General features: G+C 47.5%; 87 protein-coding genes and 1 tRNA gene (1 of these 88 running past the window's edge). 46 read left to right on the top strand and 42 right to left on the bottom strand.

Annotated features, from left to right (window positions below):
- Window positions 1–457 carry the 5' portion of a hypothetical protein gene (locus DWZ03_RS11455; protein ID WP_044468034.1) on the bottom strand. Its footprint begins 230 nt before the window's first position, so the window shows 457 of its 687 coding nt (coding positions 1–457); its start codon is at window positions 455–457; its stop codon lies off the left edge, out of view.
- A 95-nt stretch (window positions 458–552) separates the two neighbouring features.
- On the opposite strand from DWZ03_RS11455, the gene DWZ03_RS11450 reads away from it, so the two are divergent.
- Together DWZ03_RS11450 and DWZ03_RS11445 are read left to right on the top strand one after the other, a co-directional pair.
- Window positions 553–1,971, top strand: a complete 1,419-nt coding sequence (locus tag DWZ03_RS11450) for an ATP-dependent RecD-like DNA helicase (protein WP_117713625.1) — start codon at window positions 553–555, stop codon at window positions 1,969–1,971.
- Window positions 1,972–2,047: 76 nt separating this feature from the next.
- Complete coding sequence (locus tag DWZ03_RS11445) at window positions 2,048–2,857, top strand: hypothetical protein (protein WP_005835166.1); 810 nt, start codon at window positions 2,048–2,050, stop codon at window positions 2,855–2,857.
- 453 nt (window positions 2,858–3,310) lie between these two features.
- Here DWZ03_RS11445 and alaS read toward each other — a convergent pair whose 3' ends face one another.
- The gene (alaS, locus tag DWZ03_RS11440) at window positions 3,311–5,929 is read right to left on the bottom strand and encodes an alanine--tRNA ligase (RefSeq protein WP_117749187.1); all 2,619 of its coding nucleotides are present in this window, start codon (window positions 5,927–5,929) and stop codon (window positions 3,311–3,313) included.
- 171 nt (window positions 5,930–6,100) lie between these two features.
- On the opposite strand from alaS, the gene DWZ03_RS11435 reads away from it, so the two are divergent.
- Window positions 6,101–7,069 (top strand): M23 family metallopeptidase, encoded by a 969-nt coding sequence (locus DWZ03_RS11435; RefSeq protein WP_005824061.1) that lies wholly within the window; start codon window positions 6,101–6,103, stop codon window positions 7,067–7,069.
- Between the two features lie 29 nt (window positions 7,070–7,098).
- Entirely contained in the window at window positions 7,099–7,488 is a 390-nt protein-coding gene (locus tag DWZ03_RS11430; protein ID WP_005824060.1) for a MerR family transcriptional regulator, read from the top strand.
- A 17-nt stretch (window positions 7,489–7,505) separates the two neighbouring features.
- On the opposite strand, the gene DWZ03_RS11425 is transcribed toward DWZ03_RS11430, so the two are convergent.
- The 7 genes from DWZ03_RS11425 to DWZ03_RS11395 form a co-directional block, all read right to left on the bottom strand.
- A complete protein-coding gene (locus DWZ03_RS11425) occupies window positions 7,506–9,764 on the bottom strand; it encodes a RelA/SpoT family protein (protein ID WP_120130058.1) in 2,259 nt (752 codons plus the stop codon).
- Window positions 9,765–9,840: 76 nt separating this feature from the next.
- Window positions 9,841–11,136 carry a lytic transglycosylase domain-containing protein gene (locus DWZ03_RS11420; RefSeq protein ID WP_369872199.1) on the bottom strand — a complete coding sequence of 432 codons (1,296 nt, stop codon included), beginning with the start codon at window positions 11,134–11,136 and terminating at the stop codon, window positions 9,841–9,843.
- Between the two features lie 52 nt (window positions 11,137–11,188).
- Window positions 11,189–11,968 (bottom strand): DUF5683 domain-containing protein, encoded by a 780-nt coding sequence (locus tag DWZ03_RS11415; RefSeq protein WP_005824056.1) that lies wholly within the window; start codon window positions 11,966–11,968, stop codon window positions 11,189–11,191.
- The gene (locus DWZ03_RS11410; RefSeq protein ID WP_120130055.1) at window positions 11,969–12,853 is read right to left on the bottom strand and encodes a ParB/RepB/Spo0J family partition protein; all 885 of its coding nucleotides are present in this window, start codon (window positions 12,851–12,853) and stop codon (window positions 11,969–11,971) included. It lies immediately after the preceding gene.
- Window positions 12,854–12,960: 107 nt separating this feature from the next.
- The gene (locus tag DWZ03_RS11405; RefSeq protein ID WP_008665665.1) at window positions 12,961–13,731 is read right to left on the bottom strand and encodes a ParA family protein; all 771 of its coding nucleotides are present in this window, start codon (window positions 13,729–13,731) and stop codon (window positions 12,961–12,963) included.
- Window positions 13,732–14,152: 421 nt separating this feature from the next.
- The gene (locus DWZ03_RS11400) at window positions 14,153–14,626 is read right to left on the bottom strand and encodes a DUF456 domain-containing protein (protein WP_005824051.1); all 474 of its coding nucleotides are present in this window, start codon (window positions 14,624–14,626) and stop codon (window positions 14,153–14,155) included.
- Window positions 14,627–14,671: 45 nt separating this feature from the next.
- Window positions 14,672–16,108 carry a DUF1080 domain-containing protein gene (locus DWZ03_RS11395; protein ID WP_087333346.1) on the bottom strand — a complete coding sequence of 479 codons (1,437 nt, stop codon included), beginning with the start codon at window positions 16,106–16,108 and terminating at the stop codon, window positions 14,672–14,674.
- A 157-nt stretch (window positions 16,109–16,265) separates the two neighbouring features.
- Here DWZ03_RS11395 and surE point away from each other — a divergent pair, with 157 nt between their 5' ends.
- The 3 genes from surE to DWZ03_RS11380 all read left to right on the top strand — a co-directional run bounded on the left by surE (window position 16,266) and on the right by DWZ03_RS11380 (window position 19,051).
- Window positions 16,266–17,030, top strand: a complete 765-nt coding sequence (gene surE / locus DWZ03_RS11390; protein WP_005824046.1) for a 5'/3'-nucleotidase SurE — start codon at window positions 16,266–16,268, stop codon at window positions 17,028–17,030.
- A 24-nt stretch (window positions 17,031–17,054) separates the two neighbouring features.
- Window positions 17,055–18,203: a lipid-A-disaccharide synthase gene (gene lpxB, locus DWZ03_RS11385; RefSeq protein WP_009037174.1), complete on the top strand. Its 1,149-nt coding sequence runs from the start codon at window positions 17,055–17,057 to the stop codon at window positions 18,201–18,203.
- Between the two features lie 98 nt (window positions 18,204–18,301).
- Entirely contained in the window at window positions 18,302–19,051 is a 750-nt protein-coding gene (locus DWZ03_RS11380; RefSeq protein WP_034533046.1) for a NigD-like protein, read from the top strand.
- 117 nt (window positions 19,052–19,168) lie between these two features.
- Here DWZ03_RS11380 and DWZ03_RS11375 read toward each other — a convergent pair whose 3' ends face one another.
- The 3 genes from DWZ03_RS11375 to rsfS are packed head-to-tail and all read right to left on the bottom strand — an operon-like array spanning window position 19,169 to window position 22,382.
- Window positions 19,169–20,011 (bottom strand): phosphatidate cytidylyltransferase, encoded by an 843-nt coding sequence (locus DWZ03_RS11375; RefSeq protein ID WP_005824038.1) that lies wholly within the window; start codon window positions 20,009–20,011, stop codon window positions 19,169–19,171.
- Window positions 20,001–22,013, bottom strand: coding sequence for an ATP-dependent zinc metalloprotease FtsH (gene ftsH, locus DWZ03_RS11370; RefSeq protein WP_005824037.1), 2,013 nt, complete (start codon window positions 22,011–22,013; stop codon window positions 20,001–20,003). Before ftsH ends, DWZ03_RS11375 begins: the two co-directional genes overlap by 11 nt.
- A gap of 9 nt (window positions 22,014–22,022) precedes the next feature.
- Complete coding sequence (gene rsfS / locus DWZ03_RS11365) at window positions 22,023–22,382, bottom strand: ribosome silencing factor (protein WP_005824036.1); 360 nt, start codon at window positions 22,380–22,382, stop codon at window positions 22,023–22,025.
- 217 nt (window positions 22,383–22,599) lie between these two features.
- Between rsfS and DWZ03_RS11360 the strand changes: the two genes are divergently transcribed.
- Window positions 22,600–22,670 (top strand) — tRNA-Gln (locus tag DWZ03_RS11360).
- Window positions 22,671–22,852: 182 nt separating this feature from the next.
- A complete protein-coding gene (locus DWZ03_RS11355; RefSeq protein WP_117749184.1) occupies window positions 22,853–24,031 on the top strand; it encodes a phosphoribosylaminoimidazolecarboxamide formyltransferase in 1,179 nt (392 codons plus the stop codon).
- An 84-nt stretch (window positions 24,032–24,115) separates the two neighbouring features.
- On the opposite strand, the gene DWZ03_RS11350 is transcribed toward DWZ03_RS11355, so the two are convergent.
- From DWZ03_RS11350 to rsmA, 3 genes are all read right to left on the bottom strand, one after another.
- On the bottom strand, window positions 24,116–25,969 hold the full coding sequence (locus DWZ03_RS11350; protein WP_098032346.1) for a DUF349 domain-containing protein: 1,854 nt from the start codon (window positions 25,967–25,969) through the stop codon (window positions 24,116–24,118).
- Between the two features lie 117 nt (window positions 25,970–26,086).
- Entirely contained in the window at window positions 26,087–27,433 is a 1,347-nt protein-coding gene (gene mgtE, locus DWZ03_RS11345) for a magnesium transporter (protein ID WP_005824027.1), read from the bottom strand.
- 26 nt (window positions 27,434–27,459) lie between these two features.
- Window positions 27,460–28,254: a 16S rRNA (adenine(1518)-N(6)/adenine(1519)-N(6))-dimethyltransferase RsmA gene (gene rsmA / locus DWZ03_RS11340; protein ID WP_005824025.1), complete on the bottom strand. Its 795-nt coding sequence runs from the start codon at window positions 28,252–28,254 to the stop codon at window positions 27,460–27,462.
- A gap of 135 nt (window positions 28,255–28,389) precedes the next feature.
- Between rsmA and DWZ03_RS11335 the strand changes: the two genes are divergently transcribed.
- The 6 genes from DWZ03_RS11335 to DWZ03_RS11310 all read left to right on the top strand — a co-directional run bounded on the left by DWZ03_RS11335 (window position 28,390) and on the right by DWZ03_RS11310 (window position 40,783).
- A complete protein-coding gene (locus DWZ03_RS11335) occupies window positions 28,390–29,376 on the top strand; it encodes a lysylphosphatidylglycerol synthase transmembrane domain-containing protein (RefSeq protein WP_005824021.1) in 987 nt (328 codons plus the stop codon).
- Between the two features lie 370 nt (window positions 29,377–29,746).
- Window positions 29,747–31,204 (top strand): aminoacyl-histidine dipeptidase, encoded by a 1,458-nt coding sequence (locus tag DWZ03_RS11330; protein ID WP_044468032.1) that lies wholly within the window; start codon window positions 29,747–29,749, stop codon window positions 31,202–31,204.
- Between the two features lie 704 nt (window positions 31,205–31,908).
- Window positions 31,909–37,806 carry an alpha-2-macroglobulin family protein gene (locus DWZ03_RS11325; RefSeq protein ID WP_120130052.1) on the top strand — a complete coding sequence of 1,966 codons (5,898 nt, stop codon included), beginning with the start codon at window positions 31,909–31,911 and terminating at the stop codon, window positions 37,804–37,806.
- 141 nt (window positions 37,807–37,947) lie between these two features.
- Window positions 37,948–39,021 carry a DUF1573 domain-containing protein gene (locus DWZ03_RS11320; RefSeq protein ID WP_005824010.1) on the top strand — a complete coding sequence of 358 codons (1,074 nt, stop codon included), beginning with the start codon at window positions 37,948–37,950 and terminating at the stop codon, window positions 39,019–39,021.
- A 49-nt stretch (window positions 39,022–39,070) separates the two neighbouring features.
- Complete coding sequence (gene meaB, locus DWZ03_RS11315; RefSeq protein ID WP_005824008.1) at window positions 39,071–40,174, top strand: methylmalonyl Co-A mutase-associated GTPase MeaB; 1,104 nt, start codon at window positions 39,071–39,073, stop codon at window positions 40,172–40,174.
- Between the two features lie 24 nt (window positions 40,175–40,198).
- Entirely contained in the window at window positions 40,199–40,783 is a 585-nt protein-coding gene (locus DWZ03_RS11310) for a Crp/Fnr family transcriptional regulator (RefSeq protein WP_005824006.1), read from the top strand.
- Window positions 40,784–40,799: 16 nt separating this feature from the next.
- On the opposite strand, the gene DWZ03_RS11305 is transcribed toward DWZ03_RS11310, so the two are convergent.
- The gene (locus DWZ03_RS11305) at window positions 40,800–41,711 is read right to left on the bottom strand and encodes a DMT family transporter (protein ID WP_009037165.1); all 912 of its coding nucleotides are present in this window, start codon (window positions 41,709–41,711) and stop codon (window positions 40,800–40,802) included.
- Window positions 41,712–41,850: 139 nt separating this feature from the next.
- On the opposite strand from DWZ03_RS11305, the gene DWZ03_RS11300 reads away from it, so the two are divergent.
- The 4 genes from DWZ03_RS11300 to DWZ03_RS11280 all read left to right on the top strand — a co-directional run bounded on the left by DWZ03_RS11300 (window position 41,851) and on the right by DWZ03_RS11280 (window position 45,772).
- Complete coding sequence (locus DWZ03_RS11300) at window positions 41,851–42,681, top strand: AAA family ATPase (protein WP_009037164.1); 831 nt, start codon at window positions 41,851–41,853, stop codon at window positions 42,679–42,681.
- Window positions 42,682–42,692: 11 nt separating this feature from the next.
- A complete protein-coding gene (locus DWZ03_RS11295; protein ID WP_117866938.1) occupies window positions 42,693–43,706 on the top strand; it encodes a DUF4435 domain-containing protein in 1,014 nt (337 codons plus the stop codon).
- Between the two features lie 27 nt (window positions 43,707–43,733).
- Window positions 43,734–45,011, top strand: coding sequence for a mechanosensitive ion channel family protein (locus DWZ03_RS11290; protein WP_009037162.1), 1,278 nt, complete (start codon window positions 43,734–43,736; stop codon window positions 45,009–45,011).
- A gap of 335 nt (window positions 45,012–45,346) precedes the next feature.
- A complete protein-coding gene (locus DWZ03_RS11280; RefSeq protein WP_087332919.1) occupies window positions 45,347–45,772 on the top strand; it encodes a DNA-binding protein in 426 nt (141 codons plus the stop codon).
- Window positions 45,773–45,892: 120 nt separating this feature from the next.
- Here DWZ03_RS11280 and DWZ03_RS11275 read toward each other — a convergent pair whose 3' ends face one another.
- Both DWZ03_RS11275 and DWZ03_RS11270 read right to left on the bottom strand, forming a co-directional pair.
- On the bottom strand, window positions 45,893–47,074 hold the full coding sequence (locus tag DWZ03_RS11275; RefSeq protein WP_120130049.1) for a hypothetical protein: 1,182 nt from the start codon (window positions 47,072–47,074) through the stop codon (window positions 45,893–45,895).
- Window positions 47,075–47,194: 120 nt separating this feature from the next.
- The gene (locus DWZ03_RS11270) at window positions 47,195–49,900 is read right to left on the bottom strand and encodes a TonB-dependent receptor (RefSeq protein ID WP_120130047.1); all 2,706 of its coding nucleotides are present in this window, start codon (window positions 49,898–49,900) and stop codon (window positions 47,195–47,197) included.
- A 234-nt stretch (window positions 49,901–50,134) separates the two neighbouring features.
- Here DWZ03_RS11270 and DWZ03_RS11265 point away from each other — a divergent pair, with 234 nt between their 5' ends.
- Window positions 50,135–52,918: an ATP-binding protein gene (locus tag DWZ03_RS11265; RefSeq protein ID WP_120130166.1), complete on the top strand. Its 2,784-nt coding sequence runs from the start codon at window positions 50,135–50,137 to the stop codon at window positions 52,916–52,918.
- 135 nt (window positions 52,919–53,053) lie between these two features.
- On the opposite strand, the gene DWZ03_RS11260 is transcribed toward DWZ03_RS11265, so the two are convergent.
- From DWZ03_RS11260 to dxs, 14 genes are all read right to left on the bottom strand, one after another.
- Entirely contained in the window at window positions 53,054–54,493 is a 1,440-nt protein-coding gene (locus DWZ03_RS11260; RefSeq protein WP_117588658.1) for an NADH-quinone oxidoreductase subunit N, read from the bottom strand.
- 121 nt (window positions 54,494–54,614) lie between these two features.
- Window positions 54,615–56,099, bottom strand: coding sequence for a NuoM family protein (locus DWZ03_RS11255; RefSeq protein WP_005823976.1), 1,485 nt, complete (start codon window positions 56,097–56,099; stop codon window positions 54,615–54,617).
- Between the two features lie 51 nt (window positions 56,100–56,150).
- Entirely contained in the window at window positions 56,151–58,064 is a 1,914-nt protein-coding gene (nuoL, locus tag DWZ03_RS11250; RefSeq protein ID WP_120130044.1) for an NADH-quinone oxidoreductase subunit L, read from the bottom strand.
- A 58-nt stretch (window positions 58,065–58,122) separates the two neighbouring features.
- Window positions 58,123–58,431 carry an NADH-quinone oxidoreductase subunit NuoK gene (gene nuoK, locus DWZ03_RS11245; RefSeq protein ID WP_005823972.1) on the bottom strand — a complete coding sequence of 103 codons (309 nt, stop codon included), beginning with the start codon at window positions 58,429–58,431 and terminating at the stop codon, window positions 58,123–58,125.
- 5 nt (window positions 58,432–58,436) lie between these two features.
- Complete coding sequence (locus DWZ03_RS11240) at window positions 58,437–58,949, bottom strand: NADH-quinone oxidoreductase subunit J (RefSeq protein WP_005823970.1); 513 nt, start codon at window positions 58,947–58,949, stop codon at window positions 58,437–58,439.
- A 30-nt stretch (window positions 58,950–58,979) separates the two neighbouring features.
- Window positions 58,980–59,483 (bottom strand): 4Fe-4S binding protein, encoded by a 504-nt coding sequence (locus tag DWZ03_RS11235; RefSeq protein ID WP_005823968.1) that lies wholly within the window; start codon window positions 59,481–59,483, stop codon window positions 58,980–58,982.
- A gap of 57 nt (window positions 59,484–59,540) precedes the next feature.
- Window positions 59,541–60,617 (bottom strand): NADH-quinone oxidoreductase subunit NuoH, encoded by a 1,077-nt coding sequence (gene nuoH, locus DWZ03_RS11230; protein ID WP_117964943.1) that lies wholly within the window; start codon window positions 60,615–60,617, stop codon window positions 59,541–59,543.
- Window positions 60,618–60,757: 140 nt separating this feature from the next.
- Complete coding sequence (locus tag DWZ03_RS11225; protein ID WP_008665629.1) at window positions 60,758–62,347, bottom strand: NADH-quinone oxidoreductase subunit D; 1,590 nt, start codon at window positions 62,345–62,347, stop codon at window positions 60,758–60,760.
- 15 nt (window positions 62,348–62,362) lie between these two features.
- Window positions 62,363–62,944, bottom strand: a complete 582-nt coding sequence (locus DWZ03_RS11220; protein ID WP_005823959.1) for an NADH-quinone oxidoreductase subunit B — start codon at window positions 62,942–62,944, stop codon at window positions 62,363–62,365.
- Window positions 62,935–63,285, bottom strand: coding sequence for an NADH-quinone oxidoreductase subunit A (locus tag DWZ03_RS11215; RefSeq protein ID WP_005823956.1), 351 nt, complete (start codon window positions 63,283–63,285; stop codon window positions 62,935–62,937). The genes DWZ03_RS11220 and DWZ03_RS11215 overlap by 10 nt, the downstream gene beginning before the upstream one ends.
- A 110-nt stretch (window positions 63,286–63,395) precedes the next feature.
- The gene (locus tag DWZ03_RS11210; protein ID WP_120130163.1) at window positions 63,396–63,767 is read right to left on the bottom strand and encodes a hypothetical protein; all 372 of its coding nucleotides are present in this window, start codon (window positions 63,765–63,767) and stop codon (window positions 63,396–63,398) included.
- A gap of 104 nt (window positions 63,768–63,871) precedes the next feature.
- Window positions 63,872–65,323: a TrkH family potassium uptake protein gene (locus tag DWZ03_RS11205; RefSeq protein ID WP_120130041.1), complete on the bottom strand. Its 1,452-nt coding sequence runs from the start codon at window positions 65,321–65,323 to the stop codon at window positions 63,872–63,874.
- A 21-nt stretch (window positions 65,324–65,344) separates the two neighbouring features.
- Window positions 65,345–66,685, bottom strand: a complete 1,341-nt coding sequence (trkA, locus tag DWZ03_RS11200; RefSeq protein ID WP_009037154.1) for a Trk system potassium transporter TrkA — start codon at window positions 66,683–66,685, stop codon at window positions 65,345–65,347.
- An 88-nt stretch (window positions 66,686–66,773) separates the two neighbouring features.
- A complete protein-coding gene (gene dxs / locus DWZ03_RS11195) occupies window positions 66,774–68,681 on the bottom strand; it encodes a 1-deoxy-D-xylulose-5-phosphate synthase (RefSeq protein ID WP_120130038.1) in 1,908 nt (635 codons plus the stop codon).
- Between the two features lie 572 nt (window positions 68,682–69,253).
- On the opposite strand from dxs, the gene DWZ03_RS11190 reads away from it, so the two are divergent.
- The 6 genes from DWZ03_RS11190 to DWZ03_RS11165 all read left to right on the top strand — a co-directional run bounded on the left by DWZ03_RS11190 (window position 69,254) and on the right by DWZ03_RS11165 (window position 78,752).
- Window positions 69,254–70,351, top strand: coding sequence for a hypothetical protein (locus DWZ03_RS11190; protein ID WP_120130160.1), 1,098 nt, complete (start codon window positions 69,254–69,256; stop codon window positions 70,349–70,351).
- A 154-nt stretch (window positions 70,352–70,505) separates the two neighbouring features.
- A complete protein-coding gene (locus DWZ03_RS11185; RefSeq protein ID WP_009037151.1) occupies window positions 70,506–71,495 on the top strand; it encodes a GSCFA domain-containing protein in 990 nt (329 codons plus the stop codon).
- Window positions 71,471–73,987: a bifunctional UDP-N-acetylmuramoyl-tripeptide:D-alanyl-D-alanine ligase/alanine racemase gene (locus tag DWZ03_RS11180; protein ID WP_120130035.1), complete on the top strand. Its 2,517-nt coding sequence runs from the start codon at window positions 71,471–71,473 to the stop codon at window positions 73,985–73,987. Before DWZ03_RS11185 ends, DWZ03_RS11180 begins: the two co-directional genes overlap by 25 nt.
- 111 nt (window positions 73,988–74,098) lie before the next feature.
- The gene (locus tag DWZ03_RS11175) at window positions 74,099–74,314 is read left to right on the top strand and encodes a twin-arginine translocase TatA/TatE family subunit (RefSeq protein ID WP_005823939.1); all 216 of its coding nucleotides are present in this window, start codon (window positions 74,099–74,101) and stop codon (window positions 74,312–74,314) included.
- Window positions 74,315–74,499: 185 nt separating this feature from the next.
- Window positions 74,500–75,321: a twin-arginine translocase subunit TatC gene (gene tatC, locus DWZ03_RS11170; protein ID WP_005835227.1), complete on the top strand. Its 822-nt coding sequence runs from the start codon at window positions 74,500–74,502 to the stop codon at window positions 75,319–75,321.
- Window positions 75,321–78,752 carry a DEAD/DEAH box helicase gene (locus DWZ03_RS11165; protein WP_165859862.1) on the top strand — a complete coding sequence of 1,144 codons (3,432 nt, stop codon included), beginning with the start codon at window positions 75,321–75,323 and terminating at the stop codon, window positions 78,750–78,752. Before tatC ends, DWZ03_RS11165 begins: the two co-directional genes overlap by 1 nt.
- A 321-nt stretch (window positions 78,753–79,073) precedes the next feature.
- Here DWZ03_RS11165 and DWZ03_RS11160 read toward each other — a convergent pair whose 3' ends face one another.
- From DWZ03_RS11160 to DWZ03_RS11150, 3 genes are all read right to left on the bottom strand, one after another.
- The gene (locus DWZ03_RS11160; protein WP_034523103.1) at window positions 79,074–80,564 is read right to left on the bottom strand and encodes an MFS transporter; all 1,491 of its coding nucleotides are present in this window, start codon (window positions 80,562–80,564) and stop codon (window positions 79,074–79,076) included.
- Window positions 80,565–80,705: 141 nt separating this feature from the next.
- Complete coding sequence (gene kduI, locus DWZ03_RS11155; protein WP_005823932.1) at window positions 80,706–81,662, bottom strand: 5-dehydro-4-deoxy-D-glucuronate isomerase; 957 nt, start codon at window positions 81,660–81,662, stop codon at window positions 80,706–80,708.
- A gap of 27 nt (window positions 81,663–81,689) precedes the next feature.
- Entirely contained in the window at window positions 81,690–83,081 is a 1,392-nt protein-coding gene (locus tag DWZ03_RS11150; protein WP_005823931.1) for a PTS galactitol transporter subunit IIC, read from the bottom strand.
- Window positions 83,082–83,548: 467 nt separating this feature from the next.
- Here DWZ03_RS11150 and DWZ03_RS11145 point away from each other — a divergent pair, with 467 nt between their 5' ends.
- The 5 genes from DWZ03_RS11145 (at window position 83,549) to DWZ03_RS11125 (ending at window position 91,439) form a co-directional block, all read left to right on the top strand.
- Window positions 83,549–84,115, top strand: coding sequence for an RNA polymerase sigma-70 factor (locus tag DWZ03_RS11145; protein ID WP_117688890.1), 567 nt, complete (start codon window positions 83,549–83,551; stop codon window positions 84,113–84,115).
- 104 nt (window positions 84,116–84,219) lie between these two features.
- Entirely contained in the window at window positions 84,220–85,395 is a 1,176-nt protein-coding gene (locus DWZ03_RS11140; RefSeq protein WP_120130030.1) for a FecR family protein, read from the top strand.
- 18 nt (window positions 85,396–85,413) lie between these two features.
- Complete coding sequence (locus DWZ03_RS11135; protein WP_009037145.1) at window positions 85,414–88,770, top strand: TonB-dependent receptor; 3,357 nt, start codon at window positions 85,414–85,416, stop codon at window positions 88,768–88,770.
- A 20-nt stretch (window positions 88,771–88,790) separates the two neighbouring features.
- Window positions 88,791–90,257 carry a RagB/SusD family nutrient uptake outer membrane protein gene (locus DWZ03_RS11130; protein ID WP_117866950.1) on the top strand — a complete coding sequence of 489 codons (1,467 nt, stop codon included), beginning with the start codon at window positions 88,791–88,793 and terminating at the stop codon, window positions 90,255–90,257.
- An 18-nt stretch (window positions 90,258–90,275) separates the two neighbouring features.
- On the top strand, window positions 90,276–91,439 hold the full coding sequence (locus DWZ03_RS11125; protein WP_120130027.1) for a metallophosphoesterase: 1,164 nt from the start codon (window positions 90,276–90,278) through the stop codon (window positions 91,437–91,439).
- Window positions 91,440–91,592: 153 nt separating this feature from the next.
- Here DWZ03_RS11125 and DWZ03_RS11120 read toward each other — a convergent pair whose 3' ends face one another.
- Window positions 91,593–92,246, bottom strand: a complete 654-nt coding sequence (locus tag DWZ03_RS11120) for an HAD family hydrolase (protein WP_120130024.1) — start codon at window positions 92,244–92,246, stop codon at window positions 91,593–91,595.
- Between the two features lie 383 nt (window positions 92,247–92,629).
- Here DWZ03_RS11120 and DWZ03_RS11110 point away from each other — a divergent pair, with 383 nt between their 5' ends.
- Window positions 92,630–93,487: an enoyl-ACP reductase gene (locus tag DWZ03_RS11110; protein ID WP_005823911.1), complete on the top strand. Its 858-nt coding sequence runs from the start codon at window positions 92,630–92,632 to the stop codon at window positions 93,485–93,487.
- On the top strand, window positions 93,487–94,191 hold the full coding sequence (locus tag DWZ03_RS11105; protein ID WP_120130021.1) for an SAM-dependent methyltransferase: 705 nt from the start codon (window positions 93,487–93,489) through the stop codon (window positions 94,189–94,191). Before DWZ03_RS11110 ends, DWZ03_RS11105 begins: the two co-directional genes overlap by 1 nt.
- On the opposite strand, the gene DWZ03_RS11100 is transcribed toward DWZ03_RS11105, so the two are convergent.
- From DWZ03_RS11100 to DWZ03_RS11075, 6 genes are all read right to left on the bottom strand, one after another.
- Complete coding sequence (locus DWZ03_RS11100) at window positions 94,157–95,275, bottom strand: hypothetical protein (protein WP_008665606.1); 1,119 nt, start codon at window positions 95,273–95,275, stop codon at window positions 94,157–94,159. The genes DWZ03_RS11105 and DWZ03_RS11100 overlap by 35 nt on opposite strands.
- Before the next feature lie 46 nt (window positions 95,276–95,321).
- Window positions 95,322–96,203, bottom strand: a complete 882-nt coding sequence (lipA, locus tag DWZ03_RS11095; protein WP_016274108.1) for a lipoyl synthase — start codon at window positions 96,201–96,203, stop codon at window positions 95,322–95,324.
- Window positions 96,203–98,416: a S9 family peptidase gene (locus tag DWZ03_RS11090; RefSeq protein ID WP_009037143.1), complete on the bottom strand. Its 2,214-nt coding sequence runs from the start codon at window positions 98,414–98,416 to the stop codon at window positions 96,203–96,205. Before DWZ03_RS11090 ends, lipA begins: the two co-directional genes overlap by 1 nt.
- 201 nt (window positions 98,417–98,617) lie before the next feature.
- Window positions 98,618–99,379 (bottom strand): sugar isomerase domain-containing protein, encoded by a 762-nt coding sequence (locus tag DWZ03_RS11085; RefSeq protein WP_005823892.1) that lies wholly within the window; start codon window positions 99,377–99,379, stop codon window positions 98,618–98,620.
- A 31-nt stretch (window positions 99,380–99,410) separates the two neighbouring features.
- Window positions 99,411–100,562, bottom strand: coding sequence for an MFS transporter (locus tag DWZ03_RS11080; protein WP_117963607.1), 1,152 nt, complete (start codon window positions 100,560–100,562; stop codon window positions 99,411–99,413).
- Entirely contained in the window at window positions 100,555–101,514 is a 960-nt protein-coding gene (locus tag DWZ03_RS11075; protein ID WP_005823887.1) for an ROK family protein, read from the bottom strand. Before DWZ03_RS11075 ends, DWZ03_RS11080 begins: the two co-directional genes overlap by 8 nt.
- A 315-nt stretch (window positions 101,515–101,829) precedes the next feature.
- Between DWZ03_RS11075 and DWZ03_RS11070 the strand changes: the two genes are divergently transcribed.
- The 13 genes from DWZ03_RS11070 to DWZ03_RS20225 form a co-directional block, all read left to right on the top strand.
- A complete protein-coding gene (locus tag DWZ03_RS11070) occupies window positions 101,830–102,759 on the top strand; it encodes a TIGR01212 family radical SAM protein (RefSeq protein ID WP_120130019.1) in 930 nt (309 codons plus the stop codon).
- Between the two features lie 62 nt (window positions 102,760–102,821).
- Window positions 102,822–104,021 carry an FprA family A-type flavoprotein gene (locus DWZ03_RS11065; protein WP_016274104.1) on the top strand — a complete coding sequence of 400 codons (1,200 nt, stop codon included), beginning with the start codon at window positions 102,822–102,824 and terminating at the stop codon, window positions 104,019–104,021.
- Between the two features lie 43 nt (window positions 104,022–104,064).
- Window positions 104,065–104,877, top strand: a complete 813-nt coding sequence (gene nagB, locus DWZ03_RS11060; protein ID WP_005835260.1) for a glucosamine-6-phosphate deaminase — start codon at window positions 104,065–104,067, stop codon at window positions 104,875–104,877.
- 465 nt (window positions 104,878–105,342) lie between these two features.
- On the top strand, window positions 105,343–106,908 hold the full coding sequence (locus DWZ03_RS11055) for an ATP-binding protein (protein ID WP_120130016.1): 1,566 nt from the start codon (window positions 105,343–105,345) through the stop codon (window positions 106,906–106,908).
- Between the two features lie 186 nt (window positions 106,909–107,094).
- On the top strand, window positions 107,095–108,186 hold the full coding sequence (locus DWZ03_RS11050; RefSeq protein ID WP_229081985.1) for a transcriptional regulator: 1,092 nt from the start codon (window positions 107,095–107,097) through the stop codon (window positions 108,184–108,186).
- 148 nt (window positions 108,187–108,334) lie between these two features.
- Window positions 108,335–108,571, top strand: a complete 237-nt coding sequence (locus DWZ03_RS11045) for an NVEALA domain-containing protein (protein WP_117866960.1) — start codon at window positions 108,335–108,337, stop codon at window positions 108,569–108,571.
- Complete coding sequence (locus DWZ03_RS11040) at window positions 108,555–109,610, top strand: BF3164 family lipoprotein (RefSeq protein ID WP_044468875.1); 1,056 nt, start codon at window positions 108,555–108,557, stop codon at window positions 109,608–109,610. The genes DWZ03_RS11045 and DWZ03_RS11040 overlap by 17 nt, the downstream gene beginning before the upstream one ends.
- A 209-nt stretch (window positions 109,611–109,819) precedes the next feature.
- Window positions 109,820–110,080 (top strand): NVEALA domain-containing protein, encoded by a 261-nt coding sequence (locus DWZ03_RS11030; protein ID WP_117964828.1) that lies wholly within the window; start codon window positions 109,820–109,822, stop codon window positions 110,078–110,080.
- Between the two features lie 119 nt (window positions 110,081–110,199).
- Window positions 110,200–111,198, top strand: coding sequence for a hypothetical protein (locus DWZ03_RS11025; protein WP_016274095.1), 999 nt, complete (start codon window positions 110,200–110,202; stop codon window positions 111,196–111,198).
- Window positions 111,188–112,189, top strand: coding sequence for a hypothetical protein (locus DWZ03_RS11020; protein WP_130081509.1), 1,002 nt, complete (start codon window positions 111,188–111,190; stop codon window positions 112,187–112,189). Before DWZ03_RS11025 ends, DWZ03_RS11020 begins: the two co-directional genes overlap by 11 nt.
- Before the next feature lie 27 nt (window positions 112,190–112,216).
- On the top strand, window positions 112,217–113,089 hold the full coding sequence (locus DWZ03_RS11015) for a DUF1573 domain-containing protein (protein ID WP_120130008.1): 873 nt from the start codon (window positions 112,217–112,219) through the stop codon (window positions 113,087–113,089).
- 35 nt (window positions 113,090–113,124) lie between these two features.
- Window positions 113,125–115,026 (top strand): hypothetical protein, encoded by a 1,902-nt coding sequence (locus tag DWZ03_RS11010; protein WP_035450051.1) that lies wholly within the window; start codon window positions 113,125–113,127, stop codon window positions 115,024–115,026.
- A partial coding sequence (locus DWZ03_RS20225) for a S24/S26 family peptidase (protein WP_243634957.1) occupies window positions 115,023–115,343 on the top strand: 321 nt, incomplete at its 3' end. The genes DWZ03_RS11010 and DWZ03_RS20225, both read left to right, overlap by 4 nt.

The raw sequence follows: 115,343 nt of genomic DNA, 5'->3' as shown, positions 1-115,343 counted from the left end.
GAACATATCTCATTGAATCGGGGTTGAAACCTTTCGGGAAGATAGTATCCAATACGGCTACCCACAGAGTGTCACGCTTGAAGTTTTCCAATCCCCATTTCTTGACGTCAGCATAGTTACCTGTCTTCTTTGCCTTATTGATGATGTTGATGGCTTTCTTTTCAGTCAGACCGTCTTCCAGCTGCTTATCGTTCAGTTCTCCTTGCTTGAAGATGAACGGAAGTTTCTGGTTTTTAACAAAGTCAATCAGAGAGTCGAAGCTTGCAGTATATTGCTGGTCATGTAAAGTACGATATTCCAATTGTGCTTTACGGATGTCAATCAGACGTGCAATGACGGCTGCGTCTCTGTGCTTCTTTGCTTTTTCAAAGTTGATAGGACCCATAATGCTGGTGTAACAAATATAAATTAGCACCAAAGCACATAAGCCTAAAATGACATTAAATACTGTTTTCATGATAAATATGTTTTTTAGTTGTTATATTCGCACCGCAAAAATAAAAGAAATTAATTTAAAAACGATAGTTCCCTTTACTTTTTTCTGTTACAAAAATGATAAATAACTATTTAGAAAGGCAAATTAAGGAAAATTTTCCTTACCAACCAACTCCTGAGCAAGAAATTGCTGTAAAATCTTTATCGGAGTTCCTTCTGTCACCCCGTAGCGAGGTGGTTTTTATGCTTCGTGGTTATGCGGGGACGGGTAAAACATCGTTGGTCGGTGCCTTGGTGCGGACGTTGGATAAGTTGCAACAAAAGTCGGTATTGCTGGCACCGACCGGACGGGCGGCAAAAGTTTTCTCGGCGTATGCGGGGCATCCGGCGTTTACAATTCATAAAAAAATTTATAGACAGCAATCTTTCTCCAATGAGCTGAGCAATTTTTCTGTGAACGATAATTTGACAACTCACACTTTATATATAGTGGATGAGGCCTCGATGATTTCCAATGAGGGACTGTCCGGTTCCATGTTCGGCACGGGCAGATTGCTGGACGACCTGGTGCAGTTTGTCTATTCCGGCCAGGGATGCCGCCTGCTGCTGATGGGCGATACGGCACAGCTGCCGCCGGTGGGGGAGGAGCAGAGCCCTGCCCTCTTTGCCGATGCCTTGAAAGGCTACGGGCTGGAAGTGGTGGAGGTGGACTTGACGCAGGTGGTGCGTCAGGAGCAACAGTCGGGCATTTTGTGGAATGCCACCCGCCTGAGGCAGTTGATAGCGGAAGACGATTGCTACAGCCTGCCGAAGATAAAGGTTTCGGGGTTTGCCGACATTAAAGTTCTGCCCGGAAATGAGCTGATAGAAACGCTGAGCTCTTGCTACGACCATGACGGGCTGGATGAAACTATCGTGGTGTGCCGCTCCAACAAGAGGGCGAACATCTACAACAAAGGCATCCGTGCGCAGATTCTCTGGCGTGAGGATGAATTAAACACCGGTGATTTGTTGATGGTGGCGAAAAATAACTACTTCTGGACGGAAAAGGAGAAGGAGATGGATTTCATTGCCAACGGTGAGATTGCCGTGGTGCGCCGCGTGCGCCGTACGCGAGAGCTGTATGGTTTCCGCTTTGCGGACGTGACGCTGGTCTTTCCTGACTATAACGACTTTGAACTGGAAGTGAACATGCTGCTCGATACGCTGCATACCGACTCGCCTGCGCTGCCCAAGGCAGAAAACGACCGGCTTTTCTACTCCGTCCTCGAAGATTATGCCGACATCACCGTGAAGCGCGAGCGGATGAAGAAGATGAAGGCAGACCCGTACTACAACGCCTTGCAAGTGAAGTATGCCTATGCCGTGACTTGCCACAAGGCGCAGGGCGGGCAATGGAAGAATGTCTTTCTGGACCAGGGGTATATGACGGATGAATACCTGACACCCGATTATTTCCGTTGGCTCTACACCGCCTTTACCCGTGCCACGGGAACGCTCTACTTGGTGAACTATCCGGAAGAACAAATAGTTTGAAAAAGAGAGGGGTACCGATGCAGTATTCCGGCATTTTTTGTATTTTTGTAGATAGAACAACTATAACTGAACAAGTATGAAGAAGCTATACTCTCTCTTTGCCTTGATAGCACTGCTGTTTACCGCTTCCGGTTGCGAGGACGATTACCGAAGCATGGTACTTTTCGAAGGTGTGGAGCCTATCTACCAGATTGGGACATGTGACAATCTGGTGTCCAATCTTTCTTATTATCTTTCTGAAACAAACGAAGATACAGTGCTGGGCATTGACGGCGGCGACGGTTCCTATAATGTGATTAACGAGCACGAGTCGGTGGCTTCCGTGACTTTTACCGATGATGTCAACGGGTATCAGCGTATCAAGATTCATCCGCTGGCAGAGGGGGAGACGATTGTGAAGGTGATGGATGGTTCCGGTGAGGAAACACAACTGCGCATCACGGTGAAAGGTCGTAGGCAATATACGTTGACGAAAATGGGCTTCGAGTATGGTATCAGTAGTGGTGCACCGACGGAACTGCTGGGTGATGTTTCTAAGGCACTTGCCGAGCGTCCTTGGGTGAAGGATGGCGGGTATTATGTGCTGGTGCCCGAAGATTTCTCCAATAGTATGTGGAAAGGTGTATTGGAAATCTATCCGACGGGAAAAGAGGAGGAACCGCTAATGGGGATATACGAGACAGTTCCAGTGGAAGATGAGAACGGAGATACATATGCATTGTGGCAGTTTACTTATAATGGAGAGAAGAGGCTCTTTACGCGGACGGTCTCGGGAAATGGTAAATGTGTACTTGCGGAAAATGTAACTCCTTTCTGTCCTTCCGGTTTGCTGCCCGAAGGTGCACTGGTGGTTTATCGCGAAATGTTTATACTTCGGATGGAATAAGGTTTTAGTGGAAATCTTGTCAAGAGCAGATTTACGAAAGATTAACAGACGGGAGGCTTAGGCTTCCCGTTTTTGTTTCTGTTGCGCATCATCTGTCTGTTCTGTATGCATCATTCGTTTGCTTCGAATGCATTGTCTGTTTGTTCTGGACTAATCATCCGTTCCCTCCACTTCACTGTCCCAAACCTTAGGGTTTTTCACGGAAACCCCAGGGCTTTGGAGGGTAAATGCCAGCCATTTCACTTGCTAAGGTGTGGCATTTAGGATGGTAAGGTGTGGAGTTTGGGGAGCCGGCATGTGGCATTTCAAATGGAATACCGTGGAGGATAAAAAGAAAAGGAGAAGCAATGCTCCTCCTTTCCCGGTAGTTTAATTTTGAAATATCTAAAAAATGACATTACAAATATACAACATCACAGAGGCGATGTCAAGTGTTTCGCCAATTATTTTCAATTATAATCCTGCCAATTCCAAAACTTTGTCAATGGCAGCGTTCAGTCCGTCAGCATTCTTACCGCCGGCAGTTGCAAAGTGGGGCTGGCCACCGCCACCGCCTTGGATAAGTTTGGCAGCTTCTTTCACCAGGTTACCGGCTTTCAGTCCGCCTGCCACGAGGTTGTCGCTCAGCATGACGGTCAGCATCGGCTTGCCTTCGGCTTCTGTTCCCGCTACGAAGAACAGGTTTTCCGTAATCTGGCCACGCAACTGGAAGGCGATGTTCTTCACTGTTTCTGCCGGCAGGGGAGCACAGAACTTGATGACTTTAACGCCATTGACTTCCTGCACGTTCTTCAGCAGTCTTTCTTTCAGCTGTGCTTCTTTCTCTTTCATGAAGTCCTCTACCTGCTTCTTCAGTCCGGCGTTTTCGTCAATATACTTACGGATGGTTCCGGCAAGGTCGGGTGCGTTGTTGAAGAGCGCCTTCAAGTCGTGCAGCGTGTCCTCGATGGTGTTCATCAGTTCCTCCACGCGTGCACCCGTGTAGGCTTCGATACGGCGCACACCGGCAGCCACGGAGCTTTCGGAGATAATCTTCACCATACCGATGTTTCCGGTTGCAGCCACGTGCGTACCACCACAGAATTCTACGGAAGAACCGAACTGGATAACGCGTACATGGTCGCCGTACTTCTCGCCGAACAGAGCGATGGCGCCCAGTTCTTTGGCTTCTTCGATAGGAATGTTGCGGTATTCCTTCAAAGGTATGTTGGCGCGAATCTTTGCATTAACGATGTGTTCCACCTTGCGGATTTCCTCGTCCGTCACCTTTTGGAAGTGTGAGAAGTCGAAACGCAGGGAGTCCGGTGTAACCAAAGAGCCCTTCTGCTCTACATGTTCGCCCAACACTTCGCGCAGTGCAGCATCCAGCAAGTGGGTGGCAGAGTGGTTGGCGGCACAAGCGGCACGCTTGTCGGTATCCACGCATGCCATCATCGGAGCTTCCATGTGTTCGGGCAGCTTCTTGGTGATGTGGATAGGCAGGTTGTTCTCCTTCTTGGTGTCTACCACTTCGATGGTTTCAAACTCGTTCACCAATACACCGGTGTCACCTACCTGACCGCCGCTTTCGGCATAGAACGGAGTCTTGTCCAGTACAATCTGATACAAGGTTTGGTTCTTCTGCTTCACTTGTCGGTAGCGCAGAATGGATGTTTCGTATTCCGTATAGTCATATCCTACGAATTCGGTAGTACCCTCCTTTAGCGTAATCCAGTCACCGGTCTCTATGGCGGCGGCATTGCGGGCACGCTGTTTCTGCTGCTGCATTTCGGCGTCAAACTCCTTGATGTCGGCAGTCATGCCGTTTTCGCGGAGAATCAGTTCCGTCAAGTCGAGCGGGAAACCGAAGGTATCATATAGGGTAAAGGCATCCTTTCCGCTGATTTCGTTCTTGCCGGTGGATTTGGCATCTGCCATGGTCTTTTCCAGCAGGCGGATACCCGTCTCCAGGGTGCGGAGGAAGGAATCTTCTTCTTCCTTGATAACTTTGGCAATCAGTTCCTTCTGTGCATCCAGTTCGGGATAAGCGGCGCCCATGTTCTCGATGAGTACGGGGAGGAGCTTGTACATGAATGCCTGCTTCTGTCCGAGGAACGTGTAACCGTAGCGCACGGCACGGCGGAGGATACGACGGATGACGTAACCTGCCTTGGCATTGCTCGGAAGCTGTCCGTCGGTGATGGAGAAGGCGATGGTGCGGATGTGGTCGGCAATTACACGCATGGCGATGTCCGACTTCTCATCTTCGCCATACTTCTTGCCTGCCATGTCTCCGATGGCTTTCAGTATCGGTTGGAATACGTCGGTGTCGTAGTTGGAGGTCTTTCCTTGCAGTGTGCGCACCAGTCGCTCGAAGCCCATGCCGGTGTCGATGACCTTGGCGGGAAGTCCTTCCAGGCTGCCGTCCGCCTTGCGGTTGAACTGCATGAACACGAGGTTCCAGATTTCAATCACCTGCGGGTGGTCTTTGTTCACCAGCTGGCTGCCGGGTACTTTGGCCTTCTCTTCTTCCGAACGGGAGTCCACATGGATTTCCGAACACGGACCGCACGGTCCCGTATCACCCATTTCCCAGAAGTTATCGTGTTTGTTGCCATTCAGAATGTGGTCTTTCGGCAAGAACTGCTCCCAGTAAGAAGCGGCTTCGTTGTCGCGTTCCAGTCCTTCTTCGGCGCTACCTTCGAATACGGTGGCGTAGAGGTCTTTGGGGTCGAGTTTCAATACATCCACCAGATACTCCCATGCCCAGGAGATGGCTTCCTTCTTGAAGTAGTCGCCAAACGACCAGTTGCCCAGCATCTCGAACATGGTGTGGTGGTAGGTATCGTGACCCACTTCCTCCAGGTCGTTGTGCTTTCCGCTTACGCGAAGGCATTTCTGCGAGTCAGCAACTCTTTTGTATTTCGCCGGGTGGTTGCCCAAAATGATATCTTTAAACTGGTTCATTCCCGCATTGGTGAACATCAACGTGGGGTCATCCTTAATCACCATCGGGGCCGAAGGCACTATCTGGTGACCTTTACTTTCGAAGAAACTCTTGAAAGAGTCTCTGATTTCGTTTGCAGTCAACATACTCTCTATTGATTTATCTGATTCTAATTTGATTTACCTTCTCTTGTCGTTTTTTGCCCGTTTCTTACTACTAACTACTTGCTACTTAGTCTTAATATTCTTGAAAAAACTGTGCAAAGATAGCTTGTTTTTATTACTTTTGTCGCATTGACAAGCGAAATATTTCCTAAGATGCGCAAAGTTTACTACATTTATAATCCCCAGACGCAGACGTACGACCGTATTTATCCTACCGTGAGGCAGCGGGCGCTGAGCATTCTCCGCCGTTTGTTCATCGGTATGGGGCTGGGTGCGGGCAGTTTCATCGTATTGCTGCTTATCTTCGGCTCTCCGTCGGAGAAGGAGTTGCGAAAGGAGAACAGCAAACTGCAGGCGCAGTACAACGTCCTCTCCCGCCGGCTGGACGAGGCTATGGGAGTGCTGCAAGACATACAGCAGCGTGATGACAATCTGTACCGGGTGATTTTCATGGCCGACCCTATTCCTTCTGCCATCCGTCAGGCTGGATACGGCGGTACCAACCGCTATGAGCATCTGATGGATATGGCTAACTCCGACTTGGTTATCAATACCACGCAGAAAATGGATATGATTAGCAAGCAACTCTATATCCAGTCCCGCTCCTTTGACGATGTGGTGGAGATGTGCAAGAATCATGATGAAATGCTGCGCTGCATTCCTGCCATACAGCCGGTTTCCAATAAAGACCTCCGTAAGACCGCTTCGGGTTACGGTACGCGTATCGACCCCATTTATGGTACCAGCAAGTTCCATGAGGGTATGGACTTTTCGGCTCCCCAGGGCACGGATGTCTATGCCACGGGAGATGGCACCGTGGTGCAGATGGGCTGGCAATCGGGCTATGGCAACAGAATTGTGATAGACCACGGCTTCGGTTATCAGACGGTGTATGCACACTTGCGCGATTTCCGGACGAAGTTGGGCAAGAAAGTGGTACGTGGTGAGGTCATTGGCGGGGTAGGCAGTACGGGCAAGAGTACTGGTCCGCACTTGCACTACGAAGTACACGTTAAGGGAAAAGTTGTGAATCCCGTCAACTACTACTTCATGGATCTCAGTGCCGAGGATTATGACCGCATGATACAGATTGCGGCGAACCATGGTAAGGTGCTTGATTGACGGATGATTTATAGAGAAAGGATTACATCATGCTGAATACAGATAAGAATTTAAAGTTATATTACTCCATCAGCGAGGTGGCTGCCATGTTCGATGTCAACGAATCACTGCTCCGTTTCTGGGAAAAGGAGTTTCCGCAACTCAATCCGAAGAAGGGGGGGCGGGGAATACGCCAGTACCGTAAGGAGGACATTGAGACAGTGAAACTTATCTATCATCTGGTGAAGGAGCGCGGAATGACCTTGCCCGGCGCCCGCCAACGGATGAAAGACAATAAAGAAGCTACGATACGCAACTTTGAAATCGTAGATCGCCTGAGAGCTATCCGCGAAGAACTGGTAGGCATGAAACTGGCATTGGATGAGTTTACTTACGAGGATGTGGAGAGCTTGAAGGAAAATATTCAAGGACTGAAGTAGAATAAATACCACTCCGTTTATTCCTCTACTCTCGTCACTTGTTTTATATTCTGTATCTGCTTCAGGTTATTGCAGATAGTGCGCACGTCGTCCACATCGTGTACATAGAGTTGTATCTTTCCTTCGAAGATGCCGTCGTTGGTTTCGATGGTCAGTTTACGGATATTCACGTTGAGCTGGCGGGAGATGACTTGGGTCACTTCGTTCAGCAATCCCATACTGTCTATACCTTTTATATATATGGTGACGAGGAACGACAAATCCTTGTGAGTGTCCCACTCGGTGGCGATGATACGGTTTCCGTAACTACTCTTAAGGCGGGTGGCAATGGGGCATTGGCGCTTGTGGATGACAACACGGTTTTGCTCGTCGATGTATCCCAGTACGTCGTCACCCGGAATGGGGTGGCAACAGTCGGCCATAATATAGTTCTTTGAGATGGTCTCTTCCGTCAGCTTCAGAATCTGCTTGGTGTTGATTTTCTCTTGTGGTGCTTTCTCTTCCGGTTGTTCTTTGGCATCCTTGTTGTCCTTGTTACCGAAGGAGAAGGTCAGGAACTTCTTCCAGTTGCTGTTCTGCTTTTCCTTGAACACGTTCTTGTCGGCATCGCCCAGCACAACCCGTTTGTTGCCGATGGCAACGAGCAGCTCGTCGCGGGTGTGGAAGCCGTGCAGCCTGGTCAGCTTGTCCAGAGCAGCATCATCCATACGTATATCCTCGTTTTTGAAGAATTCGTTCAGTATGGTTTCACCTTCTTTCTGATAGGCTTTCGCCTCTTTGCGCAGGATGGCGGCAATCTTGGCGCGGGCGCGGGCAGTGGTGGCATACACTTCCCACTCCGGCTGTACGCGTTGCGATTTGGAGGTCAATATCTCTACCTGGTCACCGCTTTGCAGCTTGTGGCTTAGGGGAACCAGTTTGTGGTTTACCTTGGCGCCGATGCAGTGGCTGCCGATGTCGGTATGCAAGGAGAAGGCAAAGTCCAGTGCCGTAGAGTTCTGCGGCATGGTCTTGAGGTCGCCTTTCGGGGTGAAGACGAAAATTTCCGATGCGAACAAGTTCAGTTTGATGGTATCGAGAAAATCGATGGCGTCCGGTTGTGGGTCGTCCAGAATTTCCTTGATGGTACGCAACCATTTCTCCAGTTCGCCTTCATCTTCGCTGCCTCCGCCTTCTTTGTATTTCCAGTGGGCGGCAAAGCCTTGTTCGGCAACGTCATTCATGCGTTCACTGCGGATTTGTACTTCAATCCATTGCCCGTTGTTACCCATAAGGGTGACGTGCAGGGCTTGGTAGCCGTTGGCTTTGGGATGGCTCACCCAGTCGCGCAGGCGGTCGGGGTGGGGCTTGTATATCTTGGATATGGAGACGTAAATGTCGAAGCAGTCGTTTAGCTCTTCCTCTATATTGCGGGGCTCGAAGATGATGCGGACAGCAAGCAAATCATAGATTTCCTCGAAGGGGACATGCTTGGTCTGCATTTTGTTCCAGATGGAGTAGATGGACTTTACACGGGCAAGGATACGGTATTTCAGTTCCATTTTGTCCAGTTGCGCCCGTATCGGAGCGGTGAACTCATTGAATACCTTGTCGCGTTCCACGGCGGTGGCTTCCAGTTTCTCTTCTATCTCGTGGTACTCTTCCGGATGTTCGTACTTGAAGCTCAGGTTTTCCAGTTCTGTCTTGATTTTGTACAAGCCGAGGCGGTTGGCGAGCGGGGCATAAATATAGAGTGTTTCGCCTGCAATCTTGAACTGCTTGTTGGGCAGCATGGAGCCGAGTGTACGCATGTTATGCAGACGGTCGGCTATCTTGATGAGGATAACCCGGATATCGTCGGACATGGTGAGCAGCAGCTTCTTGAAGTTCTCTGCCTGCGCCGAGGCACGGTCGCCGAAGATACCGCCGGAAATCTTTGTCAGCCCGTCTACAATCTGGGCGATTTTGGGACCGAAGATGTTTTCAATATCCTCTACGGTGTAGTCGGTGTCCTCCACCACATCATGCAGCAATGCCGAGCATATGGAAGTAGACCCCAGTCCTATCTCATTACAGACAATCTTTGCCACAGCAATGGGGTGCATGATGTAGGGCTCGCCGGAACGACGCTTAATGCCCTTATGCGCCTGGTTGGCAAAGTTGAATGCTTTGGTTATTATTTCGACGCGCTTGCGGTGCTTGGTGGCCAAATAGTCGTTCAACAGTTCTTGGAATGCCTGTTCGATCATTTCCTCTTCGGCTTTTTCCTTTTCCTTCTGACTTATATTTTCTTCCATATACTGCTTTCTCCTTTCTTCACTTCACTTTTTGCAAAAATAAGCAATTTTCAACACCGGGCAAGCGTTTATGTCTTTATTTATAAATCTTCAAGCGCTTTCCTGCGGAGATTCTGGTACTGCGCAATCCATTCCAACTTTTTAACTGATTGACAGTGACGCCGTATTTCCGTGCAATGCTGCCGAGATTCTCGCCACTGCGTATCTTGTGGTAGGTGACATTCCCCGTAGCGGTACTGCTTTTGCTGCTACGTGCTGCCGAGCGTGTATTGGAAACGGCCACGACTCTGCGGTTCTTGAACAGCTCGTTACTGCGGTGGGCATAGATGGTGTCTTGCTTGTCAATGAAGGCACTGATGTAGTTGATGGGGAGGCGTAGCGTCTGCGGCTTGCTCTCTCCGGGGATGATGCTTTTCTTGAATTGGGGATTCAGGCTCTTTATCTGGTCCAGGCTGATGCCGCATAGGTCGGAAATCTGCTCGAAATGAAGGTTACGGCTTACTTGCACCGTATCGGTTGCTTCCGGAATGTCGGTTTCCATGGGGCAGATGTTGTGCTTGCAGTAGTAGGTCATTACGTAGTTGGCGGCAATGAAGGCGGGCACGTAGCCGCGTGTCTCTTTGGGCAGATAGTTGTAGATTTCCCAATAATCGGTTTTCCCTCCCGAGCGGCGGATGGCTTTGTTGATGGTGCCCGGACCGCAGTTGTAGGCGGCAATCACCAGGTTCCAGTCTTTGTAAATGTCATACATGTCCTTCAGGTAGCGTGCTGCCGCCCAGGTCGCCTTTATCGGGTCACGGCGTTCGTCTACGAGGCTGTTGCTTTCCAGTCCGTATATCTTTCCGGTGGCGAGCATAAACTGCCATAGTCCGCAGGCTCCCGCGCGGGATACGGCAGAAGGGTTGAGAGCGGATTCTATGATGGGCAGGTATTTCAGCTCGAGCGGCAGGCCGTAGGCATCCAGCGCTTCTTCGAAGATGGGCATATAGAAGTTGCAGGCGCTCAGCATGAAGGCAACCTGGTTGCGCAGACGTCCGGCATACATGTCGATGAACTTGCGCACAATCTCGTTGTATGGCATTTCCATGACGGTCGGCATGCGCGACAACCGGTCTATGTATACAGAGTCACTGAACATCGGGTTTACGGTAGAGGTGCTGCAGTCTTTTCCCAAGTCTATGTAATTCTTGGCTTTCCAGTCATTGAGCAGGCTGTCCAGCGGATAGGTCATGCTTTTGGGCAGCTCGATGGATTCCTGGCGTTCCGTGCCGTTTTCGCGGATAAGCACTTCCACGCTTTCTTGCGCATGCATGGCCGGAGCGGTGAAGAGGGCGCAAAACAGAAGCGAGGAACCGAGAATAATTCTTTTCATATATATGGCCTTGTGTGTCATTAGGTAATAATTTATGCTTTAATTTTCGTTTTTAGAATCGGAAACTGCATTGCACGCCGACGTTCTTATTAGAGGAACCAGTCATCTGGCTGTTGATTATGGCAGGTTCCACTTTCATGCTGAGGTCGGGGGTGATGTCAAAGTTGGACAGCTCTGCGTCTACGTATGCGTCGACAACGGACAGCAGGTATACACCGATAAAGGCGAAGATGCTCAAGTCGCGGTATCGTCGGAAGGTATCCTTACGCTTCCGTAGTGTCTCCGTCAGCTGGCTTTCGGTATAGTTATAGTTGGGAGGCAGCAGGTCGGTAATGGTACTGGAGTTGAAATTACCATTTACGGCATCCTTGTAGGCGGCCGAATAGTCCTTATACATCTTGCTGTTCCACGTAAGGGCATAGGCACAACCGGCAAATCCTCCATAGAAGATGGGCAGTTTCCAATACTTGCGGTTGTAAATTTGTCCACCGCCGGGAATGACGAGGGCAAGCCAGGTGGCTTTTGTGGGATTAGGTACCCACCTTTTGGGGTCGATGGCCTTTTGCAGACTGTCTGTAGGCACGGGCTGTTCCTTCAGGTCGGGGCTGGCAGTCATTTCCAGCATCTTCCGCTTGTTTTCGGCTGCAAGACTGTCGGCAACAGTGAGGCTGTCCCGGTTCACCACGGTGTTGAGTGTATCGGTCTGATGCCGCTGCGCACGCTTGGAAGCGGCACGTGGACGGTCTTGACCATACATAGCAATCCCTGCCATCTGTAAAAAACAGAGCAGCAGGGCAATGGCTAACTGATATATTCTTCCTTTTTTCCTCATTTATTTCTTCAGCGTATCAAGAATGCCGATGATACGTTCCAATTCTTCTTCGTTATTGAACGGGATACTGATTTTACCTTTTCCTTTCTCCGAGCAGGTTAGCTGCACCTTGGTACTGAAAAAGCCCGAGAGCTGTTGTTTCAGCATATTGAATTCTTCGGGCAGTTTGGTGCGCTTGGGGGCAATCTTACGACCACCGCTCTTCACGCTTTCGCCTTCACTCAGTGACTTTACGATTTCTTCCACTTTGCGTACGGAATACCCGTGCTCCAGGATTTCTTCGAAAATCTTCACTTGCAGTTTGGGATCGCCAAGCGTTACCAAAGCGCGGGCATGTCCCATGTCTATCTGCTTGTTCTGCAGTCCCATCTGGACGGGGGCGGGCAGTTTGAGCAGGCGCAGGTAGTTGGCAATGGTGGTACGCTTCTTACCTACGCGTTCGCTGAGGCGTTCCTGCGTCAGTCCGTATTGTTCCAACAGATGCTGGTAAGCGAGGGCTATTTCTACGGAGTTCAAGTCTTCGCGCTGTATGTTTTCGATGAGCGCCATTTCCATGACGTTCTCGTCATCTGCAGTGCGGATATAGGCAGGGATGCTTGTCAGTCCGGCAAGCTGCGAAGCACGGAAACGACGCTCGCCGGCGATAATCTGGTATTCGTCGTCGCTAAGCTTGCGCAGGGTGATGGGCTGTATGATGCCGATTTCGGAGATGGAATCGGCTAACTCCTGCAACGCAACCGGGTCGAATTCATGACGGGGCTGGTTGGGATTGACCGTAATCTTCGACAGCTCTATCTCATTGATAGAGGAGGAGCCTTCGGTCTTTACTTCATCCATGGAGAAGAGGGCGTCTAGCCCGCGTCCTAATGCATTTCTTTGTGCCATCTGTTTATTTACTATTTGACGATTTACAATTTAACCATACGGGATGATTTGTTTGTGCATTGTAAATATGGTATTTATCACTAATCATTAATCACTAACCACTATAATCACTTCTTTTCGTTTCTGCTTATCAATTCCTTGGCAAGTGCCATGTGGTTTTTGGCTCCGGTTGAGTCTGCGTCATAGAGAATGGTGGGCAGGCCGTAGCTGGGAGCTTCGCTCAGTTTCACATTGCGCTGGATGACGGTGTTGAATACCAATTCCTGGAAGTGGCGTTTCACTTCATCGTAAATCTGGTTGGCCTGGCGCAGACGCGAGTCGTACATCGTCAGCAGGAAGCCTTCGATTTCGAGGGCAGGGTTCAGCTTGGACTTGATGATTTTAATGGTATTCAGCAATTTGCTGATGCCTTCCAGTGCAAAATATTCCGCTTGTACGGGGATGATTACCGAATCGGCGGCAGTCAGTGCGTTGACCGTAATCAGACCCAAAGACGGGGAACAGTCTATCAAGATATAATCAAACTCATTCTTCAGCGGAGCGAGTACTTCTTTCAGTATCTTTTCGCGGTTTTTCAGATTGAGCATCTCTATTTCGGCACCTACCAGATTGATGTGGGAGGAGATTACCTTCAGTGTGTCTATCTCCGTGTCATGAAGGGCCTCGCGTACGTCTGCACGGTCAATAATGCACTCGTAGATAGTACATTCCGACTGCTTGATGTCCACACCCAATCCTGAGGAGGCATTGGCCTGCGGGTCGGCATCTACAACGAGCACTTTCTTTTCAAGCGTGGCGAGTGAGGCTGCGAGGTTGATTGTCGTCGTAGTCTTGCCTACACCACCCTTTTGGTTAGCCATAGCAATTATTTTTCCCATAATCTCAATATTTATTGGCAGCGAAATAAGTGATAATTCCGGATAGCGCCTACAAATTTGGAGAAAGATTGCAAAAACGGTTGATAAGTCGGCTGTTTTGTTAATAACTCACAGACGTTTACCGCTGTTTTTCTTCTTGTAAATTGCGCGTAAAGCGTTCTTTCTCTGTTTGGTGGGCAAATATACGTATTTATCTTGAAATGAAGCTGATTTTTTGTCTCGCTTGCAGAAGATTAAGATTTGTAAACCAATGGAAGACATTGGCTTGGACTATTCTCTCTACTTGCATGAGATGTACATCTCGTGTTGTTTGAAACGTGCATCTCATGTTGCTCGAGATGTACATCTCATGCAGATGGACTACCGTGTGGAAGATGGTCGGGGGATAAGTTGTTCCCGGGCAGAAGGAGAGGAGCTGGTGTCAGACCAAGGCTTTGACGAACTCCCAGCAGAAGTACGCACACATCACACATTTCACTACTGTGCCCAGCAAGAATCCAAGCAGCGAGCCCAGCCCCGATTTCAAGGCCTGGTCTGTCTTGCTGCCTCCCATCAGTTCGCCGGCAAAGGCTCCGAGAAAGGGGCCGAGGATGATGCCCCAAGGCATGAAGAACAACCCTACGATGGTGCCTATGAGGCAGCCGCGCGTTCCCCACCGACTGCCTCCGCTGTATTTGCTGCCCAGCATCGGGACGAAATAATCCAGTATCTGTACAAGGACGACTGCTGCCAGCCATAAAAGTAACTGCGTGGTGGAAAACTGCGCCTTGTCCGTGAAATGTAGAAGCAACAAGCCTGCATAGGCTACGGGCGGTCCCGGAATCATAGGCAGGATGCAGCCTGCCAATCCGACAATCAGGCAGAGGATGCCCAAGATGATGAGAAGAATGTCCATAGGTGTATCGTTTCTGTTGGTGAAGATGACAGCGGTTGTTCCCTGCTACTCGAATCGGTTGTATATGACAATGGGGCGGGAGCGGCGTGTGCTCATCGACGGGAACCATATATCGTCGGCTGTGAGGCCGCATTGCTTGATGGCTTCGGCGCAGTATTCCAGTCGTCCGAAGTCGGCATCGACATTGTTTGTACCGAATGTGAATTTGATTCCACGTGCTTTGGCGCGACGGATAATCTCGAAACTGGGAATCCGGTAGCGTGCATTGATTTCCAGAGCGATTCCATGTTGTTGCAATACATCCAATACGCGTTCAATGCGTCCGTCCGTCCAGTACTTGTCGTAATCATGCGCCATAGTATCGGGCAAGAAGGTAGGGTTGGCATAAATGTCGGCAGGCTCGTTGGTCAGAATCAGGACTGTTTGGTCGACAAGGTGGTCCATATACTGTTCAAGCGTAATGTCATCAAAGAGTGCTTCTTCGGCCCGGTAGATGCGCGAATTACGTCCCTTGTGGTCTATGATGGTCATGGCGTCGGTAAACAGGTAATCGAAAATCCCCAAGGCTTCCTGCGAGAAAGTTGCCGTCCATTTGCGTCCCTCACCTTGTACACCGCACAGGAATGGCATCCCTTTTACTTCATTAAAATAGTCGTACACTTCTTTGTCATCGGCCAGCATACGTCCTACGCCTCCTTCTCCAGCATTGGGGGCGACACCATAGTTGATACCGTAATTCATGGACATGGCGTGTGCCATTTCCTTCGTCAGCCCTCCTTTCAAGTGAACGTGATAGTCTATAACTGGGAAATCGTGCTGCTGTAGCCTGATTATCTCATCCGTGCGCTCGTCTACCGGAGCAAGCGTGTCGGCTTCGTTGCGTGCTTCCTTGGCAAGCCGTTCGATGGCGAGATTCCGGAATGACACTTCGCCGTGTATGCCTTGCAGGGCAATGGAACCTTGACTCAGCAGTTGCCGGGCGTGCTCCTCTGTGCGATATGGGTGTCCGGGTTCGGTATAGCAAACAACTTCGGTTCCATTAATGCAGACAATGATGTTTTGTCCGCGTACGGTTATCTCGAAGTCAAACCATTCTCCATCTTTTGCGAGTGAGCGATAGAGGTTGCGCACCGAGGCGAGTGAGCCGCTCTTGCGTGTGCCGTCGATGTCTCCGTTACGGAATATCACTTCATAACCGGACTCGCCGTCCGTATGAAAGAGGAGGCCTGCTTCGGAGCCGGGTTGTGTGAGGGCTTCTCCGGTGAGTCGGAAATTTTGGTATTCTTTGTCGTTGAAGAGCTTCCGGCCTTCTGCGATGACCGGGTCTGCCGTGTGAAGCGTAGATGTCCCGTCATTCCATTGGTCAAGTGGCTCGGGAGAACTGCTCCTGCCACAGCTTGTCAGGGTTGTTAGAAACAGAATAATTGCGGCAGCTGCCGTCTCGATGCGTGCAGCAATGGTAGAATGGCAAAAAGTGTTCATTATAGCATGGATTTTATGAATGATTATATTCCAATTATTGTCGGTACAAAGTTAGCCTTTTCTGAAAATATCTTTGAATACAAAAGAATTATTATCTTTGTAGTATTCTGTTTAAAGCCTTTTTAGCTACTTTTGCACGATAATAAAAAAGAAAGTTATGGAAAATCAGAGACCTTTGATATTGATTTCCAATGATGACGGCATCATTGCGAAAGGTATTAGCGAGTTAATCAAATTCCTCCGTCCGCTGGGCGAGATTGTGGTAATGGCGCCGGATGCACCCCGCTCTGGAAGTGCGTGTGCGCTGACTGTAACGGAACCTATCCACTACCAGTTGGTCCGTAAGGATGTTGGGCTGACGGTATACAAGTGTTCCGGTACGCCGACCGATTGTGTGAAGCTGGCTTTTCATACGGTGCTCGACCGCAAGCCCGACTTGGTGGTAGGCGGCATCAACCACGGCGACAATTCTTCTGTAAACCTGCATTATTCCGGTACGATGGGCGTTGTGATAGAGGGATGCCTGAAAGGAGTGCCTTCCATCGGATTCTCCCTTTGCAACCATGAGCCGAACGCTGATTTTGAGCCCGCAGGTCCTTACATCCGCGAGATAGCCCGGCTGGTATTGGAGAAAGGACTCCCTCCGTTGACATGCCTCAATGTCAACTTCCCCGATACCAAAGAATTGAAGGGTGTGAAGATTTGCGAACAAACCAAGGGGCAATGGACCAATGAATGGGAAAACTTTGCCCATAGAGGAGATGCCCATTACTACTGGCTGACCGGCGAGTTTGAGAACAACGATGCCGAAAATGAGAAGAATGACCATTGGGCGCTTGATAACGGTTATGTGGCAATCACCCCGACCACGGTGGATGCAACGGCATACGGCTTGATTGATGAACTGAAAGCATGGTTCTGAATTAATTGACAATTATCAATTGATATGAAGTATTACTTGATTGTCGGTGAAGCTTCCGGCGACCTGCATGCCTCCCATCTGATGGCTGCATTGAAGGAGGAGGACTCGCAAGCGGAGTTCCGTTTCTTCGGAGGCGACCTCATGGCTGCAGTGGGCGGTGTGATGGTGAAGCATTACAAAGAGTTGGCGTATATGGGGTTCATTCCCGTATTGCTGCATCTGCGCACCATCTTTGCCAATATGAAGCGCTGCAAGGAGGATATTGTTGCGTGGCAGCCGGATGTGCTGATTTTGGTGGACTATCCGGGCTTTAATCTGGATATAGCCAAGTTTGTTCATGCCAACACAAGGATTCCTGTCTTTTATTATATTTCTCCCAAGATTTGGGCATGGAAGGAATACCGCATCAAGAATATTAAACGGGATGTGGATGAGCTGTTCTCCATCCTACCGTTCGAGGTGGAGTTTTTTGAAGGGAAGCACCGGTATCCGATACATTATGTCGGCAATCCGACAGTGGATGAAGTGACGGCTTTTCTTGCTTCCAGCTCAGAGACATTCGACGACTTTGTCCGGGCAAATGGACTTTCGGCCAAACCCGTTATTGCTCTGCTGGCTGGTAGCCGCAAGCAGGAAATCAAGGACAATCTGCCCGACATGCTTCGTGCGGCAGCTTCTTTTCCCGATTATCAACTGGTGCTGGCCGGTGCTCCGGGCATTTCTCCCGAGTATTACAAACGTTATGTGGGTGGGGCGGACGTGAAGATTATCTTCAACAAGACATTTCCTTTGTTGAGGCAGGCAGAGGCTGCACTGGTCACTTCGGGGACAGCAACGCTGGAAACTGCTCTGTTCCGTGTGCCGCAAGCGGTGTGCTACCATACTCCGATAGGGAAGGTTATCGCTTTCCTGAAACGGCATGTACTGAAAGTGAAGTACATTTCCCTGGTCAATCTCATAGCCAACCGGGAGGTGGTGAAAGAGCTGGTTGCAGATACCATGACGGTAGAGCAGGTACGCTCGGAGCTGAACCGCATTTTGTACGATAAGGAATACCGCCGTCAGATGCTCGAGGGATATGAGTATATGGCATCCCGTCTGGGAGAGGCAGGGGCACCCAAACATGCTGCCCGCAAGATGGTGGCATTGTTGAGGAGGAGCAGGGAGGAATAGTCGAAAAATTAAGAATTTGTTAAAATGGGGAAAGCCGGTGCAGTAAATGCCCGGCTTTTGTATTTTCTATACAGAAACAAATGAAAAGGACTTTGATTATGAAAAAGCTACATTGGTTATTTATGGCAATATGTTTGGCAGTGATGCCCGCTTTGCAATCATGTGATGATAACGACGGATATTCTTTGGGTGATTTTACCCCGCCTTTGTGGGCCACTGTGCGTGTTACGGGAAATGCCTTTTATTTAAACTGCGATGTTTGGGGGACGCTCTGGCCGGTGAATACGGACATAGGGTGGTATGATGCCGTGGATGGGCAGCGTGTGATTACCGTGTTCAATCCTTTGTGGGACAACTATGCAGGATATGACCATGCTGTGAAGCTGCTGCGTCTGCAGAACGTCTTGACGAAAGAGGTGGAGACGCTGACTCCCGAAACCGAAGAGGAATTCGGTAATGACCCCGTGCGTATATATAAAGGTGATATTACCATCAGTGGTGGCTATATGAACATTTTTTTCATGCAGAACCTGCCATCTTCGACTGATAATAAACACCGTATCAGCCTGGTGCGTCCGCAAGAAGATGATGCTTTGTATGGCGAAGATGGATACGTCCATTTGGAACTCCGCTATAACGACTATGATGACCTGACGGGACGTCGTAGTCCTGGTGCTGTCTCCTATAACTTGAACAGTCTGGACATCCCCTCTGAAACCAAAGGCATCAAGTTGAAACTCAATTCAGAAGAGAATGGAGAGGTGGAAGTAACCTTTGATTTGAAAACTGCGGGGAGTAATGAAAAGCTGACTACTAATGTGGATTTGTCCAATATGCAGTTGAAGTAAGAAAGAGTTTGCGAGAGTATATAGTTAGAAAGAGCACCCGGGATTTTGATGTCATCCATCTTGCCCGGGTGCTCTTTTTATATCTGTTTTATGTAAGTTTGGTCATGTGAACTGTCGTTAGAACATCGTCAAGGCATATAGATAAACGACTGCTGCGGGAATTGCCATCAGGGCACTGTCGAAACGGTCGAGCATTCCTCCATGCCCCGGCAGAATGTTACCGGAATCCTTGATGCCCAATTGGCGTTTCATGAGTGATTCGGTCAGATCGCCCCAAGTGCCGAAAATGACGACAACGATTGCCAGACCTACCCATTGCCATCCTGGCATAAAAGGAAAGAAATGTGCAAAGCCAAGAGAGGAAGCGATGGAGAATATTCCGCCGCCGATGCTGCCCTCCCAGGATTTTTTAGGTGAGATACGTTCGAACAGACGGTGTTTGCCTATCAGCGAACCTACGCAATAGGCACCTGTATCGCTCAACCAGATAAATACGAAAATGGAAAGCGGTAGAATAGGGTTGTAGGTCACACTGCTCGTTTCCGGGGAATTCTGAAAAGCAAGTACGTTCAGCAGGGCAAAGGGGAGTGCCACGTACAATTGGCTTAGCATGGAGTAGGCCCAGTTACCCGTCGGATTCTTTTTCTTGAGGTAAAGTTCCGTAATCATCATGTAGAGCAATAGTCCCAAATAAGGAAGGAATACTCGTGCTCCTACAGACTGCTGGGTACAGAAACTCATCAATGCAAGGAAAAGGTAGGCTCCCCCCAATGCAGTGATGGTCTTGTTTATGCTTACTTCGCCGCTCTTGCTGACTAATTGGGCAAACTCATGTACGCTCAGTGCGCTGATAATGGTGAACAGTATACCGAACGAAAGGGGGCTGTAAAGAATACAGCCCACCAATACTATGACGAATAACACGCCGGTAACGGCACGTTGGATAAAGTTATTTTTCATGCTTTTCTTCTTCCTTAACTTCCTTTTCTGCTTCTATGGCTTTTTGCTCTTCTTCTTGCTCCGCTTTTTTCAGCTCGGCAGCAGTCTTGTTTGCACTGATTTCTTCCGAACGGGAAGCCCATGGACGTTTCCCAAAGATGTGTTCAACGTCTTCGGCAAAGATTACTTCTTTGTCAATCAGCAGTTGTGCCAGCCGGTTGTGCCCTTCTTGGTTTTCGGACAATATTTTCTTGGCACGTTCGTACTGTTCATTAACCATCTGCTTCACTTCTTCGTCAATCAATTCTGCAGTCTTTTCGCTATACGGGCGGTTGAAGGAATATTCCTCATTATTATAGTAGCAGAGGTTGGGGAGTTTTTCGCTCATACCCAGATAGGCAATCATACCGTACGCCTGCTTGGTCACGCGTTCCAAGTCATTCATGGCTCCGGTGGATATTCTACCTAAGAATAGGTCTTCGGCGGCACGTCCTCCCAAGGTGGCACACATCTCATCGAGCATCTGTTCCTTGGTGGTGATTTGCCGTTCTTCCGGCAGATACCAAGCCGCGCCCAAAGCACGTCCACGGGGTACAATGGTTACTTTAATCAGTGGATTGGCGTATTCCAGTAACCAGGAGATACTGGCATGGCCGGCTTCGTGTATGGCAATGGAACGGCGTTCGGCCTCGGTAGTGATTTTGGTTTTCTTTTCCAACCCACCCACAATACGGTCTACGGCGTCCAGAAAGTCTTGCTTTCCGACAAACTTTTTGCCGTGGCGGGCAGCTATCAAAGCTGCTTCGTTACATACATTGGCAATGTCTGCCCCCGAGAATCCGGGAGTCTGGCGTGCCAGAAGGTCTACATCCACACTATTGTCTATCTTGATGGGGCGCAGGTGTACACCGAATACTTCCTTACGCTCATTAAGGTCGGGTAGGTCTACATGTATCTGGCGGTCAAAACGTCCGGCGCGCAGCAATGCCTTATCCAAAACGTCCACACGGTTGGTGGCGGCTAAGATGATAACACCACTATTGGAGCCGAAACCGTCCATCTCGGTCAGTAACTGGTTCAATGTGTTCTCGCGCTCGTCGTTGCCACCCATAGCAGCTGCTTTGGCACGGGCACGCCCTACAGCGTCAATCTCGTCGATGAACACGATACAAGGCGCTTTTTCCTTTGCTTGGCGGAACAAATCGCGGACACGGGAAGCACCCACGCCGACAAACATTTCCACAAAGTCGGAACCTGCCAAAGAGAAGAAAGGTACGTTGGCTTCTCCGGCCACAGCCTTTGCAAGCAGGGTCTTTCCTGTTCCCGGAGGGCCTACCAGCAAGGCGCCCTTGGGTATCTTACCTCCCAAATCGGTATATTTCTGGGGCTCTTTCAAGAACTCGACAATTTCTTCTACCTCTTGCTTGGCTTCAGCAAGTCCTGCCACATCCTTGAATGTAATCTTGATGGGGGAACCTTTTTCAAACAATTGGGCCTTGGACTTTCCTACGCTGAAGATGCCTCCACCTCCGCCCATGCCTCCACCACCGCTCATGCGGCGGGACATGAAAATCCAGAAACCGATAAGGAATGCAAAGGGGAGAATCTGCCACAAAATGGCACCGAAGTAGTTCCGCTTTTTTTCGTAGTTAATGGAGCCGTCAAAGTGGGCGTCGTCTCTTTCCTTTTGCAGGAAATTACCTAGGCTCTCGCGTGAGGGGGCCTCGGTCGTAATAAGCGGATTCTTGCCTACGCGGCTGGAGTCCTGACGAAATACGTTTCCTACGTGCTGGGGTTTGACGTATGCTTCGACGGAATTGTCGTCGTAGCCGATGACTTTGCTTATATAACCGTCTCGTACATATTGCTGGAATTCATCATAAGAGATGTTTTTAGTTGCCGTACCACTTTCATTGGTCAGGTACAACCCCAGCAACATCATCGCTATAATCATATACAGCCAGTTCAGGTTGAACTTGGGCATATTCACTTTATTGGGTTTCTTGTTGGTATTATTGTCCATACGTTTTGATTAATCGAGGTCAGGAATTTGAGTTAATTTGGCGTCTGCCCATAGGTGCTCCAGATTGTAGAATTCCCTTGTTTCAGGCAGGAAGACATGCACCAATATGTCCGAGTAGTCCATAGCTACCCATTCGGCATTGCGCAGCCCGTCTACGGCAAAGGGCTTGGTATCGGCACCCTTGCGTGTGAAGTCCCTGATGGATTCTACAATGGCTGTCACTTGGCTGGGAGAGTTTCCTTGGCAGATGACGAAATAATTGCATATTGTATCGTCGATTTTTGTCAGATCTGCGATGACGATTTTTTTTCCTTTTTTATCTTGAATACCTTCTGTTATCTGTTGAATCAGTTTCTTCGTTTCGTTCATTATACATTATTATATTAAAACAGTTGACAAATATACGTTGATTTCTCATATCAAACACGCAAAAGAGGAAAACTCTTTCAATTTTTGATTTTTTTTAGTTATATAATCCTTTGGATTACGGTATCTTATCAGTTTTTTGCGAAAAAAATACTCGTTTTTGTTTTGATTTATAGAAATCTTTGTATCTTTGCAACCGCAAAACGGAAATAATAACAATTGGGCTATGGTGTAATGGTAACACTACAGATTCTGGTCCTGTCATTCCTGGTTCGAATCCAGGTAGCCCAACGAACTTACCTTATTTAAGTCAAAAAACCACTAAAATCGCAAGTTTTAGTGGTTTTTTGTTGCTTTTCGACCATGTACGAAAATTTCAGTGTAGGCATTCGGTGGCAAATTCAGTGACAAGGCTTCTGTAAGCCGGAAATATTCTGTAAATTTGTAGCATTTCAACATTAAAGCAGAATTTTATGGCAAAAGAATTAGCACTGAAGTACGGCTGTAACCCTAACCAGAAGCCGGCTCGCATTTTCATGCAGGAGGGGGAGTTACCTATTGAGGTTTTGAATGGACGTCCGGGGTATATTAATTTTATGGATGCCTTGAATGGATGGCAGTTGGTAAAGGAACTGAAAGAGGCGACCGGTATGCCTGCTGCAACTTCATTCAAACACGTCAGTCCGGCGGGTGCCGCCATCGGCTTGGAACTCAACGAGACAATGAAGAAGATTTATTTTGTGGATAATCTTCCGCTCTCTCCGCTTGCTTGCGCATATGTGCGTGCCCGCGGTGCCGACCGTATGTCTTCCTATGGTGACTTTATCGCTTTGAGTGATGTGTGCGACGAGGCTACTGCACGTTTTATTAACCGCGAGGTCTCGGATGGCGTTATTGCTCCGGGGTATACGGACGAAGCACTGGCTATCTTGAGGGAAAAGCGTAAAGGAACTTACAATGTGATTCAGATAAGTCCCGGCTATAAGCCTGCCCCGATTGAACATAAGGATGTCTTTGGTATCACGTTTGAGCAGGGACGTAATGAGATAAAGCTGAATGGAGATGAACTCTTTGCGAATATTCCTACTCGGAATAAGAATTTCCCGGAAGCAGCGAAACGTGATTTGATGATAGCCCTTATCACTTTGAAATATACGCAGTCGAATTCTGTATGCTATGTGAAGGACGGTCAGGCTATCGGTATTGGTGCCGGCCAGCAGAGCCGTATCCACTGTACTCGCTTGGCGGGCAACAAGGCCGACATTTGGCATTTACGCCAGCATCCGAAGGTGTTGAATTTGCCATGGGTAGAGAAAATCCGCCGTGCCGACCGTGATAATACGATTGATGTCTATATCAGTGAAGACCATGACGATGTGCTGGCTAACGGTGTTTGGCAGCAGTTCTTTACGGAGAAACCTGAAGTGCTGACCCGTGAAGAAAAACGGGCTTGGTTGGATACATTGAAAGGTGTTTCTTTGGGTTCGGATGCATTCTTCCCTTTTGGAGACAATATTGAGCGTGCCCATAAGAGTGGAGTAGATTACATTGCCCAAGCGGGTGGTTCTGTACGCGATGACCATGTGATTGAAACTTGCGATAAATATGGCATTGCCATGTCGTTCACGGGTATCCGTCTGTTCCATCATTGATAAGGGGTATAAAAGTAGGCCCGCCCCCACGGCTGCATAGCTGTAGGGGCGGGTTCCTTTTTTATTAAGTCTTATCTTGTTACGTTATCCTTGGTTTTTGATGTTCTCGTCCACCACTTTTATCTTTTCTTTCACAAGCTCGATGTCTGCTTTCAGCTTTTCCACCTTGCGGTTGATTTCTGTCAGCAGACTATTTCCCTTCTTGGAAGAAGTGGTCAGGAAGCCGAGATTGTTTTCATATGTCTGGAGCTCGTTCTTCATATTGTCGAAGGCACGTACCAGCTTCTCACGTTCCCGGTAAAGGGCTTGTGGACTACCTTCCTGAATGGAGCTGATAGTCGACTTGAAATTGCTTAGCTTCTTGTTGGAGGCACTGATGTTGAAGCGTTCAAACAATTTGTCTATCTGACTATGGTATTGCTTATAGATTCGGTCTTTCTCTTTGAAAGGTACATGTCCTACGCCGTTCCATTCTTTCATGAGGTCGCGTACCAGTTGGGTAGCTTCCTCCGTATCCATTTGGTCATCGATAGCATTCAGTTTCTCGATGATGTTTTTTTTCTTTTCCAGATTTTCCTGCTCTACGCTGCGCTGTGAAGAAGTGGCTTTGTTCTTTTGTTCGAAGAAGTAGTCACAAGCGGAGATGAAACGTTTCCATACGGCATCCGAATATTTCTTTGCTACCGGACCGATGGTTTTCCATTCTTTCTGAAGTTTGGTCAGTTCATCGGCAGTTACTTTCCAGTCGGTACTGTCCTTAAGAGCTTCTGCTTTTTCGCACAAGGCACGCTTCTTTTCCAGGTTTTCGTTCATACCTTCCTTCAGGGTCTTGAAGAACTCTCCCTTTTTACGGAAGAACTCGTCGCACGCTTTGCGGAAACGTTCGAAAATCTTCACGTTCATTTTTTGCGGAGCGAAACCGATGGTCTTCCATTTGTTTTGAAGTGCGATGACTTCTTGCGTTTTGCTCTCCCAAGAAGCAAAGTTTGTCAGTTCTTTGTAGTCGATGGCTTCTATGATTTCGCAAATTACGGTCTTTTGGTCAAGATTGTGTTGTTCCACTTCCTTCAACGCTTCGAAATGTTGCTGGTGACGTCGGTTTACGGTTGTAGAGGCAGCTTTGAAACGTGCCCAGATTTCGTCGCGTAGTTCCTTGGCTACCGGCCCTGTATCACGAAATTCTTGATGTAGCTTCTGTAACTGATGGAAAGCTGAAACTACATCCGCTTCATCCGCCAGCTTTTCGGCAGCTTCACAGAGATGTGTCTTGATTTCCAAATTCTTCTTGAAATCGTATTCGCGGAATTCATTGTTCAGTTTCAGAAGGTCATAGAATTTCTCAACATACAATTGGTAGTTTTTCCAAAGCTCGTTGACCTTAGCTTGCGGAACGAGTTTAACTTCGTTCCATTGCTGCTGTAGTTTCTTGAACTCCGTATAGCTCTTGTTGGCGTCATCTGGAGATTCAACCAGCTCCTTCAGCTCTTCGATGATGGAAAGCTTTACCTGCAGGTTCATTTCCTTTTGCTTCTCCAGTTCGGCTGTGAGTGCACTTCTTTTTTCTTTGATGACGGACATGATATTCTTGAACTCTTCCTCCACACAGTCTGTTTGTGGAACAAAGTTCTCCGCGGCGCCTCCGTTTTCAATGAACAGTTTTCTGGCCGCATCCTGCTCAGCATTGTGCAGCTTGTAGAAAGATTGCTTCAAACCGTCTATTTCAGGTTTTGCCACGTTCTCCACGTCTGCAACCACCTCTTTGAGTTTGGCAAGTATTTCCTCTTTCGTGAGCTTCTGAACTGGCTCTACCGGCTTTTCCGAAACGATTTCTTCAGCGGGAGTTTCTGTTGTTGCCGGTTCAGAAACCTCTGCTGCCTTCTTTTCTTCTTCTAATTCCACCGGCTTTTCGGGGAGATTAGTGTCATGAGTGTCCGTCATTGTATTTACTTTTTTAGAAACGGGTTCCTCCCGTTCGGGTTACATTAGGCTACAAATTAATGAAATAAAATGATTACTTCATACAATTTGCCTTGATTTTTTTCTATTTTCTTGTTTTTATGACAGTAAGACAGTGATACCCATGTACAGCATCATGCCTATAATGTCATTGGTAATGGAGATAAACGGGCCGGTGGCAATGGCCGGGTCAACCTTCAGTTTCTCTAAAGTCATGGGGACTAGCGTTCCGAAGATGGAGGCGAACATGACGACTGCAAAGAGGCTGATGGAGACGGAATAAGTGACCGTAGCCGTAGCTCCGAACCGGATAAAATTATAGATGTATACCAGCAGGGAGATGATGGTGGCATTGATGACCGCCACTACTGCTTCCTTGGCTACCTGCTTGAAGGTGTCTTTGGCATCCAGTGAGCTGTTGGCAAGGCCTTGCACGATGATGGCAGACGACTGGGTTCCCACGTTTCCCCCCGTACCACCAATCAACGGAATATAAAGGGCCATTTCCGGATGGGCGGCGAAAGTCGTGTCGAAGTTACCCAATATCATGGAGTTGCCTATACCACCTAACATACCGATAAGTAACCATGGAAGGCGGGCAGAAGTCTGGCGCATGACATTATCGTCCGTTTCTACATCTTGGGACAAACCGGATGCCAACTGGTAATCACGTTCCGACTGTTCGCGGACTTCGTCCATGACGTCGTCTACGGTAATCTGGCCTACCAGACGCCCGATACTGTCTACAACAGGAGCTGCCACCAAGTCATACTTTTCGATGATTTGTACCACTTCGTCAATGGGGGTATCTACATGGACGGAGATAGGATCTTTCCGCATCACATGCTTTACCTTGGAGACAGAAGGGGAAGTTATCATTTTCTTCAATGGGAATACCCCTTGCAGACGGTCTTCGTCGTCGATGACGTATACGTAGTAAATTTCATCCAGCTTTTCAGCTTGCAGGCGCATTTCCTTCAGGCACTCCGGCATACTCCAGTTTTCATTGACAGTCACCATTTCCGTACCCATCAAACCACCGGCAGTGTCTTCATCATATTTCAGCAGGTCAACGATGTCACCGGCTTGTTCTATATCTTCGATGTGCGAAAGTACTTCCTCCTGCTTGTCTTCATCAAGTTCGCGCATCAGGTCTACGGCATCGTCCGTGTCCATATAATCCACGAAACGCTTGGCAATGGTCTCCGAAGGAAGAAGTTCCAGGAATTCTTTCCGGATGTCTTCGTCCATTTCAACCAGTACGTCCGCTGCCGTTTCGTTGTCAAGGAGGCGGTAAACGAAGCGGGCTTCCTCCAAGCCGAGGTCATTGCACAGTTCTGCAATATCCGCCGGGTGAAGATCGGTCAAAAGTGTTTTGACGTTTTCCGCGTCTTTCTGTTCTATCAGGCTTTTGACTTTGTCTATGTATTCTTCGTCTATTTCCATGATTGTTCGTGTTTAATCACTAGCCATTAATCATTAATCGTTCTCAATGCCTGTTCCACTTGGTTGGTCAGCTGAATAAATTCCTGTACGGACAGTTGTTCCGGGCGTTTATTAAATAATACGTCCTCCGTCAGTGGACAGTCTTTGCCGAGTATCGGTTTTATGGAGTTCCGCAGAGTCTTGCGTCGTTGGTTGAACGTGGTTTTCACTACTTGCTTGAACAATTTCTCGTCGCAGCCTAAATCGTGCGTTTCATTGCGCATCATGCAGATGACGGCACTTTTAACTTTTGGGGGCGGGTTGAAGACATGTTCGTGTACCGTAAACAAGTACTCCACTTTGTACCATGCTTGTATCAGTACACTTAGGATTCCGTATGTCTTGCTGCCCGGCCCGGCGGCTATGCGCTCGGCTACTTCCTTTTGTATCATACCCGTACAGCAGGGAATCAGATCCTTATATTCCAGCATTTTGAAGAATATCTGGCTGGAGATATTATAAGGATAGTTTCCCGTCAGCACAAAAGGTTGCCCGCCAAACAACCGTTGCAGGTTCATTTTGAGGAAGTCGTCCTCAATAATGTTGTCTTCCAGTTGCGGATAGGCTTCCCGTAGGTAGGCCACTGACTCGTAGTCCAGTTCTACTACTTTGACGTTGCGCTCTTTGGGCAGAAGAAACTGGGTCAGTACTCCCATTCCCGGACCAACTTCGAGGATGGGAATTTCGGGACAGACATCTACCGTGTCGGCGATGTCTTGTGCCACTTTCAGGTCTTTCAGGAAGTGTTGCCCGAGAAACTTTTTAGGTTTAACTACTCTCATGTATCAACTAAATCATTACTTTTGCTCCGTAAACGTAGGCTGTAGTGTGAACAACAACCTATCTTTACACGGAGCAAAGGTAGTTCTTTTCAATGAAGAATGAAGAATGAAGAATGAAGAATTTGGGAATATCGTATGAATAAGCTGCTAAAAAAGACGTTGAAAATCATCTTACCCATTTTATTGGGTGGTTTTATCCTCTATTGGGTATATCGTGATTTTGACTTTTCAAAGGCAGAAGAAGTTCTCCTTCATCAGACGAACTGGTGGTGGATGTTGTTGTCCTTGTTCTTCGGTGTGATGAGCCATGTGTTACGAGGCTGGCGTTGGAAGCAGACTTTGGAGCCGCTGGATGCTCATCCCAAAACAAGCGATTGCGTTGATGCCATTTTTGTATCTTATGCCACCAATCTGGTACTGCCCCGTGTGGGAGAGGTTTCGCGTTGTGGAGTACTTGCCAAATATGATAATGTTTCCTTTGCAAAGTCCCTGGGGACGGTGGTGACGGAGCGGTTGGTAGATACGCTTTGCATTCTGCTGATTACGGGGATTACTTTTTTGGCGCAGATGCCTGTCTTTTTCCGTTTTTTCGAGGAGACGGGCACCAAGATTCCTTCGCTGGTGCATCTTGTGACTTCCCCTTGGTTTTATGTGGCTCTTTTTTCTATTATTGGTGTTTTGGTACTTCTCTATTTTCTGTTGCGTATGCTCTCTTTTTTTGAAAAGGTAAAGGGAGTAGTCTTGAATATATGGGAAGGTGTGATGTCACTTAAGAATGTGAAGAATGTGCCTTTGTTTGTTCTTTACACTTTACTTATTTGGCTATGCTATTTCTATCATTTCTATATAACTTTCTATTGCTTCCAGTTTACGGAGCACCTTAGTTTCCTTGCCGGACTGGTGATGTTTGTCGGCGGAACGTTTGCAGTCATTGTTCCCACGCCCAACGGGGCAGGACCCTGGCACTTTGCTGTCATCACTATGATGATGCTTTATGGGGTAAATGCTACGGATGCGGGTATATTTGCTCTGATAGTGCATGGCATACAGACGTTGCTGGTGATAGTGTTGGGCATCTACGGGTCGTTGCACCTGGCGTTGGCGAATAGGGCAAAGAAATAGACGTTTCTTGTGGTGGGTTCCTATATTGTCACTTCTTGTGTTAGAGGACAGAGACAGTACTTATAGAGAGTACTCCTTTAAAAGTACTGTAATACTTCTTTGCAAGTACTTCAGTACTTCCTTATAAGTACTGAAACCTAAAGGTTGTTGGAAGATTGGTTTCTTTAAACGATATTGTTGCTTGGATATAGAAGTGGGAGAAATTCCTAAATATGGTAGCTATATTAGGTGCAGATGTTCTATCGCAATATGTGAAGATGTAAAAGCCATGTTTAAGATAGCTGATGATTTAGTACTTTAGAAAAATCCCGGTTTATTGTACTTTCCGAGAATAAACCGTTATATTTGCGAAAACTAACTTTTTAGAATTATGAGTACAATCTTACAGTTAGCTCCACAGAATGTATGGAAGCACTTTTATTCACTGACCCAGATTCCCCGTCCGTCAGGACATATGGAGAAGATTACCAAATTCCTTATTGATTTTGGAAAAGGCTTGGGGTTGGAATCATTTGCCGACGGGGTCGGCAATGTTATTATTCGTAAGCCTGCCACTCCGGGTATGGAAAACCGCAAAGGCATCATCCTTCAGGCGCATATGGACATGGTGCCTCAGAAGAACAACGATACTATTCACGATTTTACAACAGATCCCATTGAAACCTATGTTGACGGTGATTGGGTGAAAGCCAAAGGAACCACGCTGGGAGCAGATAATGGTTTGGGAGTAGCTGCCATTATGGCGGTGCTCGAAGATAATAACTTGAAGCATGGCCCATTGGAAGCTCTGATAACCAAGGATGAAGAAACGGGAATGTATGGTGCATTCGGTTTGAAACCCGGAACTATGCAAGGGGAAATTCTGCTGAACCTTGATTCTGAGGACGAAGGCGAACTCTATATCGGCTGTGCCGGTGGTCTTGATATTACTGCTACTTTGGAATATAAGGAGGAGACGCCTATGGCCGATTTCGTTGCTCGTAAGATTACGCTGCAAGGTTTGCGTGGCGGTCACTCCGGTTTGGAAATCAATGAAGGGCGCGGTAATGCCAATAAATTGCTGGCACGCATCGTACATGATTTGCTGATTGAGTTTGACTCCCAGCTGGCAAGTTTTGAAGGTGGTAATATGCGTAATGCTATCCCTCGCGAAGCACATGCGGTATTGGTGTTCAATCCTGAGGATATGGACGGTTTGGAAGATTATATGAAGGAATACGAGGCACAACTGAATGACGAATATGCTCCGATTGAAAGTGGTATTACCCTGAGTATAGAAGAGGTAACTCTACCCACTGCCGTTGTTCCTTCAGAAATCCAGGATAATATGATTAACGTGTTGATGGCTTGCCAGAATGGTGTGATGCGTATGATTCCTACTGTTCCCGATACTGTAGAAACTTCCTCCAATTTGGCTATCGTAATCATTGCAGACGGTAAGGCCGAAGTTCGTATTTTGGCGCGTAGTTCTTGCGATACGATGAAGGATTTCCTGGCAGACAGCCTGACAGCTTGTTTCGCTATGGCAGGTATGAAGGTGGAATTGAGTGGTGGCTATTCTGGATGGCAGCCTAATGTGGATTCTCCTATACTGCATGCCATGAAGCTGTCCTATAAGCAGCAGTTTGGTGTGGAACCTGCCGTGAAGGTTATTCATGCAGGTTTGGAATGCGGTATTATTGGTGCCAATTGTCCAGGACTCGATATGATTTCTTTCGGTCCCACTTTGCGTTCTCCGCATTCACCGGACGAGCGTGCGTTAATTCCTACTGTTTCCAAGTTCTATGATTTCTTGGTGGCTACATTGGAGCAGACTCCTGAAAAGTAGAGAATACTTTATGTAATGAATAGGGGCAGGGTGCTTTATTAAGTATCCTGCCTTTTTTGTCTGTGACAGTTTGTCCTCTTTCTGCCAGAATGTCCCAGACTTATTACAATGGTATGTCAATATCCTTGCACTTTCTCCCTAAAAATTGACCTAAGTCAAGAAATATGTTATAAAACATGTTTTCTATCTGTTTTTTGCTTGTTATCTTGAACAAAGGCTCTATTTTTGTGTTGTAAAACATGAAAACAATAGAAAACTAGTAGATTTTTTAAGGATAACAAGATTGATTTTAGGAGGATAACAAAATGAAAATGTTAAAGAGTTTTTTTAAGCATGTCGGCGAAGCCGATAAGAACATTTGGGGTTACGTAATGCTTTAAGCATTCCCCCCCCCTTTCGTGAAGTATTGAATTTTAGTTTTCAGGTATTAGTTTAATTTTTTAAGATTATGAAAAAGAAGATTGCAAATTCATTTAAGCACATTCTTACCGCAGCTGGTAAGAATTGGATGGAGGCAATGAGATATTATAGCCTCCAAATGTGAGTACACTAACATTTAAGTATAGCACAAGGGATATGTTTGCAAAACATATCCCTTGTTTTTTTGTAGGAGTAGAATAAGATTTTTTATGTCCAAAAGTACATTTGTTTGAACTTTATTCACTTCCTTTGTTATTAATACAAAGACTAACAAACGAATAATTATGAGAGTAATTCAAAGAATTTGTAGCATATTGTTGCTGCTGGTTACATTTGGGGCTTCGGCATTGTATGCGCAGACGTACGATAAGTTGTGGAAGCAGGTGGAGCAGGCTCAAAAGAAAAGCCTGCCTCAAACAGTGATAAAACTGGCTGATGAAATCTATCGGAAAGGTCGGCAAGAGCAGAATGCTCCGCAAATGTTGAAAGCCTACATTTGTAGGGAGACTTATCAAGAGGGGCTGACTCCGGACAGCCTTTACTCCAGTCTGAAATATATGGAATCTTGGGCACAATCGGAGAGGAATCTGGTGAACAAGGCTATTCTACATTCTTTGTTGGCATATGAATATGCTGACTTGATGCGGAAGAATCGCCGTGTCTTGCTGTCACGTACTTTACTGACTGTTGACGAGGTTCCAGAAGATATCCGTGAGTGGAGTATCAGCCAGTTTGTGGATAAAATAGATAGGTGTAACCGTGCATCCTTGCAGGATTCCATCCGCTTGCTCAATACATCTGCAGAACAATATGTGCCTTTTGTGGTGTTGGAAGACGGTAGCCGGTTCTATGGGCACGATATGTACCATCTATTGGTAAGCCGTGCTGTTGATGCTTATCGGCAGCTGGATGGTTTCAGCGTGGATTCTTTGGTACAGACCCGTATCGAAAGGATTTATCTGGATATGATGAATGCTTATCGCCATCGTGCCGGTTCGGAAGATGCTATGTTGCTCTGTTGTCTTGATTATTGGAACTGGAAGTTGACCGGTGGTATCAGCCAGCAGCCTTATCCTACTTTCCGAATGCGTCAGGAAAAGGCTAATCGGGAATATCTTGAGGTTTTGGATAAATTGATAAAGGAATACGGTTCACGAGAGGTTTGTGCCGAGGTTTACATTCATAAAGCCAACCACCTGCGCCGTTTGGAACCGAAACGCGCTGATGAGGCTCTAAAAGTCTGTGAAGAAGGCTTGAAGCGCTATCCTGCGTATAAGCGTATCAATGAGTTGAAAAATATCCGTGAACAGATTTTACAGCCTGAACTCATTCTGACTATGAATGAAAGCGGTTATCCCGGCGATTCGGTGAATATGAGGCTGCATTATCGTAATGTCGAGGGCTTCACTCTCAACTTATATACCACTACTTTAAGTGAAGTACCTTGGATGGACCATGGTATAAATAAAGATACTTATAGAAAGTATGCCCGGAAGTTTTCTTCCACGCATTTTGGCTTAAAGCCGTTGCCAGGCAAGGATAAATTGCCTGAAGATGTCCCTTATCTTGCCTCGGACACTGTATTTAAGTTCATGATTCCTCGGGAAACGGGAGTCTATATTCTTCAAATAGTACCTGATACTGAAACGGCCCGTACAGATGATAAATTTCTGGTATCTACCCGCTTCAAGGTGCTGACATTGGATTTGGGTGACAACCGTATGGAAGTGGCTACATTGGATGCCCGTAGTGGACAGCCGATTGCTGGTGCCAAGGTGAGTTTCTACTCTTCTTATGATGAGAAGAATAGAAAAGTGATGGCAGAGGTACTGACTGATGCCGGGGGGAAAGCTGTATTACCCTGGCAGAGTGAAATCCGAAGTTATGTGGCGCGTAAAGGCAGAGACACAGCCATGATGCCGCAGAACGTTTATATGAATCATCCTTATTACGGTATTAAGGATACAGATTGGAGGCAGATGGCATTGCTGACAGACCGTTCGCTTTATCGTCCCGGGCAGACCGTTCATGTAAAAGGGATAGCTTACAAGCAGAATAGTGATAGCGCCCAGGTACTACAAGGAGTTGATTATGAGCTTGTCTTGTTGGATGCCAACCGCAAGGAACTTGCCACCAGGAAGGGGCGGACCAATGATTTCGGCTCTTTTGCTACGGAGTTTGTACTTCCGGCAGCTTGCCTGAATGGCATGTTCAGCATACGAACCAAAGAGACTCAATCTACCGTCACTTTTAGGGTAGAGGAGTACAAGCGACCTACGTTCGAGATTGCCTTCACTCCGGTTTCGGAAGCTTATCGGCTGGGTGACAAGGTTGTGTTGAAAGGAAATGTCAAGGCCTTCAATGGCATGATGGTGCAGGATGTGCCATTGGCATATACGGTGACTCGCCGGAATCCGAGACCTGGTTATTGGAGCAATGCTGATAAACCATTATTGTCTGACACCATACAATTGGATACCAACGGGGATTTTTCCATACCCTTGACTTTGGAAGCTCCGGCTGTAGATACAGACGGGTATGGGAGTGTGTATACTTATCATGTGGAGGCGGTGGTGACGGATGAGGCCGGTGAAACGCAATCCGCTTCGTATAACTTGTTGGCAGGTCCTAAGGCTTATTCCTTTGATATTCGCTTGCCTCAATATGTTTGTAAGGAAGACAGTATGCTTTTCACTTTTGGAGTGAATAATGTAATGAATATTCCTCAGCACATTGAAGGTTCCTATTGCCTTTATCCATTTGCAGAACAAAATGGGGCAAGGAATATTGCAGGTTCTGAACCCTTGGATGATGTTGTATTGGAGGGTACCTTCACAGCCAATCGGCTCCAGGATTTTTCGGCTTGGAACAAGCTTCCTTCAGGTAACTATCGCTTGAAACTTTCTGTACGTGATAGTTTGGGACGTGAAGAGAATAATGGGGCATATGGCAGTGACAGTTTCATGCTCTTTTCAAAGAGTGACAAGCGTCCGGCTGCGTTTACAGATTTCTTTTATTATAAAGAAAATGAGGAATTTGATGTACAGTACCCTGCCGCTTTTCTTTTGGGGACTTCTTATCGGGATGCATATGTGCTGATGGATGTCTTTTGTGACAGAAAACGCATTGAAAGCCGTGTGTTGCAGTTGAATGATACTATTATTCGTATGGAATTCCCTTATAAGGAAGCATATGGCAAGGGAATCACCATTCTTTTCAGTTTTGTGAAAGCTGGCGAGATGTACAGTCATCAGGTTGAACTGAAGAAGCGGGAGCGGGAACGTGCTCTCGACATGAAATGGGAAGTGTTCCGTGACCGTTTGCGTCCCGGACAGGAAGAAGAGTGGAAGCTCGTCATAAAGACGCCTCAAGGTATGCCTGCTGCGGCTGAGATGTTGGCTACGATGTACGACGCTTCACTGGATAAGATTTATAAGAGTAACCAGATACTACGGGTTTTCTATCCGGATAATCTGTATGGGGCATTCCGTGGTGCGAGCCGTTATAATAGCAATTACTTCTCCGTTTATTTCCCGTTGAAGGCTTGGAGGGTTCCGGTGTGGTCGTTTGACTACTTCTGTTCTCCTTATATGGATGGAAGGATGCGGATAGTGATGGTAGAAGACAATGCGCTTTTGGAAGAAGTAAGTGTTGTGGGGTATGGGACTACCCGGAATAGCTCTTTGACCGGTAATCTTAGAATACGTGGTGCCAACCAGCCGATGCTTGCTTCCAAAGCAGAATCCGGGAATGCCGTTGAAGTGAAATATGTTCCTGCACAAGTAGCGGAAGACGCGGTGGAAGATGTTGTTTTTGAATCGGAAACGATACCGGTTGGCGAGGCCTTGCAACCTATTGAGGGGCTTCGCACCAACTTTGCCGAAACAGCCTTTTTTTATCCTCAACTTCGTACAAACGAACAAGGGGAGCTTGCGTTTTCTTTTACGATGCCGCAGAGCTTGACTCGTTGGAATTTCCGTGGTTACTCACATACTAAGGATATGCTGACTGGGATATTGGATGCTTCCGTTGTAACTGCCAAGGAGTTTATGCTGACTCCGAATATGCCTCGGTTTGTCCGCGTTGGAGATAAAACACAGATAGCCGGAACAATAGCCAATCTGACGGGTAAAGCGGTGAAAGGAACAGCAGTATTCACACTGTTCGACCCTATGACGGAGAAAGTTATTGCTACTCAACGTCAGAAATTCTTGGTAGAAGCAGGAAGAAATACTGCTGTCAACTTCCATTTCGAAGTGTCCGACCGCTATGATTTGCTTGGTATTCGTATGGTTGCCGATGGAGGTACGTTTAGCGATGGCGAGCAGCATCTGTTGCCCGTATTAAGTAATAAGGAGTATATTACGGAAACGCTTGCTATGCCTATCCGTGGCGAGGAGACCCGTACGTTCTCATTAGACAGCCTTTTCAACCGTAATAGCCGTACAGCGACAGACCGTCGTCTGACTGTAGAATTTACCGGGAATCCGGCTTGGTATGCTGTACAAGCGTTGCCGGCATTGAGCCTGCCTGCCAATGATAATGCCATTTCTTGGGCTACAGCTTGGTATGCCAATAGTCTGGCAGGCTTCATTGCCAACAGCCAGCCCCGCATTAAGACTGTATTTGACAGTTGGAAGGCTGCCGGTGGCACGAAAGAAACCTTCCTCAGCCAGTTGGAGAAGAATCAGGATGTGAAGAATATCCTGCTCAGCGAGTCTCCGTGGGTACTGGAAGCTACTACTGAAGCCGAACAGCAGGCACGTATTGCCACGCTGTTTGATATCAACCAACTGAATAACCGCAATCTTTCCGCTTTTACCAAATTGAAAGAATTGCAGGGTGAAGACGGTGGATGGAGCTGGTATAAGGGAATGTCCGGTAGCCGCTATATAACTGGCTATATTACAGAATTACTTGTTCGTCTTCCTCTGCTGACGAAAAATGAACAGCCTGAAGAAGTTGCCGCCATGCGGCAGAAAGCTTTCGGCTATTTGAATCGGCAGGCTTTGGAAGAGTATCGCAATATCCGTAAAGCCGAAAAAAATGGCGCCAGAATTACTGCCAACTCCGAATCGGCAATGACATATCTGTATCTGATAGCCCTTAGCGGCGAACAAGTGCCGGCAGACAATCAAGCGGCTTACCGCTATTTCCTATCAAAAGTAGGTGCCAATCTTAAAGATGGAACCATGAGCAGCAAGGCGCAGTCTGCCATCATCCTGAAAGCAGTAGGGCGTACAGCCGAGGCGAATGAATTCATCGCTTCCCTCAAGGAACATCTGGTACAGACGGATGAACTGGGTGCATACTTTGCTTTCCAAGCAAATCCGTATAACTGGGGTATGCTGCCCATCCCTGCCCATGTGGAAGTAATGGAAGCCCTGCGTATGGCAGGTGGCAACGATGCTTTGGTGGAGGAAATGAAACTCTGGCTGCTGAAACAGAAGCAGACTACCAGTTGGAATTCTCCGGTTGCAACGGCTGATGCTGTTTATGCATTGCTTTGTCAAGGTACTAATCTGCTGGAAAGTCGGGGAGACGTACGTATCACGTTAGGTAACAAAGTTTTGGAAACATTGTCGCCTACAAAGACCATAATCCCGGGTTTGGGTTATGTCAAGGAAACCTTCGCTCAAGGAAGTCCGGAGCTGAAAGCTAAAACCGTCACCGTAGAGAAACGGGATGCAGGCATTGCCTGGGGAGCTGTTTATGCCCAGTATCTGTCACCCATATCTGATGTAAAGCAGCAGGGGGGGGAATTGAATGTAGAGAAGAAACTTTATGTAGAGCGTATATCGGCCGGTGGTAGCAAGTCCTTGCAACCGGTTACGGAAGGGACCGTATTATCCGTCGGTGATAAAATAGTGGCCCGTTTGACTATCCGCTTGGACCGTACTATGGATTTTGTTCAGTTGAAAGACCAGCGGGGTGCCTGCTTTGAACCTATAGGCTCGCTTTCCGGTTATCGTTGGAGTAACGGCCTTGGTTATTATGCAGAAGTGGAAGATGCCGCAACCAATTTCTTCTTCGACCATTTGGGCAAAGGCGTTTATGTCTTAGAGCACAGTTATCGCATAGCCCGTGGCGGAACATACGAAACGGGGCTGGCCACGATACAGTGTGCGTATGCTCCGGAGTATGCTTCGCATTCGGCGGGAGGGATAATTGTAATAAAGTAACAATAGAGTATGGAGCGGAGCGCAATTTGTACAAATTGCGCTCCGCTATTTTAGGTACTCTCGCTAAAAACACCTATTTTTGTCCGACTAATATTGAATGAGAGTGGCAGAATTAGGAAATCTTGATATTAAGAAAAATAGATGAAGCGGATATTGATAACTTTATATGTGCTTGCAAGTGTGGTATTGACTGCTGTAGCGCAAGCTCGTTTTACCTCGAATACAGAGATGTACAGTTTCGGCCAGATAGAATGGAAGCATCCCGTGACTGTGCAATATACCATCACCAATACGGGTGACCAGCCTTTAGTGCTTACAGAAGTGGAGCCGGATTGTGCCTGCTCCGTGGCCCAGTGGACAAAAACGCCTATTGCACCGGGGGCAAAAGGAACGGTGAATGTGACTTTTGATGCCAAGGCATTGGGACATTTCCAGAAATCCGTGGCTATTTACAGCAATGCGCAACCCAATCTGGTCTATTTGAAGTTCAATGGTGAAGTAGTACAGGAAATCAAGGACTTTACCAAGACGCATCCCTATCTTATCGGTCAGATACGTATTGACAAGAACAGCCTCGACTTTCCCGATATTCAGCATGGTGAGCAGCCGGTGATTCATATCGGCGTGGTCAATCTTTCCGACCGTCCTTATGAACCGGTACTGATGCATCTGCCTCCTTATTTGCAGACAAAAGTAGAGCCCAATGTCTTGCAAAAGGGAGAAAAAGGAGTGATTACACTTACATTGAATTCGGAAAGACTGACTGGCCTCGGACTGACTCAAACGTCGGTCTATCTTTCTCGCTTCTCCGGTGACAAGGTGGGCGATGAAAACGAGATTCCCGTTTCTGCCATTCTTTTACCGGATTTCTCCGGAATGACGGAAGTGGAGAAGGCAAATGCTCCTGCCATCAGCCTTTCTACCAAAGAAGTTGATATGAGTGCGATATTGGCAAAGAAGTCAAAAGCACGTCAGGATATTACCATTACCAATACCGGGCGTTCTCCTTTACAGATAAACAAGCTCCAGGTATTCCACCCGGCAGTGGGAGTTAACCTCAAGAAGAGTGTATTGCAACCCGGTGAAAGCACTCGCCTGCGGGTAACGGTAGTGAAGAAGAATATAGGCAAGAAGCGCCGTCATCTGCGTCTGCTGATGATTACCAATGACCCGATGCAGCCGAAAGTTGAAATCAACATTAAAGCAAAACAATAAGAAGTCGTAAAGTCCTTCATAACTCATAACTTATAACTCACAAATAGCCATGGAACATCCCGAAAATAATGAAGCATATAAAGGCTTGGTTGTCAATGCAGGCATTGAGCAACCTTCATCGGTCAATCCTTACTTGAAGAACCGTCCCAGGCGGAAGAAACGCGAGCTTTCCGTATCAGACTATGTGGAGGGTATAGTGAAAGGTGATGTTACGGTACTCAGCCAGGCTGTAACACTGGTGGAAAGTGTGAAACCGGAGCACCAGGCTGTGGCGCAGGAGGTGATAGAGAAGTGTTTGCCCTATTCGGGCAACTCCGTCCGTGTGGGTATCAGTGGTGTGCCCGGTGCCGGTAAAAGTACCTCTATTGATGTATTTGGCTTGCATGTACTGGAGGAACACGGCGGCAAGTTGGCCGTTCTTGCCATTGACCCGAGCAGCGAACGCAGCAAAGGCAGTATTCTCGGTGATAAGACGCGTATGGAGAAGCTCTCCGTTCATCCCAAGTCCTTTATACGTCCCAGTCCCTCTGCCGGTTCGCTGGGTGGCGTGGCACGCAAGACGCGTGAAACGATTGTGCTTTGTGAGGCTGCCGGTTTCGACAAGATATTTGTAGAGACGGTAGGGGTGGGGCAGAGTGAGACTGCCGTACATTCTATGGTAGACTTCTTCCTGCTGATACAGCTGGCGGGTACGGGCGATGAGTTGCAAGGCATCAAACGCGGCATCATGGAAATGGCCGATGGCATTGTTATTAATAAGGCTGATGGCGACAACCTGGAGCGGGCCAGACTGGCAGCAACGCAGTTCCGTAATGCGCTGCACCTCTTCCCGGCTCCGGAGAGCGGTTGGACACCCCAAGTGCTGACTTATTCCGGTTTCTATAATCTTGGTGTAAAAGAAGTGTGGGATATGGTCTACAAATACATTGACTTTGTGAAAGATAACGGCTATTTTGAATACCGCCGCAATGAGCAAAGCAAATACTGGATGTACGAGACCATTAACGAACAGCTGCGCGACAGCTTCTACCACAATCCGCAGATTGAAGCGATGCTGACTGGCAAGGAAAAACAAGTGCTACAGGGCAACTTGACTTCTTTTGTGGCTGCCAAGAACTTGCTGGACACCTATTTTGCAGAACTGAAGAAATAGGGGCATATCCCTTTCTCTATATCGATGACTAAGGAAAACAACATGGAAGTGGCGCGGCGGTTTACCCGCCGCCTTCATGAACTCCCTTCTGAGGAGCTGGAGCTCATTGCCGGTTTGTTTGTACGCCGTGAGGTGCACAAAGGAGAACTGTTGATTAGTGAGAAAGATATAGCCAGGGATATTGTTTTTGTAGAGAAAGGACTGCTTCGCCAGTTCTATTTCAAAGAAGGCCGGGACATTACAGAGAACTTTGCCTGCGACGGTGACGGCGCTATGTGTATCGTCAGCCTTTTCACCGGACGCCGTAATTGCCTTCAGCTGGAATCCTTGGAGGAAGGCGTCATCTGGAGCATTTCGTATGCAGGACTGGTCGAACTCTCTGAGCGTTATCTGCATATAGCCCGTCTGCTTCGCCATTTATTGGAGGGGTCTTTAATGCTTTCCCAATATAAAGCAGACTCTTGGCGTTTCGAAACCTCACGCGAGCGGTATGCGCGCTTCGTCAGGGATTATCCGGAGATAGCCCGGCGTGCCTCAGTCAATCACATAGCATCTTATCTGTTAATGACTCCCGAGTCTCTGAGCCGGGTACGTGCCGGAGTACTGTGACGGTGGAACGGCTGTTTTATACGGCTTTCCCTTCTTTCTCGAAATCCTTGCGTGACTTGCTTTGTGTCACGATGTACACTCCCAGGAATACCAAGGCTATGGCTATCCCCTTTTCCAAATTGAACACTCCCAATCCTAAGATGATGGCAACGGTTGAGGCCACGATGGGCTGCATGTAGTTGTACATGCTCACCACAGTGGGGCGCAACAGCCTCTGCGCACTCATTATGAAGATATAGGCAAGGAAGCTTCCTCCCACAACCACATATCCCGCTTGCAGCAGGGCGGCTGTAGATATTTCGCTCCACTGTATGGCAGCCACGTCGTGGTAAGAGAACGGGATGTAGCACATGGAGGCATAGACAAACATCCATTTGTTCAGGGTGATGGGAGAGTATTTTTGCGACAACCCCTTGAATACGGTCAGATAAATGGAGAAGCTGATTTGGGCGAGCAGGCAGAGAAGGTCTCCGATGAGGCTGCCATTGCCGGCACCGGTGGTCTGGCTGCTCATGATGAGTATAAATGCTCCCATAGCCCCTACAAAGATGCCCAGCACTTTCTTGTTGGTGACCGGTTCTTTCAGATAGATTGCAGCCACTATCATGGTGACGATAGGCAGCGTGGTTGTAACGATGGAGGCGTCTATGGGCGAAGTCATGGAGAGTCCGAAGATATAGACACCCTGATTGAATACCAGTGCGAAGAGTGCGGCGAAGAATATCTTCAGCATGTCCCGGTGGTCCACCTGTTCGCGTTTGCAGAATAAGGAGAGGAGCCAGAAGCAGGCAGCTGCGCCTACCATGCGGAATGTGGTTACTGACAACGCGGAAAACTCTACCAGAGCTGACTTGCCTATAGGTGCCATCAAGCCCCATAAGATATTTGCGGTAAGGGCGAACAGATGCCCTTGAATGTTCTTGTTCATACTCTTTTGTTCTTTGTGGGTGCAAAAGAACAACTATTTTCTGAAAAGAGAAAATCTTTCATTATATGATTTTTCTGGTTCATGGGCGTAGAAATAAGAGATTATCGTGTATATTTGCTTCTAATTAAAGCAAGAAACCATGGAAGTACAAGCCAATTACATCAAGCGTATCGAAATACACGGATTGTGGCATCGGTACGATATTGCCTGGGACCTGCGTCCTGACGTCAATATACTTTCCGGCATCAACGGAGTGGGGAAGACCACTATCCTGAACCGTTCGGTCAACTATCTGGAACAGACATCGGGTGAAGTGAAGAGTGACGAGAAGAACGGCGTACACGTCTACTTCGACAATTCTGCAGCCACCTTTATCCCCTATGATGTAATCCGCAGCTACGACCGTCCCCTTATCATGGGCGACTTTACGGCACGCATGGCCGATGCTAACGTGAAGTCGGAACTGGACTGGCAGCTCTATCTACTCCAGCGCCGTTATCTGGACTATCAGGTGAACATCGGCAACAAGATGATAGAACTGCTCAGCGGTGATGAAGAGCAGCGTAGCCTGGCTCCCTCCCTTTCCCTCCCCAAGCGGAAGTTCCAGGATATGATTGACGAGCTTTTCAGCTATACCCATAAGACGATAGACCGCAAAAGCAACGACATCGTTTTCTATCAGAACGGTGAGCGCCTGCTGCCCTACAAGCTGTCTTCGGGCGAGAAGCAGATGCTGGTCATCCTGCTGACCGTGCTGGTGCGTGACGATGACCACTGCGTACTCTTCATGGACGAGCCGGAAGCCTCCCTGCACATCGAATGGCAGCAGAAGCTTATCGGCATGATACGCAACTTGAATCCCAATGTGCAGCTTATCCTCACCACCCATTCGCCTGCAGTCATCATGGAAGGCTGGCTGGATGCCGTCACCGAAGTCAGCGAAATCTCATCCCTAATCCCTAATCCTTAATCCCTACCCAAGTGTCCACTTCCCTAAGACATAACCTTACTTCCGCCTATCTGGATGCCGCCCGCAAGTTGTCCCCCAAGAGAGCACGCAGGCGCATAGTGGCGTATGTGGAAAGCTATGACGACATCGCTTTCTGGCGGACGCTGCTGTCTGAGTTCGAGAATGAGGAACGTTATTTTCAAGTGATGCTTCCCTCGGCCACCTCTCTGGCAAAGGGCAAGAAGATGGTGCTGATGAATACGTTGAACACATCGGAGCTGGGCCGCAGCCTGATAGCTTGTGTAGACAGCGACTACGACTTCCTGCTGCAAGGTGCCACCAAGGTGTCGCATAAGATAAACAAGAATCCCTATATCTTCCAGACTTATGGCTATGCCATCGAGAACTTCCACTGCTTTGCCGACAGTCTGCATGAAGTCTGTGTGCAGGCCACGCTGAACGACCGGCATATCCTGGACTTCCCCGCTTTTCTGAAGCGTTATTCTCAGATTGCCTATCCGCTGTTTCTGTGGAATGTCTGGTTCTACCGCCAGCACGACACGCATACCTTCCCGATGTACGACTTCAACGCCTGCGTGCGCCTGCAGGAGATAAACCTGCGTCATCCTTACCGTAGTCTGGACGAGATGCAAAAGACGGTGTCGGCAAAGCTGTCCGAACTGCAAGCCCGTTTCCCCCGCTACATCGACCGGGTGGAGCAGCTGGGCACGGAGTTGGAACGTTTGGGACTGACTCCGGACAATACCTATCTTTATATCCAAGGACACCATATCATGGATTGTGTAGTGCTGAAAATCCTTATCCCGGTATGTACGGTGCTGCGTCGTGAACGCGAGCAGGAGATAAAGCGCCTGGCAGAGCATAACGAACAGTTCCGCAACGAACTGACGGGGTATGAGAACAGTCAGGTCAATGTATCCGTGATGCTGAAAAAAAACAGCGGCTACAAGAACCTTTATCTTTATCAGTGGTTGAAAGAAGACATTATGGAGTTCCTCGAGCGGGAGGAACAGTCGCGTAGATAAGATTGCCGTTATGATAAACATACGATTATGGAGATATTGAAGAAGATAGACGACCTTTTAATCGGGTGGGGCATATCCCCTTCCCGGGCTGATATGCTCGACCAATTCATTGCCTTCGCACTGATACTTGCCGTTGCTTTCCTGGCGGATGCCCTATGCCGGAAAATCCTGCTGAAGGTAGTGGCACAACTGGTGAAGAAGACCAAGGCTACGTGGGACGACATCGTATTCGACCGTAAAGTGATGGTGCACCTCAGCCGCATGGTGGCTCCCGTTATCATCTATCTGTTTGTTCCATTGGCATTTGTCGAAGTCGGTTCATCGGCAATGGATTTCATCCGGCGTATCTGCCTTATTTACATCATCATTACTTTCCTGAGTTTCGTTAACTCGTTCCTGAAGGCTGTTTACAGTGTATACAGTGAGAAGGAGCAATTTCGTGACCGCCCTTTAAAGGGGATGTTGCAAACCATGCAAGTCATCCTATGGCTGGTGGGCGGCATTGTGGTCGTGGGCGAACTGATAGGCCGCGACCCGCTTTCGCTGCTTGCCGGATTGGGTGCTTCGGCAGCCATCCTGATGCTGGTATTCAAGGATTCCATTATGGGCTTTGTCTCCGGTGTGCAGCTTTCGGCCAACGACATGCTGAAGGTGGGCGACTGGATTGAGATGCCCAAGTACGGTGCCAACGGTACGGTGATAGAGGTAACGTTGAACACCGTAAAAGTGCGCAACTGGGACAATACCATTACCACCATCCCTCCTTACCTGCTTGTCAGCGACTCCTTCCAGAACTGGCGCGGCATGCGCGAGAGCGGTGGGCGGCGAGTGAAGCGCAGTATCAATATCGACATGACCAGCGTCCGTTTCTGCACCCCGGAGATGCTGGCAAAATATCGCAAGATACAGCTACTGAAAGATTATGTGGAGCAGACGGAGGAAGTGATTGAAAAGTACAATGTGGAAAACGGCATCGATAACTCCATCCTCGTCAACGGACGTCGCCAGACCAATCTGGGTGTGTTCCGGGCGTATCTGACGGCTTATTTGAAAAGTCTTCCCGACGTAAACCAGGAACTGACCTGCATGGTACGCCAACTTCAGCCTACCGACCGCGGTATCCCGATAGAGCTTTATTTCTTCTGTGCGCTGAAGGATTGGGTGCCCTATGAAGGGGTGCAGGCGGATGTGTTCGACCATGTGCTGGCAATCATCCCCGAATTCGATTTGCAGGTATTCCAGTCTCCGTCCGGCAGAGATTTCCAGCGGGTACTGCCTGCTGCTTCCGAAGAAAAAGGAGCTTGATTCCGACCATCAAAAAGGCCTATATCTATTGTATTTCTCATAGGGAGTCATTACCTTTGAACCCTATACTGAAAGGTCAGAACATCCCCATCTTTTCTCCCAAAACATCCCCATGTTTTGGGGTATTACATCCGGGTGTTTTGGGTGAAAACATCCCCATGTTTTGGGGCAATACATCCGGGTGTTTTAGGTATTCAGTCATATAGTGAAAGGTATTCGGTCACGGAGTCTTTACCGTAAGGTATAGGCTTTGTGTATGCAAGTTGTAGGTGTGCCTCGCGTCGGGCGGGAATATCTTTCGTTTTTTACGAACCTAATTATAAAGAAAGATTGGTATGTCAATGAATTATGTGGTCCGCAAGAAGGTGGACAAGAGTGGAGACAAGGAAGTGGTGCGCTACTACGCGGCGTCAAAAGTGCTTCAGCCGGAACCGGTGAGCAATGACGAACTGGCCAAGAGGCTGGCTTTTGTCAGCTCTCTGCAGGTGGGCGATGCCCAGTCCGTGCTGGTGCAACTGCCGGATATTATAGCGGACTATCTGGCCAGTGGACGCACGGTGAACATCAAGGGACTTGGAAACTTTTTTCCCTCCATCACCAGCGAACCGGTGGAACGGATAGAGGACTGTACGGCAGATAAAGTGCGTATTTCGCGTATCTGCTTCAGGGCGGCAGGCAGTTTCATGCAGCGCGTTTGCCGTCGTCTGGACTTGTTCAGCTTTCAGGTTCAGGAATTGAAGAAGGAGCTGAAGAAGAAGTAAACGGTACTTTTAGTTTCTTTCTTGAAACAGCGCGTACCCCTTGAAGCCGGAAGGCATTCGAGGGGCACGCTGTTGAAGAAGTTGTGTGTTTCTTTATAGTCTTGCGGGTGCTTCTTTTTTTTACTTCACCCAGCTTCCGTTCATCCAGCTGCATTCTTTCCTGATGTCCTCGAAAGAACTGTAGCTCAGGTTGGCATTCACCTTGTTGCTTGTCACGGCGATGAAGTCGGCATGGGTGTAGATGCCTTCTTTGCTGCTCAGCTCGGCGGTGAGGGTGATGTTGGTCAGTTTGGAAGTGCCGTTTTTCAGGGCGTTTTCGGTAAGGGCGGTTTCCACGGTCAGGGGTTGGCCTTTGCCGCAGACCTTGGCGTTGTCTATTTCCACTTCCGTGCCGGCACGCAGACGGATGCCTTGCTTGCTGCCGCCGTTGCCGACGAGGATGAGGTTCTTCAATACGGGGTGGGCAACGGGAGTGGCGGCGTTGTTGCTGCCGTTGTTGTCGCACTCCATCAGGCAGTCGCAGTCGTAGCCCAGTGTGGATTCGGCTTCTTGGTAAGCCACGAGGTTGGTGCCTTTGCCGTTCCAGCCTTCGGTCCAGTCGAAGGAGTCGTCGCTACAGCTTACGGCTACGAGGTTGCTCACGTTTACCGAGCCGCCGAAGAACTCAAAGCCGTCGTCGGAACCTTTGTAGGCTTGGCAGTGGTCCACGATGGTACCGTTGCCTACGCCGTAGAAAGAGATACCGTTGGCTTCGTGCTCTTCATCGAAGGCAAAGCCGGTGTATTCCAGACGAATGTATTGCAGCGTGCCCGAGTTGTCGGCATCATCGTTGCCGCCGTAAACGGCACCGCCTATTTCAGAACTTCCCTTGCCGCCTTCGGCATTGGTGTGGGCACGTCCGCAGATGTGGATGCCTCCCCATGCACCCGGCTCTTCTTTTTCGCTGGTCATTACGATGGGTTTGTCCGGCGTGCCTACGGCGTTGATTTTACCGCCCTGCTTCACGAGGATGTAGTCTGCGATGTCATCGTAGACGGTGATAATCTTCACGCCTTCCTCTATGTGGAGCGTGGCACCTTCTTCTACGATGTATTCGCCGCTTAGCTTGTAGGTGTTTCCGGCAGCCAGGGTCACGTCGGAGGTGATGGTACCTTTCAGTATCGTACCGTTTTCGATTTCATTGCCGTTTCCGTTGCCGTCGTTGCCGTCATTGTCGTTGTTGTCGTCGCTGCTGCAAGCGGTGAGGATAGACATTCCGGCTACAAAGGCCAGAGAGTAGAATTTCCATTTCATTGTTTTCATGATTCAATTGTTTTAGTTATTATATTCAATTCATCTGTCTGTCATTCAGATTGATTCTCTTAAATCAGCTTGTTTGTCAAAGAGTGTTCTCCGTTCCCTTCAGGGGGAGGACGGGGGACTTTATAGGTTGTAGCTTATTCCCACCTCGAAGTTCGTTCCCTTGCGGTAGCGTTCCACTTCCATCTCCTGCCCCGTGGTGGGCACATCTTGCTTGAAGATGACATCGCGGTTCAGCAGGTCGTTCACTTGCAGCTTCAGGTTGAAGTGCTTGTTCAGGCTATATCCGGCGCTGAAGTTCAACGTGTGCAGCGTCTGTTGCCTGACATCGCCCAGGCCCGACACGCCTACCGCATGGATGCGGCTGCCTTGCAGGTTGTAGAGCAGGGCGAGGTTGAGTTGCCTGTCTTCACCGAAGCGCGGCGAGTAGGTGAGGTCGGCATTGGCAAGTATGGGCGATGCGCCTTGCAGCGAACGTTCCTTGTTGGTGTAGGCACCGCTTTGGGGCAGCTTCACGTTGGTGTACATGTAGCTGATGTTGGCACCCAGGCGCAGGTCCTTGACGAGCCGTTTGCGCATCTCTAGCTCCACGCCGGCAGCCATGCCGTTGTCGGCATTCTTGAAGCTGTGCAGCGTGGCGCCGCCTTGCAGGTCTTGGATGCGTTCGATAGGGCTGTCGAGGTATTTGAAGTAGCCGGTCACGGAGAGCATGTCGCCGTCCTTGCCGAAGCGTTCGTAACGTAGGTCGAAGTTGTAGTTGTAACCGTTCTGCAACTCTTCGTTACCGCGGATTTGTGCCGAACCGTAGGACTCTTGGTAGAGGAAGGGTGCCATCTCGATGAACGAGGGACGGGTGACGGTGCGCGAGGCAGAGAAGCGGATGCTGTTGGTGGGGTTCACCGCATATTTCAGGTTCAGGGCGGGGAAGAGGTCGTTCTTGTCTAAATTGCGCCGACGGGAGTACCAGTCGCCGCCGTCGCTGGCGTAGCGCACCCATTGCTTGCTCATTTCGTAGCGCAGGCCGAGGTTCACCAGGAGAGCTTCGGTGGGATAGAAGTCGGTCAGCAGGTAGGCGGAGTAGATTTCGTTTCCGGCGCGGTAGCTGTCTTTGGGCTGCATCACACGCTGTACCACGATTTGTCCGTCGGCAATGTTCTGCTGGTTGAGGAAGCCGTCGGTGTTGTAGATGTCGGTGATGACGGGGTTCAGTTTGTTCAGGTTGTAGTAGAAGCGGGTAGCGTTGTAGTCGCGGTTCTTGTCCTTGTAGTTGAAGCCGAGCTTGAGGTGGCTGGTGTCGTTCCACTTCCAGCGCATGGCGAGGTTGGCATTCCACTCTTCTTCGTCCAGGCTGCCGAAGTAGCGCATAGTCTCTTGGCGGTTCAGTTTGAAGAGCCTGAGACTGCCGTCGTTGTCTTTGACGTACATCACTTGCCGTCGGTCGGGCTCTTCGCTGCCGGTCTTGCTGTACGAGCCTCCCCAGGTCAGTTGCCACCTGTCGCCCTCGCCGAAGTTATGGATTCCGTTCAGTTGATGGTTTTGCAGGGTGTATATGTGCATGATGTTGTTGCTGCCGGTCAGCTCGTGTCCTTCGGCATCAGTACCTTCGCGGCGTTGGTAGGTGTCGATGGCATTGCGGGCGTAGAAGAAAGTGTAGCCTATGCGGTCGCTCCGGCGCAAGGTGTAGCCCAGGTAGCCGAGGGCGGCGAGCTTCAGTTCCTGCGCAAAGCTGTCGTAGGAGAAGTCGTCCTGCACGGTGCCAGTGGCTTCGAGTGTCTTGTAGAAGGCATCTTCCATGTTTTGGTAGCCGTTGCTGGCGCTGAAGGAGGCAAGCAGGCTGAGTGTCTGGTTGCTTATACCGAAGTTCTTGCCGAAACCGAGGTTTCCACCCAGTTCGGGCAACGAGCTCTTCTTGCTGGCGGCAAAGGAGGTATCGAAGATATTGTGGGTCTTCACGTATTTGTCAAACTCCATCAAGGGCATGTCGAGGGCGGCCGCGTCTACGCCGGGTGTCTTCAAGAGCGAACCGCTGCGGTCCATCTGATAGCGGTCTTTGCCTAAGGTGTTGAACTTCCCGCCCGTGTTGAGGCTCAGTTGGAAGAAATCTTCCGGTATGTTTTCTTTGGTGCTGATGTTGATGTGCGCACCGCTGTAGTCGGCAAAGGCGGCTGCGTCATACACTTTGCTGACGGTGATGTTCTGTACGGTGGACGAGGGGAACAGGTCGAGCGGCACCAGCTTGTTGTCCGGGTTGGGCGAGGCGATGGGCAGTCCGTTCAGCGTGGTGGTGCTGTAGCGGTCGCCCAGTCCGCGGACGATAAGTTGTCCGGCGCTGGCGATGGAGATACCCGTTATTTTCTTTACTCCTTCTTCCACATTGCCGATGCCTTTGAGGGACATCTCTTTGGAACCGAGGTTCTCGATGGCGAGGGTCGCTTTTTGCCGTTCCATTTGCAAGGCACGTTCGCCTTCGAGGTTCTTCTTGGCGGTGACCTGCACTTCGCCCAGGGTTTGCGTGTCCGGCTCCATGTCGAAGTTCAGCACGGTTTCACCCTTTATCTCTACGGCATTTATCGTCATGTCTTTGTAGCCGATGTAACGGACGGTGAGGGTATAGGTCCCGTTTTTCAGCTCCAGTGTATAGTTACCATCCAAATCGGCGACGGCGCCTTGTGCCGTTCCGCTCACTTGCACGGTGGCTCCCGTCAGCGGTTCTTTGGTTTGTCGGTCGGTGATTGTCCCTTTGATGGTTCCCGCCATGGCAGCCATGACGGAAAGTGTGAGGAATAAAATAAGGAAGAAAATCTTTCCTAAGTCTAACTTTGTGCTCATCTCTTTTCTTTGTACGTTTTTTAATCCGCTGCAAAGATGAGGCAATGACATTACACCGGTGATACATGGAACATACGTTTCATTTTCAAATCTATTACGATTTGGTTACCGCACATTCTTCCGGATTGTTTGTTATCCTTATATATAGGCTGCTTGGGACGAAAAAGGTCTCTAATGGTTGCTTATTAGAGTTTTATGGCTATTTTTGTATCTCAAACCAATATTGATAAATATATGGCTGTTCATCGTGACGATAGTGAACGTTTCCGGCGCCTTTCCATTCTTGGCCGGATAGGTTGGTGGGAGGCTGATTTTTCTTCAAGGCAGTATCTCTGTTCCGAATATGTCTGTAAGTTGTTAGGCTTGGAAGGGGAATACCTGAGCTTTGAGGATTTCGGTAAAATGATACGCGAAGACTATCGGGCGCGTATCAGCCGGGAGTTCCTTGCCATTCAGAATATGGAGGTCTATGAACATACGTTTCCTATCTATTCTACTGAAGGAGTGGTCTGGGTCTACTCGCGCGTGGGGTATAAGGAGCATTTGCCGGATGGTACATTGAAGGCTTTCGGAGTGTTGCAGCGCGTAGAGATGCCGAAGGAGGAGGCTGCGAAGCAGGCTTTGCAAAGAGTGAACGATTTACTTTATCGGCAGACCTCAATATCCCATTCCCTATTCCGCTTCCTGAAAGACGAGGATATAAGTGCGGGCATTTACGACATACTGAAAGATATTCTTGATTTCTTTCGCGGCGGACGTGTCTATATATTCCAATATGATGAGAAGTGCCGGTACCAGAGCTGCACATACGAGGTGGTGGCTCCGGGAGTGGCTCCTGAGAAAGAAATGCTTCAGGGAGTCCAGGCTGACAGCTTGCCGTGGTGGACGTCACAGATTATGGCACAAAAGCCCGTTCTGCTGGAAACGCTGGGGCAACTGCCGGAGCACGCTTACGCCGAATATGAAATTCTGGCGAGACAGAATATAAAGTCCTTGATGGTAACTCCGCTGGTTGCCAATGACCAGGTGTGGGGATATATGGGCATTGATTTGGTAGACCGTACCCGAATGTGGACCAACGAGGATTACCAATGGTTTAGTTCGTTGGCAAATGTCATCAGCATTTGCATAGAGTTGCGCAAAACGAAGGATGAGGCTGTGCGCGAACGTACTTTCCTCAGCAACTTGTTCCGCTATATGCCTTTGGGGTATGTGCGGATGTCCATTGTCTGTGATGAAAAGGACAACCCCTACGGGTATTATGTGACAGATGCGAATTCTATCTTTGCCGATTTTCTGGGAAAACCCGCGTCGGCGTTTATCGGCAAGACTGCCTCGTCTTTTTCAAGGGAGGCGGCCCCCAGACTGGAATATCTGCTTGAGATAGTGAACACCGGGACACATAAGGAAATGGACATGTGTTTTGAGCTCACCAACAAGCACTGTCACGTGGTGATATACTCTCCGGAAAAGAATGAAGTGGTGGCGTTATTCCTCGATACGACAGACTCGGTACAGACTCATCTGGCTTTGGACCATAGCGAAAAACTGTTCAAGAATATCTTTGCCAATATACCGGCCGGGGTGGAAATCTATGACAAAGACGGATTCCTGGTAGACATCAACAATAAGGATATGGAGATATTCGGGGTCCGTGACAAACAGGATGTCATTGGAGTGAACTTATTCGAGAACCCGAATGTGTCCGCCCAATTGGCAGAACGTATACGGACTGAGGATATGGTCGACTTTCGCCTGAATTATGCTTTCGACCGGACTGAAGGGTATTACTCCACTTCCAAACAGCCGAAGGATGTGATACATCTTTATACGAAAGTGAGCAAGGTGTATGACAGTAAAGGTAACTTTACCGGCTATGCCATGATTAACATCGACAATACGGAACGGATTGATGCCATGAGCCGTATCTGTGATTTCGAGAATTTCTTCCTGCTTATATCGGATTATGCGAAGGTAGGTTATGCCAAGCTGAACCTGCTCGACCGGAAAGGCTATGCCATCAAGCAATGGTATAAGAATATGGGAGAGGACGAGAATACCCAATTGGCGGATGTCGTGGGAATATACAGCAAGATGTACCCCAGTGACCGCAGGAGGATGCTTGATTTCTTCAGTAAGGCCCGTGTGGGCGAAGCCAAACATTTCCAGGGAGAGATGCGCATTGAACGTCCGGGCGAAAAGGGAAAATGGAACTGGGTACGTACCAATGTGGTTGTCAATCTGTTTGAACCGGAGAACGGACAAATAGAGCTGATAGGCGTCAACTATGACATTACGGAATTGAAGGAGACGGAGGCTATGCTGATTGAAGCCAAGGAGAAGGCAGAAACCGCCGACCGTCTGAAGAGTGCCTTCCTTGCCAATATGAGCCATGAGATACGTACGCCCCTGAATGCGATTGTCGGTTTCTCCAGTCTGATGGGAGAGACCGGGGACATGGAGGAAAAAAGGCAGTATATGGCGATTATTGAAGAAAACAATGACCTGCTGTTGCAGCTGATTTCCGACATACTGGATTTGTCCAAGATAGAGGCCGGGACATTTGACTTTGTGGAAAAAGAGCTGGACGTGAACGTACTATGTGAGGACATTGTGCGCTTCATGAAGATGAAGGCCAAACCGGGTGTGGAAGTTCTCTTCGACCGTCATCTGCCGGAATGCCGGATTGTCAGTGACCGTAACCGTTTGAATCAGGTCATAGCCAACTTTGTCAACAATGCCATCAAGTTCACCACTGCGGGAAGTATACGTGTAGGATATGATAAGGTGGATGAAACTCATTTGCGTTTTTATGTGGCCGATACGGGCCTTGGCATTGAGCCGGAAATGCAGGCTCAGATATTCGACCGTTTTATAAAGCTGAATACGTTTGTGCATGGCACCGGCCTGGGGCTTTCTATCAGCAAGAGCATTATAGAGCAGTTGGGTGGCACAATCGGTGTGGACAGTGAACCGGGGAAAGGCTCATGCTTTTGGTTTGTGCTGCCGATTGTATAGTATGGAAATGTGCTAAAATACACACTCACCACAAATTATGCAGATTAACACAAGTCAAAGCTCTTGATTATCAGAACTTCTAAAGATAATTTGTGCCAATCTGTGTAATTTGTGGTAAGTGATGATACCCTCCGGTTATAATCCGAATGAGAACTTGTCGATGGATTGATATACCACACTTGCAATACTCAGTACCACAATACCCAACGTGCAAATGGCCAGGCTGGCACGTGTATAGTTGTCACTGCGGAATGCTGCAATCGGCTCGTCGCTCTTGTTGATGTACATTGCCTTTACAATCTTCAGATAGTAATAAAGCGAGATGATTGTATTGATAAGGGCAATGAATACCAGCAGATGGAAGCCGCCTTCGAAAGCTGCCGCGAAGATGAAGAACTTCGAGAAGAAGCCCGCAAACGGCGGGATGCCTGCCAGAGAGAACAGTGCCAGTGTCATCAGGAACGCCAACTTCGGATTAGTGGTATACAGCCCGTTATAGTCTTCAAGTGTGAACTTGCCTGCCCGCAGTGCCACAATCGTGATAACGGTAAATACGGCAAGATTGGCAAACATATATATCAGCACGTAGTATACCAGCGACGTCATACCTTGTGCGCTTCCGCTGATGACACCCAGCATGATGTAACCTGCTTGCGAGATACTGGAGAAAGCCATCAACCGCTTCAGGTTCTGCTGGCGTAGGGCGAAGAGGTTGGCAATTGTGATGGAGGCGATGATAACCCAGTACAGCACTTCCTGCCATTGTTCCACCATCGGAGCGAATACCTTGATGAGAGTAGCCATCAGCACGAAAGCGGCAGAGCCTTTAGAGATGACACTCAGATAGGCTGTCACCGTGCTTGGAGCACCTTCGTAAACGTCTGCTGTCCAAAGATGGAAAGGCACCAGTGATATTTTGAATCCCATGCCGGAGAAGAAGAATACGAATGCCATAATCTGCAACGGGTCGCCGGTGAGGCGTGCCGGTATGTCGGCAAAGTAGAGAGTGCCTACCGTACCGTAAATCAAAGATAATCCGTATAGCAGCAATCCGCTGGAGAACAGTGCCGTGAGAATATATTTGGCACCTGCCTCGGCAGAATGGTGGCGGTATTTGTCGAAGGCAACCAGGGCTGCCATCGGGATGCTTGCCGTCTCCAGTCCGATGAAGAACATCAGGAAGTGTCCGGCAGAAATCATGAAGTACATACCCAGCAGGGTGGAAAGTGTCAGAATGTAGAACTCACCTTGTTTGATGGCAGTGTCTGGACGGCGCATCCATTCGTGCGCCATCAGGAATACAATCAGTGTACCTATACTGAGGATGGATTTCACGATGCTCTGTATCGGCTGATTGTGATACATGCCGCCGAAAGCATCTGCCACAGGACCGGGAACGATGGTGATAAGTGTGTGTATGGTCAGCAGAGCAACGGGCAGCATTGTGTTCAGCACCGGTTTGCCGTCATTCTTGTGTGCATCCGGACTCATGAAGAGGTCGGCGACAAAAAGGATGACGATGACCAATATCAGCGAAAGCTCTTCTTTGAGCAGGAGGAATTGGGAATAATCCATATCTATTTACGATTTTACGATTTACGATTTACGATTGAAATTACTCTTGGGATTTACGATTTTACGATTTACGATTGAGGTTACTCTTGGGATTTACAAGTCATTTATCAATCGTAAATCGTCAAATCGTAAATAAATCAGTTATTGGCAGCACGCTGTCTCCAATCATGCCGCTAATCCACCATGGTGCCATACCGAGGGCGGCAACGCATGCGATGAGGATAATGACCGCTGTGCGTTCATCCCAGGTAGCGTCGCTCAAAGTGAGGTGATGCTTGTTAGTGCAGGTGCCATAGAGAATCTTTCCTACCAGTCGCAGGATATAGACTGCCGTAATCACGATGGAGCTGCATGCAATGACCGTCCACACGCGGTGGAACGTATCGGGATGCTGGAACGAACCGGTGAAGATGGTCATTTCGGCAATGAAACCGCTGAGTCCGGGCAGTCCCAGATTGGCAAGACCGGCGATTACATAGCAGACAGCCAGAAAAGGCATAATCTTCATCAGACCGGAGAGTTCGCGGACGTCACGCGTATGGGTACGTCCGTATATCATACCGATAAGGGCGAAGAACAAGGCTGTCATCAGTCCGTGAGAGAGCATCTGCAGAACAGCACCCGTGCAAGCTGTCTGGTTCATCATCAGGATGGCGAACAACACCAGGCCGCAATGGCTGACGGAAGAGTAGGCATTGATATACTTCAAGTCGGTTTGTACACAAGCGGAGAATGCACCGTATACCACGGAGATTCCGGTAAGAATCAGGAATATCCATCCCAGTTCTTGTGCAGCTTCGGGCATCAGGTACATGGCTATGCGGAAACATCCGTAACCTCCCAGTTTCATCAATACACCGGCATGGAGCATGGATACGGCAGTCGGTGCGGAGGCGTGACCGTCGGGGCTCCATGTGTGGAACGGGAACAGAGCGCCCAGCACACCGAAACCGAGGAAGGTGAGCGGGAACCAGATACGTTGCTGTTCGATGGGAATATTGTGCATCTGTGCTATTTCCAATAGGTTCATAGAGGTGGCTCCGGCACCGTAGTAGATACCCAGGATACCGATAAGCAGGAAGGCGGAGCCGCCCATCAGCATCAGTGTCAGCTTCATGGCGGAGTACTCCTTGCGTCCCGACCCCCATACACCGATAAGCAGATACATGGGAATGAGGGCAACCTCGTAGAACATGAACATGGTGAACAGGTCTATCGAAATGAAGAACCCGAACACACCGATGGAGAGGAAGGTGAACCAAAGGAAATATTCTTTAGTCAGCGGTTGCAGCCTCCAGGAGGCGAATGTTCCGGTAAAGACAATGATGGCCGAAAGCAGCAGCATGGCTACCGAAATACCGTCTACTCCTACCGAATAGTGGATGTTGAGTGCAGGATACCAGACCATGTCGGCACGGAACAGCATTTCATCCGTGGCACCAGCGTGGCGTGCATTGAGGTACATCACGGTCAATGCTGCAGAAAGAACCAGCAGAGCCGATGCACCGGTCACCATCACCGCGCGTATTTGTGCGATGTTGCGGCTGAGCCAAAGACCCAGCAACATCAGCAAGGGGATGAGTACGAATAATGATAAAAAGTTCATCTTTATATTTACGATTTAACGATTTACGATTTACGATTGAAAAATTTCGGGTTATAGTAATAGCAACAGTATCAATGCCAGCGTGCCTAGCAGGAATACAAATGTATATTGCTGGATGCGTCCGCTCTGCAGACCGCGTATCTCGTCACTGGTAGCCTCGGCACTCCAGGCAAGGAAGTTGAAGAAGCCGTCGACCACATGGCGGTCCCACCAGGCGATGGGGCGGCAGATGCAGCCGAAGATGATGCGGTGGGTGATGAACTGGTAAACTTCATCCAGGTAGAAGCGGTGGTAAGCTGCTGTCCATAGGCCTTTGAAACGGCGTGCCAGCGCGTTGGCAACGGGCTGCCGGCTACCTGCATAGATGTAGGTGGCAATGGCTATGGAAACCACCGCTACGGCGATACTTGTACCTGCCACACTCCAATCCAGATGGATGCTATATGCTTCACCGTTGGAACTGATGAAGTGTCCGAAAGGAATGAAACCGGCAACTATCGTAACCACAGCAAGGAGCATCAGGGGCAGGGTCATCGCCAGAGGACTCTCGTGGGGGTGAGGCATGTGGCTGTCGCCCCCATCGCTTGCCGACTTTTGCCCCGGCTCAGAGCCGGCCCAAAAGATACCATAATAAAGACGGAACATATAGAATGCTGTCATACCTGCAATCACTGTCATAATCCATCCCATGATGGGGCTGAACTGGAAGCATGCCGTCAGGATTTCATCTTTGGAGAAGAATCCGGAGAACGGAGGAATACCTGCAATGGCAAGGCAAGCGATGAGGAACGTGATATGCGTAATGGGCATATACTTCCGCAGTCCTCCCATGGCAGACATCTCGTTGCTGTGTACGGCATGGATGATGCTACCCGCTCCGAGGAACAGCAATGCCTTGAACATGGCGTGTGTGAACAAGTGGAACATGCCTGCCATGTAGCCCAGTCCCCCTTCGTGTGGGTCGGCTGATGTACATACACCCAGCGCCACCATCATGAAACCGATTTGGGAGATGGTGGAGAATGCCAGTACACGCTTGATGTCACTCTGCACACATGCCACACTGGCGGCATAGAATGCCGTGAAGGCTCCTACGTATGCCACGATGTGCAGCACGCTGGGAGCATATTCTATGAACAACGGGAACATGCGTGCCACCAGATAGACACCTGCAACCACCATTGTGGCGGCATGAATCAGTGCACTGACCGGCGTAGGACCTTCCATGGCATCGGGCAGCCAGATGTGCAACGGGAACATGGCACTCTTTCCGGCACCACCGATGAACATCAGTCCCAAGGCAAGCGGAATCATGGCCGCACCGCCCTTTGCCAGCGCCATCTCATTAGGGCTGAAGGTGTATGTACCGGCATAATACCCATAGACGAGGATACCTATAAGGAATCCCAGGTCAGCAAAACGGGTCACGATAAAAGCCTTCTTCGAAGCGGCAATAGCCGCCGGCTTCGTATAATAGAAACCAATCAGCAGATAGGAGGACACGCCCACCAACTCCCAGAACAGATACATCTGGAAGATATTCGTTGCTACTACCAGTCCGAGCATGGACATGGTGAAGAGCGACAGGAAGGCGTAGTAACGCTGGAAACCGCGTTCGCCCTTCATGTAGCCGAAAGAGTATATGTGTACCAGCAGCGAAACGGTACTGATGACCACGAGCATCATAACCGAAATCGGGTCGAGTAGGATACCCATGTCGATACTGAGGCTTTCTGTGAAAGGCAGCCATTTGAAGTTATAGGGCATCAGCGCCTCGTACGTACCATCGGCAAGGCGGGGAGCGCTGAAGTACATTCCTGCGGTGAGATAGGAAAGCACTGCGACCACACCCAGTGCCGCAGTTCCGATAAGGCCGGCAGTGCGGTGTGACATCCATTTACCTCCAAGTCCCAGAGCGAGGAAAGAGAGGAAAGGGAGTAGAAGGATTAATATTGTATATTCCATATATACTATGTTTATCAATTATTACTATTCAAGAAACATCGCTTGGCGATTCTTGCTCTTACCACTTCATCTCATCCAGTTTGTTCACCTGGATACTGCGGATGTTACGGTAGATGTTAATCATGATGGCAATGGCTACAGCCGTTTCGGCCGCCGAGATGGCGATGGAGAATAAAGAGAAGAAATATCCTTCCAGTCCTCCGGGGAATAGGAAACGGTTGAACACCGCAAAGTTGATGTCCGTGGCATTCAGAATCAGCTCGATGCTGATAAGTATCGCCAGCGTGTTGCGGCGGGTAAAGAACCCATAGATGCCTGCGAAAAACATGATAGCCGAAACTATCAGATAATATTCCATGTGTATCATAATTCTTATCTTTTACGTGCTATTAATAATCCACCTACGATACATGCCAATAACAAGATGCTAACTGCTTCGAAGGGAAGCAGATAACCATACTTGTCACCGCTCAGCATGTGGTGACCGATGGTCTTGATGTTGACCTCCAAAGGCTCCACGTCGGTGGTGGCAATGAACTTATGCTTCAAGGTGATGAATACTACGATGATGGCACCGCCCACGGTGGCACCCAGTCCGGCAAGGAACCTGCTACGCTTTAACTTCTCGATGACATCGCCTTCGCCACTGGTAAGCAGTATGGAGAAGACGTAGAGCACTACGATACCGCCGGCATAGACCATAATCTGCACGGAACCGAGAAAGGTGTAACCCAGCAGAAAGTAGATGCCTGCCGTACCGAAAAGCACGAACAGCAGGTAGGTGGCCGAGCGCACCATGCGGTGGGTCGTTACCGTCAAGATGGAAAATACGGTGATAAAGGCCGCAAGGAAGTAGAATACTACTGTTTCAAGAGTTATTTCCATGTTGTTTAATTACAAGTTACTATTAACGAATTACTTTGTTGTCTCTTCTTTGGGAGCAGTGGGTTTCTTTTTTTCTTCTACATGGCTGCCTGGACGGTTCAGCGTCATGACCAGTTTCGTGCGGTCGAACACTGCATGCTCAAAATCCTGGTCGAACGTGATGGCATCGTGAGGGCAGGCATTCACACAGAGTTGGCAGAACATGCACGAACCGAGGTCGTATTCGTACTTAACCAATATCTTCTTTTTCTTACCGTCTTCCGTTTCAACCATCTCGCCGGTCACCTTGATGGTGTCGTTGGGACAAGCCATCTGGCACAAACCGCAAGCTACACACCGATGTTCATTTTTATCATTATGGGGCATGGTCAGCGTGCCACGGAAACGGTCGGAGAGTTTCAATGTCGAGCGGTTTTCCGGATATTGTTCGGTAGTCTTTCGTCGGCAGAATACGGTCATGGTTGTCTTCATACCTGTCAGCAGAGAAGTGACGCCGTGTATGAGTCCGCCGATATAAGAGTTCTTTTCTTTCATTACTTTTGCCTTTATTAAAATTATCCGCAAGGAAATCTTGCTCCGGCGCTACGCCGGTTAGAAATGCAATTTAAATACTACAATTAATACCATCAAAATCAAGTTCACCATAGAGATGGGTACCAGGTACTTCCACTCCAGATTCAGAATCTGGTCAATACGCAGGCGGGGGAAGGTCCACTTTATCCACATCAGCAGGAAGACTACGAAGAAGGCCTTTCCGAAGAACCATACAAATCCCGGAATGTAATCCATCACTGCGTTGAAGCCGTCCAGGCCTACGATGTGTAGCGGCATCCAGCCTCCCAGGAAGATGGTGGCTGCCACGGAGGCTACGATAAACAGATTCAAATATTCTGCCAGATAGAAGAATCCGAAGCCCATACCGCTGTATTCCGTATGGTATCCGGCAGTCAACTCGCTTTCGGCTTCGGGCAAGTCGAAGGGACCGCGGTTGGTTTCCGCATTTCCGGCAATGAGGTAGATGATGAAGGTTATCAATGCAGGGATATGTCCCTTGAAGATGAACCAGCCGTCAGCTTGTCCTTCTACTATTTCGGAGAACTGCATGGTTCCCATCAACACTACCATTGTCAGTATGCTCAATCCGCAGGACAACTCGTAGCTGATAATCTGCGCACCGCTTCGCATGGCTCCAATCAGCGAGAATTTATTGTTGGAACTCCAGCCTGCCAGCAGGATACCCACTACGCCGATACTCGATGCAGCCAGCAGGAAGAACACTCCTACATTGAAGTCCAATACCTCCAATCCCTTGTTGATGGGTAGGCAGGCAAATGTCAGGAAAGAAGCGATGATTACCATGAACGGTGCCAGATTGTAGAGGAACCGGTCAGAGAATTTCAAATCAATGATTTCCTTTGTCAACATCTTGATGACGTCGCAGGGCACTTGGAGCAATCCCCATTTCCCCACGCGCATCGGACCGAGGCGGCATTGGAAGAAGGCGCATATCTTACGCTCCATGTAAATCAGGATGATGGCAAGCACGGCATACATCAAGATGATGCATACGCCAATCACCACGCATTCGAGGAATATTGCCAGACCTTCCGGCATCAGGGAAGTCAGCATCTGGTGTATCCAGTTGGTTACTATACTAAAGTCAAACACGTTGTTCATTTACTATTTACAATTTACTATTTACAATTTACGAGGCGCTTTTTGATTTACAATTCACAATGTACAATTTACAATTTGGCTGCGCTGTAATTCCGCATGGTAAATTGTAAATTGTCAAATCGTAAATCCTTTTATCTGTCAATATCTGGTACTACATAATCCAATGTTCCGCCAATGGCAATAAGGTCGGCGATTTTAGCTCCGCGGCAAATCGTATTTACGGTCGATACCAATGGCAAGCCCGTACTGCGGAAATGCAGGCGGTAAGGCATCTTGTCGCCGTGGCTTTCGAGGAAGACGCCGAACTCACCGCGGCTACCTTCTACGGCTGCATAATAAGTGCCTTCCGGTACGCGGATAATAGGTTTCATCTTTTCCTGGTAGGCTCCTTCCGGGATGTTGTCTATCAGTTGCTCGATAATCTTCAGGCTCTCCAGAATTTCATCCATACGGATAAGGTAGCGTGCCCATGAATCGCCTTCGGTGCGGATGATTTCTTTAAAGTCCACCTTGTCATATACGGCATATGGCATACGCTTACGCACGTCGCAGGCCCATCCGCTGGCGCGTCCGGTGCCTCCGGTAGCTCCAAAGGCGATGGCATCTTCCCGTGAGAGTATACCCACACCTTTCAGACGTTGCTGGGCAATGATGTTCCCGGTGAATACGTCGTGATATTCGTGTAGGATACCGCGGAGGTAGGGGATAAACTCCTTCACTTTCTTTACGAAGCCGGGAGCAATGTCTGCCTGCACGCCACCGATGGTGTTGTAGTTCATGATGAGGCGTCCACCGCAAGTTTCCTCAAAGATGTCGAGTATCTTTTCGCGGTCGCGGAAACCGTAGAAGAAGGCCGTTAATGCACCCAGGTCCATAGCAAGACAAGAATAGAACAGCAGGTGAGAGTCTATTCGCTGCAACTCGTCCATGATGGTACGTATGTACTGCACGCGTTCGCTTACTTCCACGCCCATTGCCTTTTCGATACACATGCACAAGGCATGGCGGTTCTGGTGTGCGCCCAGGTAGTCCAGACGGTCGGTCAGAGCCAAGGTCTGCGGATAGGTCAGGCTTTCGCACATCTTCTCGATACCCCGGTGGATGTAGCCGCAGTTGGCATCAATCTTGTCGATGATTTCACCCTCCAATGATACACGGAAACGCATTACGCCGTGGGTGGCCGGATGTTGGGGACCGATGTTCACCACATATTCCTCATCACCGAAAAGTTGCATCTCCTTATTCTTGATGCTACCGTCGGGATTCAGCTCCAATTCCATGGTAGTGTCCACCGTTTCTTCGTTGTCCATACGCAACGGATTATCTTTTTCCGGCTCATTGTCTTTACGCATGGGATAGCCTACCCAGTCATTGCGCAGATAGAGTCGGCGCATATCCGGATGACCAATGAAAACGATGCCGTAAAAGTCGTAGACTTCGCGCTCGTTGAAATCCGCAGCTTTCCAGATATCGCTGACGGAAGGAAGTTCGGGATGTTCCCGGTTTAGAGTGGCGGTGCGTACCGCTATCCGTTCGCCGGTAACAGTAGATTCCAACAGATAGACTACGCCGAGTCCGCGGGGGGTGTCCGGTGCGTCTTTCTCGTCGGGTATTCCCCAATCCATACCGCTGAGGCATTCCAGGAAGTCCATTTGTTTCTCTTTCCGCAGACGCAGCATTTCGTCGTGCAGGACTGAGGGCTCTATGTATTTTATTTCCATATTTTTAAGTACTGATTAGTGGTTCTCTTCTTTTCTGTTTACTCCACCGAAGTATTTCTCTATTTTCACTTTACGCTGCAATTGCATCATGCCGTAGTAGAATGCTTCCGGACGCGGAGGACAACCGGGAATGTAGACATCCACCGGCAGAATCTTGTCCACACCGTTCACCACGTGATAGGATTTCTTGAACGGGCCTCCGCTGACGGCACAGCCGCCTACGGCTACTACATATTTCGGATCGGCCATCTGGTCGTAAAGACGTTTCAGAACGGGAGCCATCTTGTTGGTTATTGTTCCGCAAACCATAATCATGTCTGCCTGGCGCGGACTGGCACGGGCTACCTCGAACCCGAAGCGCGCCATATCGTAGCGGGCTGCGCCGAGGGCCATGAATTCGATACCGCAACAGCTGGTTGCAAACGTAAGAGGCCACAGTGAGTTGCTGCGTCCCCAGTTGACGAAATCGTCCAGTACGCCAAGGGCGACATTGGCGCCTCCGGCATTAAGTTCCCGAACCAGTTTCTCCAACGTTTCGTTGTCTGTAAACTCCTCATAAGGGATAGATTTAATTTTCGGTTTCTTTGTTACTTCCATTCCAAAGCTCCTTTCCTCCAGGCATAAGCAAGGCCCAGAATCAATATAATCAGGAAAAATAAAACACTGAAAAGTCCTGCCACGCCAAGTTCGCGGGTGATGACTGCCCAAGGGAACAAAAATACCGTTTCCACTTCGAACATCAGGAACAAGATGGCAAACAGATAGTAACCTACCCGGAATTGCATCCACGATTTACCGCGGGTAGGGATACCACACTCGTACGGCTCCATCTTCTGTGCATTGTACGAACGGGGTGCTATCGCATTGGAGAGCGCGATGACGATACCCACGAAAGCGATTGCCGTCAATAAGACGACCACTAACAAAGTAAAGTTCATAAACCTGATAAGATTTTAGATATATAATAATAGATACATCGCACCGGAGGACAAAACCTCTGAATTGTTGTCCGGTGAGTCAGGGGCAAGCGTCTGCGCTTGCAGGCCTTCTAAATGATAATCTTTCTTAGCCCGAACACGTAATAATTCGCGTCGGGTACGGGATGAGGAGACAGATTCAACAAACGGTCGCATTCCGGTGCATAGGCATGCTGCTGCATCTTGTAGATGTACATGCGCAGGAGTACGCTTTTGTTGGTTGGTACTTGCGTATGGTCCACATGCTCTATGCAGAGGGAGTTTGGTGAAAACAAGTCGTAGAACTTCTGGACTGCTTGTTGGGTGGTAGGAGCTTGTGACAGCGTGCAGCATTCTACTTGTCGGGTGGCAGGAACGCACAAAATGTCTACAGCTCCGGTTGCACTGTCGTGCAATAGGGCTGCAAAGATTATGATTAAACAGTATTTAATGCATTGCTTCATACCACAGATCTCTCTTTTCAAGGGGGCAAAGATATAACAAGTATTGTTCATTTTGCTATCCCCGCATAACAAAAAATGGTTATTTTTACACTTTTTATCCTAAATCAATTCCGTTTCCAGAAATCCGGAGTGAAAAGTAGCAGTACGGTAAATAACTCAAGACGACCCAGAAGCATTAAAAAGGATAACAGCCATTTGGCTACGTCGGGCAGGGCGTTCCACGAATAGGCAGGTCCGGTTTCGCCTAACCCGGGTCCCATATTGCCGATACTGGAAATAACGCAACCCAACGATTCCGCAGTTCCTACTCCCATAGCCATCATCAGCAATGTACTGACGATGATGATAATCAGGTAGATGAAACAAAAAGCCAGTACGGTGGAGACTATGGAGGGAGGTATAACCTGCTTGTTTATCCGAATCGGAAGAACAGCATTGGGATGTAGGATATGCTTGAACTCATTTCGCGATACTTTGGTAAGAATCACCATGCGTATGCATTTCAGGCCGCCGGTGGTACTGCCTGCGCAAGCCCCCATCAGCATGATAATGGTAAACAGTCCCCAAAGTACGGGTGTCCATTTCATGTAGTCGTCTGTTGCAAAGCCGGTGGATGTCTGGAGGGAAATCACCTGGAACAGGGATTTACGGAAGGACTCTTCCATTCCCATGCGACTGGTATAATAGAGTACGAGCGCTATGATGGCGGTAAAGAGTACGACTGAACCGAAATAGAATTTCAGCTCGGCATTGCTGATGAACTTCTTGAATTTCCGGTTGACGAACAATAATAATAAGGTGAAGTTGATGCCGGAGATGAACATGAAAATGGAGATTACATATTCTATGTAAGGAGAATTGTAGTGGGCGACGCTTGCCTGCTTGGTGGAAAAACCACCGGTGCCGGTAGTGGCAAAAGCATGACAGATGCTGTCGAACCAGTCCATACCTCCAAGCATCAGCAGGCCGACAAGCAGAGCTGTTATGCCGGCATAGATACTCCAAATCCATTTGGCGGTTATGCCGATGCGCGGATGCACCTTGTCATGCGTAGGACCGCTTGCTTCGGCGGCGAATACCTGCAGGCCACTGACTCCGAAGATGGGAAGCACTGCAATGGTGAACATGATGATTCCCAAGCCGCCAATCCACTGTGTCATACTGCGCCAGAACAGTATTCCATGAGGAAGTGACTCGATGTCGTCCAAGATGGTGGCACCCGTACTGCTGAAACCGGACATGGTTTCGAAGAATGCATTGGCAATGTCGGGTATGTATCCGCCTATATAGAAAGGCAGCATTCCGAAAAGAGAGAATGCCACCCAGGCAAAGCTGACCAGTACATATCCGTCACGGCGCGTCAGTTGCCGTTCGCCTCCCTTGCCGAGAGCTGCCAGCAATAAGCCTACCCCTGCTGTGATGCCTCCTGCTTTCCAGAAATCGAGCATATCGCTTTCTCTGTAGTAGAAGGACACGCCCGAACAGACCAGAAACATGACTGTTTCCAGCAATAGCAGAATACCGATAATCCGTATGATTGTCTTGAAGTTAATCATTTACCAACTACTCATTCTCAATTAGTTAAAGTATTTTTCGATTTTCTTAATCATCATGTTCAGGCAGAATACCACTACATGGTCACCCGGCTGTATCAGGGTGTTACCCATAACCACAACGCCTTCCCCCTGGCGGATAAGTCCGCCGATGGTGGCTCCTTTCGGGAGGCCGAGGTCTTTTACCGGATGTTTGGTAATCTTCGAGCCGGCCTTAACGGTAAATTCCGCTACATCGGCATTGGCAAAGGTCAGGCATTTCACGTTGCTGACGTCCGCATCCAGCATCATCTGGTAGATGTGGCTGGCAGCAATCATCTTTTTGTTGATGACGGTGCCGATGTCAAGGCTTTCGGCCATGCCTATGTAGTCGATGTTCTCCACTTCCGCTACGGTTTTGCTGACTCCCATGCGTTTGGCGGCAAGGCAGGCCAGGATATTAGTCTCCGAGTTGCCGGTCAAGGCAACGAAGGCTTCCGTATTTTTCAGTCCCTCTTCCACAAGCAGGTCCATATCCCGTCCGTCGCCATTGATAATCATGGTACGGTCGTCAAGCAGCTCGGTCAGGCGGTTGCAGCGGTTCAGGTCGTTGTCCACGATTTTCACCTGCATGTAGTCCGGGACATATTGGGCGGTGCGTACGGCAATCCGGCTTCCACCCATAATCATTACGTTGCGCACATCGGCATAATCTTCTTTGCCGGCTATCTTGCGGATGTAGGGGACGTATTTTCGTGTGGTGGTGAAGTATACGATGTCATGTAGCTTGATGGTATCGTCACCACGGGGAATCAGTGTTTCGCTTCCCCGTTTGATGGCTACCACGTGATAGGGCAGCTCCGGTCCGCCCAACTCATGGAGGGGGATGTTCAGTATCTCGGCTTTTTCGCGCATCTTGGTGCCTATCAGTATCAAGGCTCCTCCGCAGAACTCCCACCATTGGCGTACCCAGCTCATGCGGATGGAGGACACGATTTCCTTGGCGGCAAGCATTTCCGGGTAGATGAGTGAATCGACGCCCAGCTTCTGGAAAAATTCCTTGTTTTTGGGCAGCAGGTATTCGTAGTTGTCAATACGGGCTACGGTCTTTTGTGCTCCCAGATTGTTTGCCAGCATGCATGCGGTCATGTTCCGGCTTTCATCGGGGGTGACGGCTATGAACAAGTCTGCCTCTCCCACTCCCACTTCTTTCAAGCCTTTTATGGAGGTAGGGGAGGCCGTAGCCGTCATCAAGTCAAAGTTGGAGTTCAGTGTGCTCAACTTGTCTTCGTTGTCGTCCATCAGAATGATGTCCTGCTTCTCGCGGGACAGCAATTTGGCCAAGTGTGTGCCTACTGCGCCGGCACCTGCAATAATTATTTTCACTTTCTTTATGGAAATGAAGAATGAGGAATGAAGAATGAAGAATTTGCCATGCGGCGTGCTTGCATCGCGTAGCTGAATTCTTCATTCCTCATTCCTCATTCTTAATTAATAATGTATAAATTCCTTCTTCGTCCATTTCGCAAAGATGATACAACTCTTGTATGGTGCCGTGTTCTATGAAGGCATCGGGTACACCGATACGCCTGATATGGGGAATATAGTCATTGTCCGCCATGAACTCCAGTACGGCACTGCCCATTCCTCCTTTTTTGACACCGTCTTCTATGGTGACGACATGCTGGAAGTTGAGTCCTACCTCGTGCAGCAGGGCTTCGTCGAGCGGCTTGAGAAAACGCAGGTCGTAGTGGGCTATGGAGATTCCTTTGTCCTTCTCCGCACGCTCTATGGCACGTGCGGCCACGTTGCCTATGGGACCGAGGGTGATGACTGCCAGGTCTTTGCCTTCTTTCAGTCTGCGCCCTTTGCCTACGGGGATTTCTTCCAGCGGACATTTCCAATCCAGCAATACGCCGCGTCCGCGGGGATAGCGGATGACGAACGGACCTTGGTCCGGCAACTGTGCCGTGTACATCAGGCGGCGCAATTCATGTTCGTCCATCGGTGAAGATATGGTCAGGTTGGGAATCGGACGGAAATAGGCCAGGTCGAAAACTCCATGGTGTGTCGGTCCGTCTTCTCCTACCAGTCCGGCGCGGTCCAGGCAAAGTACGACGGGGAGGCGGAGCAGGGCGATGTCATGGATGACATTATCGTATGCCCGCTGCATGAAGGAGGAGTAGATGTTGCAGAAAGGTTGCATTCCTTCTTTAGCCATACCGCCCGAGAAAGTGGCTGCATGCCCTTCGGCAATACCCACATCGAAGGCACGGTCGGGCATGGTGTCCATCAGCTTGTTCATGGAGCAGCCGGTGGGCATGGCGGGGGTTACTCCGACGATTTTCGGATTTTCCTTTGCCAGTTCTACCAGCGTTTCCCCAAACACGTCCTGGAAAAGCGGAGGCAAATTGCTGGTGTCCACCTTGAGGCGTTCTCCGGTTTCCGGATCGAACTTGCCCGGTGCATGCCAGATATCGGGATTCTTCTCGGCAGGTTCGAATCCTTTTCCTTTTACAGTGTGCAGATGCAGTATTTTCGGTCCCTGCATATCTTTGATGTCCCGTAGGACACGGGCTATGTTTTTCACATCGTGTCCGTTGATAGGGCCGAAGTAGCGGATGTTCATCCCTTCAAAGATATTCTGCTGTTGGGCGGCCATTGATTTCAGACTGTTGGCGAAGCGAATCAGCGCTTTGCGGCGGTCCTCGTTCAAAAGTCCCATTTTGAACAGCAGTCTGGATGTCTTGAAGCGCAGCTGGTTATAGCGGTTGCTGGTAGTCAGGTTGAAAAGGTACTGCTTCATGCCGCCTACACTTCTGTCTATCGACATATCATTGTCGTTGAGAATGATAAGAAGGTTGTTAGGGGTAGACGAAGCGTTGTTCAGTCCTTCGAAAGCCAGGCCGCCGCTCATGCTTCCGTCGCCGATGATGGCCACTACATGGCGGTCCTTTTCGCCTTTTTCGGCAGCGGCAACAGCCATGCCAAGGGCGGCGGAGATTGAATTTGACGCATGTCCGCAGGTGAATGTGTCATAATCGCTTTCCTCTGGTGAGGGAAAAGGACGAACTCCCTTGAATTTACGGTTGGTGGAGAATGCTTCACGGCGTCCGGTCAGTATCTTGTGCCCGTACGCCTGATGGCCTACATCCCAGACTATGCGGTCGTACGGAGTATTGAATACATAGTGCAAGGCAACGGTCAGCTCTACCGTGCCCAGGCTGGCAGCGAAATGTCCGGGGTTACACGAAACCTCCTTTATAATGTCTTGCCTCAATTCTTTACAGACTTCAGGAAGCTCTTCTACGCTGAGTTGGCGTAAATCCTCGGGAAATGTAATGGTGTTAAGCAAGTTATATGTTGTTGGTTCTGTTCTCATTTCTGATCTGAAGATTACAAAATGCAAAAATAGCAAAAGAAAACGGATGACGGGAAGTTTTAGAAGGAAAAAAAGCCTCTTTTGTTCACTTCGGTTTTTACTTTCTCTTTGCATACGCCACATTTCTCGTTCAGCCTGCCTATGGTTAAGGGAAAAGATACTTGATGGTAAATCGTTCCTCCATGGAGAAAATATTGTTCCATCCTAGGGGAAAAATCGTTCCACCATGGTGGAACGATTTTTTCTCCATATAGGAATGATTTAATTTTGGTAGGCAAAGATATTAATCCTTTCAAAGATTGACTTGTACTCTCGTATGTGTGCATCTATGATAAGAGATGCTTTAAATTTAATGTTTGTTGAAAAATGCAACTTAATAAATTATTTATTGCAACTTTTTTGAGATTTTGGTTGTTATCTGATATAGTATTATGTATATTTGCGAAGTAGAATATGTCCTATTTATCAATATGTTATACAATTTTGAGTTGTATATAATGATATTCTTAGTTGTAATATGTGTCGGCATGGGGTGTAATCACGAATTGTTAAATGAATAAACAATGAATGATATGAAGAAAAAGCTCAACTTTGGAATTTTGGCTATTATGGGCGTAGTGGTTTTTTCCGCTTGCGGTTCTGATAGCGATCTGTTCAACCCGGAAAAGGCGGCAGCTAAGAAAGAGGCACAGTATGCATCGGCTTTTGTGCAGAGGTATGGAGAAATTGCAGTTGATCAGGATTGGGGATTTGGGGTAACACCGACAACGCGTGTTGCTAACACTAATAGCAATCAATGGAAAGATTTTACGGAAGTACCGGGGAGTGTTACGGCTACAGAAAAAGAAGTGGTTACGGAATGGTTTAAAACATATCGGAATCCACAATCCATTGGGGGGGATTGGACCGACTTTTTTGTTCAACATGTAAGTGGCTCACACTCTAATATGGATTTTTTGGTTGCGGCATCAGATGACCATATCAATAATTTTAATGCTACTGAGGGGGCTATAATGCTAATGCAGAATAGTGGAACGTCTTCTTTTGGCTATAGGGCTTCTCTGGATGGTAAAATGCACTATAATTATACTATACAATATATTGAGGGTGCTTATTATGTGGGATTTGACTTTGAAGCTACCGGACAGAACCCAAATCAACAAGTGGCTGCAGATGGATATTATAGTGATTGGATTGTGAAGATCTCTCCGGCCGTATATACGAATGCGTACAGAATCATAGCAGAAGACCTTGGAGACAGTGATGATTTTGACTTCAACGATGTCGTGTTTGATGTAGCGACCAATGGAGGAGCAACTATCATTACCCTGCAGGCTGCGGGTGGTACTTTGCCTTTGTATATTGAGGTAGGCGGTGATAGCCGTGAAGTTCATGGACTCTTTGGCGTTTCTAATACTACAATGGTAAATACAGGTGCTGGGGCAACTAAGGCTCCGCTGATGTACAGAGTTAACGGTACCGGTGCCGTAAATATCAAAGTGGAAGGCCAAAATGCTGAAGTATATACACTGAAAGCAGAGATTGGCAAAGCTCCGCAGAAGATACGTGTAGAGACAAGATATGAATGGACTACTGAGCGTCAGGCTATTAATGATAAATATCCAGGTTTTGCAGATTGGGTGGCTGATCCTACGGCTAATTGGTATTAATAGAATATATAGTATTTTTATTTAAGGCAGATGATATAATGAGAGGTTATATCACCTGCCTTTTTTATATTGAAATTTACTATCTTTGTGGCGTAGCAAGCAGTTGGTACATCATTTTTTCAGAGAAAGTGAATGGTTTATTTATTTCGAACTTATGAATCTTTATACGCCTGTAGAAGTAGTTTCCAGTATGCCCCTTCTTTCGCAAGAGAATAATCTGTTGCTGATGGGTTCTTGTTTTGCGTCCGAGATGGGGCAAAGGCTGGCGGATGCCAAGTTCCGTTGTGACGTCAATCCTTATGGTGTGCTTTATAATCCGTTTTCCATTTCTGCGGCATTGCGTGAAATCATTGCGGGCAGATGCTACAATGAAAACGATATTTTCCTCTTTCATGAACTTTGGCACAGTGCCATGCATCATGGTAGCTTTTCCTCAGTCTCTGCAGAGGAAACATTGGCAGGTATTAACGGGCGTTTGAAAAGCGCCCATGAAAGGCTGGACCGGTTGGATTGTCTGCTGCTGACTTTCGGATCTGCCTGGGTTTATGAAAATAAAAAGACGGGAACTGTAGTTGCCAATTGTCATAAGCAACCTGAGTCCTGCTTTACCCGCCGTATGCTTTCTGTCTGTGAAATAGTATCTGACTACACCTCTTTGCTTTCTGGCTTGCTGGCGCGGATTCCCCGGCTGAAAGTATTGTTCACCGTCAGCCCCATCCGCCACGTGCGTGACGGAATGCATGCCAACCAGCTCAGTAAAGCTACCCTGCTACTTGCCGTGAACCAGTTGCAAGCCACTTTCCCGGAACATGTTTTCTATTTTCCGGCTTATGAGCTGCTGCTCGACGAGCTTCGTGACTATCGCTTCTATGCAGAAGACATGGTGCATCCTTCCGAAACAGCCATTCGCTATGTCTGGGAACGGTTTACCCGGTCGTGCATCTCTGCCGATGCGTTACGGATTATGGAAGAAAGTGAAAATATCCGTAAGATGTTGTCACATAAGCCATTTTATCCCGCTTCAGAAGAGTATAAGCGTTTTTTAGGACAAATTGTGTTAAAAATAGACCAACTTAACGGAAAATACCCGTACTTAGATTTCCAAAAAGAGAGAGAAATATGTCGTATTCGATTGAAAGCATAACCGAAAGTATTGGCGCACGGCGTATGGGAAACGCGCCGGCTACCATAGACTGGCTGCTCACTGACAGCCGTTCCCTGAATTTTCCTGAGGAAACATTATTCTTTGCCTTGACCACCAAGAGGAATGACGGTGCGCGCTATATTGCAGATTTATATGCCCGTGGAGTACGTAATTTTGTGCTTAGCGAAGAAAGCTTTAGATTAATGGACAATGGACAATTGACAATTGACAATGCTATGCAGCGTGATGATGCGCAGTCAATTGTTAATTATCTCATTGTTCCCAACCCGCTGAAAGCCTTGCAAAAACTGGCGGAACAGCATCGGAACCGGTTCCAGATACCGGTCATCGGTATTACGGGAAGCAACGGTAAGACTGTTGTGAAGGAATGGCTGCACCAGTTGCTCAGTCCGGAACGTGCCATTATCCGTTCTCCCCGCAGTTATAACTCCCAGATTGGAGTGCCTTTGTCTGTGTGGCAGATGAACGAACAGTCCGAACTTGCTATTTTTGAAGCCGGTATTTCCGAGCCGGGGGAAATGCGTGCTTTGCAGAACATCATCAAGCCTACCATAGGTATCCTGACCAATATAGGAGGGGCTCACCAGGAAAATTTCTTCTCGTTGCAGGAGAAATGCATGGAGAAGCTGACGCTTTTCAAGAATTGTGATGTAGTGATTTATAATGGTGACGATGAGTTCGTCAGCAACTGTGTGGCGAAGTCCATGCTGTCTGCACGTGAGATTGCGTGGAGCCGGAAAGATATGGAACGTCCTCTATATATAAGTAAGGTGGAGAAACGGGATGACTGTACTGTCATTTCCTATCGCTATCTGGATATGGACAATACGTTTACTCTACCGTTCATAGATGATGCTTCCATCGAGAATTCGCTGAACTGCCTGGCCGCATGCCTCTATCTGATGCTTCCTGCCGAACAGATTACAGAACGTATGGCAAGGCTGGAACCCATCGCCATGCGGCTGGAAGTCAAGGAGGGAAAAAACAACTGTCTGTTGATTAACGACAGTTATAATTCTGACCTTGGCTCATTGGATATTGCACTCGATTTTCTTTACCGTCGTTCGCAAAGTAAGGGATTGAGGCGGACTTTGGTTCTTTCGGATATATTGGAGACCGGTCAGAACACGCTGACACTTTACCGACAAGTGGCACAGCTGGTAAACAGCCGTGGCATTGAACGCATCATAGGTGTAGGAAATGAAATATCTTCCTGCGCTGCACGCTTTAATATAGAGAAGACCTTTTATCCGGATACAGCGGCCTTGATACGTGCCATTCAGCGTGGGGAACTTCGCCTTGAAAACGAAATTATTCTGATTAAGGGTGCACGTAAGTTCGGTTTTGACTCCTTGACGGAAGTATTGGAGAAGAAGGTGCACGAAACCATTCTGGAGGTTAATCTTGGAGCGATGATTGCCAATCTGAACTATTATCGTGGCAAGCTGAAGCCGGAAACAAAGATGGTCTGCATGGTGAAAGCCTCCGCTTACGGTGCAGGTTCTTACGAGATAGCCAAGACCTTGCAGGAACATCATGTCGATTATCTTGCCGTGGCGGTTGCCGACGAAGGCTCCGAACTCCGTAAAGCGGGCATCACTGCGAACATCATTATCATGAATCCTGAGATGACTGCTTTCAAGACCATGTTCGATTACAAGCTGGAGCCCGAAGTATATAGCTTCCATCTGCTGGACGCTTTGATTAAAGAAGCGGAAAAGGAAGGTATCACAAACTTCCCCATCCACATAAAGCTGGATACCGGTATGCACCGCCTGGGGTTTGCTCCGGAGGACATGCCCCGGCTGATAGAGCGGCTGAAGGGACAGAATGCCGTGATTGCCCGTTCCGTCTTCTCGCATTTGGTAGGGAGCGATTCGCAACAATTCGACAGTTTTACACGCCGGCAGATAGAAATGTTCGAGAAAGCGTCCATGGAATTGCAGGAGGCTTTTCCGCATAAGATACTTCGCCATATCTGCAATTCCGCAGGTATCGAGCGTTTCCCCGGGGCGCAATTCGATATGGTGCGCCTGGGTATCGGCCTCTATGGTGTCAATCCCATAGACAATTCTATTATGAATAATGTGAGCACGTTGAAGACTACCATCCTCCAGATACGTGATGTTCCCGAAGAGGATACGGTGGGGTATAGCCGGAAAGGGCATCTCACCCGTCCGTCGCGTATAGCGGCTCTTCCCATCGGTTACGCCGACGGCCTGAACCGCCATCTTGGAAATGGACATGCTTATTGTCTTGTAAACGGCCAACGGGCAGCCTATGTAGGGAATATCTGCATGGATGTCTGTATGATTGACGTGACGGACATTGATTGCAAGGAGGGTGACAGTGTGGAAATTTTTGGTGACCATCTGCCTATAACCGTTCTTTCCGATGTACTCGAAACTATTCCTTATGAGGTGTTGACAAGCGTTTCTACGCGGGTAAAACGTATTTATTATCAAGACTGAAGATAGGGGGCAGGGATTAGGGATTAGGGATTGCGATAAAATTAATCCTTAATCCTTAATCCCTAATCCTTAATTTTCCTATCTTTGCACTATAATTAATCAGATATAACTATGACAAACTTACTTTTATTAGGCTTTCTGCCCAGCGGTTCCGAATGGATAATTATTGCATTGGTCATCTTACTGTTGTTTGGTGGTAAGAAAATTCCCGAATTGATGCGTGGTTTGGGCAAAGGAGTGAAGAGCTTCAAGGATGGCGTGAATGAAGCCAAAGAAGAGATAAACAAGGCTCAGGAAGATTTGGATAAACCGGCTGAAAAGAAATAAAGGAACAAGGGTATTTACTATTTGACAATTTACTATTTACTATTTGATACTCTGAGAAGTTCAGGAGTATGGGTAGGCTTGTTGCCTTTTCCACAGCGCAGCCCAAATAGTAAATTGTCAAATAGTAAATCCCCACAGCGCAGCCCAAATAGTAAATAGTAAATTGTCAAATAGTAAATCCCTTTATGTCAGAAAAAGAACTAACCTTTTGGGACCACTTGGACGAGTTGCGCCGGGTGTTGTTTCGTGTACTCGGTGTGTGGTTTGTATTGGCTATCGGTTATTTTATTGCCATGCCTTATCTGTTTGACAATGTGATATTGGCTCCTTGCCATAACGACTTCATTTTCTATGACTTGCTGCGCTGGATAGGGCAGAGACTGGACTTGCAGGATGAATTCTTTACCCAGGAGTTTCATGTGAAGCTCGTCAATATCAATCTTGCCGCACCGTTCTTTGTCCACATGTCTACCGCTTTCTGGATGTCGGTGGTAACGGCTGCTCCTTATATTTTCTATGAAATCTGGCGCTTTGTAAGCCCTGCACTCTATCCAAACGAGCGTAAAGGGGTGAGGAAAGCGCTGGGTATAGGTACGGTGATGTTCTTTATCGGTGTGTTGCTGGGGTATTTTATGGTCTATCCGCTGACATTGCGTTTCCTTTCCACTTATCAATTGAGCGCAGCCATCGAGAATCAAATTTCCCTGAACTCGTACATCGACAATTTCATGATGTTGGTGCTTTGCATGGGACTGGCATTCGAACTGCCGCTGGTGACATGGCTGCTTTCCCTGCTGGGACTGGTGCACAAGACCTTTTTGCGGAAATACCGCCGTCATGCTGTTGTCATCATTGTTATTGCCTCGGCCATCATTACTCCGACCGGTGACCCGTTTACCTTGACAGTAGTGGCGGTGCCGCTTTATCTGCTCTATGAGTTGAGTATCCTGATGATAAAGGATAAAAAGACTGATGATGAAGCGGAAGAAGTGGAGACAGAGGAATGATGGATTGTGAAGTAAAGGAATATTTTAGTATATTGCTGGAAGCCTGCCACGTTGAGGAAATCTCCTTGGACGTGGCCTATCGGCAATTGCGCGAGTTGCTGGAGCGTTTGTGCCGTACACAGATGCCCGACGGCAGCTTGCAGATGACGGACCTTTCTGCACGTATCAGTTTCGTGGCTTCGAAGGTCGGACTTTCCACCGTGGAACAGAACCGTCTGCATACCTTCCGGCTGACCTCCAATGCTATTCTGAACCGCCAGGCGGAACCGCAACGTGAACAGTTGTTGCGTGATGCCAAGACACTGGCATTCTTTGTCAAGCGCTTGACGGGGGAGGAGATACCTGCCGAACTTTATCGCCTGCTACCCCGTGCGGATGCCACCTATATAGTGGCACCGCCTGTCAAAGAGCGGATAAAGCGCATGCGCGTCTGTTTTCAGTATGCCGATGATACTTATTTATATGTACTGCCCGTAGACACTGTGGCCGATGAGCCGTTGCGTGTCCGTTATAATGTACCTCAGATTAATGAAGAGTTTGCAGAAACCTGCCGGATTCTGTGGCGGCATGCCCAGGTCAATCTGCTGGATGTTACGGTGGACGAAGTCGGTATACTCACCCCTTCCTTTATTATACTTGAGCCCGATTACTTGATAGACATCAGTTCGCTTGCCGAATGCTTCAAGGATTACGGGCATCATCCTGCCAACTATATTCTGGCACGGCTCCAGTCGCCAGACAATACCCGTCCGTTACTGTTGGGTAATATTGCCAACCTCTTTCTGGACGAATGGATTCATGCCAAGGAGGCACCCGATTATTTGGCATGCATGAAGAAGGCCTTCCGTTCTTATCCCATCGAGCTGGCAGCATGTGCCGACCTGCGCGACCGGGAGAAGGAAGCCGAATTCTTTTCCGATTGCAAGCGCCATTTCGACAATATCCACCGGACGGTGACAGAAACATTCCGTGCATCCGGCTATGAACTCGATAGGACTGATGCCGTGCTGGAACCCTCTTACATCTGTGAAGCATTGGGTTTGCAAGGGCGTCTGGACTACATGCAGCGGGATATGACCTCGTTCATTGAAATGAAGTCCGGTAAGGCGGACGAGTATTCCATCCGTGGTAAGGTGGAGCCTAAAGAAAACAATAAGGTACAGATGTTGCTCTATCAGGCTGTGTTGGAGTATTCTATGGGAATGGACCATCGACGTGTAAAGGCCTACCTGCTCTATACCCGTTATCCGTTGCTTTATCCGGCACGTCCTTCGTGGGCAATGGTGCGCCGTGTGATGGATGTGCGTAACCGGATTGTAGCCAATGAATATGGCATCCAGTTACGGAATAGCCCACAGTATACGGCAGAGCGCCTGAAAGACATCCATCCGGATACCTTGAATGAGCGCGGTTTGGACAATACCTTGTGGAAACGCTTCCTTTGCCCCTCCATCGATGCCGTAGCGCAACGCATCCGTTCGCTTTCGTCGTTGGAACAAAGCTATTTTTATACGCTCTATAACTTTATAACCAAGGAACTCTATACCTCCAAATCTGGAGATGTGGATTATGAAGGACGTACCGGTGCTGCCGCCCTCTGGCTTTCCACACTGGCTGAGAAATGTGAGGCAGGTGAAATTCTGTACGATTTGGCTATTTGCGAGAATCATGCGGCAGATGCGCATAAACCGTATTTGTCACTCAGAACGAAGCAAATGGTTGCTTCCCGGCAGGAGCGGGTTCTGCCCAATTTCCGTCAGGGTGATGCGGTGGTTCTTTACGAACGGAATACGGATACCGACAACGTTACCAACAAGATGGTGTTTAAAGGTAATATAGAGCGCATATCCGATAACGAGGTCTGTATCCGTCTTCGTGCCACTCAGCAGAATGCGGGTGTATTGCCTGCTGCTAGCCTTTATGCCATAGAGCACGACTATATGGACACCTCCTTTCGTAGCATGTATCTGGGACTTTCCGCTTTCCTTTCTGCCACTCAAAGACGGCGTGATTTGTTGTTGGGGCAGCGCCCTCCCGAGTTCGATGCTTCTTTGGATACTGGTATTGCGACCGTTCCGGATGATTTTTCGCGGATTATTCTAAAAGCGCAGGCTGCCCGCGACTATTTCCTTTTAATCGGTCCGCCGGGTACCGGCAAGACCTCTCGCGCGCTGCGGGGCATGGTAGAAGCCTTTTACCGGGAGGGGAAACAGATTCTACTGCTTTCGTATACCAATCGTGCTGTAGATGAAATCAGTAAGGCGCTGGCTTCCATTGAGCCTGAAATAGACTTTATCCGTTTAGGCAGTGAGTTGTCTTGCGATGACTCATTCCGCCCGTATCTGATTGAGAATGTGTTGGAATCTTGTGCCACTCGGCGGCAGGTGCAGGAGCGCATTGCCCGTTGCCGTGTTTTTGTCGGTACGGTTGCCACGCTTTCTTCCAAGACCGAACTTTTCCGGTTGAAGACTTTTGATGTAGCGATTGTGGATGAGGCTACCCAAATTTTGGAACCACAACTGCTGGGGTTACTCTGTACCCGCAATCCCGCAGGCGCGGATGCCATCGGCAAATTTATTTTGATAGGTGACCATAAGCAGCTACCCGCAGTGGTCTTGCAGTCGTCCGAGCAGTCGGAAGTGTGTGACGAAGCTTTGCAGGCTATCGGATTGTATAATTTGAAAGATTCCCTTTTCGAACGCCTTTATAGGAATCTCTCCAAGGAAAGTGCCAATCGCCAGGCATCAACCTCTCATTCTTCATCTTTTATCCCTCATCCCTCCTACGACATGCTCTGCCGTCAGGGTCGTATGAATATCGAGGTAGCTTTGTTTCCTAACCGGGCTTTTTACGGTGGTCTGTTGGAACCGGTTGGTCTGCCGCACCAGCAGGGAGAGCTGACTCTTGCTCCTGAGCTGTGTGATTGTGAGTTTGCCGGCTTGCTGACTCGTCGTGTCGCTTTTCTGCCTGCCGCAGTCGAACCACCGGCACAGTCGGCCAAGATGAACCATTCGGAGGCGCGGATTGTGGCACGGTTGGCAGCGGCTATCTATCGGCAGTATGCAGCTGTTTCCGGTTTCAACCCGGCTGTCACTTTAGGTGTCATCACTCCTTATCGCAGTCAGATAGCCTTGATTAAGAAAGAGATTGCCGCTTTGGGTATTGCTCCTTTGGAGGATATATTGGTAGACACCGTGGAACGCTTCCAAGGTAGCGAACGGGATGTTATTATCTACTCTTTCTGTGTGAACCGGGCTTATCAGTTGAAGTTTCTGGCAAATATGACGGAGGAAAACGGTACTCGGATTGACCGGAAATTGAATGTTGCCCTTACTCGTGCCCGCAGGCAGATGTTTATGACAGGAGTGCCGCAACTATTGAAACTTAATCCTATTTATGCCGAGCTCTTGTCTGTAGTTTGCCATTCGTAACCGTCTTATTTAGTAAATCTTAAATATTTTCTGCTTCTTTATAGAGTTTATTAATAACGCTGTGTGAGATAAACCATTATCTTTGCATCACGTTTTTTTCATAGAGATTTAGATTTAAGGTTAGAAGAATTGTGGAAGTCGTGAGACTTCCCTTTTTTTCATCTTAAATTGTGTTCCATTTACAGTTTTTTGTTTTTGACTGTAATTGAACGAAGAAAAGCCATTTCGTGAGAAAAGGCTTTTTTTGTGCGGAGTTTGCAAGGCATGTAATGCAGTTTGCAAACTCCGCATGATTCTGAATATCTATATAGAGACTTCTGATTAGTCCACTATAATCGGTTTGTACTTCGGAACCAGTGCCTTCATGATGCACCAGCCTATCAGGTAGGACACTGCACATACACAGAAGATGATGAAATATCCGGCAGGCTTGCCCTGGAATCCAAGAAATACCATTTGTGTCTTGTCGGCATAGTCGAACAGCAAACCGGAACTCATGTTGATAAGGAATGAGCTGATACCGCCCGCCATACCTCCGATTCCCACAATGGTGGCAATGGTGCTCTTGGGAAACATATCACCTACCACAGAATAGATGTTGGCCGACCAGGACTGATGGGCAGCGCCTGCAATACCTATGATGATAATCGGGAACCAATAGGCTTGTTCGCCAAATACTTCCTTGTTGCCCAATGGCTGTGCAAACAATGCCAATAGCGGGAACAGTGCAAAGATGAACATGGCCTGCATGCGTGCGGCGTAGGGGTTCTTACCGGTTTTGTTGATAATGATAGTGGGCAATTTCCCGCCATAGACGGACAACATCGTGATGGCATAGAGCACAAAGATAAGCATCTGTGCCGTGGGAGTATCTGAGGAGAATCCGTAAACGTCCGAAATGTATGCGGGTGCCCAGAAGAGGAAGAACCACCATACACCGTCAGTCATGAATTTGCCGAAAAATACAGCCCAGGTTTGCGGATATTTGAAACATTGCAGGAAAGAAATGCTCTTTTCATCCTTGGTTGTCGGAGTAGTCGCCTTTTTATCCTCCTCATTGTCTTTGTCTTGTTCTATATATGCCAGCTCAGCTGCGTTTACGTGTGGATTTTCATCAGGTTTCTTGTACATGAATATCCACAGTCCCATCCAGATGAAACCCAATCCGCCGATAACGATAAAAGCCATTTCCCAGCCGTTGCCCACGCCCATGCGTTGGAAGTAGCGGGCCAGGGTGGGGATACACAATGGGGCTATCAGTGCTCCGATGGTAGAGCCGGCATTGAATATGGAAGTGGAGAAGGCACGGTCTTTCTTTGGAAAATATTCGGCAGTCACCTTGATGGCGGCAGGAAAGTTTCCTGCTTCACCGATGCCCAGTATGATACGGGCGGCAATGAAGTAGTAAACGCTGGTGATGGCTATGGTAGAGGCCAATGCACCGGTAGCGCTAATCATGTTGGCGGCATTTTCAATGCCGAGGGTCATTTCTGTGGCAAGTCCGCAGAGGGCGTGCATACAAGCGCCGATAGACCATACGGCAATGGCCCATAAATACCCTTTCTTCGTTCCCATCCAGTCGATGAAACGTCCGGCAAACAGATTGCCTAAGGCATAGACAATGGAAAAGATAGCTGTGATGTAGCCGTAGTGTGTATCGGTCCAGTGGAATTCGGGGGAGATGAAATCTTTCCAGGTCAATGAAAGAACCTGGCGGTCGAGGTAGTTGACGGTTGTCGCGAAGAATAGCATGGCGCAGATAATCCAACGGTAATTGGTCATCCGCCCTGCGGTGTTTTGAAATGTACTCATGATAATAGATTTATATTTTGATGCAAATGTAGGGGTTTGTGTGTTGTTCGAGGTGTAATATTGAGTAAAAAGGATGTAGAAAATGACAAAAATAGGCATGGATTATTTAAGTCCATGCCTATCGGACGTTGCAGGGCAACTTTATTTCATATCGATGTATTTGATTTCGTCTTTGTCGCTGTATTTCAGGTTTTCACCGCCCATACCCCAGATGAAAGTATAGTTGCTGGTTCCGGCAGCAGCGTGGATGGACCATTCGGGAGAAGTGATGGCTTGTTCGTTGTGCAGCCATATCAAACGTTCTTCCTGCGGTTCGCCCATCAGGTGACAGATAGCGTTGCCGGGTTTCAGGTTGAAGTAGTAGTAAGCTTCCATGCGGCGAGTGTGCGTGTGGGCAGGCATGGTATTCCATACAGAGCCGGGAGCCAGTTCCGTGAGTCCCATCTGCAACTGGTTGGTACCGCCGTCTTTCACTCTTTCCAGTACATCTTTCACAATCAGCTGGTTTACGATACGGTCGTTGCTGTCTTCCATTTTTCCATAATGGTCGGAGATGCCCAGTGCATATTTCTTGGGGTTGGCTTTCTGAAGCTTGGCATCGGTAGTAATCAGCTGAGTAACATAGGGCTTGTAGGCCGGAGCCGAGTTGATGTAGAACTTGGCGGGATTGGTAGCGTCGTTGCTCTTGAAGGTTACTTCCTTATTTCCGCAGCCTACGTAAAGGGCTTCCTTATACTTCATGGGGTATTCCTTACCGTCTACAGTAACCACTCCGTCACCACCGGTATTGATGACACCCAGTTCGCGGCGTTCGAGGAAGTAAGTGATTTCCGGACCCAGTTCACGGAACACTTCCAACTTCAATGTCTTGTTCACCGGCATAGCGCCACCGTAAATCAATCGGTCGTAGAGGGTGTAGGTTACGTTGATTTCATCTGGAGCCATGACTTTGTCCATCATGAATCTGCTGCGTAGAAGTTCCGTGTCATAATGCTTCACGTCCTGCGGATGGCAGGCGGTCTGCACTTTGTAATTCACTTGGGCATTGGCTGCCATGGCAGCTGCTCCCATCATAAATGCAAGTACTAACTTTTTCATAATTTGTTACTATTTAATTTTTAACTTTTAATTTTTGATTGATTTTTGGTATTTGATAATAGCACGACGGTTCATAATCATCAGGAACAATGTGCATAATACAAGGATACCGGAGCCTATCCATTTCAACGAGTAGGTTAGGTGGAAAATGACCCAAGCGAAGGGGCTGGATGCAAAATCCAGTGCGCCGCCTTCAAATCCGGCAGGGATATTCACGGCAGCATCTTGTGTCTTCTCGTATACATCGTGGGCTGCTTGTGTGAAATAGGGGGCGAGGTCTGTTACGAAATAAAGACCGATGGTCAGTACAACGAGTCCGATGATGAATGTCTTTACTACATTTCCTTTCGTGATGGGCAGTACCAGCGGGAAGAGGTAGAACATTCCGGCCAGCGACGCCAAAGGCAGGAACTGGTTACCCGGCAGGATGACAGCCAGCAGTATGGTTACGGGAATCAGCAGCAGGGAAACCACCAGCGTTGCAGGATGGCCGATAACCAATGCGGGGCTCATACCGATGTTCAAGCCGACAGCACCTTTGAATTTCTTGGCAATCAGTTCGCGGGTCGCATCGGAAATAGGCTTCAAGCCTTCGATGAACAAAGCGGTGATACGCGGAATCAGCTCCATTACGGCGCCCATCTTGATACCCAAACCTAATATATAAGGTATCTTGTCTACCAGTTCCTGACCGTTCTTGCAAGACAAGGCACCGATACCGCAACCGACCAGAATACCCAGGAACAGAGGCTCACCCAGCAAGCCGAATTTCTTCTTCATGCCTTCCGCATCGATGTTCAATTTGTCAAAACCGGGGATTTTGTCCAATGCTTTATTGATGACTACGGCAAATGGAACGAAACCTGCGCAGAAAGGCTGGGGAATGGAGATACCCTCCATCTTGTCGTAGAATCCCTGGAATTTGTCGGCGGTATAGTCGGCCATAATCAGGGTAATGATGTAGCAGATGATAGCGGCGAAGAAGCCCCACCAGATATTGTCGCTGGCAAAATAAACGACTGCGCCGATAAATGCGAAATGCCAGTAGTTCCAAAGGTCGATATTGACCGTACGGGTCGTTTTCGTTAATAACATCAGAAGATTTACTCCCAAACATACCGGAATGATGAATGCACCCACCGATGTGTTATAGGCTACAGCCGCAGCTGCAGGCCATCCCATATCGAATACTTTCAACTGAAGACCGTAAATTTCAACGACTTGGCTCAGAGCAGGACCGAGGCTGCTGGTCAACAACGCAGTGACAACTGACAGACCAACGAAACCGACACCTACCAGCAGACCGCTCTTTAGCGCCTTACTGAATTTAATGCCGATGCATACTCCCAAAATTGTAAAGATTATAGGCATCATCACTGCTGCTCCTAAGCCGATGATATAGCCGAAAACTTGTTCCATTCTCTTGTGATTTAATTAGGTAATTGAGTTTGTTTTTGCAATAGTATGAATTAAAAACCGGGTCAAAAATAAGACCTTTTCTCAATTAATCAAACTCGAAAAGCATAATTATTTAGTAAATGGGACAATTTTGGACGAAATTGGTCGTTATCGTGCACAAAATTGCTCGTTTTCGTACACGAAAACCAAATAGTACACTCTCTGCATTGAAAAGTATACATAGGAAAAACAACAATTTTGGGTGGAGTGAACTTTAATCCAGTTTACTGTGTTATTATAAGACATTGAAACAAACCGGACTATAATGATATATTTGATTTTTTTATTGGCAATAGGACTATTGGTCGGATGGAGCTTATGGAAAGCTCCATCCGATATTGATTTATGGGGAAAAGATTTAGAGGATTGATAGTTATATTGGTTATATTCTGAAAATTTAACTATATTAGCGCCCGAAAAGCATAAATATGGCGCTAAATCTGATAAAAAAGGATGAGTCTCGTTCTGTTGTAAGCATTAAGCTGGATGAGCAAGAGTTTCATAATATTTTTAAGGAATATTATGCGGCGCTTTGTTCTTTTGCGTTCCAATACATGGAGGATGCGGATATGTCAGCAGATATAGTACAAGACGTATTTGCCAAGTTGTGGCAGATAAGAGACGATTTCTTTTATCTTCATCAGGTGAAAGCTTTTCTTTATACGGCCGTACGTAACCATGCCTTGAACGAACTTGAGCATTCGAAGGTAGCTCATGAATACGAGCAAAAGATTATAGCCAAAAAAGCAGATGCTTTTTTTCGTGATGCGATTGTGGAAGAAGAGACTTTCCGGATTCTGTCAGAAGCTATAGAGAAACTTCCTACCCAAATGAGAGCCATCATGCAGTTGGCTTTGGAAGGTAAAAAGAATGCAGAAATAGCAGAGCGTCTCAATGTCTCTCCCGAAACGGTACATACTCTTAAAAAAGTGGCTTATAAAAAGCTTCGTGCATTCCTTACCGATTATTATTATTGCCTTCTGTTATTTATCTAAAAGCACATTTTTTTCTATTTTTTCAAAAAAAAGTCTTTATCGATTCACCATGTTTTTATTTTGGCTTGTATTATCATTAAAGATAGACTAAAACATGCCAAATTATGATAAAAGAGTACTTTCATATAGCTCATCTTATTTCCAGGCACCTATCCGGTGAAGTAACACCGGAAGAAAACCGTTTTTTGGATAAATGGCGCAAAGAGAGCAAAAGCCATGAGCAGCTTTTCCAAAAGATTTGTAGTGATGAATATTATGCACAGCACGAAATTCGTAAAATGGAGTTTGATTCGCAAGCTGGATGGAAAGGTGTCGAAACACGTATCAAGAGGATGGAGCTCAGAAGGAGACATTTGAAACTGTTACGGTACGTTGCTCTTTTTATTGCACCGGTGCTGATATTGGTTTTTGCACTTCAGGATATTTCTGTACCCCATGTCATGGATGGCAATCAATTATTGGCTGCCCAGCAAATACTGCCGGGTGGAGCCAAAGCTATTCTTACATTGGATAATGGGGAAACGGTTTATCTGGATGAGAATGCCGATGGGCGGCAGTTGCAGTTGGCTGGTAAACAAATACAGATAGATTCGACGACCTTGAACTACAGCGCTGCAGACGGGCAGGTTGGGCAGTCTGCTTTGGCATATAATAAAATTGAAGTGCCTCAAGGCGGTGAGTATACACTTGTTCTGAATGATGGTACAAAAGTACATCTGAATTCAATGAGCAGTCTACGTTTTCCGCTTACTTTCGAAGCTGGGAAGCGGGAAGTGGAATTGGCGGGAGAAGCTTATTTTGAAGTAAATAAGACCGGTCATCCCTTCATTGTATCGACTCAAGGTATGCAGATTGAGGTGTTGGGGACAACTTTCAATATTTCGGCCTATCCGGGTGAAGAATATCAGGCGACTCTTGTCAGTGGTTCTGTTAAGGTGGACACCGGGGAGGGACAGAGCCTTGTCTTAAAACCTTCACAGCAGGCATCATTAATTCCCGGGAGCGGGAATATACAAGTGCGTACAGTAGATACTGCCTTCTATACATCATGGGTGAAGGGAAAAATTAATTTTAAAGATCAACGGCTGGAAGATATTATGAGAATCCTTTCAAGGTGGTATAATATTGAAGTGGACTATTCAGACGAAGCTTTAAAGAACCTGCGTTTCGGTTGCTATGTGAACCGTTATGAGGAAATAGCTCCTTTCCTTGAGCTACTGGAAGCGACGGAAAACATACATGTCAAAATCAACGGTAAAACTATTATATTCTATAAATAACCATTTAATAATTTAATTATGACTAAGGAACAGAGCTACACCAGGTTTTGGGAAGGTAGTAAACGTATGTGGATTACATTCCTGTTTTTCAGTTTTATTATGATTGGCTTTGTGCAGGCCGCCAATACGGCGTTTGCCCAGACAACAGTTACTGTAAATGTGCAGGACGCCACTTTAAGTGACGTGTTATGGGAAATTCAACGCCAGACGGATTTTACTTTCATTTATAGTACAAATGACGTAAAGAATGTCAAGGTACGTAATTTGAGGGTCACGAATGGAAAAATCGCAGCAGTGCTGGATGAATGTCTTAAGAATAGCGGATTGGCTTATGTCGTAAAAGACGGGGCCATTGCTATCCGTCCAGCCAATGAAGTGAATGCTGTGAAGGCAGTAGAACAAGCTAATGTTATTTCCGGAACAGTGGTGGATGAGACCGGTGAGCCCGTCATTGGAGCCAATGTTTTGGTCAAAGGTACTACAAACGGCCAGATTACCGATTTGAATGGAGGTTTCTCTATCAAGGTGGAGCATGCATCGGCTACCTTGCTTGTCTCTTATGTTGGCTATGTTCGTCAGGAAGTGAAAGCTACTTCGGGTAAGATATTGAAGATTGTATTGGTGCCGGATGCAAATATGATGGAAGAGGTGGTTGTAACCGGTTACGGTACATTCAAGAAATCTGCTTATGCGGGTTCGGCTGCCAGTGTGAAGAATGAAAAGATTGCCGATGTGCCTTCCGTTTCTTTCCAGGATTTGTTGCAGGGAAATGCTACGGGTGTACAGTTTACTTCTGCTTCCGGCCAGCCGGGTTCTTCAGCTTCTTTGAGTATTCGTGGTATGGGCTCTTTCAATGCCTCCAACTCTCCGCTGTATGTTATTGATGGAGTGCCCGTTACTTCCGGTTCGATAAACTCCATCAGTTCGGATGGTGGTCTGGATGCCATGTCAACCGTCAACACTTCGGATATTGAGAATATTACGATTATCAAGGATGCCGCTGCTGCATCACTCTACGGTTCGCGCGCTGCGAATGGTGTGGTTCTGATTACGACGAAGAAAGGTAAAACCGGTAAGGCTTCTATCAGTTTGAAAGCCGATTGGGGATTCAGTGACTTTGCTATGGATTATCGTCCTACTTTAAGCGGAGCAGAACGTCGCGAATACATATACAATGGTATGGTGCTTGGACAACAGCGCAGCGGCAAATCGGATGCGGATGCCATAGCTTATGCTGATAAGAATATCGACAAATATGCTCCGGTTCCCTGGTGCGGCTATACGGATTGGGGAGATTATCTGTTCAAGAAAGGAAACCATTCCAGTTATGAGGCTTCCATATCCGGAGGAACCGACAAATTCAAATACTATTCTTCATTGTCCTATCTCAACCAAGAGGGTATTGTAAAAACATCGGGTCTGGAAAGAATTACCGGACGTTTGAATGTTGATTTTCAGGCTACGGATAAATTGAAATTCGGTGCCAACATCATGTTTACCAATCTGAATCAGGATGTATATAGTGAAGGAACCGGTTATACAGCTCCTTTCTATTCCAGCGTAAGCAAATTGACGCCTTCAGATCCGGTTTACAATGAGGATGGAAGCTATAACCAGGACTTGATTTCGTTGTCAAGAAGAAATCCCGTTCTTGCCCAGGAGTACAATTACCAGCGTGAGTATGTTACCCGTATGTTCAATACGATTAATGCCGAATATGAATTTATCAAGGACTTGAAGTTAAAGTCTATTTTGAGCTATGACTATAACATCAGTAAGGGTAAGGAATGGAAAGACTCCCGTACCTCCGACGGTGAGAAGAATAATGGTGGAGCCGAAAAGGCATATAGTGAATATAACAAGTTGGTGTGGTCAAACCAGTTGACTTACAAGACTACTATCCAAAAGGACCACAATTTGGATGCCCTTGTCGGATATGAAATCGATTCCAAGTACAATGATTTCTTGTCGGGATATGCTACTAACTTCCTGACTCCGATAAAGAATGACATTGCCAACGGGCAGACTTTGGAGAGCATAGATGGTTCTTCCAAGAGGTCAAGAATGGTTTCTTACATCACCCGTCTCAACTATGACTACAAGAACAAGTATTATCTGGGTGGGAGCTATCGTATGGATGGCAGTTCACGTTTGCACAGAGATAATCGCTGGGGAAGTTTCTGGTCTGTTTCAGGAGCATGGCGTATTATCGAAGAGGATTTCATGAAACCCACGTCCAAATGGCTGACCGATTTGAAACTCCGTGCATCCTACGGTGTGAATGGTACGTTGCCCTCCGACTTATACGGCTATATGGGCTTGACGAGCCTTAGTGGCGGCTATATGGAGAATCCCGCATTGATTCAGTCGCAGATTGAAAATAGGGATTTGGAATGGGAAACGAATTACAACTTGAATATCGGTCTGGACTTCGGCTTCTTCAACCGTTTGAACTTCACTTTGGAGTACTATACCCGTACCACTAAGAACCTTTTGATGGACTGTCCCGTATCTATGACTACCGGTTTCAGTTCCTATCTGATGAATATCGGTGAGGTGAAGAACCAGGGTGTGGAATTGGAAATCAATTCCAAGAACATTGTGTCCAAAGACTTTGACTGGTCTACCTCTTTCACCCTTTCGCACAACAAGAATAAGATTGTGAAACTGGACGGCGAACAGACCCAGATTATCAGCGGCTCGCAGATTCACATGATTGGCAAGTCCTACCGTACATTCTACATGATAGAATTTGCCGGAATCAACCCCGAGACCGGTGCACCTCAGTTCTATACCAACGACGTGGACGAGAATGGAAACTATATTAAGGAAATCACAGAGAATAACAAGGATGCCAAAGCCATTCCTCTGAAGAAACATGCCGAGCCCAATGTGACCGGTGGTCTCTCTAATACTTTGCGTTACAAGTGGTTCGATTTGAGCTTCATGTTCTCTTATCAGTTCGGTGCTTATGGATATGATAACTGGGCACAGAAAACAGAACATGGCGGCAAGGACTTTACTCTTAATATTCCGGCCTATTATCGTGACAATTGGAAGCAACCGGGAGATATCAGTAAATATGAAGTGTTTATAGAGAAGCCGGCGGTAGCCATGAATGGCGTTACCACTACCCGCCGCTTGCACAGCACGGACTTTATCCGTCTGAAAACGTTGACTTTCGGTGTGACCGTTCCTAAAACATGGACCCGGAAAATCGGCGTAAACAGCTTGCGCCTTTACGCATCTGCCAACAACTTGTGGACTTGGGCGGCTTACGATTTCTATGATCCGGAATCAGTCAGTGCAGGTACAGCCGGCTGGGGAACACCTCCTTTGAAAACAGTAACTTTTGGTCTTAATTTGAATTTCTAACCTCATAATAAAGAAACACAATGAAAGCATTAAAATATATGATGATGGGGATGTTGGTCAGCCTGACCGCCTCCTGTGGCAATGACTGGCTTGATGTTGAATCCAGTACAAAGATTCCGACTGAAACCGCCATACAGAATCTGGATGATGTGGAATATAGCTTGAACGGTATCTACGACGTGATGCGCAGTACCAACTATTACTCGGGCCGTATGATTTATTACGGAGACGTGACGGGTGACGATGCGCAGTCCATAAAGACCGGAAAGCGTACCACCAGCTACTATATGCTGGACTATACAAAGGATTCCGGTCCGTCTTCCCACTGGTCTTATGCCTATAAGATTATCCAGAATTGTAATATCATTTTGTCTCAAATAGACGGATTGGATGTCAGTGAGGATGATACGGAATACTTCAACGACCTGAAAGGCCAGACCTTGGCTCTCCGTGGATTTGCCTTGTTCGACCTGACCCGTTTCTTCGGCTATCCGTATGCCAAGGATGGAGGAGCTTCTTTGGGAGTGCCTATTGTGACCGAAGTATCCAATACGGAAAACAAGCCGTCGCGCAATACCGTTGCCCAGTGTTATGAGGCAATCATCAAGGATTTGAAGGAAGGTGCTGACCTGCTGGATGAAGAATTCAACAAGGGTAAGATTAATAAGTGGGCGGCAATGCTGTTGCTGAGTAGAGCCTATTTGTATATGGAAGATAATCAGAATGCCTTGATTACGGCTGAAGCTGCCATTGCGGGAGCGGAAAAGAATAAGTACCGTTTGTGGACCAATGATGAGTATGGCACGATATGGGGAACTGATTTTGCCTCTTCCGATCCGGGAGAAGTCTTGTTTGAGCTGGTGAATCTGACAGTGGACGGCGTTGGTAAAGAAAGTGTGGCTTACCTTTGCTGGCAGGCGGGTTATGATGATTATTGCCTGACCAGTTCTTTCTATGAACTGATGCAGGAAGATCCGGATGATGTCAGAAATCAGGCATATACGGTTGTTCCTAAGACAAAGAGAGCTTACATAGCCAAGTATCAGCCGCAGAGCGGCAAGGCTGTGGAAGATTCCAATATTCCGGTACTTCGTCTGTCCGAACTTTATCTGATTGCTGCCGAAGCGGCTGCAAAGCTTAATAACAATGACAAGGCAGTGAAGTATCTGGATGCCATTGTCAGCCGTGCCAACCCGGAAAAGACCGTGCAGGGTAAGACGGTGACGTTGGATGATGTTCTGTTGGAACGCCGTAAAGAGTTGTTCGGTGAAGGACACCGTTTCTTCGACGCCCTTCGTAATCATCAGACTATCGTGCGCAAGGAGTCGACCAAGGAATTCCCGGAAATAGCCGAGACTTCACATCTGAAGATGGTGGATGAGAGCGTATCTTTTGATTGGAACTATTATCGTGTAGTATTGCCCATTCCTAAGGCGGAGATGAATTCCAATCCGAATATGCAGCAGAATCCGACTTATGGTGATTAATTCCAAAAAAGCGAGAATATGAAGTATCAGACTACTATTATAAAGTCTTTTTTTACTGTATTTATTCTAACCTTCATCAGTTCCGGCCTAAGTGCCGGAACTCTTGGTTTAGACGGTAAGAAGAAGGATAAGGAGAAGAAGGAGGAATTGTCGGCAGACGGACCTTATGTGATTTATGAACCGGACGGCAAGGTGCGCGTCATAAGCGTTACAGCCCAAGGGCAGATAGAAGATACGACTTATACGGTGCTTCCTCAGGATTTCACCCTTCATGTCACGGACCACAAAGGGCGTTATCCGTTTGATGTGAAGCTGCATCCGGTCAAACGTCCGGAATGGCAATACAGACAACCGGATAAAGTGTTTGTGATGTCTGACCCCCATGGCAAGTTGAATTGCGTGATGAGCTTGCTGCGAGGCAACAATGTCATTGATAAAGACTACCATTGGAGTTTTGGAACCAACCATCTGGTGGTTATCGGTGATATATTTGACCGTGGCAAAGATGTGCCGCAGATATTTTGGCTGTTCTATAAATTGGAGAAGGAGGCGGCAGATGCAGGTGGTCATGTTTCGTTTCTGTTGGGTAACCATGAACCGCTTGTGACGGCAAATGATTTGCGTTATACCAAAGAAAAGTACAAGACATTGGCCCGAAAACTGGGTATGGATTATCCGGCATTGTTCGGTCCGGACACAGAACTTGGCAAATGGCTTGGTACCCGTAATACGATGCAGACCATCGGACCTAATCTGTATGTGCACGCAGGTTTGGGAAAGGAGTTTTATGACCGTGACTTGAATATTCCCACAGTGAATGAGGAAATGAGCCGTGCATTGTTCATGAGCAAGAAGGAACGTAAGGCCTTATCGCCTCTCACGGCTTTCCTATATGGTAATAGCGGACCTATCTGGTATCGTGGATTGGTACGGACAGATACAAAATACCATCCATTGGCACAAGACTCCCTGCAACTGATGTTGAAACGTTATGACGTCGAACATATCATTGTGGGGCATACCATCTTTAAGGACATTTCCACTTTCTATGATGGACGGGTGATTGGAGTGAATGTGGATAACGAGGAAAACCGAAAGAAGAAACGTGGGCGCGCTTTACTGATTGACGGGAATACCTATCTTGTGGTGGGAGATAAAGGAACGATGCGGAAATTGTTCTGAGGCTGTTTTCTTTCTGATTATTTTTTAGGCGTGGAAGTACGTGGATTTCACGGAGAGACAAAGAAAAACTCCGCGTTTTTCGCGTAATCCGCGCCTAAAAAATATCATAATGTAAATATGCGCTCTCGGATAGCCGGGGGAGGGAGTGCCCTCTCAAAGATCGGCGATAACGGCAATGTCCGCAGCATTGTCTACGATATGTGCCGGATGAAACTCTTCCAGTTCTGTGCGGGGACGGAATCCCCAGGTGACTCCGCAGGCAGTGACTCCGGCATTGGCGGCCGTCTGCATATCCACTCCGGAGTCTCCCACATATAGCACGTCTTCACGGGATATCCGGGTGATGTCCAGAATGTCATGCACCACTGTTGGGTCGGGCTTCACGTTGACCCCTTCCCGTTGTCCGAAGACGGTGGTAAAACGTATGTTGGGGAAATAATGTGAAATCAGTTTCACGGTAGCCGATTGATATTTGTTGGAAGCCACTGCCAATATCATCCCTTTCTCCTGCAACTGTTCCAGTAGTTCGGGGATGCCGGGGTAAGGGCAGCTTTTATCAGCATTGTGCACGTCATAATAAGGCACAAACTCCTTGCGGACGCGCAGGACGTTTTCTTCGCTCTTTTCCCCTTTCGGGAGGGCGCGCTCGAACAGTTTGTTGATTCCGTTGCCAACCATGAAGTTATAGTCCGATTCCGGGTGAGTGGGATAGCCGAGCGCTTGCAGGGCATAGTTTGTACTTTGTGCCAAATCGGCTATTGTATTCAGTAAAGTTCCGTCCAGGTCAAATATAATCAACTTCTTCATTGCTTTCTCTATTTTTTAGTTTGCTGCAAATATAGGGCTTTTTGCGCTCATGTTCAAATGCTGTCTCGGGTTTCATCAGGTATTTGCAGAATAGGAAGCCCTGGGCTGATAATCAGTGCATTATTACTGCATTCCTGCTGCATGCGTTTTGCAGTAGTACTGCAGATGGAGTGCAGCGTTACTGCAAATATGTTTGCAGTGATACTGCAACTGCTTTGCAGCGTGACTGCAACTGTATTGCAGTGGCACTGCACAAGCGTTGCAGTAGTTTTGCAGTGGGTGATCGGTGTATTTTTTGCCGTTCTTCCCTTTTCTTTGCACACTTTCGGGCTTTTTATGCAAAAACTTCCTATCTTTGCAGCCGAATTTTACTAAAAATAGGTATGAGTTACAATTTGTTGAAAGGAAAAAGAGGCATTATTTTCGGTGCTCTGAATGAGCAGTCCATTGCCTGGAAAGTAGCAGAAAAAGCAGTAAAAGAAGGTGCAACCATCACTTTATCGAATACACCGGTTGCTGTCCGTATGGGCGAAGTGTCCGCTCTTTCGGAGAAACTGAATTGCGAGGTGATTCCCGCAGATGCTACAAGTGTAGAAGATTTGGAAAATGTATTCAAACGCTCTATGGAAGTATTGGGTGGCCCGGTTGACTTCGTGCTGCACTCCATTGGTATGTCTCCCAATGTGCGTAAGAAACGTACATATGATGATTTGGATTACGATATGTTGGAAAAGACGCTGGACATCTCCGCTGTCTCTTTCCACAAGATGATACAAGCTGCCAAGAAACTCAACGCCATTGCCGACTACGGTTCAATTCTGGCTTTGAGTTATGTGGCTGCGCAACGTACGTTCTACGGTTACAACGATATGGCAGATGCCAAGGCACTGCTGGAATCCATTGCCCGCAGCTTCGGTTACATCTACGGACGTGAACACCATGTACGTGTCAACACCATTTCCCAGTCTCCCACGATGACCACTGCCGGTTCCGGTGTGAAGGGTATGGACAAACTGTTCGACTTCGCCAACCGCATGTCTCCTCTGGGTAATGCTTCTGCCGATGAGTGTGCGGACTACTGTATCGTGATGTTTTCCGACCTCACCCGCAAGGTCACTATGCAGAACTTGTTCCACGATGGAGGTTTCTCCAGCGTAGGTATGAGCCTTCGCGCCATGGCTACTTACGAGAAGGGACTGGATGAGTATAAGGACGAAAACGGAAATATCATTTACGGCTAATGGAACTCGCACTTTATCTTTTGCCAGTCACGCTGGGCGATACGCCTATTGAAACGGTGTTGCCTCCTTATAATAAGGAGATAATACAGGGAATCCGCTATTTCATCGTGGAGGATGTGCGCTCGGCACGCCGTTTTTTGAAAAAGGTGGACAAGGGAATAGATATTGATGCGCTGACATTCTATACGTTGAACAAGCATACGTCGCCCGAAGACATCTCCGGCTATCTGAAGCCGCTGGTGGAGGGGCATCCGATGGGCGTGATCTCCGAAGCCGGTTGTCCGGCTGTGGCCGACCCGGGAGCGGACGTAGTGGCTATTGCACAACGGAAAAACTTGAGAGTGGTCCCCTTGGTGGGGCCCTCTTCCATTATCCTCTCCGTCATGGGTTCCGGCTTCAACGGTCAGAGCTTTGCCTTCCATGGTTATCTTCCCATTGAACCGGCAGAGCGTGCCAAAAAGCTGAAAATGCTGGAACAACGCGTCTATAATGAACATCAGACTCAGCTTTTCATTGAAACGCCTTATCGCAATAATAAGATGATAGAGGATATTCTTCATAACTGCCGTCCGCAGACCAAGCTCTGCATTGCGGCGAACATTACTTGTGAAGGGGAGTATATCAAAACCAAGACCGTGAGGGAGTGGCAGGGCAAGACTCCCGACCTTTCTAAGATTCCTTGTATTTTTCTCTTGTATAAATAATAGCTTCCAGGTGCTCGAATTCATATTCCAGGCAACTGCTGAAGAAGTTCCGTCCCAGGTTGTGTTCCATTTGCTGGAATGTCCATAGCTTTCCCCCCTTGAAATTCTTATTGCATAGGATGGAGTCATCGTCCAGGTCTAGTGTGAAGAGATAGACCAGGCGGTTGGTGGCTTCATTCTCAAAATGATACATGAAGTTGAAGTGCAAATGGTCTAATGGGGCGGTGGGAAGCGTTTGTCGTAAAATTCTGTGTGCGCCTTGTTCCAATGTTTCTCCATATATCAGGTAACCCTCCATCAGCAAGTCGATTTTATCTTTCTCGAAAACGTTGCATTTGGGGCGGGGGAGGAGAAACAGCATGCCGTGTGAGGCAACGGCAATCCGGATGACCGGATTGATATAGTCGTTTTTCCGGTTGATGGCTTCTGAGGCGATGGCTTTCCCCATGACATCTCCTTTGGTATTGACTATCGGTACGAAAACCGTGTGGTTCATCACTATATTGAAATAGAAAATGCCGAACTGATTGAACAGAATGCCTGATATAAAGACGAGGGGAGGCGCCACATAAAACAGAATGTGGCGGGTAGTGTCTCCCAAAGGGTAACTGACCAGAACCGCCAAGAAGATAATCAGAAAATGCAGCAGGCTTATGATAAGGATTACGCGTGAGGATACGATGGCGGCTTCTGCCCCTTGTGCAAAAAGCTGCTTGCAGCATTTCTGTGTCTGAGACATGTGGTAGTCCAGAAATTTTCTCCTATTGAGGTAGATGACGAATGGGGGAATGATGGCACTGATTTCCAGCGTGAACGGAAGCATGAAACGGGGACAGTAGTTTACGAGGAATAGGGTTGTTACCGATAACAGCAGTAACATTCCGGTAGTACAGTAAAGTATGATTTGCGGAACATGCGTTCCTCTATGCCTCACCGAATAGATGCTAAACAAGAGTCCTACACCTGCACCGATGTAGATGGACATGTCCTGCGTTATAAACTCGCATAATATGATGGATATTATAACGGGGATGAATCCCAGCGACATATTGAATCTTGATGATAGAATTCTTTGATGGCTCATTATCCGTATTATGATTTTGTCGTTTACATCATAACAACTGGGGAATTTAAATGTTTCCTATTTTACTCCTTTTTTGTATAAAATGAATCTGTTTTTCCGCATGATAAGAGGAGCGTACCAATGGAGCGCTTTCCACTTGCTGAAACCCTTTTTCCAATCCTTTCTCTCTGTAGAGTGCAAATTGTTCGGGAGTAATATATGCTGCTACCGGATAATGCTTGTGTGTGGGTTGAAGGTATTGCCCTATGGTCAGTATGTGGCAGCCCACCCGGCGAAGGTCGTCCATCAGTTCTTCCACTTCTTCCGGAGTCTCGCCCAATCCCACCATAATGCCGGACTTGGTGGTAGTATTGCTTTCTGCAATCTGCCGCAACACTTCCAGGCTTGTTTCATACTTGGCGGCACTGCGTACGAGGGGGCTGATGCGACGGACAGTCTCCATGTTGTGCGAAATGATTTCCGGTTGTGCATCGATGACTTGTGCCACGAGTTCCTTTCTTCCCTGGAAGTCGGGAATCAGCACTTCGACGGTGGTGTCAGGGTTGAGCCGCTTGATTTCCCGGATGGTACGTACCCAGTGCGACGCGCCTAAGTCGGGCAGGTCGTCACGGTCTACGGAGGTGACGACTGCATGGGAGAGTTTCATCAAGGCAATGGACTCTGCCACATGTGTAGGCTCATCGGCATCCAGTGGTAAGGGCTTCCCGCTTGCCGTGTTGCAGAACTTACAGCACCGGGTGCAGATATTTCCCCCAATCATGAAGGTTGCGGTGCCTTTCCCCCAACATTCCCCCATATTGGGGCAACGGCCGCTGCTACAGATGGTATGTAGGCAATGCGATTCGACAATGCGTTTGGTCTCGGTATAGCGCTCGTTGGCACCGATGCTTATTTTGAGCCACTCAGGCTTACGTACTCTTTCGGGCATTATTTCAATTCTTTGTTGAAGAAGTTGGTCAACCGCGTGTATAGGTGTAACCGGGTATTTCCTCCGTAGATACTGTGGTTGCGGTTGGTGTAAACCTGCATATCGAACTGTTTGCCGAGTTGTACCAGTTGTTCGGCATATTCGGCACAGTTCTGGAAGTGTACATTGTCGTCTGCCATGCCGTGTACCAGCAGCAGGTTGCCGTGAAGCTTGTCGGCACGGGTAAAGGTGGAACTGGCCTTATAGCCTTCGGCGTTTTCTTTCGGTGTGCGCATAAAGCGTTCGCCATAAACGGTGTCGTAGTAGTTCCAGTCGGTAACGGCAGCTACGGCTACTCCGGCCTTGAATACCGGTGTTCCTTCACTCATACTCATAATGGTCATGTATCCACCGTAACTCCATCCCCAGATTCCGATGCGGTTTTTGTCCACATAAGGCTGGTTGCCCATGTAGAGGGCGGTTTCCACCTGGTCTTTGGCTTCCTTGATACCCAGGTTCAGATAGGTGCATTTGGCGAATTCGGCACCACGTCCTCCGGTACCACGCCCGTCTACGCAAACCACGATATAGCCTTGTGATGCCATGTAGGTTTCCCAGCTTACACTGAACTTGTCGAGCACTTGCTGTGAACCGGGGCCGCTGTACTGGTACATCAGTACCGGGTATTTCTTGCCGGCAGAGAAGTCGGCTGGTTTCATCATCCAGCCATTCAATGTGGTTCCGTCGGAAGTCTGGAAAGTGAAGAATTCCTTCCGTGGCATGTCATAGCCGCTGATTTCCTGCTTCAATGCCGCATTGTCCATCAGGGTGGCAAGAGTCTTGCCGGTATTGTCGTTCAGCGTAATGACGGTCGGAGTGTCCAGATTGGAATAACGGTTCATATAGTACTTCATGTTCGCACTGAACTGCGCACTGTTTGTTCCGGCTTGTGACGATAGTCTGGTCTTTTTACCTTTCCGGTCAATCTTGTAGATGGCACTGCGCATGGGGCTTTCCTCGTTGCTGCTGAAGTAGAAGCTTCCTTCTTCGGGGTCATAACCCAGGAACTCCTGCACTTCATATTGTCCGGCTGTCACTTGTTTCAGCAGATTGCCGCCTATGCTATACCAGTACAGATGGTTGTATCCGCTCTTTTCGCTGACAAAACTGAAATTTTCCGGATAGAAGACGATGTTGTCGAATACATTCTCGCGGATATAGGTATCGCTTTCATCACGCAGAGCCAGTTTGGCTACCGTGCTGCGAGGGTCGGCAAAGTATAGGTCGAACCGGTTCTGATGGCGGTTCAGTGTCATGACGGCAAGCTTGTTGGGGTCTTGGGTAAAGCGGATGCGGGGAATATAGCCGTCTGCATCTACCGGCACGTTTATCTTGCGGGTCACTTTCGACTTGATGTCGAAGGTGTGTACGGACACTTTGGAATTTACTTCTCCCGTTTTAGGATATTTGTAAGTATACTCTCCCGGATACTTCTCGAAAGGGGTGAAGTGGGGGGCTTGTCCGGCAAAAAGAGGGAAAGAGTAGGAGGGAACATCTTTCTCGTCGAAGCGGATGAAAGCCAGCATCTGGCTGTCGGCACTGAATTCCAGCGCACGGTTGAAGGAGAACTCCTCTTCGTAAACCCAGTCGGGGATGCCGTTCAGCACCTCGTTCTGTTTTCCGTCTTCCGTCACCTGGCTTTCGCTGTTGCCATAGAGCAGTTTTACAAGGAAGATGTTGTTGTCGCGTACAAAAGCCACTTGATTGCCGTCCGGTGAAAATACGGGCACCTGTTGCGGGCCGCCGTCCGAAAGCTTTTCCACAATATTGTTGATTTTACCGTCCAGGTTGCGCTTCAGGCTGTAGATGTAATGCACAGCCGTATAGGAATGACGGTAGATGGGAGTTGTTTCGGTGGCAATGAGCAGCTTGCTGCCGTCCGGAGCAAAGCTGTAGCTGTCGAATGTCTTGAACGTGCATTCGCGTGCGGTAGCGGCATCAAACAGCACTTCCACGGGTTTTCCCGTTTTGAAGGAGTACTTGATGATTTGTGTCCTGTCCGCATTCATCTGCGAATAATGTTCCCCGTCTCCCGGGATGGGGATAACGCCGGAAATATTCTTCGGAGTGAACTTGCCCGATACGATTTCTTTCAAATCGAGCGCCTTGCCACTTTGGGCGAAACCTGCCAGCGTACAGAGGCAGAGGAGAAGTGCGATGCTTATCTGTTTCATATCTATCTTTTATGCTTATCTGTTTCCCTATTTTTTCTGGGGAACAAATATACAACAAAGGGAAGATTTATCGAAGCAGTGGGCCGATTTTATTCTTTTTGAACAGAAAAAGCCCGTTCTGCTTCTTGGGGGCGAAGCAGGGACGGGCCTCCGTCACTCATAGATGATGATTGGATGAGATGATGATTGGAATATCTTTCGTTACAAGCACTTGACTTTTCTTTGATATTCTGCAATGGCTGCATCCAGTCGTTCGTGGGCGGTTGTGTCACCCGGAACGTTGTGCGACGGATGGATGTACAAGTGTACGCCACGGTCGGCAAGGATTTCGGCAACGGTAGTGATGGTCATCCATACCATGGTGACGAAACTCAATGTAGACAACGGACCTACCTTGTCGAAGTGGTTCTTCAAAGGTACGGAGGCGTCTACCAGGGGAACGCAGGAATCCACTACGATATCTGCCAACTGGAAGAGGTTCTTTCCGCTGGAGTGGCGGCTGGCTTTGTCGCCCGTTTCGCTGGCTGAACCGTATACGATAACTTTCATGCCGCGCTTCTTGGCTTCCAATGCCATGTCTATATTGACGGCATTGATACCGGTATGTGAGAAAATCCACATACAGTCTTTGGAATCAAAATCATAGTTCTTCATGATTTCCTGGCCGTAGCCTTCTGCCCGTTCCAGGAAGAGGAACTGATGAATACCCATCTGGCCGATAATCTGCGTGAAGAATGTCAGAGGCAATTCGCAAAGTGGGTGGAATCCTACAAAGCTGCCGATACGCGGATACATTTCTTCTACGGGAATTGTTGCGTGGCCGCAACCAAACGTGTGGACCCAACGACCGGCTTCGATGGAGTCTGCCATAACAGTGGCTGCTTTTTTGATGTTTTCCAACTGGGTAGCCTCCAGTTTTTCCATAATGCCATGGGCATTCTTTAACCATTCGAGTGCTAACATAACTTTTTTGTTTTTTAAGAAGTTAATAAATTTATTTGAGTGAGCGTTTATACAAAAGGAGCATGACGGCAAGTGAGGCAATCATCAGATAAGGATAAAGTCCGATGCCATTGGCGTATTGGGAAATCATGCCCATCAGGCCGTTCATTGCAGTCTGGCCAATGAGGGCTATGGCAAGCGCCACGCTGAATGCTGTTCCCGATAAGGACGGGTACCGGCTTCCAAGAATGCTGAGTATCACGGGATACGTGGCCGACAGCCCCATACCTACCAGCACCATGCCGACTGCCGCACGTGCAAAACCCGGCGAGAACATAAGGAAACAGAAGCCTATGGCAGTGAGCGTAAGGCTGTAGGGCAGTACGGTTTCCGGTTTTATCTTCTTGAATATCGCAACTTGCATCATACGTGCTACGGTCAGTCCCGCTACCATGCAGGTCAGTGCAATCAATGCCTGATTGGCCGGAATATCCGTCATCTGCCCAAAGTAACTCGTGGACCAGTTGTTGCAGACACCCTCGATGCCGCTTTGGAAAAAAAGAATGAAGCTGAGTAGCAGTAAGCTGCTTTCTTTCAGCAGTCCCAATCCCTCTTTTACCGGGAAACCTTGCGCCTGCTTAGGGGCGGGGAAGCGTACGGGGATACAGAATATAATGCCCGCAAGCATCACTACGCCAATTCCCAGCAAGATGGTTTCGAATGAATAATGCCTGGAAAGGGAGCCCAGCAACATCGGTATGCCCAATGCGCCCAGTCCGTAGAACATGCCCAGAAAACTGAGGCGTGAGCCTTTTTCGGATTCTCCTGAGATGTCGGATACCAATGCATTGGTTTCTCCGTTGAGGATGCCTCCGCCCAGGCCGATGCCGACGATGGAAGCTTGCAGCAGTGGTACGCTTTCAAAGAAGGCAAGCCCTTCCATCCCCAGCAGTACGATGATGCAGCTGGGCACCAGCAGGGCTTTATGTCCGAACCGGTCTACGATGGGACCGAAAATCAGGGAACCGGCCAGCATGCCCAGAGGCAGGAAAGTGACCAGTGAGGTTGTCTGCAACCCGCTCAGATTCAGCTTGGCTATGAGGGATGGCAGCACTGCTCCCAATGTAATCATGGAGACTCCGAAGAAACACATCCCGATGCACGCTGCCGTGAATACGAGATTCTTGTGATAACTGTTACTCATACAAGTGATTTTTGATGGCAAGAAACGCTGCTCCTATCAGTCCGGCATTACCGGACAACTGAGAAGGTACAAATTCCACCTGCTTGATGCTGAGCGGTTGCGCCCATTTGCAGGCTTCCTTGTAAATGTCATCTATAAAGATACCGGCAGGGCCGAATACGCCTCCGCCCCAAATTATCTTCTGCGGGTTGAGCAGGCTGACCAGATTTGCGGAAGCCATGCCCCACATCTCGACGGCTTTGTGCAATACGGAGATGGCAATAGGGTCTTTTTCATTATAGGCACTGAACACATCATAGGCCGATATGCGGCAGATGGGTTTCTGGCGCAGTTTTCCTTTGTATGCCTTGTTGGCGCGTACGGCATCGCGTACCCGTGCCCCGATACCATTGCCGGAAGCGTAATATTCGAAACATCCGCATGCGTCATACTCTTCCCGGTAGGGAGGTTGCAGGGCCATCCAGCCGGTGGCGCCGATAATGTCGTTGGCTCCGTGCAACACGTGCCCGTCGATGATGATGCCGGCACCGATACCGGTTCCCACGGCAATGAATATGGCACTGTGACATTCTTTGGCGGCACCTTGCCACATCTCTCCATACATATAGCAGGTACGGTCGCTGTCGATGTATATCTCGATGCCCGGAGGCGTTACACTGCGCAGCTCCTCATAGAGGGGGTAGTTGTCCCAGCCCGGTATGTTGGGGGCCCATACCCGGTTGGTTTGGGAGTAAACGATACCGGGGATGCAGACACCTATTCCGTCGACGTGTATACGGCTTCTGCGTGCTACGGTAAGAAGTTTGGCGAGGATATCCGCGGCGAGCTTGCCCACTTCGTGTCCGGTTCTTCCTTTCAGGAGCCGTTTGCGGTTAAACATCATGCTTCCGTCCGGAAAGAAAATGGCGCTGGCTATTTTTGTGCCGCCTATGTCCAATGCGATTGTTGCCATGGTGTTATAGTATTTATAGGTTGATTCATTAAGGTTGTATGCAAAGCTATGAATTTATTTCATTTTTGAGGTGTATAAACTGAGGAAATTGTGTGTAAAAAGAGTGTCTAATCACTAAATTGTGTTTAATGTAATTGCGCTTGGATGTACTCTTTCTCAATTAATTAGTTATATATCAGTGGATGAAACATTTTTTAGTGCAGGTGGAAATTCTTTGTTTTATGTTCGTTAACAAATCGGGTGGAAAGTATTCTTGTTTTTGCAGGTTCATCCCACAGAAAAATCCTATATTTGCCACTTACATAAGGAATATGTATGGAAACCAAATCTACGCTCTATAATGAGTTCCCTTTTTTTCTGAAGCGATATTTTCCCTATAAGGTACAGAAAATATCGCTGAATGCCGGTTTTACGTGCCCCAACCGGGATGGAAACAAAGGAGTCGGCGGTTGCACCTATTGCAACAACCAGACCTTCAACCCCGATTATTGCCGTACGGAGAAATCCATTACCCGCCAGCTGGAAGAGGGCAAGCAGTTCTTTGCACACAAATATCCGGAGATGAAGTATCTCGCCTATTTCCAGGCCTATACCAATACGTATGGCGAACTGGAAGACCTGAAGCGGAAATACGAGGAAGCCTTGTCGGCAGACGGGGTGGTGGGCCTGGTCATCGGCACCCGTCCTGACTGTATGCCCGACAGCCTGCTGGACTATCTGGAGGAGATGAACCGGCATACATTCCTCTTAGTGGAGTACGGCATAGAGAGTACCGACGACAAGACACTTTGCCGCATCAACCGCGGGCATACTTTTCATGCCGCCGCCGATGCGGTGGAAAGAACCGCTTCACGCGGAATCCTGACCGGTGGGCATGTCATCCTCGGACTGCCGGGCGAGACGCACGAAAGCATCGTGGCACAAGCCGGTGTATTGTCCCGCCTGCCACTCACTACCTTGAAGATGCACCAGTTGCAACTGATAAGGGGTACCCGCATGGCTCTGGAGTACCGGCAGCATCCTGAAGATTTTCATCTGTTTGATGTGGAGGAATATATCGACCTCGTGATAGACTATATCGAGCATCTGCGGCCGGATTTGGTGCTGGAGCGTTTTGTCTCCCAGTCTCCTAAGGAACTGCTCATTGCACCCGACTGGGGACTAAAAAATTATGAATTTAATCACCGGGTTCAAAAAAGAATGAAAGAACTCGGTGCATATCAGGGAAAGAAGTATGAAATGTGAGAAAAAAGAATTATTTTTGCCGCAACTTTAAATGTGGAATCAATCTAAATAAAGATACAGTTATGAACCCAAAAACAGTGATAAAAGGAAAAATCCACTACGTGGGAGTGAATGACCGCAATAAGCATTTGTTTGAAGGCATGTGGCCGTTGCCGTACGGGGTTTCCTACAACTCTTACCTGATAGATGATGAGACGGTCGCTTTGGTCGATACGGTAGACATCTGCTACTTCGAGGTGTATCTGCGCAAGATAAAGAGCATTATCGGCGAGCGCCCCATCCAGTATCTCATCATCAACCATATGGAGCCGGACCATTCGGGCTCTATCCGCCTGATAAAGCAGCATTATCCCGACATCATCATCGTGGGCAACAAGCAGACCTTCGGCATGATAGAGGGCTTTTATGGCGTGACGGGCGAACAGTACATGGTGAAGGACGAGGATTTTCTGGCTTTGGGGCATCATAAGCTCCGTTTCTATATGACCCCGATGGTGCACTGGCCCGAGACGATGATGACTTTTGACGAAACGGAAGGAGTCCTTTTCGCCGGTGACGGCTTCGGCTGTTTCGGTACGTTGGACGGCGGGTTCCTGGATACGCGCATCAATCTGGACAGATACTGGGACGAGATGGTGCGCTACTATTCCAACATCGTGGGCAAGTACGGCTCTCCGGTGCAGAAGGCACTTGCCAAGCTGGGCGGTCTGCCCATTTCCACCATCTGCTCCACGCACGGGCCGGTGTGGACGGAAAACATAGCCAAGGTTATCGGCATCTACGACAAGTTGAGCCGCTACGCCGCTGACGAAGGTGTGGTCATTGCTTACGGTTCCATGTACGGCAACACGGAGCAGATGGCGGAAGCCATTGCGGCGGAACTTTCTGCACAGGGCATCAGGAACATCGTGATGCACAATGTGAGCAAGAGCAATCCTTCTTATATCATTGCCGACATATTCAAGTATCGCGGACTTATCATCGGCAGCCCCACCTACAGCAACCAGATTTATCCTGAGATAGAATCCTTGCTCTCCAAGATTCTGGTACGCGAAGTGAAGGGACGCTATCTGGGATACTTCGGCTCCTTCTGCTGGGCGGGTGCCGCCGTGAAGCGCATGGGCGAGTTTGCCGAAAAGAGCAAGTTCGAGATTGTGGGCGACCCGGTAGAGATGAAGCAGGCCATGAAGGACATTACTTACGAACAATGCGAAAACCTGGCACGTGCCATGGCAGAGCGTTTGAAGAAGGATAGGAAGTAGTTGAAAATTACCCCTAATTTATTAACCTAATAAAACAATCACAATGAGACTAATCATTCAACCGGATTATCAATCCGTATCAAAGTGGGCGGCACATTATGTGGCTGCCAAAATCAAGGCCGCTAATCCGACACCTGAAAAACCGTTTGTATTGGGATGCCCCACCGGTTCTTCTCCGTTGGGCATGTACAAGGAACTTATCGACCTGAACAAGAAAGGCATCGTGTCTTTCCAGAACGTAGTGACTTTCAATATGGACGAGTATGTAGGTTTGCCCAAGGAACATCCCGAAAGCTACTATTCCTTTATGTGGAACAACTTCTTCAGCCATATAGACATCAAGCCGGAGAACACCAATATCCTGAACGGCAACGCTGCCGACCTGGATGCCGAGTGTGCACGCTATGAAGAGAAAATCAAGTCCTACGGTGGCATCGACCTCTTCATGGGCGGTATCGGCCCCGACGGACATATCGCTTTCAACGAGCCGGGTTCTTCCCTTTCGTCACGCACCCGCCAGAAGACATTGACTACCGATACCATCATTGCCAACTCCCGTTTCTTTGACAACGACGTGAACAAGGTGCCCAAGACTGCCCTGACCGTCGGTGTGGGTACTGTGCTTAGCGCCCGCGAGGTAATGATTATCGTAAACGGACACAACAAGGCACGTGCCCTCTATCATGCAGTCGAGGGTCCCGTGATGCAGATGTGGACTATCAGCGCCTTGCAGATGCACGAAAAGGGTATCATCGTTTGTGACGATGCGGCCACCGAAGAATTGAAGGTGGGTACTTACCGCTACTTCAAGGATATTGAGGCAGAGCACCTGGATGCGGAAAGCTTGCTGAAATAAGCAAACTAATAAAAGTTTTGCAATTCCACCCTCACCACCCTCACCGCTTGTCTGCATCTGCTTGTTCATCGGTGTTTCAGGGGTGAGTGAGAGCAATTTAAAAGGGTGAGGGCAAATTTTGCCCTCACCCTTTTTGTTCTCCTGATTTTGGTTGACTGTTTTCAGGACAGGGCGTTATGTGATGAAAACGGGCTCTGCTCCGCTGTAAGGCTTTGGGTGCCAATGTTAAAGATACCAAATACTCACTGCAAAACCAGTGCATCGTTTTTGCAGTGCCGCTGCAACATAGATGCAGTGCCACTGCAACTGTTTTGCAGTGCTACTGCAACGCCTTTGCAGTGTTACTGCAAAAGATGTGCAGTAGGTTTGCAGTGAGGGCTTGTGATGAAAAAGCCATGGGCGTGCTTTCTTTTTTGCGGAATATGTGCTATCTTTGTCATACTTGTAATTTAAACAGTAGCAGCTATGGAATTGAGTGGCAGACGCTATCCGATAGGGATACAGAATTTTGAGCAACTGCGTACGCGGAATTGTGTGTATGTGGATAAGACGGAGCTGGTGTACAAATTGGTGAATACAGACCAAATTTATTTCTTCAGCCGCCCCCGTCGGTTTGGCAAAAGCTTGCTCGTGTCTACGCTGGAGGCCTATTTCCAGGGGAAAAAGGAACTTTTCGAAGGGCTGGCTATGGAACGTCTGGAGCAGGAATGGGAGGTTTGCCCGGTGCTGCACGTTGATTTCAGCTTGACGAAATATACTGAGCTGCGTGACTTGACGGGGCAATTGAATTTGTTTTTATCTCGTTGGGAAGAAATTTACGGAAAAAAGGAAGAGGAAGAGGGGGCGGCAGAGCGTCTGCAAGGCATCATCCTGCGTGCCTACGCCAAGACCGGAAAGCCGGTTGTAGTGCTGATTGACGAGTACGATGCTCCTCTGCTTGACAGTAATTCCGATGCCCTTTTGCAACAACAGCTTCGCAACGAGATGCGCAAGTTCTTCAGTCCTCTCAAGGGGCTGGGGCAATATCTCCGTTTTCTTTTTATCACGGGTATCAGCAAGTTCAGCCAGCTGAGCATCTTCAGCGAACTGAACAATTTGCAAAATATCAGTATGCGCGATGACTTCAGTGCCCTCTGCGGCATCACCGAGGAGGAACTGCTGACGCAGTTGAAACCCGATATTGAGCGGATGGCCGAGGCTAATGATGAGACTTACGAGGAGGCATGCTTGCATTTGAAGCGGCAATATGACGGTTATCATTTCAGTAAGGCTTGTGCGGATATTTACAACCCGTTCAGCCTGTTCAATGCTTTCAATTCCAAAGAATACAAGAACTATTGGTTCTCCACGGGCACGCCTACTTTCCTGATAGATATTCTGCGCCATGCAGACTTCGATGTGCGTGCGCTGGAAGGTGTTGAGGCTACCGATGAGCAGTTTGATGCGCCTACGGAACAGATAACGAGTCCCATCCCGGTGCTCTACCAGAGCGGTTATCTGACCATTAAGGGCTATGACCGTAATTTCCAAATCTATCGTTTGGCCTATCCCAACGGTGAGGTCCGTAAAGGGTTCATTGAATCCCTGCTTCCCTCTTACGTGCACTTGCCTGCCCAGAACAACACCTTCTACGTCGTCTCTTTCCTTCGCGACTTGATGAAGGGTGATGTGGAGAGCTGCCTGGAGCGTACCCGTTCCTTCTTTGCCTCCATTCCCAATGATTTGGATAACAAGACCGAAAAGCATTATCAGACCATTTTCTATTTGTTGTTCCGGTTGATGGGGCAATATGTGGAGTCGGAAGTGAAGAGTTCCGTAGGCCGTGCGGATGTGGTGGTGAAGTTGCAGGATGCCGTTTATGTCTTCGAGTTCAAATACGACGGTACCCCGGAAGAGGCGTTGGCTCAGATTGACAGCAAGCAGTATGCCATCCCTTACCGGGCGGACGGCAGGCGTGTGGTCAAGATTGGTGTGAATTTTGACAGTGCCACGCGGACGATTGGCGGGTGGAAAATAGCTAAAGCGGATTAGAAACTCTTGTAAGTATGCTTATGCCATATTTTTATGGTTTTCTCGTTTTTCTTCAAGTATTTTATCTGCTGCGCAATGGTATCTTACCATTTCTTATCAGGCGAGCACGGTAAGAAGATGATTAAGATTGGTGTCCCTTGTAAAAAAATGCTTAACTTTGGGGCGGATTAGTATTAGACACACCACATGGACGAGAAAAGAGAGAGACGACAAATGCTATTGACATGCGTTGCTATAGGGATTATTGCAGCAATAATTACCGGTTGGTTCTTGTATCAGAACCGGATGGAGTTCTGGAAAACGCAGGCACGGAGTACTTTTCGTGTGGCTTTGGGAGAGGAGTTGCAGAAAAGAAATATGGAGATACCTTTCTATGTGGAGGAGAATATTGACTTATCCATCATGGATGCCAATGACCGAAAGAAGGAACTGATAAAGGTATCTATGATAAGTAAATATGGAGAAAAAAGTTTCATCATACCTTATGAAAAGCATATTCATAATATAGAGCGTCCTTCTGATTGGAGGTTAATACGTTCGATTGTACTTGAAGACCACCCTTTGATTGCCGACTCCTTGAACTTGCTGTGGAAGGAATTGTTGGGGCAGATTGAGTATCCCGGAAAAACGGTAGTACGCATATCTGTGACGGATTGGTGGGAGCATGAGGCTTGTAGTTATTCCGAAGACTCTCTTTATTTGTCAAAATCGGATAGTTTGGATACTCATTATTTAGGATATAGATGCGAAGTGGGTGTCACCGGATACCTTTATGGTCCTTGGTGGATGATTTTTTCTTGGAAGGATATGTTTTTGCTGGGTGCTTTGATTGTCTGTTGCACTTTGCTGTACTTTGTGCACGACTATATGAGTCGGATTTATCATCGTCTTTTTGTCAAGGAAATATCTGTCGTTGTAGAAAAGGAAGTTCCGGTAATTGTCTGCCATGAAAGTCAATTACATATTTATCGGTTGGAGGATGGATTACGTTTTGATGCTGATTTGGATATGTTGAAAAACGGTGATTTGTGTGTGAAGTTGACTCCACTATCGGCCAAATTGCTGCGAGGTTTTTTGGATGCCAAAGACTTCAAACTGTCTAATGATGAAATTCTGAATCTACTATGGCCGGATGGTAACGGTACTTTGAATAATCTGCATACAAATATCAAAAGATTACGTGGATATTTATCTCGAATTTCAAATTATAAGATAGAAAATAAAAACTTCAGTTACCAATTAAAAAATCCCCATTTCATCGAAGAAATCCCAGAGTAAGTAGTCTCTCTACAATAGGCTGGCAATAACTGACAATGCCTGTTTTTACTTGATTGTCAGTTATTGTCAGCCCGAAAATTTGGATGAAGCTTTTGTTTTCTACACCTTTGTCACCATCATTCAAATTGCAGTTATTAATATGAAAAACATGAAAAAGAAAATCTTATTTATTGGTTTGTTTTTGGTAGCAGTCGTCGCATCCTTTCGATTAAATACCAAATGTAAAAAATTAGAGTACTTGATATTGGAGAATATAGAAGCTTTGGCATCCGGAGAATCGGGGAACGATTATAGATGTGCTGGCGTTGGTTCTGTGGATTGTCCGATCAATCATAGTAAGGTACAATATGTAGCAACGAAATATAGCTTTGAAGAACTTTATTAACATATTGTTCTTGTTCATTGCTTTAACGGCATGTACCTCTACTCCCCACTGTGAAGGATTGTCTTATACAGATTTCTCGCAAACGCGGGAACTGAAAGGAACAGTTATTCCGCTGGATACAGCTTTGTTCCGTTACCCTTTCCGTATTCGGATACAGGGAGATAAGGCTGTGGTGATGGATTTGCATGGGACAGACTATTTCTGTCATGCTTTCAGTTATCCGGAATTTCACTACATATCCTCTTTCGGCAAGCGGGGAGAATCTCCCGATGAGCAGATTTCTGTCGAAAATATCCGGTGGTATGGGGAATCTTTGTGGTCTCTCGATGCCAACAAGTCTGAATTAACTCGGTTTGGTTGTGATTTATCCGGTGATTCACTGTTTCGTCAAGAAGCAGTGAACCTGGATAAAGATATTCTTCGGGCTTTGGACTTTGTGATGGTGGATGATTCTACCTTTATTATTCCCGATTATTCGGGAGACAACCGTTTTTGTCGGGTGAACAGGCAAGGCGGACTGTTGTATAAAATGGGGGCAATCCTTTCTTCCAATGAGGATGCCATGAAGCATGCTCGTCCTGCATTGGCGCAGGCATGGCGCAGCTTCATCGATTACAATCCCCGAAACGGAGTGCTGGCGGCGGTCACCCAACTGGGCGAAGTGCTTGAAGTCTTTAACTTGAAAGACAGCACGCACGTGGTACGTATCGGGCCTCATGGCGAGCCGGAATTCAAATTGTCAGAAGGTTATGGCATTCCTACGGGCATCATGGGCTTCAGCGATGTGCAAGTGACGGACAGTGCCATTTATGCCGTCTTTCACGGACGTTCTTTTAAAGAAATAGCCCAGAATGCACGGAAAAGCATCCAGGTGGATGGTGGACAATATATTTATGTATTCAACCTGAAAGGAGAACCTCTCTGTAAATATGTACTCGACCATTGTATCTATGGCATCTCTGTAAATGAGCAAAAAGGGACGATTCTTGCTACGGATGTAAACAAGGATGAACCGATAATAGAGTATACAATGAAATAAAAGAAAAATATAAATAGGAATGGAGAGGAACGGATGGCAAACGTCTTGTTGGTGCATGATGAGCCGTCCGTTCCATAACCCACCCAGAAAGGAGGTCGAGGCAAAGATACGGATTTGGATTGAATAAGCAAAATGTATGCTTTTCCATTGAAAGGATAGATATGGAAGACAAAACAAAATATTATTGATTAAGAAAAATAAAGAAAACAATGAAAAAGATAATGAAAATAGCTTTTGTTGCAGCATTTGCGGCAGTGGCAGGATATGGTGTTTATGCTAACCAACAATCGGAAGCTATGTCTGATTTGATGTTGGCTAATGTGGAAGCGTTGGCAGGTAGTGAAATATCGAATCCAGGTTGTGACCCCAGTTGGGATAGAGAATGTTGTGTTTGCTTTAATGTACATCATACATATGCGTATGCTAATGGTAAAAATAGTTGTGAAACTCGAAAGAATTGTCATTATTAGTGGAATTTGACAGCTTAATGGTTGCTTAAAGACTATAAATAGAGCACTGTAGAATATTTATAAAATTCGTTGGATTATGTAACTATTTTGCGGTGCTCGCTAATAAAAAATAGTATATAATGAAAACATATTATTATTTGCTTATACTTTTTTTCTTGTACGGCTGTGCAAATGAGAAAAAACAGAATGTAGAATATGTGAGTGCAACTTATGAGTTGCTGGATGATGAAATAGCAACTACCATGCCGGGAACCTTACGCGTAGCCGGTGATTTTTTGGTGTGGGAGGACCCTTTTGCGCGCGACTATTTTGTACATGTGCACGAAAAAGAGACCGGTCGTAAAGTGGGAGTGATGGGAAAGGTAGGAGAAGGTCCGCGTGAATTTATCACAGGAGGTATAAATGGCTCATGTATCGACAATCGTTTTTTTGCCGTGGATGCTAATGGAAAGACGCGTGGCTTCTTGTCTCTTGATAGCTTGTCGCAAGGTAAAGATGCGTTTATTCCTATGACGGAAGAGGAACGGTTATCGCGTCCTGCCATGGCTGAATATGCCAAGAATGTGTATATTGGAATTGCGGATGCTGGTGCGGAACATTGTTTTGAAACCCTATTGCATGGGCAGACTTCTTCGTTTGGCAATTATCCCATTCCGCAGGTGAAACAATATTTAGGGGGAGAGAGAGGATATAATGCATCTCGTGGAGTATTTGTCTGTTCTTGTTATGATTTCCCTTATTTAGCATTGTATCAGCAGGGTGAGGATGAATTTTCATTTGTATGGGAATGGCGAACGGATGGTGACGAATACGAGATTCGGAACAATGAGGTGATTTTTGACCGCAGGGTAAAAGGTGTCCGGGGACTCTGTATGAGTAAGGATTTTATTATTACATTGCAACGAGACCGTAGTAAAGATGATACGGATGAATCTACAGTGGGAAGGGATGCAAGCAAATGCCCTCGTACTGTTTTCTTGTATGATTATGATGGAAATTTAGTGAAGATTGTTGATTTGGGTATTCCCGTAATGCGTATAGCATCTGAAGAACAGAGTAATACGTTGTATGCCATAGGGGTGAATCCGGATTTTGTCTTGGTGAAATATGAATTATAAGATAGGGCATTTAATCGTTATTTGCGTTGCACTACTTCTTTGTGTGGCTTGTGGGGAACAGCGTAATGCTGTGGCTGTCGTCTATAAAGAACATTTTCCTATAGATACAATGCTTCCTATTAAGACATATCCGGCAGAAGAATTGGTACGTCCCGCTCGGATGAATAGAATCAACAATCGGGTGATTGCTTTTGGGGGATATGAAGAAGTAGGAATCTATGATTACCCCGATTTAAAATTCATAAAGAAAATGGTGCTTCCCGGTCGTTTTTCTGTTTCTCAAGGAAAAGATTGTTTGTATCTTGAATCGGGAGGAGAAGTGGATGCCTATACCTTGAAAAGTGATTCCTTGTGTAAAACATCTTCTTTTTTTATTGATAAAGTAAGTGAAAATATTGGGACGGTGCAAGAGTTGAATCCCGGGGTGTATATATATGCAGATAGGAGAAAACATCCGGGAGTGTCTGAATATCATGTGACAGATATTCAGACGGGAAGGAATGTCTCAGGGGGGAATTATCCGGAAAATGATATTCGTTTTAAGAATTTGGAAAGCTTTAAATCGGCTTATTATCATTATCTGATGATGAAACCGGATAGGAGTGCTTTTGTGGTTACTTACGCTTCTTTGAGACGTATCCGGATCTATGATCGGAATGAAAATTTGCGGCATGACGTCTTTCTGGAAGGTGGGCTGGGAAATTACAAGGTAGTTCCCGCTCGCCCTTCAGAGCAGTATTGGCATTTTAGTTGTCCGTTTGTAACGGATAGGTATATTTATTTGATAAATCCGAATCAGTTGGGTGCGGGGCCTTTGCTTCCGCATTGCAATTTGTTGGTTTTGGATTGGGAAGGGAATTTGGTCGCTAAATATCGTTTCAGTGTGCTTATCAATGATATATTTGTAGATGAAGAGAGAAAAATTCTTTGTGGAAGTTGCTCTGATTATGAAAGTACACGATTCTTCAAGATGGATTTATTAGATAATTGATTGAAGGTAGTTTATAAATGATAACTTATGAAGAATTTTATAATAATAATCTTAGGTTTTGTGGTATTTGCTTCATGTGGAAAATCCAATAAAGACAAATCTTTTTCTTTGTTACAGAAATGGATAGGAAAAGAATTGAGTTTGCCTGCTAGGTCGGTTTTTACGATTCAAGGAAAAGATACGGTAGAATATTCCATTCAAAACACATATAAAATATTGACTTATATTGATTCTACGGGTTGTACCAGTTGTAAATTGAAACTTGCTGAATGGGAAAAGTTTATCACCGTAGTCGATTCTATACGACCTCATACGGTACAGTTCCTTTTTTTCTTGTGTCCTAAAAATGGAATGGAGATATATCAAACTTTACGGGTGGAAAGGTTTAAACATCCGATTTGTATTGATGAAGGAGACTACTTGAATAAGTTGAATCATTTTCCTGCTGATATGGCATTTCAAACTTTTTTGTTGGATAATGATAATAGAGTTGTAGCTATGGGTAATCCTATCCATAATTTGAAAGTAAGAGAGCTCTATTTGAAGATTATACAAGGCAGAGAAGTAAAATCTGATGATGAAGACAATGTTGTTCAAACAATTGTTGATGTGGATAAAGTTTCGACATCTATGGGGAATTTCGACTGGCAAAAAGAACAGAAGGTTACTTTTATCATGAAAAATGTAGGCGATAAACTGTTGGCAATAGAAGGGGTGGATACGTCTTGTGGCTGTATTTCTGTAGAGTACTCTAAAGAGCCGGTTCGTCCGGGAATGGATTTGAATTTGTCTATTATTTATAAGGCAGAACATCCTGAACATTTTAGTAAAACAGTAAGAATACATTGTAATTCGGAGTCATCTCCGATAATACTTACGGTTTCTGGTAATGCACAGTGAGTGTTTAAAAAAGTAAAAACGAAAATTAATAAGGTATGAGGAAATCTGTGTGGTTGTTTACATTATTGCTTCTTTGCTCTTGTGTGAACAACCATCGTTTGAGTAAAGCGCTTGAACTGGCTGGGAGTAATCGGGGCGAGTTAGAAAAGGTACTTATCCACTATAAAGATAGTGGGGAGAAATATAAAGCAGCTTGCTTTTTGATTGAGAATATGCCTAAATGTTACAGTTACAAAGGGTGGCTGATAGATACGTTGAGATATTGGAAAGCAACTACGGATTCTTTTGGTATCATTGATAGTAGTCAAGTAGCAAAATGGGAGAAATATCCGGCTTCGATGATGAATAAAGAGTATGATATTCATGTTATAACTGCTGATTATCTGATTCGTAATATAGATCAAGCCTTTGTGGTCTGGAAGAAAAGGCCTTGGAATAAAGATCTTTCCTTTGATGATTTCTGTGAATTGATTCTTCCTTATCGTATCGGTGATGAAACGCTTGAAGACTGGCGGAGTGTATACAGCGAGGAATTCTCGTTTTTATTGGACTCTGTTTATATAGGAACAGATGTAATGGAAGCCACGAAGGTTGTTATGGAGAACCTGAGGGAAAGGGGATTTCGGTTTAATAATGACTTTGATTCACCTCATATGGGTGCTCTTTTCCTATTGGAGCATCGGGCCGGAAAATGTGTGGACATGTGTGATTTTGGACTTTATGTTTTGCGCTCATTAGGAATTCCGGCCACAGCAGACGTGTATTTCTTTGAATCGGAATCCCGAATGGGCCATATCTGGGATGTAGTGAGAGATTCTTTGGGAAATTTTGTTAATATAAACTCTTTCCATGTGGCTAAATTTAAGTGGGACGTGGACGGAAGAAGGATAGGGAAGGTATTTCGCTATTGTTATGGTCTACAAAAAGAGAAACTGAAGTTTCTGAGTGTGAAAGATGAGATACCTCCCTTGTTCAGACATTGTTTTGTGAAGGATGTTTCTGAAGATTATTTTAAAGATGATTTGGTGTTGGATTTAAGTGATGTAGAAGACGACTATGTATATTTGGGAGTATTTCGTCCGCAAACGGCAGGAGAGGGAGTGGATATAGCTAAATTGAGGAAAGGAAAAGCGACTTTCAATAATATAGAGGCTAAAATGATATATATGCCTCTTGCTTATGAGAATTCAACCTATAAGCCCATAGGTTATCCCTTTTTCTTTGACGGTAAGGAGGCACATCCTTACATTCCTGATTTGTCTGTAAAGGATACTGTCGTTTTAAAAAGAAAAGCTGCTTTCTTTGACTGGATTAGATACTGTTTCAATATCATGGTAGGCAGTAAATTTGAGGTGTCAAATAGAAAAGATTTTTCAGGGAATGAACCATTTTATTGTATTTGCGATACCCCACATACCAACCGTACTTTTATACATTTGCCAGAACCGGTGAAAGGACGGTATGTTAGGTTCTCTACGCCAAAAGATATACGTATTGAATTGGCCGAGTTGTCTTTCAGTTATGATGGAGTGAAGGTGAATCCTCTGAAAATAGAAGGAGATGTTTCGGAAAATAAGTATCTTAAAATAGATAATATTATTGACGGTGACGTGCTTACTTACTATTTACCTAAAAAGGGAGGTGCTTCTATGGTGATTGATTTTGGTAAGGAGATATGTTTCAATGAATTGATGTATATGCCCAGAAATGATGATAATTTTGTCCGTATAGGCGATGTTTATGAGTTGTTTTATCATGGGGGAAAAGATGGATGGATTTCGTTGGGACAGAAAAAGGCTACCGATACTTTTTTGGTGTATGACAACATGCCTAGGGGCGCACTTTTTTATCTTCATGACATCACACGTGGCAAAGAGGAGCAAGTATTTCGGATTGAGAACGGAAAGCAGGTTTTCATATCAAATTTTGGGAAATGAGGTTTCGGAATAATTTATTCTTGCGTAAGTTGTTGGCTTGGGGCATTAATTTAGTCAATGGATTGTGTTTTGTGGCTTTTGGGGGACTGTTGGCTCAGTTGTTGCTTGCCATTTCCTTTAAGATTCCTTCTGATTCGATGGAACCTTCCTTGTTGGTAGGAGACTATATTCTGGTTGATAAGTGCTCAAAAGGAGCGAGGCTGTTCGATGTGTTTGCCGCATTGGAAAGGAAAGAGGTTAAGATTCATCGTATGCCCGGATGGAGGGAGTTCAAGAGGAATGATGTGCTTGTATTCAATTTTCCTTATCCGGGAAGT

This window comes from Bacteroides sp. AF29-11 (genome assembly GCF_003602895.1).
GTDB classification, from domain to species: Bacteria; Bacteroidota; Bacteroidia; order Bacteroidales; family Bacteroidaceae; genus Bacteroides; species Bacteroides uniformis.
This window is presented reverse-complemented; position numbering and strand designations above follow the sequence as displayed.

Excerpts from the sequence above, each read along its gene's own strand:
- DWZ03_RS11450 (WP_117713625.1), top strand. The coding sequence starts at position 553 with ATGATAAATAACTATTTAGAAAGGCAAATTAAGGAAAATTTTCCTTAC.
- DWZ03_RS11445 (WP_005835166.1), top strand. The coding sequence starts at position 2,048 with ATGAAGAAGCTATACTCTCTCTTTGCCTTGATAGCACTGCTGTTTACC.
- alaS (WP_117749187.1), bottom strand. The coding sequence starts at position 5,929 with ATGTTGACTGCAAACGAAATCAGAGACTCTTTCAAGAGTTTCTTCGAA.
- DWZ03_RS11435 (WP_005824061.1), top strand. The coding sequence starts at position 6,101 with ATGCGCAAAGTTTACTACATTTATAATCCCCAGACGCAGACGTACGAC.
- DWZ03_RS11430 (WP_005824060.1), top strand. The coding sequence starts at position 7,099 with ATGCTGAATACAGATAAGAATTTAAAGTTATATTACTCCATCAGCGAG.
- DWZ03_RS11425 (WP_120130058.1), bottom strand. The coding sequence starts at position 9,764 with ATGGAAGAAAATATAAGTCAGAAGGAAAAGGAAAAAGCCGAAGAGGAA.
- DWZ03_RS11420 (WP_369872199.1), bottom strand. The coding sequence starts at position 11,136 with ATGAAAAGAATTATTCTCGGTTCCTCGCTTCTGTTTTGCGCCCTCTTC.
- DWZ03_RS11415 (WP_005824056.1), bottom strand. The coding sequence starts at position 11,968 with ATGAGGAAAAAAGGAAGAATATATCAGTTAGCCATTGCCCTGCTGCTC.
- DWZ03_RS11410 (WP_120130055.1), bottom strand. The coding sequence starts at position 12,853 with ATGGCACAAAGAAATGCATTAGGACGCGGGCTAGACGCCCTCTTCTCC.
- DWZ03_RS11405 (WP_008665665.1), bottom strand. The coding sequence starts at position 13,731 with ATGGGAAAAATAATTGCTATGGCTAACCAAAAGGGTGGTGTAGGCAAG.
- DWZ03_RS11400 (WP_005824051.1), bottom strand. The coding sequence starts at position 14,626 with ATGGACATTCTTCTCATCATCTTGGGCATCCTCTGCCTGATTGTCGGA.
- DWZ03_RS11395 (WP_087333346.1), bottom strand. The coding sequence starts at position 16,108 with ATGAACACTTTTTGCCATTCTACCATTGCTGCACGCATCGAGACGGCA.
- surE (WP_005824046.1), top strand. The coding sequence starts at position 16,266 with ATGGAAAATCAGAGACCTTTGATATTGATTTCCAATGATGACGGCATC.
- lpxB (WP_009037174.1), top strand. The coding sequence starts at position 17,055 with ATGAAGTATTACTTGATTGTCGGTGAAGCTTCCGGCGACCTGCATGCC.
- DWZ03_RS11380 (WP_034533046.1), top strand. The coding sequence starts at position 18,302 with ATGAAAAAGCTACATTGGTTATTTATGGCAATATGTTTGGCAGTGATG.
- DWZ03_RS11375 (WP_005824038.1), bottom strand. The coding sequence starts at position 20,011 with ATGAAAAATAACTTTATCCAACGTGCCGTTACCGGCGTGTTATTCGTC.
- ftsH (WP_005824037.1), bottom strand. The coding sequence starts at position 22,013 with ATGGACAATAATACCAACAAGAAACCCAATAAAGTGAATATGCCCAAG.
- rsfS (WP_005824036.1), bottom strand. The coding sequence starts at position 22,382 with ATGAACGAAACGAAGAAACTGATTCAACAGATAACAGAAGGTATTCAA.
- DWZ03_RS11355 (WP_117749184.1), top strand. The coding sequence starts at position 22,853 with ATGGCAAAAGAATTAGCACTGAAGTACGGCTGTAACCCTAACCAGAAG.
- DWZ03_RS11350 (WP_098032346.1), bottom strand. The coding sequence starts at position 25,969 with ATGACGGACACTCATGACACTAATCTCCCCGAAAAGCCGGTGGAATTA.
- mgtE (WP_005824027.1), bottom strand. The coding sequence starts at position 27,433 with ATGGAAATAGACGAAGAATACATAGACAAAGTCAAAAGCCTGATAGAA.
- rsmA (WP_005824025.1), bottom strand. The coding sequence starts at position 28,254 with ATGAGAGTAGTTAAACCTAAAAAGTTTCTCGGGCAACACTTCCTGAAA.
- DWZ03_RS11335 (WP_005824021.1), top strand. The coding sequence starts at position 28,390 with ATGAATAAGCTGCTAAAAAAGACGTTGAAAATCATCTTACCCATTTTA.
- DWZ03_RS11330 (WP_044468032.1), top strand. The coding sequence starts at position 29,747 with ATGAGTACAATCTTACAGTTAGCTCCACAGAATGTATGGAAGCACTTT.
- DWZ03_RS11325 (WP_120130052.1), top strand. The coding sequence starts at position 31,909 with ATGAGAGTAATTCAAAGAATTTGTAGCATATTGTTGCTGCTGGTTACA.
- DWZ03_RS11320 (WP_005824010.1), top strand. The coding sequence starts at position 37,948 with ATGAAGCGGATATTGATAACTTTATATGTGCTTGCAAGTGTGGTATTG.
- meaB (WP_005824008.1), top strand. The coding sequence starts at position 39,071 with ATGGAACATCCCGAAAATAATGAAGCATATAAAGGCTTGGTTGTCAAT.
- DWZ03_RS11310 (WP_005824006.1), top strand. The coding sequence starts at position 40,199 with ATGACTAAGGAAAACAACATGGAAGTGGCGCGGCGGTTTACCCGCCGC.
- DWZ03_RS11305 (WP_009037165.1), bottom strand. The coding sequence starts at position 41,711 with ATGAACAAGAACATTCAAGGGCATCTGTTCGCCCTTACCGCAAATATC.
- DWZ03_RS11300 (WP_009037164.1), top strand. The coding sequence starts at position 41,851 with ATGGAAGTACAAGCCAATTACATCAAGCGTATCGAAATACACGGATTG.
- DWZ03_RS11290 (WP_009037162.1), top strand. The coding sequence starts at position 43,734 with ATGGAGATATTGAAGAAGATAGACGACCTTTTAATCGGGTGGGGCATA.
- DWZ03_RS11280 (WP_087332919.1), top strand. The coding sequence starts at position 45,347 with ATGTCAATGAATTATGTGGTCCGCAAGAAGGTGGACAAGAGTGGAGAC.
- DWZ03_RS11275 (WP_120130049.1), bottom strand. The coding sequence starts at position 47,074 with ATGAAAACAATGAAATGGAAATTCTACTCTCTGGCCTTTGTAGCCGGA.
- DWZ03_RS11270 (WP_120130047.1), bottom strand. The coding sequence starts at position 49,900 with ATGAGCACAAAGTTAGACTTAGGAAAGATTTTCTTCCTTATTTTATTC.
- DWZ03_RS11265 (WP_120130166.1), top strand. The coding sequence starts at position 50,135 with ATGGCTGTTCATCGTGACGATAGTGAACGTTTCCGGCGCCTTTCCATT.
- DWZ03_RS11260 (WP_117588658.1), bottom strand. The coding sequence starts at position 54,493 with ATGGATTATTCCCAATTCCTCCTGCTCAAAGAAGAGCTTTCGCTGATA.
- DWZ03_RS11255 (WP_005823976.1), bottom strand. The coding sequence starts at position 56,099 with ATGAACTTTTTATCATTATTCGTACTCATCCCCTTGCTGATGTTGCTG.
- nuoL (WP_120130044.1), bottom strand. The coding sequence starts at position 58,064 with ATGGAATATACAATATTAATCCTTCTACTCCCTTTCCTCTCTTTCCTC.
- nuoK (WP_005823972.1), bottom strand. The coding sequence starts at position 58,431 with ATGATACACATGGAATATTATCTGATAGTTTCGGCTATCATGTTTTTC.
- DWZ03_RS11240 (WP_005823970.1), bottom strand. The coding sequence starts at position 58,949 with ATGGAAATAACTCTTGAAACAGTAGTATTCTACTTCCTTGCGGCCTTT.
- DWZ03_RS11235 (WP_005823968.1), bottom strand. The coding sequence starts at position 59,483 with ATGAAAGAAAAGAACTCTTATATCGGCGGACTCATACACGGCGTCACT.
- DWZ03_RS11225 (WP_008665629.1), bottom strand. The coding sequence starts at position 62,347 with ATGGAAATAAAATACATAGAGCCCTCAGTCCTGCACGACGAAATGCTG.
- DWZ03_RS11220 (WP_005823959.1), bottom strand. The coding sequence starts at position 62,944 with ATGGAAGTAACAAAGAAACCGAAAATTAAATCTATCCCTTATGAGGAG.
- DWZ03_RS11215 (WP_005823956.1), bottom strand. The coding sequence starts at position 63,285 with ATGAACTTTACTTTGTTAGTGGTCGTCTTATTGACGGCAATCGCTTTC.
- DWZ03_RS11210 (WP_120130163.1), bottom strand. The coding sequence starts at position 63,767 with ATGAAGCAATGCATTAAATACTGTTTAATCATAATCTTTGCAGCCCTA.
- DWZ03_RS11205 (WP_120130041.1), bottom strand. The coding sequence starts at position 65,323 with ATGATTAACTTCAAGACAATCATACGGATTATCGGTATTCTGCTATTG.
- dxs (WP_120130038.1), bottom strand. The coding sequence starts at position 68,681 with ATGAGAACAGAACCAACAACATATAACTTGCTTAACACCATTACATTT.
- DWZ03_RS11190 (WP_120130160.1), top strand. The coding sequence starts at position 69,254 with ATGAAGAAAAAGCTCAACTTTGGAATTTTGGCTATTATGGGCGTAGTG.
- DWZ03_RS11185 (WP_009037151.1), top strand. The coding sequence starts at position 70,506 with ATGAATCTTTATACGCCTGTAGAAGTAGTTTCCAGTATGCCCCTTCTT.
- DWZ03_RS11180 (WP_120130035.1), top strand. The coding sequence starts at position 71,471 with ATGTCGTATTCGATTGAAAGCATAACCGAAAGTATTGGCGCACGGCGT.
- DWZ03_RS11175 (WP_005823939.1), top strand. The coding sequence starts at position 74,099 with ATGACAAACTTACTTTTATTAGGCTTTCTGCCCAGCGGTTCCGAATGG.
- tatC (WP_005835227.1), top strand. The coding sequence starts at position 74,500 with ATGTCAGAAAAAGAACTAACCTTTTGGGACCACTTGGACGAGTTGCGC.
- DWZ03_RS11165 (WP_165859862.1), top strand. The coding sequence starts at position 75,321 with ATGGATTGTGAAGTAAAGGAATATTTTAGTATATTGCTGGAAGCCTGC.
- DWZ03_RS11160 (WP_034523103.1), bottom strand. The coding sequence starts at position 80,564 with ATGAGTACATTTCAAAACACCGCAGGGCGGATGACCAATTACCGTTGG.
- kduI (WP_005823932.1), bottom strand. The coding sequence starts at position 81,662 with ATGAAAAAGTTAGTACTTGCATTTATGATGGGAGCAGCTGCCATGGCA.
- DWZ03_RS11150 (WP_005823931.1), bottom strand. The coding sequence starts at position 83,081 with ATGGAACAAGTTTTCGGCTATATCATCGGCTTAGGAGCAGCAGTGATG.
- DWZ03_RS11145 (WP_117688890.1), top strand. The coding sequence starts at position 83,549 with ATGGCGCTAAATCTGATAAAAAAGGATGAGTCTCGTTCTGTTGTAAGC.
- DWZ03_RS11140 (WP_120130030.1), top strand. The coding sequence starts at position 84,220 with ATGATAAAAGAGTACTTTCATATAGCTCATCTTATTTCCAGGCACCTA.
- DWZ03_RS11135 (WP_009037145.1), top strand. The coding sequence starts at position 85,414 with ATGACTAAGGAACAGAGCTACACCAGGTTTTGGGAAGGTAGTAAACGT.
- DWZ03_RS11130 (WP_117866950.1), top strand. The coding sequence starts at position 88,791 with ATGAAAGCATTAAAATATATGATGATGGGGATGTTGGTCAGCCTGACC.
- DWZ03_RS11125 (WP_120130027.1), top strand. The coding sequence starts at position 90,276 with ATGAAGTATCAGACTACTATTATAAAGTCTTTTTTTACTGTATTTATT.
- DWZ03_RS11120 (WP_120130024.1), bottom strand. The coding sequence starts at position 92,246 with ATGAAGAAGTTGATTATATTTGACCTGGACGGAACTTTACTGAATACA.
- DWZ03_RS11110 (WP_005823911.1), top strand. The coding sequence starts at position 92,630 with ATGAGTTACAATTTGTTGAAAGGAAAAAGAGGCATTATTTTCGGTGCT.
- DWZ03_RS11105 (WP_120130021.1), top strand. The coding sequence starts at position 93,487 with ATGGAACTCGCACTTTATCTTTTGCCAGTCACGCTGGGCGATACGCCT.
- DWZ03_RS11100 (WP_008665606.1), bottom strand. The coding sequence starts at position 95,275 with ATGAGCCATCAAAGAATTCTATCATCAAGATTCAATATGTCGCTGGGA.
- lipA (WP_016274108.1), bottom strand. The coding sequence starts at position 96,203 with ATGCCCGAAAGAGTACGTAAGCCTGAGTGGCTCAAAATAAGCATCGGT.
- DWZ03_RS11090 (WP_009037143.1), bottom strand. The coding sequence starts at position 98,416 with ATGAAACAGATAAGCATCGCACTTCTCCTCTGCCTCTGTACGCTGGCA.
- DWZ03_RS11085 (WP_005823892.1), bottom strand. The coding sequence starts at position 99,379 with ATGTTAGCACTCGAATGGTTAAAGAATGCCCATGGCATTATGGAAAAA.
- DWZ03_RS11080 (WP_117963607.1), bottom strand. The coding sequence starts at position 100,562 with ATGAGTAACAGTTATCACAAGAATCTCGTATTCACGGCAGCGTGCATC.
- DWZ03_RS11075 (WP_005823887.1), bottom strand. The coding sequence starts at position 101,514 with ATGGCAACAATCGCATTGGACATAGGCGGCACAAAAATAGCCAGCGCC.
- DWZ03_RS11070 (WP_120130019.1), top strand. The coding sequence starts at position 101,830 with ATGGAAACCAAATCTACGCTCTATAATGAGTTCCCTTTTTTTCTGAAG.
- DWZ03_RS11065 (WP_016274104.1), top strand. The coding sequence starts at position 102,822 with ATGAACCCAAAAACAGTGATAAAAGGAAAAATCCACTACGTGGGAGTG.
- nagB (WP_005835260.1), top strand. The coding sequence starts at position 104,065 with ATGAGACTAATCATTCAACCGGATTATCAATCCGTATCAAAGTGGGCG.
- DWZ03_RS11055 (WP_120130016.1), top strand. The coding sequence starts at position 105,343 with ATGGAATTGAGTGGCAGACGCTATCCGATAGGGATACAGAATTTTGAG.
- DWZ03_RS11050 (WP_229081985.1), top strand. The coding sequence starts at position 107,095 with ATGGACGAGAAAAGAGAGAGACGACAAATGCTATTGACATGCGTTGCT.
- DWZ03_RS11045 (WP_117866960.1), top strand. The coding sequence starts at position 108,335 with ATGAAAAAGAAAATCTTATTTATTGGTTTGTTTTTGGTAGCAGTCGTC.
- DWZ03_RS11030 (WP_117964828.1), top strand. The coding sequence starts at position 109,820 with ATGAAAAAGATAATGAAAATAGCTTTTGTTGCAGCATTTGCGGCAGTG.
- DWZ03_RS11025 (WP_016274095.1), top strand. The coding sequence starts at position 110,200 with ATGAAAACATATTATTATTTGCTTATACTTTTTTTCTTGTACGGCTGT.
- DWZ03_RS11020 (WP_130081509.1), top strand. The coding sequence starts at position 111,188 with ATGAATTATAAGATAGGGCATTTAATCGTTATTTGCGTTGCACTACTT.
- DWZ03_RS11015 (WP_120130008.1), top strand. The coding sequence starts at position 112,217 with ATGAAGAATTTTATAATAATAATCTTAGGTTTTGTGGTATTTGCTTCA.
- DWZ03_RS11010 (WP_035450051.1), top strand. The coding sequence starts at position 113,125 with ATGAGGAAATCTGTGTGGTTGTTTACATTATTGCTTCTTTGCTCTTGT.